The organism is Gordonia sp. CPCC 205515 (genome assembly GCF_048537925.1).
GTDB lineage: Bacteria > Actinomycetota > Actinomycetes > Mycobacteriales > Mycobacteriaceae > Gordonia.
Map to the genome: position 1 here is coordinate 1 of NZ_JBCLVJ010000020.1, position 115,343 is coordinate 115,343.

The window sequence follows — 115,343 nt, forward strand, 5'->3', positions numbered from 1 at the left end:
CGGAGAGCGCATGGAACTGCAGCAGCGCTGCCATATGATCCTGACGGCGTTTCGGGTCGGTGATCCGCAGACGGGCGGTCATGAAGTTCGATAGTGTCCGATGCCCCAACCGGCGGTGCGCGTCACGATCAGACACGTCCCCGACCCGACGTAACCCGATCGGATACAACCGTCGGGCGGCATGCTCATGCATCTCCGCGGCGCGGACCACTTCGGCGTCGGAGGCGGGAGTGGTGTCCAGTGCGGCGATCCGGTCGATCGCCGCGTGCAACGCGGCGTAGGCGGCGGTCACCTCCGCGTCTGGGGAGGCACCTCCCGGCACCTCGTTGTCGAACACGTGTTCGATGATAGTCGCTCCGGTGCTGGTCCGCAAGCATTTTTTGGTGGCGGCCCCTTCGACACGCACGGCTCCTCCGTCGCCGGGCTGCTCAGGGAGCGGGGGACGCACGGCTCCTCCGTCGCCGGGCTGCTCAGGGAGCGGGGGACGCACGGCTCCTCCGTCGCAGGGCTGCTCAGGGAGCGGGGGGACGCTCGGCTCGTCGCCAATGAGGGGGGTCTTGCCAGTACCTGGCTCACCACTCACTCCCACCCCGAGCGCATCCAGGCCTACCGTGGCAGTCATGAGCATCCCGACACTGACCCTGAACAACGGCGTAGAGATCCCGGCCCTCGGCTTCGGCGTGTTCCAGACGCCCCCGGACGAGACCCGCGAAGCGGTGGCGGTCGCGCTGCAGACGGGCTACCGGCACATCGACACCGCAGCCGCGTACCTCAACGAACGCGGCGTCGGCGAGGCGCTCGCGCAGGCCGGACTCGCCCGCGACGAGGTGTTCCTCGAGACCAAGGTCTGGGTCACCGACTACGGCTACGACGAGACGCTGCACGCCTTCGACAAGGCGGCAGGCAAACTCGGCGTCGACCAGATCGACCTGCTGATCCTGCACCAGGCGCTGCCGGGTGAGTTCGACCTGACGATCGACGCGTACCGCGCGCTCGAGAAACTGTACGAAGACGGCAAGCTCCGCGCCATCGGCGTCAGCAACTTCATGCCAGAGCACCTGCGTCGACTCCTCGACGCCACCTCGGTGGTCCCGGCGATCAACCAGATCGAGGTGCACCCCTACTTCAAGCAGCCCGAGGCCCTCGCGGCGAACGCTGAGCACGGCATCATCTCGCAGGCGTGGTCGCCGATCGGCGGCATCACCTTCTACCGGGACAGCGGCCACACGTCGGCGCTGGAAAATCCGGTCATCGGTGACATCGCCGGCCGGGTCGGCAAAAGCCCCGCTCAGGTCATGCTGCGGTGGCATCTGCAGCAGGGACGGCAGGCGATCCCGAAGTCGGTCACGCCGTCGCGCATCGCGGAGAACTTCGACATCTTCGACTTCGAACTCACCGACGACGACCTCGCCGCCATCGACGCTCTCGACACCGGAAAGCGCGGCGGTCCGGAACCGGACGTCATCACGCGCGAGCGGTTCGCGCTGACTATCCCGGAGGCATGACCTGCGCCGAAACCATTACGACGTTCATTGTGACGCCGTCCACAGATTCGGTGTACGGTCGTACACACGATTTGGGGGGAGGAGGTCACCGATGAACCTGTTGAAATGGAGCAAGCGCCCGGCTGCCGGGGTGGAGGCCAAGAAGCCCGAGGTCAACATCCTGCGTGGGCTGATCGCGCGGGCCACCACCCCGCTGCTGCCGGACGATTACCTGCACCTGATCAATCCGCTGTGGTCGGCGCGAGAGCTGCGCGGCAAGGTCGAGGCCGTCGAGAAGGAGACCGAGGACTCGGCGACGGTGCTCATCCGCACCGGCTGGGGCTTCCCCGCAAGCTATAAGCCCGGCCAGTACGTCGGCATCGGGCTCGAGCTCGACGGACGCTGGCATTGGCGCTCGTATTCGCTCACCTCGATCGGCAGCACCGACGAGCACCACATCGCCATCACGGTCAAGGCCAACCCCGACGGCTTCCTGTCCACGCACCTGGTCGACGGCATCGCGCCCGGCACGATCATCCGGCTCGCCGCACCCAAGGGCGACTTCCACCTGCCCGAACCCTTGCCGTCGAGCATCCTGTTCCTTACCGCCGGCAGCGGTATCACCCCCGTCATGTCGATGCTGCGCGCGCTTCGCCGACACGATCAGCAGCCCGACATCGTGCACATCCACTCCGCACCCACCCGCGAGGAGACGATCTTCGTCGACGAGCTCGAGAAGCTGCACGACGAGGTGTCAACGTACGATCTTCGCCTCCAATTGACCCGCAGCGGGGGCGGCAAATTCGACATCGCCGGCCTCGACGCCGAGGTGCCCGACTGGCGCGAACGGTCGTGCTGGGCGTGCGGTCCGGTGGCCATGCTCGACACCGTCGAGGAGTATTACGAGAAGGCCGACCTCCGCGACCAATTGCACACCGAACGCTTCGCCATCGCCCGCACCGACGTCGGCGGCGAAGGCGGCACCGTCACCTTCGCCAAGTCCAACAAGACTGCCGACATCGACGGCGCCACAACACTTCTCGAAGCAGGTGAGGAGCTGGGAATCCAGATGCCGTTCGGTTGCCGAATGGGTATCTGCCAGACCTGCGTCGTTCCACTGTCCGGCGGCTACGTCCGTGATCTCCGGTCCGGTGACGAACGGCGCGAGGGGGAACGCATCCAGACGTGTATCAGTACCGTCTCGGGTGAATGCACCATCGATCTATAGGGGGCTTGTCATCGCCATCACCGACATCGACTGCTACGCACATCTGACCGAAGCCGACGTCGAGAACCTCGGCGCCGAACTCGACGCCATCCGCCGCGACATCGAAGAGGAACGCGGCGAAGCCGATGCGCGCTACATCAAGCGCGCCATCACCATTCAGCGCAGCCTCGCGGCGAGCGGGCGAGTGGTGCTGATCTTCAGCAACCGCAAACCGGCCTGGGCGCTCGGCACCGCGCTGCTGGGGTTGGCCAAGATCATCGAGAACATGGAACTCGGCCACAACGTCATGCACGGCCAATGGGACTGGATGAACGATCCGGAGGTCCACTCGTCGGCGTGGGAATGGGACACCACCTGCCCCAGCGTGCAGTGGAAACACTCGCACAACTTCGTCCATCACAAGTACACGAACATCGTCGGGATGGACGACGACGTGGGCTACGGCATCCTGCGGGTCACCCGGGATCAACCGTGGGAATGGTGGAACGTCGGCAACACCTTCTACAACCTGATGCTCGGAACATTCTTCGAATACGGTGTGGCACTTCACCATCTGGAGACCGAGAAGCTGCGGAACAAGGAGAAGACCTATCGGCAGGCGGCCAAGGATCTCAAGATCATCGGACGCAAGGTCGGCAAGCAGGCCGCCAAGGACTACCTCATCTTCCCCGCGCTCTCCGGGCCGCACTGGAAGACGACGATCACCGCGAACTTCACCGCCAACATCATCCGCAACTACTGGGCGTACATGGTGATCTTCTGCGGTCACTTCCCCGATGGTGCGGAGAAGTTCACCGTCGAGGAGTATGAGAAAGAGGATCAGCCGCGGTGGTATCTCCGGCAGATGTTGGGATCAGCCAACTTCCGCGCAGGTCCGCTGATGCGGTTCATGAGCGGCAACCTCAGCCACCAGATCGAGCATCACCTGTTCCCTGACCTGCCGAGCAGTCGGTACGAGGAGATCGGAGTCCGGGTCCGCGAGCTCTGCGACAAGTACGACCTGCCCTACACCACGGGATCGCTGCTGCATCAGTACTCCCAGACCTTCCGCACCATCGCGAAACTCGCCCTGCCCAACGCGCTACTCAAGGCGACCTCCGACGACGCCCCGGAGACCGCGTCGGAGCTCCGGTTCGCGGTGCTCGACGGGATGAAGGAGCACTTCGGTGTGGACCCCGAGACCGGCAAGCGACGTGGACTGCGAACGGCGTTGCGGGAGTTGAAGAACGCGCCGGTGCGGGTGGGGAGGTAGAGCTCCCCACCCGCACCGGACGGGGTCAGCTCGTAAACTCTTCGGCTGCCACTGTCCAAGCGTGAGCCTGCTCGCTCAGGGTGAATCCGAGGCCCGGGCGGTCCGACAGATGCATACGGCCGTCGCGGATTTCGAGGTGCTCGTTGAACAGTGGGTCGAGCCAGTCGAAGTGCTCGACCCACGCGCCGTGCGGGTAGCAGGCCGCGAGGTGCAGGTGGATCTCCATCGCGAAGTGCGGGGCGAGTTGCAGGTGGTTGTGCTCGGCCAACGTTGCCAGTTTGAGGAACTGAGTGATGCCGCCGATTCGCGGTGCGTCGGGTTGGATGATGTCCACTGAACCGGCCTCGATCAAGCGCACATGTTCGCCGACGCTGGCCAACATCTCGCCGGTTGCGATGGAGGTATCCAGGTTCCTGGCGAGTTGAGCATGGCCCTCGGCGTCGTAGGCGTCCAACGGCTCTTCGATCCACACCAGGTTGAAGCTCTCGAAGATACGGCCCATCCTCATGGCAGTCGGCCGGTCCCACTGCTGGTTGGCATCGACCATGAGTGGCACGTCATCGCCAAGATGTTCGCGCACCTTCTCCAGTCGAGCGACATCGGTCTTCCAATCCGGTTGACCGACCTTGATCTTGATACCGCCGATGCCACTTGCGAGGGCGGCGGTGGCATTTTCCAAGACCTGTTCGATCGGTGTATGCAGGAAACCGCCGGAGGTGTTGTAGCACTGCACGGAGTCGCGATGGGAGCCGATCAGTTTGGCGATCGGCAGATTGGCACGCTTGGCCTTGAGGTCCCAGAGTGCGATATCGAACGCCGCGATCGCCTGGGTCGCAACGCCGCTGCGGCCGACCGAGGCGCCCGCCCACACCAGCTTGGTCCAGATCTTCGCGATGTCGTTGGGGTCCTCACCGATCAGCACCGGCGCGATCTCTGTGGCGTGGGCGTACTGAGCCGGTCCACCTGCCCGCTTGGAATAGCTGAAGCCGATTCCCTCTTGGCCTTGTTCGGTGCGGATCTCCGCGAAGAGGAACGCGACCTCGGTCATCGGCTTCTGCCGGCCGGTCAGAACCTTGGCGTCGCTGATCGGCGTCGCGAGCGGCAATGTGATCGACGACAGTTTGACCGAACTGATGCGATCCTGCGTCGCGTCGCCGATGGCCAGCGCTTTGATGGCGGCGTCGGGGGCGGTGAGTGCGCTGGTGGGGCGCGAAGCGGTATTGGCGGTCATGCTCAACTCCTGCGTGGTTCTGTGGGGCGCTCCGGCATACGACACCGGACTTGTTGCTCAGGTCACACGCTACGAGCGTCGTCGATATCCGTCCAACACTTCTTTCGCATGGATCAATACCGGTGGTGAATCGATCAGGTGCGACGTGGGAGCCCCACAACCAGCCTCACAACCAGTGCAAGTAGAGAGTCAATCCGGGATTTGCTGAGCGATACCGATCGCGCATTGATTCATCCCAAAGTTGGCTTGGACTTGAATGCTGAGGCGATTGTAGATTCAGCGATCGTAGATGTGATTCGGACCATATCTGGTCAACAGGCCGAATCCACCCCACACTCATCAGGAGTTCCGCAATGACTATCACCCCGTCTTCAGCGAAGGAGTCGGCTGCCGTGAAAGTGTTGAGAACCGGCAAGGTTCGATACACCATCCTGGCGATGCTGTTCGCCGTCACGGTGATCAACTATGCCGACCGGGCGACGATGTCGATTGCCGGCGACGCGGTCCAGGACCACTTCGGCATCAGCTCGGTGACCCTCGGCTACATTTTCTCCGCATTCGGCTGGTCGTACCTCGTCGCCCAGATCCCGGGCGGTTGGCTGCTGGATCGGTACGGCTCCAAGCGGGTCTACGGCGCCGGTATCCTGCTGTGGTCGGCCTTCACCATGTGCCAGGGCTTCGTCGGCGGATTCAGCATGGGTACTGCCGTGGGATTGCTGTTCCTGCTCCGGCTGCTCGTCGGAATCTCCGAGGCGCCGTCCTTCCCCGGCAACTCGCGCATCGTCGCGGCGTGGTTCCCCACCAAGGAACGCGGCACCGCATCGGCAATCTTCAACTCCGCCCAGTACTTCGCCACCGTGGTCTTCTCGCCCATCATGGGCTGGCTCGTGGTGACCTTCGGCTGGGAACACGTCTTCATCTATATCGGCGCGGTCGGCATCGTGCTCGGCCTGCTGTGGACCAAGGTCATCTACAGCCCGCGCAACCATCCTCGGGTCACCCAGGGGGAACTCGACTACATCGAGGCCGGCGGTGCGCTGGTCGACATGGACCAGAAGTCCGCGGAAGCAAAGGATTCCGGTGTCGACCAGCTGCGCGCCGTCAAGTTGTTGCTCCGCAACCGAATGATGCTCGGCGTGTACTTCGGGCAGTACTTCATCAACTCGATCACCTGGTTCTTCCTGACGTGGTTCCCGGTCTATCTGGTCCAGGAGCGAGGCCTGTCGATTCTGAAGGCCGGCATCGTCGCTTCGCTGCCCGCGATCTGCGGCTTCATCGGAGGCGTGCTGGGCGGCTTCCTGTCCGACTCGCTTCTCCGACGGGGATGGTCGCTGACGAAGGCTCGCAAGGTTCCGATCGTGACCGGCCTGCTGCTGGCGACGGTCATCGTGGGATGCAACTACACCGATGCCTCGTGGTTGGTGATCGCACTCATGTCGGTGTCGTTCTTCGGTAAGGGACTCGGGGCGTTGGGGTGGGCCGTCGTCGCCGACACCGCACCCAAGCAGATCGCCGGACTGTCCGGCGGTGTGTTCAACACCTTCGGCTCGCTCGCCGCGATCACCACCCCGATCGTCATCGGGTACCTGGTCAACACCACCGGTTCGTTCGAACTGGCTCTTGCCTACGTCGGTGCGAGCGCCGTCGCGGCGATCATCTGCTACCTGGTCATCGTCGGACCGATTCGACGTCTCGACCTGGACGAGATGGACGGGCAGGACTCCGCCGAGGCGACGCGCGCAACCACCGAGTAGCGGCGATCGATCCAGCAACCATCACCACATCGACGATTCGGAGAAATCGATGACCGACTCAACCATCCCGATGATCACCGCGATGGCCGTCTATCCGGTTGCCGGACACGACAGCATGCTGCTCAACCTGAGCGGCGCACACGCCCCGTACTTCACCCGCAACATCGTCGTCCTGACCGATTCCGAGGGACGCACCGGAGTGGGCGAGGTACCCGGTGGTGAGGCCATCCGGACCACTCTCGAAGACGCCCGGCCGCTGATCGTCGGCCAGCCGATCGGCCGCTACCACGCGATCCTTGCCGACATGCGAACAACATTCGCCGGTCGGGACAGCGGCGGCCGGGGTGCGCAGACCTTCGACCTCCGGATCACCGTGCACGCTGTCACCGCCGTCGAATCGGCTCTGCTGGATCTGCTCGGTCAGCATCTGGGTGTGCCGGTTGCCGCGCTGCTGGGCGACGGCCAGCAGCGAGATCGGGTGCAGGCGTTGGGCTATCTGTTCTTCGTGGGTGATCGAACCAAGACCGACCTCGCCTACCGCTCGCCCGCCGACGAAGACGCCTCCGCCGACGACTGGATGCGGATCCGTCACCAGGAGGCGCTCACTCCGGATTCCGTGGTGGCGCTCGCCGAAGCGGCCCAGAAACGCTACGGTTTCCAGGATTTCAAGCTCAAGGGCGGCGTGCTCGCGCCGGCTGAGGAAGCAGCTGCCGTGCGCGCACTGGCCGAGCGGTTCCCGTCCGCACGGGTCACCCTCGACCCCAACGGTGGATGGCTGCTCAGTGAGGCCATCGAGATCGCTCGCGGCCTGACCGACGTCCTCGCCTACGCCGAAGACCCGGTCGGACCCGAGGGTGCCTTCTCCGGCCGCGAGGTGATGGCAGAGTTCAAGCGCGCCACCGGATTACCAACGGCCACCAACATGATCGCCACCGACTGGCGGGAAATGGGGCATGCCATCCGCAGCAACGCCGTCGACATCCCGCTCGCCGACCCGCACTTCTGGACGATGAGCGGTTCGGTCCGCGTCGCACAGCTGTGCGACGCCTGGGGTCTCACCTGGGGATCGCACTCCAACAACCACTTCGACGTGTCGCTGGCCATGTTCACCCATGTCGCCGCTGCGGCGCCGGGGCAGATCACCGCGATCGACACGCACTGGATCTGGCAGGACGGCCAACGCCTCACCACCGAGCCGTACACCATCACCGACGGCTACCTCACCGTCCCGGACAAGCCGGGCCTCGGCGTCGAACTCGACATGGAGCAGGTGCAGGCCGCGCACGAGCTCTACCTATCGAAGGGGCTGGGCGCGCGCGACGATGCGGTCGGCATGCAGTTCCTGATCCCCGGCTGGTCCTTCGACAGCAAGAAGCCTGCGTTGTGCCGTAGTTGACGATCTGCTGCGTGACCTGCGCTACCGTGATCCACAGGACGCGGTAGCGCATCGCGTCGTGATACCGAAAGCGAATCGATGTTCTCTCTGTCGCGACTGTCCTGCTTCATCGCCGTGGCCGAGGAACTGCACTTCGGTCGCGCCGCCGAGCGGCTGCACATGACACAACCCCCGCTCAGCCGACAGATCCAGCAGCTCGAACACGAACTGGGTGTGCAGCTCATCGAACGCAGCAGCCGCGCAGTCTCTCTCACCGCGGCCGGAACCGCGTTCCTGCCCGACGCCCGGCGCATCGTCGCACTCGCGGAAAGCGCGGAGCTCACGGTGCGGCGGGTGCCGGCCGGAGATCTGGGGATGGTGAACATCGGCTTCACCGGCGCCTCGGCGCGTGCCGTGCTGCCGAGGCTGATGCAGACGGCACGGGAGAAGCTGCCTGACGTGCAGCTGGTGTTGCGGGAGATGGTGACCTCGGCGCAGGTCGAGGCCCTCGCGGCCGGCGATCTCGACCTCGGTATCGTCCGTCCGCCGGTGTCCCGGCCCGGAATCCACACGCGCCCACTACATCACGAGCGCCTCGTGGCGGCGATGCCGGCCGATCACCCGTTGGCCGAGGTCGAACATCTCGCCATCGAGGACTTCGACGGGCAGCCGGTGATCATGTACTCCCCGGTGGACGCCCGCTACTTCAACGAGTTGCTCATCAGCACGTTCACCGCGGTAGGCGCCTCACCGCGGTACGTGCAGTACGTGACCCAGGTACACACCATGCTGGTGCTGGTGCACTCCGGACTCGGCCTGGCGCTGGTGCCCGAGTCCGCCATGACCATGCATCCCGACGGAGTCGTGTTCAAAGAGGTGACCGCGGTGCGTGACCGGCCGGTCCAGATGAATGTTGCGTGGCGAGCCGACAACACCAATCCCGCGCTGGTCAGATTGATGAAAGACGTTTTGCCGGCGCGGGAGTGGATCTAGCTTCAGGCTCCCTGAGGTGCGAGGCGCTGGCCGAGCCACGAGTGGCTAACGACCACTCCGGTCAGACAGCCGCCCGCACAGGCGGTTTCACCGCTGTTACCGGACACTGCGCGTCGAGCAGGACGCGCTGCACCACACTGCCGGTGAGCAGCTTACCGACGGGGGAGCGGCGCTTCTGGCCGATCACCAGCAGCTCGACGGACTCGTCGTAGGACGCATCGACCAGCTGATCCGCGTGTGACAGGCTGGGATCATTCTGTGCCACAGAGTAGTTGACGTCGTCTGCCGCAGCCGTCGTGCGCGCGTGCTCCAGGTCGACGATGAACTCCGGCGACGTGGCACTGTCGCCGTCGGCGACGACGAGCACGTCGGTGCCCCGCAGTCGCGCCTCGGCGAAGCCGAACGGCAGCGCACCGCGACCTTCGAGGGTGGGCAGGTAACTCAAGACGACGGTCATCGTGCATCCTTTGCGGTCAGAGATCGGTTCGGCGTCACGACCGGGGTGACCAGCTCTCCGGTCTCCAGGTAGGTGTCCAGGTTGCGCAGGGTCAGCTCTTCCATCGCCGCCCGGGTCTCCACGGTGCCGCTCGCCAGATGGGGGAGCAGTACCACGTTGTCCATCTCGATGAGGGCCGCGGGGACGTTCGGCTCGTCGGCGAACACGTCGAGACCCGCTCCCGCCAACCGTCCCGACTGCAGTGCGTCGATGAGCGCATCCTCGTCGATGACGCTTCCTCTCGCGACGTTGATGAGAAAGCCGTTGGGGCCCAACGCGTCCAGTACCTCGCGATCGATGAGCTGTCGGGTGCCGGCACCGCCGGCTGCAGCCACGACCAGGACGTCGACGTCGGCGGCGAGTTCGGCGGGCGAAGCGGCGTAGCGGTACGGGGAGCCGTCGACTACGCGGCGATTGTGGTACGCGATCGAACAACCGAAGGCGGACAGGCGTGCGGCGATCGCCGACCCGATCCGGCCGAGCCCGACGATGCCGACTCGAGCTCCGGATACCCTGCGTGCCAGCGGAACATTGCCCTCGATTGGCCAGCGACCCGCCCGCACGTAGCGATCGGCGGCACTGAAGCCGCGCATCGTGTCCAGGATCAGGCCGAGCGCCGTGTCGGCGACGCAGTCGGTGAGCACATCGGGCGTGTTGCTCACGCCGATACCGAGTTCGGTCGCGAGGTCCACGTCGGTGGTGTCGTAGCCGACGCCGAAGTGCACGATGGCGCCCAGGTTCGGTAACGCGTTCATCAGGTCGGCGTCCACACCCGTTCGGCCGGAGGTGACGACCGCGGTGACTCGCTCGCCGTTCTCCGCCAAGAACGTGGCGCGGTCCGTGCCGGTGGGCAGTGGGGCGGCGCCGTATCCGTCGCTCAACCGCTGCTCGAGCGACGGCTTCAGTGGCCCGACGCGCAGGACCGTGCCAGTGGCGGGTGAAAAGTGTTGTTCAGCAACGGAATTGTCCGCCGATGCGATGGTGGTCAGGCTGGTGCTCATTGGTCCTCCTCGACCGCTCGGACTGCGCACCGAAGTGCTGTGATGGTCACCACGCTAGGCCCGTGCTGAATACCTGTCCAACACGCAAATAACATGGATCGATTCGCTAACGGTATCGATGGCTGATCGGTGATGCCGATCAAGCGCTGCTTCTTCGGAAAACGGACAGGTCAGACATGGTTTTCACCTGTGCGCCGAGGTGGCGACGAGTTCCTCGACGGGACGGAAAATGCACCAAAACCGCTGTTCTCGGCGCTTTTGCGCTGTTGACGTTTGCGCGCCGACGCTCTTAGCGTGTGTCTACCGTCACATGTCATGGTTCCAGCCCCGTAAGTCACTCACCGCGTGAGTCCATCCCGGACTCTTCCTCAATCGGAGGTCCCCATGCCGATCGCGTTCGAGCGATCCCCACGTCGTCGCACAGCCGGCGCGCTCAGCCTTGCTGCAACCGCGATCCTGGCGGTCAGCGGTTGCAGCGTCGCGAATACGACCCAGAGTGAGGCCGCGAATCCCAATACCTTGCGTATCGTCGTACCGACCGAGCCTCCCACGCTCGAGCCGTGCGACGCGTCTCTGACCGCGACCGGCGTGGTCGTCAGATCGAACATCACCGAGCCCCTGATCGAACGCGACCCGAATAGCGGCGATCTACAACCCAAACTCGCGACCGGTTGGACGCAGGTGGAACCGAATCTGTGGCGTCTCACCATGGCGTCCGGTATCAAGTTCAGCAACGGCGCGCCCTTCGACGCCCGCGATGCCGCATTCTCGATCAAGCGGACCTTCAACGGCGCGATCGGTTGTGACGTCAACGGCTATGTGTTCGACGACAGCAAGATCACCGTGAGTGCACCGGACGCCACCACCGTCGAACTTCGCACAGAAACACCAGATCCCATTCTGCCGCTGCGCCTTTCCTTCATCGAAGTTGTCCCGCGCACCACCACCGACAGTGACAAGGTGCGCGAACCAGTCGGTACCGGCCCGTACATGGTCGACTTCTGGGACTCCGGACAACGGATCGCACTCAAACTGAACCCGAACTATCACGGAGCATCACCGGATTACAGTCGAGTGATCTATCAATGGCGTGCCGAGGGCAGCGTTCGCGCAGCGATGATCACCAACGACGAGGCGGACCTCGCGACCTCGCTGGGTCCCGAGGACGGTGCCGGCGACCTGGGCGTGGCCTACACCAACAACGAGACCACTGCGCTGCGCATGCAGGGCACCGACGCGCCGCTCACCGATCGACGCGTGCGAGAGGCCATCGACTACTCCATCGACCGGGACGGCATCGTGAAAGCCCTCTTTCAGGGATTGGGCCGTCCCGCAGCACAATTGGTCGCCCCCGGAGTCGTCGGATACAACGAGCAGTTGACGCCGACCCCCTACGACCTGGCCAAGGCGAAGGAGCTGATCGACGAGGCGCGTGCAGACGGAGTACCGGTCGACCGGACCATCCGATTGATCGGCCGCACCGGACAGTTCCCGAAGATCAACGAGACAGTGGAAGCAATCCAGTACTCGCTCAGCAAGATCGGACTGAACGTCAAGATCGAGATGATGGACACGTCGGGCCAGATGCAGTACCAGATGCGTCCCTTCGTCGCCGGCTCCGGACCGGTTCTCCTGCTGGTTCAACATGGCAACCAAGCCGGTGATACCCAGTTCACCGTCGACCAGTACATGATCAGCGACGGTTACCAGAGCACCTTCGGTGTCGCGGACTACGACAGCGAGATTCGTGCGGCCGAAGCCCTCACCGGCGCTCCTCGTCAAGATGCACTCGCCAAGGTTCTCGCTGATGAACCGGAGAAGGTCCATCAGTACGCCTACATCGCGCACATGCAGGCCGTGCTCGCGAAATCGGCGAAGGTTGCCTACCAGCCCAATTCGGCCACCGGCGACGAGATGCGCCTGGCCGAGATGTCCCATGCCACAGCCCGCAACGACTGAATCCGAGGCGAATCACCATGATCACCTTCCTCCGACGCCGGATGGTCACCAGCCTGATACCGCTGATCATCGTCTTGTTCGGCGTGTTCTTCATGGCCCGACTGACCGGCGACCCCACCAATCTGTATCTACCGGTGTCGGCCACTCCGGAACAGCGCGCCGAGTTCGCCGCCGCGCACGGTCTGGACAAACCGATCTTCCAGCAGATGTTCGACTACCTGTCCGGGGTCCTTCATCTCGACTTCGGTGAATCGCTGAAAACTGGTCAGGAAGCTGCGGGCATGGCGCTCAAGGCATTCCCCGCGACGCTGCAGTTGGCGTTCTTCACTCTGCTCTTCTCGGTCCTGGCGTCGGTCATCATCGGCTGCTGGGCTGCCTACCGGCCGAACTCGCTCGCCGACCGATTCTCCAGCCTGCTCTCGATGACCGCGGCGAGCGTCCCCGACTTCTGGTTCGCCATCACCGGCATCTGGATCTTCGCCGTCGTCCTCGGCTGGTTGCCGACCTCCGGCACCGGCGGCATGCTTGCCTGGGTGTTGCCGATCGCCACATTGATGATCCGACCACTCGGCGTCCTCACCCAGATCGTCCGCGGTGCCATGGTGTCCGCACTGTCGGCGCCCTACGTGAAAGTGGCACGCAGCAAAGGCGCCGGCGACCTGAGGGTCGTCACCCACCACGCACTGCGCAATGCGGCCGCACCCGCCCTGACCGTCGCCGGCGACCTCGCCGTCGGCCTGATCAACGGTGCCGTCGTCGTCGAGGCCATCTTCGGCTGGCCCGGCATCGGCAAGCTGATGATCGACTCGATCATGCAGCGTGACTTCGCCGTCCTGCAGGCGGCGGTGCTACTCACCGCCGTCAGCATCTTCATCCTGAACATCGTGATCGACGCGGGACTCGCGCTGCTCGATCCGCGAGTTCGTGACAAGGCAACGGTCTAAGGAGATCTGATCCCATGTCCATCGTCACCGAACCACTCGACACCACCAGCCCGGTCGCCTCGACCGACCCGATGGGCGACTCCGTCGCCACCAAGAAGGTGCCCTCCGGTCAGCCCTCGATGTGGCGACTCCTGTTGCGCGACAAGTTCGCCACCGTCGCCGCCGCGATCCTGACCATCGTGCTCCTCGTGGCCGTCTTCGGACCCTGGCTCGTCGGCGACGCCGCCACCGACCAGAACCTCGACGAATCCAACCTGCCGCCCTTCAACCTCGACACCGGGTGGATGAACATCCTCGGCACCGACCCTCTCGGCCGGAGCATGCTCGCCCGGCTGATCGTCGCTTGCCAGACAACGCTGCTGGTGTCGATACCGGCGGTGGTCATCTCCTGCATCATCGGCAGTGCGATCGGCATGTGGGCCGGCTACCATCGCGGCTGGCGCGAAACCACGGCCATGCGCATCGCCGACGTCATCATGAGCTTCCCGTCGCTGCTGCTGGCCGTGGTCATCCTCTACGTGTTCTCGCCCAGTGCCGCGAACATCGTTGCGGTGCTGGCCATCACCCGCATCCCGATCTACCTGCGGACCGCCCGTGCCGAATCCGCCGAACTGCAGAGCCGCGTGTTCGTCGACGCGGCACGAACCTTCGGCGCCAGTAGCGGTGCCATCCTGCGGGGCCACGTGCTGCCCATCCTGCTGCCGACGCTGTTGACCGTCGCGACCCTGGACTTCTGCTACGTGATGCTCGCCGAATCGTCACTCTCCTTCCTGGGCATCGGAATCCAGCCGCCGGAGATCAGCTGGGGCCTGATGGTGTCGCAGGGCCGCACGTACCTGCAGACCGCCTGGTGGCTGTCGTTCTTCCCGGGCCTGGCGATCGTCGTCACCACCGTCTCGGCCACCCTGCTCGCCGCCTGGGCGCGCATCGCCACCGATCCCGGCCAACGATGGCGCCTGACCACGCCGAACGCCCGGAAGCGGTTCTTCTCCTCGCGAAAGGCTGTCCAATGAGCGCACCCACCCTGACCGACCCCGCCACCGACACCGACGACCGCGTCGCGATCGACGTCGAGGACCTGACCGTCGACCTACGCACTCCGACCGGCACCGTCCGGGCCGTCGACCACGTGTCCTTCCGCGCCCGCCGCGGCGAAACCCTGGCACTGCTGGGCGAATCGGGCTGCGGCAAGTCGATGACCGCGCAGGCGCTGGTCGGACTCCTCGCCCCGATCGCCTCGGTCACCGACGGCACGATCACCATCGACGACATCGACCTCGTCTCCGCGAGTGACGCCGTCCGGCGCCGCATGGCCGGCACCGAACTCGCGATCGTGTTCCAGGACGCGCTCACCGCACTCAATCCGGTCTACACGGTCGGTACGCAGCTCGCCGAACCCTTCCGCATCCACCGCAAGATGTCGAAGAAGCAGGCGCGCCACGAGGCCATCGAACTGATGCGGCACGTCGGCATCCCGGAGCCGGAAACGCGTATCGACTCTTACCCGCATCAGTTCTCCGGCGGCATGCGCCAGCGTCTGCTCATCGCGATGGCGGTGGCGCTGAGTCCCAAGGTATTACTCGCTGACGAACCGACCACCGCCCTCGACGTCACCGTGCAGGCGCAGATCATGGCGCTGCTGCAACGGCTCCGCGAAGAGCACGACATGGCCGTAATCCTCATCACCCACGACTTGGCGCTGGTCGCCGAACAAGCCGACCGCGTGGCCATCATGTACGCCGGCAACGTCGTCGAAACCGGTCCCGTGAACGAGGTTTTCGGCAACCCCCGGCATCCCTACACCAAGGGACTGCTCGACTCCGTCCCGGTGAGCGCCGAACGCGGTGCCGACCTGAAGTCCATCGGCGGCACACCGCCAGATCTGCACTCGATCCCGGTCGGTTGCGTCTATCAGGCTCGCTGCCCGCTCGCCCGTGGTCGCTGCATCGACGAGCGTCCCACCCTGACCCGCATCGATGACAAGCGCGCCGCCGCATGCCACTTCTCCGAGGAGACACCCAATGCCTGAGCTCACAGAACCGCAGGTTCTCGAGGTCCGCGATGTCGGCAAGACCTTCACCGTGTCCGGTAAATCGGGGCGCAAACAGCTCCGCGCCCTCGACGGCATCAACCTCGACCTCCGACGCGGCGAGACACTCGGTCTGGTCGGCGAATCCGGTTGCGGCAAGTCCACTCTCGCCCGCACCCTGATGATGCTCGAACGCCCCGACGACGGTACCGTCCGCTGGGACGGCACTGACCCGTACCGACTCAAGGGCAAGGACCTCCTGGCGCTGCGCCGCAAGGTGCAGATGGTATTTCAGGATCCCTATGCCTCCTTGAACAATCGGATGAGTGCCGCCGAGATCATCGCCGAGCCGTGGCGCACCCACAAGGATCTGTACCCACGCAAGCGTGACCGCGCCGCCCGCGTACGAGAACTGCTGCACCTGGTCGGATTGCGGCCCAGCGACGAACACCGCAGTCCCCAGGAGTTTTCCGGTGGACAACGGCAGCGTCTCGGCATCGCCCGCGCCTTGGCGCTCAATCCCGAGGTCATCATTTGCGACGAGCCGGTGTCCGCTCTGGACCTCTCCGTCCAGGCCCAGGTTCTCAACCTGCTCAACGAACTGCAGACCGAACTCGACATCTCCTACATCTTCATCTCCCACGATCTGTCGGTGGTCCGGCACGTCGCCGATCGCGTCGCGGTCATGTACTTGGGTCGAATCATCGAAACTGGCAGCACCGAAGCCGTTTTCGACAATCCGGCGCATCCGTACACCGAAGCCTTGATGTCGGCGGCTCCGACACTCGACGTCGACAAACGTCGGGAACGCATCCTGTTGCAGGGGGAGGTGCCGTCCCCACTGAATCCGCCGTCGGGGTGCCGCTTCCGCACGCGTTGTGCGCACGCCACGGATCTGTGCGCCACCGCGACACCACCCACCGTCGTCGATGCGGCCGAAGCCGAGCACATCGTCGAGTGCTACCACCCGCGCGGCCGTGTCGCACTGGGTATGCCTGCGGTGGCGTGAGTGCAATGGCGTTCGCGGTCATCGCCATTGCGGTGTGTCTTGCCTCCTGCATGCAGGCCTCCATCGGGTTCGGCATGGGCATGTTGGCCGCACCGGTCGTTGCCCTCGTCGAGCCCTCGCTGCTGCCGGGTACCCTCATCGCCTCGGCCACCGTGGTCAGTCTCATGGTGGTGGTGCGTGAGCGCACCAGCCTCGACCTGCGGGGCACCGGATGGGCGCTGGCCGGACGGATACCGGGCACCATTGCCGGTGCGTTGCTGCTGATGTGGCTACCCGAACGGGGACTGGCCCTGATGCTGGCCGCCGTGGTGCTCAGCGGTGTGGTGCTCGCAGGACTCGGCTGGCAGCCAATGCCTCTGCGGCGCAACCTCGCCACCGCGGGCGCCGCCTCCGGGCTCCTGGGCACCGCGACCTCGATCGGCGGACCGCCGATGGCGCTGGTGATGTCGGGGGAGGAGGGCGCCAAGGTACGCAGCAACATGAGTGCGTTCTTCCTCGTCGGCAGCCTCATGTCGCTCGGTGCGCTACTCGCGACCGGACACCTGCACACCGACATCGCACTCACCGTGGTGGCACTCATCCCGGCCGTCGTCGCCGGATATGTGGCCTCGCGGTTCGTCAACCGCCATCTCGACAAGGGTCGGCTGCGGGCCGCATCGATCGCGGTGTCGTCGCTCGGCGCGGTGCTGCTCATCGGGCAGCAATTGTTCTTCTGACGCCTGGGATTCGTGGAGGTACGAGATGAAAGTCGTGATCGGGGATCGAAATCTATTGCCCCACCGGGACCTGTTCCTGTCCCTGGTGGAGCCGGTCAACCCGGAGGTGTCGTGGCACGAACGATTCGACGAGGACACCCTTGTCGACGATCTCGCCGACGCCGACGTCCTCGTGGGCGGCCGATGCACCCCGGCGATGGCGCAGGCGGGTCGACGACTCCGGCTGGTCCATTCCGGCGGCGCCGGCACCGACAAGGTCAGCTTCGCCGATCTTCCGTCGGAGACCATCGTGGCCAACACCTTCCACCACGAAGACGCCATCGCCGAATACATCGCAGCGGCCACCGTCATGCTCCGTCGCGGACTCATCGAGCAGGATGCGGCGCTGCGCAACGGGGTGTGGGCCACGTCGGTCTATCAGGACGGTCTGGCGCAACCACGGACCCTGCGCGGTGCCATGATCGGCTATGTCGGATTCGGGCATATCGGCCGGCGGACCGCGAATCTGTTCGGCGCCATGGGAGCTCGGGGGTGTGTGATCACCGGATCGGGCCGGGTGGCCGACGCCGCCGGGCTCGAATGGCATTCCGACACCGCAGATCTCGGCCGACTGATGAAGGAATCGGAGGTGGTGGTGGTGTCAGCCCCGCTGACCGATCGCACCACCGGACTGATCGGCGCCGCTGAACTCGAGGCGCTGGGACCGGACGGGATTCTGGTCAACGTCGGTCGGGGTCCGCTCGTCGTCGAGCAGGCACTGTTCGATGCGCTGCGGGACAACGTGATCGGTGGCGCGGCCGTCGATGTCTGGTATCGGTATCCGACCTCCGGGGATCGGGCCGAGCCGTCGGCTCTACCGTTTGCCGAACTGCCGAATCTGTTGATGACCCCGCACACGTCGGGCGTCGCCCATGACACGTTTGTCGGTCGCGTCCACGACATCGCCGACAACATCTGTCGCCTCGCCGACGGACGTCCGCTGGACCGTGTTGTGCGACCCGCTCCCACCACCAGTGTCGATACCTCGAGTGCATCGATTGGACGGAGATTTGACTTGGACATGAATGGATAGGCGGCTCTACCGTCTAAGTATGGCTCGGGTCACGTCAGGTGATCCCCGACGTGACCGGAGCCCTTCCAACCACCATCGACCATTTAGGGATTGATTCACATGACGACCGCAGAGCGGACCGCCACCCTGACCGGACAGATGATCATCGCCGGCGAGTACGTCACCGGTTCCGGCACCGCGATCCACGCCATCAACCCGGCCACCGATGAACGGCTTCAGCCGGCCTACGCATACGGCACCGCCGACCATGTCGCTCGGGCCACCGCCGCGGCCGCCGCGGCTTTCCCGATCTACCGCAACACCACCTCGGCGGACCGCGCCGACTTCCTGGACGCGATCGCCGACAACCTCGACGCGGCAACCGAGGACCTGGTGGAGCGCGCCACCGCCGAGACCGGACTCCCGGTCGGCCGCATCACCGGCGAGGTCGGCCGCACCAGCGGTCAGCTCCGGTTGTTTGCGGCGGTCCTGCGCGAGGGTAGCTGGAACGGTGCCCGTATCGATCCGGCGATGCCCGACCGCACTCCGCTGCCGCGGGCCGACATCCGTCAACGCAAGGTTCCCCTCGGACCCGTCGCGGTGTTCGGCGCCAGCAACTTCCCCCTCGCCTTCTCCGTCGCCGGCGGCGACACCGCCTCCGCGCTCGCCGCGGGCTGCCCGGTGGTCGTCAAGGCGCACGAGGCGCACCCGGGGACCTCCGAACTCGTCGGACGGGCCGTCACCGAGGCGATCGCCGCCACCGGCATGCCCGCCGGCACCTTCTCCCTGCTCTACGGCAGCGGCCGGGAACTCGGCATCGCGCTGGTCACCGATCCGGCCATCAAAGCCGTCGGCTTCACCGGATCACGTTCCGGCGGTACCGCTCTCGTCGCCGCGGCGGCATCACGGCCCGAACCGATCCCGGTCTATGCGGAGATGAGTTCGATCAACCCGGTCTATCCGCTGCCCGGCGCACTGCGCGCCGGCGCCGCCGATCTCGGTCGTGCATTCATCGGTTCTCTCACCCTCGGTTCCGGACAGTTCTGCACCAACCCCGGACTCGTCATCGCCGTGGACTCGCCCGACCTCGACACCTTCATCGAGGCGGCCGCCGAGGCCGTCGCCGCGAGTACCCCGACCGCGATGCTGACACCCAACATCGCCCGGTCCTACGCCAACGGCGTCGACGACTTCACCGGCGCGGCAACAGTTGTGGCGCGTGGCACCGACACCACCGAGCCCAACACCTGCCGAGCCGCCCTGTTCGTCACCGACGCCGACACCTTCCTCGGCTCGGAGACACTGCAGCAGGAGATCTTCGGATCGTCCAGCCTGATCGTGAAAAGCCGCGATGCACAACAGGTCCGGGAGGTGACCGCGAAACTCGAAGGCCAGCTGACCGCGACCATCCACACCGACGACACCGACCACGCCGAGGCCGGAGATCTGCTGCAGATCCTCGAACTCAAGGCCGGACGCATCCTGTTCAACGGATGGCCCACCGGCGTCGAGGTCGGCCATGCGATGGTGCACGGCGGACCCTTCCCGGCGACGTCGGACAGCCGCACCACCTCCGTCGGGTCGCTGGCCATCGAACGATTCCTGCGCCCCGTCGCCTACCAGGACGTCCCGACAGCGCTGCTGCCCTCGGCCATCGCCGACGGCAACCCCGATCAGATCTGGCGTCGCATCGACGGCGAACTCACCCGCAACTGAAACCCTGAATCACCCTCATTCACAAGGAGTCCCATCATGCTCGACGGCGTTCTGTTCTTCCCTGTCACTCCCTTCGACGCGCAGGGTGAGGTCGACTACGACCGCCTCGCCGAACACATCGACCGCGGTGTCGCCGCAGGCCCCGGCGGCGTGTTCGTCGCCTGCGGCACCGGCGAGTTCCACGCACTGGGCCTGACCGAGTTCGGCGAGATCGTCCGCCGCGCCGTCGAGGTCGTCGCCGGTCGAGTCCCGGTCTTCGCCGGTGCCGGTGGTTCCCTCGTGCAGGCCAAGGAGTTCGCGGTGAGCGCCAAGGCCAATGGTGCCGACGGCATCCTGCTGCTGCCGCCGTACCTCGTGACGATGCCGCCGGCCGGCCTCGCCGAGTACACCCGGCAGGTGGCGGCGGTCACCGATCTTCCGGTCATCGTCTACAACCGCAGCAACGCAGTTTTCGACGAAGCGTCTGCGGTGCAGGTGGCACAACTGCCGACGGTGATCGGATTCAAGGACGGCACGGGCGATCTCGACAACGTCTCCCGCATCGTCATCGCGGTGAAGGCGGCACTCGCCGACACCGGCAAGGAGTTCTTGTTCTTCAACGGGTTGCCGACCGCCGAGATCACCCAGCAGGCCTACCGCGCCATCGGCGTCACCTTGTACTCGTCGGCCACCTTCGCGTTCGCCCCGGAGATTGCACTCGCGTTCTACAACTCCCTCGAGACCGGCAACACCGAACTCACCGAAGCCCTCCTGCGGGAGTTCTTCCACCCCCTCGTCCGGCTGCGGAACAAGGTGCCCGGCTACGCGGTCTCGCTGGTCAAAGCCGGTGTGACGCTTGAAGGTATTGACGCCGGACCGGTCCGCGCACCGCTCGTCGCACCCACCGCCGAGCATCTCGCCGAACTCGAGCGCATCACCGCAGCCGGCCGGGCTGTCATCGCCGGTGCCCTCGCCTCGACCGTCACCGCCTGACATGCACCCGTCGACGATCACCGGCGTCACCGTCACCCCGGTGGCCTTCGCCGACCCGCCGCTGCTCAACACCGTTGGCGTACACCAGCCGTACGCACTGCGGGCGATCATCCAGATCGAGACGGCGGGCGGGCTGCGCGGACTCGGCGAAACCTACGCCGATACCGCCCACATCACCCGCATGGAGGCGGCCGCCGAGGTGATCGTCGGCCTGGATGCATTCGCGCTCAACCGTATTCGCGAAGTCATCGACGAGCGTATCGGTCAACTGTCGGTGACCGGCGGCGACGGTGTCGCCGGCATGATCACCACTGCCAGCACCACCGACCGGGTGTTCTCCCCGTTCGAGGTCGCCTGCCTCGATATCCAAGGCAAGACCCTCGGACGGCCGGTCAGTGACCTCCTCGGCGGAGCCGTCCGCGACCGGGTGCCGTTCAGCGCCTACCTCTTCTACAAGTGGGCCGGCCATCCCGGCTTCGACGCAGACGACTGGGGCGAGGCACTCGACCCGGCAGGGCTTGTGCGGCAAGCACGCCGCATGATCGACGAGTACGGCTTCACCGCCATCAAACTCAAGGGCGGCGTCTTTCCGCCCGACGAGGAAGTAGCCGCGATCAAGGCGCTGCACGCCGAATTCCCCGGCGTTCCACTGCGTCTCGACCCGAATGCCGCATGGACCGTGGACACCTCGGTGCGGGTGGCCGCCGAACTCGACGGCATCGTCGAATACCTCGAGGACCCGACACCGGGACTCGACGGCATGGCGGAAGTTGCGGCCGAGGCGAAGATGCCGTTGGCAACCAACATGTGCGTGGTCGCGTTTGATCATCTCAAGCCGGCCGTGCTGAAGAACTCGGTATCGGTGGTGCTGTCCGATCACCACTACTGGGGTGGACTGCAGCGCTCACGGCTGCTCGCCGGCATCTGCGACACCTTCGGCATGGGGCTCTCGATGCACTCGAACTCGCACCTCGGCATCAGCCTCGCCGCCATGACCCATCTCGCCGCCGCCACACCCAACCTCACCTACGCCTGTGACACGCACTGGCCGTGGAAGACCGAGGACGTCGTGCAGTCCGGCGTACTGCGCATCGTCGACGGGGCGGTGCCGGTGCCCACCGGGCCGGGCCTCGGCGTTGAACTCGACGAGGCGGCGCTCGAACGTCTGCACCAGCAGTACCTCGACTGCGGTCTGCGAGAGCGTGATGACACGGGGTACATGAAGTCCGTTGATCCGGGGTTCGAAAACACCTGTCCGCGTTGGTGAATCGGACACACCGGACCAACCGCCCGTCGATCGGATCGGCCTGAACCGAAAGGTCGGCAGGCCGGTCCGCAGGGCGTACGATCACCCCTCGTGACGAAGAAATGGTTTGCCCGAATTGTTCCATTGATCACCGCGGCGACGATGATGGTCGCGGGCGTCGCACAGGCCCAGGCGGCGCCTGACTCCATCTATCAAGTGCTGACCGACGCGCGGCCCAACAGCGGTGGCGTGATCCTGCTGTCGCCGTCGAACCTGCTCGATAACCCGGCGGTGCCCCGACTGGGCAACGTCGCGCCGAGCACGCCGGGTGAGTTGCAGGTCCGCGCACGCAACGGCCGGATCCTCGCCAAGCATCCGATCCCCAAGGGGCAGGACGCCGGCAACTTCCAGATCCAGACCTACCAGGGCAAGCGTGTCTATACCTGGTGGCAGGGCAGCTCCAAGCCCGGTCACGGCTCCGGAACCTACTTCATCGCCGACAAGAACTTCCACGTGCTGCGCAACTTCCAGACACCACGTGGCACGTCCGGTGACCTGCACGAGTTCCGCATCCTGCCCGACGGCCGCGCCGCGGTCTCGAGCTATGTGACCACCTCCGCCGAGATCGGCGGTGTCCGCATCCCGGTGATCGACTCCCGCTTCTACATCATGAACATCGCCACCGGCCACGCCGACTTCTCGTGGAGCGCACTGGCACACGTCCCGGTCAGCGCGAACACCACCCCATTGCCGATCCCGGGCGAGGGACTCGACTACTTCCACATCAACAGTGTCTTCCCCGACGGCCACGGCAACTACCTCATCTCGTCGCGCAACACCTCGGCGCTCTATCTGATCGACGGCCGCACCGGCAAGGTGCGGTGGGTCATCGGCGGTAATCGGTCGACGGTCAAGGTCGATCCGGCAGCGAGCTTCGCCAACCAGCACGACGCCCAGTTCACCGGGGACGGCGCGATCCGCCTGTTCGACAACCACGCCGCGGTACCCGGCGTCGGCGGCCCGTCGGCGATCCTCACCATCCGGCCGGATTGGCGCAGTGGAACGGTCAAGCTCGTCTCCCGGTGGGAGCACCCGCAGCATCTGACCGCGTGGGCGATGGGCAACGCGCAGCGCCTGTCCGACGGCTCGATCTTCGGCGGCTGGGGCACCACCGGACACATCACCCAGTTCGATGCCCGCGGCCGACTCGTCTGCGACGCCAAACTGTCCGGGACGCTGACCACCTACCGCTCGTTCTGGTATCCGCAGGGGGTTTGAGACGAGCCCGCTCACCACAATCGATAAACAGTCGCGATCAATCCGCCGATCCTCACTCTTTCTCTGAGCACAATCGCGGCCTTACCATCGAATTTCGGCCACCTCGCCAGCCCACCTGTAGCCGAACTGAGGAGCGCTCGACGATGTCCGAGTCCGCGACAACGACACACCCGCCGAGCCCGATGGTCGGCATGATCGAGCGTCCGCCCGGCCCGGTGCTGCGGCCGCGGCGCGTGCTGCAGGATTTCGGTGGCACCTATCTGGTCAATGGCGTTGTCGGACTGATCTTTTCCGCCTCCGGTCCGGTGGCGATCATCCTGGCTGCCGGTGCCGCCGGGCATCTGAGTGCCGCGCAGTTGTCGTCGTGGATCTTCGGGGTGTTCGTGCTCAACGGCATCCTCACCATGATCACCAGCTGGGTGTACCGCATGCCGCTGGCCTTCGCGTGGACCATCCCGGGGACCGTGCTCGTCGGGTCGTCGTTGGGTCACCTCTCGTGGCCGGAAGTGCTCGGGGCGTTCCTGGTGACCGGCGCACTGATCACGCTGATCGGTGTGACCGGGCAGGTCGGGCACGTCATGGCCGCACTGCCGCAGCCGATCGTGATGGCGATGGTCGCCGGGGTGTTCCTGCACTTCGGTGTGGACATCGTGAAGTCGGTGGGCGGCGATCCCGCCATTGCCATTCCGATTGTCGTCGTCTTCTTCGTGCTGCAGAGTCACGCGGTGCTGCGGCGGTGGATGCCGCCGATCATCGGCGCCTTCCTCGTCGGCGCGATCGCAGTCGCGGTGACCGGCAGCTTCCAGCCGCAATCGGGGTCGACGACCTGGTTCGCCGCACCCGTGCTGCAGGCACCGGAGTTCAGCTTGCGGGCGATGCTCGAGTTGGTCGTCCCGCTCGCGATCACGGTGATCGTCGTGCAGAACGGTCAGGGCGTCGCGATCCTGCAGGTCGCCGGTCACCGTCCGCCGGTGAACGCGGTGACCATCGCGGCCGGTGTCTGGTCGATGCTGGCCTCGGCGTTCGGTGCGGTGTCGTCGTGCCTCGCCGGTCCGACCAACGCGTTGCTCGTCGCGAGCGGGGAACGGCAGCGTCAGTACACCGCGGCGCTGACGTTCGGCATCCTCGCGGTCGGCGTCGGGCTGTTCGCGCCGGCGTTCGTCGACCTCATGCTGGCGATGCCGGCGGCGTTCATCGCGACCGTCGGCGGACTCGCCCTCCTCGGCGCCCTGCAGAACGCGTTCCGGGCGGCATTCGAGGCGCGGTTCACCATGGGCGCGCTGGTGACCTTCCTGGTGTCGATCTCGGAACTGGACTTCCTCAACATCGGTGCCGCGTTCTGGGGACTGATCGCCGGGGTGGCGGTGTCGTTCCTGGTCGAGCGCGATGATTTCCGGGCACGCCGAGCCGGGTAACCCGCCCGCGTCGAATTGCCGGAATCGCACGGCTCGCGTACCGAGCCACTAGGGTGAGTGCAGCACCACACTTGGGCCCGAGGACAGCCGGATGGACGCTCACGATCCGCTGACGACGCAGCGGGATGTCGCTCCCGACATCGCCGGGGAACTCCGTGCGTCCGGGTTCGACGAACCGATCGTCGTCGGCCGCGGCGGCTTCGGTGTGGTGTACCGCTGCGAGCAGCCCGCTCTCGACCGGACGGTCGCGGTCAAGGTCCTCACCGATCACTTCGACCCGGCCAGCGTCGAACGTTTCATGCGTGAGCAGCGCGCGATGGGCCGGCTGTCGGGGCATCCAAATATCGTCAACATCCTCGAGGTCGGTGCGACGCCGGGCGCGTTTCCGTTCATCGTCATGCCGTTCCACGCGCACGGCTCCCTGGATGCCCGCATTCGAGCGCACGGCCCCCTCGAATGGCGCGACGTCCTGCACCTGGGCGTCAAGATGTGCGGTGCGCTGGAGACCGCACATCGCAGCGGCACCCTGCACCGCGACATGAAGCCCGGCAACATCCTGCTCACCGAATACGGCGAACCACAGCTCACCGACTTCGGCATCGCCCGCATCTCCGGCGGCTTCGAAACCGAGACCGACATGGTCACCGGATCGCCGGCATTCACCGCCCCCGAACTCCTCGCGGGCGGGGAGCCCACGGTGGCCTCCGACATCTACGGACTGGGCGCCACACTGTTCTGCGCGCTGACCGGACACGCGGCCTTCGAACGACGCAGCGGCGAACAGGTCGTCGCGCAATTCCTGCGGATCGCCAGCCAACCCGTCCCCGATCTGCGCAAGGCGGGTGTGCCCGATGAGGTGTGCCGCACCGTCGAACACGCCATGTCCCGGGAACCCGAGGACCGGGCACGCAGCGCCGTCGACTACGGCAACGAACTCCGCGACATCCAACAGCGCCTCGGTGTCGCCGTCGACGACATGGCGATCCCCGTGGAAGCAGCGTCCTCGCCACTGCTCACGGTGCCCTCGCGGTCGACGCCCGAGCACACCACCGCGCCACCGACGCCGGCCACCAAGTTCCGGCCCCCATTGCGGCCGCGTGCCCAGGTGCCACGTAAGCATCTGATGGACATCCTGCGAGCGGGAGAGCAACGGCGGCTCATCCTGATTCATGCGCCCGTCGGCTACGGCAAGACAACGGTCGCCGTCCAGTGGGGCGAAGAGTTGACCCGCGACGGGGTCACCGTCGCGTGGCTGACCGTCGACGACGACGACAACACCTCCACCTGGTTCCTCACGCATCTGCTGGAGGCGATCCGCCGCGTCGACCCCGACATCGTCGGCGACCTCGCTGAGATGATCGAAGAACACGGCGACAAAGCGCAACAGTACGTCCTGACCACCCTGATCGATGCCATCCACGACCGTGGGCAGCGGGTGGCGCTGATCGTTGACGACTGGCATCAGGTCACCGATCCTGCCGCACTCGGCGCCATGGAGTTCCTCCTCGATCATGGAAGTCATCACCTGCAGTTGATCATCACCAGCCGTACCCGCTCGGGTTTGCCGCTGAGCCGGATGCGGGTCAGTGACGAGCTCGTCGAAATCGATGTCGCCGGACTATGTTTCGACGCCGACGAAGCGCGGTCGTTCCTGGTCGACGTCGCGGGTCTCGAACTCGAGTGCAGCGACATCACGCAGCTCTGGAACTCCACCGACGGCTGGGCGGCCGCGCTGCAGCTCGCGTGCCTGTCGCTGCGTGGGGCGGACAAACCCGCCGAGCTCATCGGCCACATCTCCGGACGACATCACGCCATCGGCGACTTTCTCGCCGAAAACGTCTTGGGTGCACTGGAACCCGAGATGCTCAGCTTTCTGCTGACCATCTCCATCCCGGATCGGGTGTGCGCGAGCCTGGCCACTGCCCTGTCCGGAGAGGCCCGCGGACAGGCGCTGCTGGAGGATGTCGAGACGCGAGACCTGTTCCTGCGACGCAACGACGACGACGGCGACTGGTTCTCCTTCCATCCGCTGTTCGGTGAGTTCCTCCGCCGTCGCCTCGAACGCGACCACCCCGAACGTGTGACGCCGTTGCACCGCACGGCATCACAATGGTTCGCCGATCACAACCTGCTCGCCGAGTCGGTACATCACGCGCTCGACGCGGACGATGCCCCGCGTGCGGTGGAACTCGTCGAGCAGCATGGCCGCGATCTGATCGAACACTCGCACGTGGCAACACTTCTCGGGCTCATCGACAAATTGCCGCCGCTCGCGGTGGCGTCGAGTCCGTGGCTGCAGCTGTGGCTCGGCTGGTCCAACATGCTGATGCACCGCACCGACACGGCGCACGCCGCGCTCGAACGGGTGGACGCGGCGCTGGTGGCACAGCGGGATGCCGATCTCGACGTCGCCGTCATCAAGGCCGAGGTCGATGTTGCCGAAGCCTGTGCGCGAGCGATCTCCGACCGATTCGACGGCGTCGACGACCTCATCAACGAAAGTCTGGAACATCCGGACACGGTGCCGCCGTTCGTCGTCTCGGCCGCAGCCAACGCCGCAACCGCCAGCGCAACCGGACGATTCGATTTCGCGGCGGCACACCGCTGGCAGGCGTGGGCGGCGCCCTATCACCACCAGAACACCGGACCCTACGGCGGCATGTACGGCTACGCCCTGGACGGTATCGCGTGGTTCGAGCAACTCGATCTCGACCGCGCCGAGCACTGCTTCCGCACCGCGGTCCAGGTGTCCGGGCGCACCCATTCCGGCCAAACCCAGATCGCCCGACTGGCCAGCGTCCTGCTGGCCGAACTGCTCTACGAACGGGGTCGGATCGACGAATCCGCCAAGCTGCTCGACGAGGCGTTCCGGCTCGGCGTCGCCGAAGGATTGACCGATATGATCAAGGCGCGCTTCCTGGTTGGGGCGCGACTGGCCGTCTTCCACGGCGACCGCAAGGCAGCCGCCGACATCCTCGACGACGGCGCGGACACCGCCGAACAGCTCGGCTCACGACGCCTGCGCGCCCACATCGAAGCCGAACAGGCCGCCCTCGGGCTGCCTGCGCGCCGCGGACTCCGTTCCCGCGTGCCCTACGACAACCGGGCCATCGAGCCCAAGGCCAACGCCATTCGGATCGCCCAACTCACCGAAGAAGTGGCGATCCGATTGCTCATCGAGGACGGCAGCACCGACCTCGCCTGCCGGTGGGCCCGCGAATGGGTCGACCGACTCGCCGACAGCGGCCGCCCCCGCGCACTGCTCCGTTCGCAGCGACTCCTCGCCACCTGTCTGTCCGCCGCGGGCCGCGAGTTCGAGGCGAAGCGGTGCGCCGCAGTGGTTCTCGCGCGATGTGCGACGACCGGCATGGCGCGGCATCCCATGGACGGCGGCGACATCTTCCGTCACCTCGTCGAAGATATCCGTGTCGATCTGGGTGACGGACACATCACCGCCGACTTCGACGCCGTCCCAGTGGAGTTCGTGGAGCGGCTGTTGCGGTCTTCCTCCGCTGGGTGAGCTGCGGCCACTCTCCGCCGGCGAGCGGGGTCCACTTTCCGCTGGTTGAGCCGCGACCACGTTCCGCTGGTTGAGCCGCGACCACGTTCCGCTGGTTGAGCCGCGGCCGCTCTCCGCCGGCGAGCGGCGTGCACTTTCCGCTGGTTGAGCAGCCCGCGAGGCGCCAGCCGAGCGAGCGTGTCGAAACCACCCATTCGATGACAGGCGTGGGGGTTTCGACACGCGTCGGGCTCGCAGGCTCGCTCGTCGCTGCTCAACCGGCGGTGGAAGCCAGACTCAGAAAATCCCCAACGACTGGAGCAGTTGGTAGACCTGGTACAGCCCGATGATCGTTTCGATAGATCCCATGATGTCCCCCGACATGTTGTGTGATTATTGACCGCCGCTGCATCCGATCGCAGCGACACGACGACCATAAACCACCCAATCGCCCTCGGCGACAGGAAGTGACGGCACTCACGAACGGCCGCAGATTGTGTGCGGTTGCGCCCGCAGCCCGCGCCGACGACGATGGCTGCATGGAGCAGCGTCGCGTCCCGACCGACCGCGTGACCACCGCCGGCAGCGAGACGCCGCTGGGGGCCACCCCGACATCGTCGGGGGTGAACTTCGCCATCCGCTCGCAGCACGCCACCGCTGTGTCCCTGCTGCTGTATTCGGCCGCTGATGCCGAACCGTCCGACGTCATCGCCCTGAAGGATCCCACCGACGGAGTCTGGAGTGTCCAGGTCGACGGCGTAGGCGCCGGCCAGCTCTACGGCTACCGTGTCGACGGCCCGTACGACCCGGCGAACGGCTTACGCTTCAACTCCGCCAAGGTGCTCCTCGACCCGTACGCCAAGGCGATCACCGGGAAGTTCCGCAACACCGACAACCTCCTACTCGCCTACGACCCGGATGGCGGGGACGCCGAACTCGCCATGGACACCAGGGATTCCGGACCGATCGTGCCCAAGGCGATCGTCGTCGACGACAACGCCTTCGACTGGCAGGACGACACCGCACCGAATCTTGATCTGGCGGAACTGATCATCTACGAGGTGCACACCAAAGGGTTCACCGCGCACGAATCTTCCGGCGTCGATGCGCCGGGAACATATCTGGGCTTCGTCGACAAGATCCCATACCTCACCGAGTTGGGCATCAACGCCGTCGAACTCCTTCCGGTACACGAGTATTACGTCGACGACTTCCTCCACGACCGCGAACTCACCAACTATTGGGGCTACAACACGATCGGATTCTTTGCGCCGGAATCATCGTACTCCACCGGTCGCGAACCCGGGTGCCAGGTCGACGAGTTCAAAACCCTTGTCCGCGAACTCCACAAAGCAGGCATCAAGGTCATCCTCGACGTCGTGTTCAACCACTCCGGGGAAGGCAACGAGATGGGGCCCACGATGTCGTTCCGCGGCATCGACAACCCCAACTACTACATCCTGACCGGACCCGACGACCAACCCGGCCGCTACTACATGAACTACAGCGGCTGCGGCAACACCCTCGACTTCGACAGTCCCACAGTCATTTCGATGGTGCTCGACGCGCTGCGCTACTGGGTGCAGCACATGCACGTCGACGGCTTCCGCTTCGACCTCGCCTCCGTTCTCGGGCGCACCGGAAAGTCGGAGGATTTCGCCACGCACGCCCCGTTCTTCCAAGCGGTGCAGGCTGACCCGGTCCTCGCCGACGTGGTGCTGATCGCCGAACCCTGGGACACCGGCACCTATCAGGTCGGCAACTTCGGCCAGGACTGGTCGGAATGGAACGGCCGCTTCCGGGACACCATGCGCCGCTTCGTCAAAGGCGACGACGGACAACTCGCCGACCTCGGTCGCCGCGTCACCGGCTCGGCCGACCTGTACGCCGACGACGGCCGCACCGCCTACAACAGCATCAACTTCATCACCTGTCACGACGGCTTCACGATGTATGACCTGGTGTCCTACAACGACAAACACAACGACGCCAATGGCGAGAGCAACCGTGACGGAACCGACGACAACAACTCGTGGAACTGTGGGGCAGAAGGCGACACCGACGACGAGCAGGTACTCGCGCTCCGTCGGCAGCTCGTGAAGAACCACCTGTGCCGCCTGTTGTTCTCCGCCGGCACACCGATGCTGCTCGGCGGCGACGAGTTCCTGCGCACCCAGGGCGGCAACAACAACGCCTACTGCCAGGACAACGAGATCTCCTGGTTCGACTGGACTCTCGTCGAACGTAACCGCGACATCCTCGAGTTCGCGACCCGCGCCATCGCACTGACCCGACGGTTCAAAGCCCTGCAGCACCGGAAGTACGTGCTCGGGACCGACAACGACGCCGGCCTCGTCGACGAACTGACCTGGTTCGGTCCGGACGGAGGTGCACCGGACTGGTCGAATCCGCTCGCGCACACCCTGTGCTACCGCATCGACACCGAGGACGCGCTACCCGGCCAACGCGTGTCGTGCCTCTACTTCATCCTCAACGCCGACTCGCAGAACGCGTGGATCATGTTGCCGCCGTTACCCGATGGCTACTCCTGGTACCGGGCAATCGACACCTGCCTGCCACCGGGACAGGACTTCGCGGCGCCCGACGACGAGGTGCTGATCGATCCCGGGGACCACTACCTCGCGAGCGCACGAACCGCGGTCATTCTGGTGGGGCGTCGGCGGGAGTGACGCAAACGCTCAGGTTCCCACCAGAAGCTCACCATGCAGGGTGAGTTTGTGATGGGAACCTGAGCTCTTGTGGTGCGACGATTACGCCGGGGCGTCCGCCAGCTCTTCGGTCACGGTGGACTCGGGCTCCCCGGCATCCTTGCTGCGCGGGATCGCCGCGGCGATGGCCAGTGCCACCAGCGACACACCGGCACCGATGATCAGTGCGGTCCGGAAGCCGGCCTCCGAAGCCATTGTGTGGCCACCCATGGTGATGGTCATCTGGGCGAGTACCGCACCGATGACGGCGGCGCCGATGGAGGTGCCGAGCGAGCGCATCAGCGTGTTGAAGCCGTTGGCGGCAGCGGTTTCCGAGAGCGGCACCGAACCCATGATGAGTGCGGGCATTGCCCCGTAGGCCAGGCCGACACCGCTGTTCATGATCATCAGCGACACCATGATGCCCCACGTGCTGCCCGAGAGCGGCAGCGACAGAAGGTAACCGGCGGCCAGCACGGCGGTGCCGCACATCAGCGTGACCTTGGGGCCGCGGGCGTCGGTGAGCTTGCCGCCCATCGGCGAGACGATCATCATCATCAGTCCGCCGGGCAGCATCCACAGACCGGTCGCCAGCATTGACTGGCCGAGACCGTAGCCCGTGGCCTCGGGCAGCTGCAGCAGCTGCGGGAAGACGAGCATCGATGAATACATGCCGATACCCACGAAGATCGACGCGATGTTGGTGGTCAGCACTCGCGGACGGGCGGTGGTGCGCAGATCGATCAGCGGCTCACGAGTGCGCAGTTCCCAAGCGCCCCAGGCGAGCAACGCGATCACCGCGCCGACGAACAGACCGATGACGGTGCCCGAGGTCCAGCCCCAGTCGGCGCCCTTCGACACCCCGAGCAGCAGGCAGACGAGTCCGACGCCGAGCAACACGGCGCCCAGCGCGTCGAAGCGCTGGCCGGTCGCGGCCGGCGGGACATCGGGGATGAACGTCCAGACCAGGACGGCGATGATCACCGCGAGTACGGCCGAACCCCAGAACAGCACATGCCAACTGGAGTATTCGGCCACGGCGGCTGCCAGCGGCAGACCGAGCCCGCCGCCGATACCCATCGACGCGCTGACCAATGCGATCGAGGAACTGAGCTTCTCGCGCGGCACGGCGTCGCGCAGCAGGGCGATGCCGAGCGGCACCATGCCCATGCCGAGACCTTGCAGGCCGCGGCCGATGATCATCGGCCACACCGATGTCGACAGCGCGCACACCACCGAGCCGGCGAACAGCGGCACGGTCAGCGCGAGCAGGACACGCTTCTTACCGATGAGGTCGCCGAGTCGTCCGGTGACCGGAACGAAGACCGCGGCGACGAGCAGGGTCACGGTGATGACCCAGTTCGAGTTCGACGGCGACGTGTTCAGAATGGTGGGCAGTTGGGGCAGTAGTGGGGTGACCAGCGTCTGCATGATCGCGGCGACGGTTCCGGCGAACGCGAGCGTCGCGACGACGCCGGTTGACCGGACGCCCACTTGGGGTGAATCCATGGCGAGAGACTCCTTAGACAGCACGTGGTGGATGGTCGTTCTCGATCTCGTGGCGGCGCACAGCAACGTCGACGAGCGCGCGGCAGATGTAAACGACTGACGACTTATGACGCTACGCTCGGTTGCCGAGGCAAGTCAACAGATGATTACATTGGGTGGTGCAGGTCACTGCCCTAGAGTCGACTGCGTCAGGGGAGGTGAGAAGTGTCCGATGTGGAGGAGCCGCGTCGCCGTAATGCGGCGGCCACCCGGGAGTCGTTGTTGGTAGCGACCCGGACCTTGCTCGCCGAACACGGGGCCCACGTCACCACCCGCGACATCGCCGCCGAGGCCGGTGTCAACCAGGCGCTGATCAACCGCTACTTCGGCTCCAAGGAGAACTTGTTCGTCGAGGCCGTCCAGACCAGCAACAACCCGGTCGCCGAGTTCCTGGCCAGTGCTCCACTCGACGAGGTGTCCGACGGGATTCTGCATTCCGTGCTCGAGGCCGGCCGAGCGGGCGGTGGACTGACGAGCCAACTCATCGGGGTCCTAGACAGTGACACGGTGAACGAGGTCATCCGGTCCACGGTCGAGAAGACGTTCACCGAAACATTGGGCAACCGACTGGCCGGCCCCGACCGTCGGTTGCGTGCGGAGCTGATCAACGCGTTGGTTGTCGGCATCACGGTGATGCGCGATCGCATCGGGAGTCCAGAACTCGCGGCCGCCGATGTCGACGACATCGCGCGATATGTGCGGCGCATGGTGGCACCGTTGCTCGAGGAACCGGACTGAGGGGGACAGCGTGGGTGTGTATGTGGTGACGGGTGCGGCATCGGGCATCGGGGCTGCTGTGGCCGATCGGCTGCGGCTCGATGGCCACACGGTGATCGGGGTGGATCTGCACGACGCCGACGTGATCGCCGATCTCTCGACCGGAGTCGGTCGTCGCACGGCGATCGGCGAGGTACTCAAGGCGTGCGGCGGCCGCCTCGATGGTGCGGTCTTCGCTGCGGGTCTCGGGCCGGGCAAGGGTCGTGAGCGGATGATCGTCGAGGTCAACGTCCTCGGCGCCACCGAACTCCTCGACGCGTTCCGGCCCGCGTTGGCGGCGGCGGACGGAGCCAAAGTCGTTGTCTTCGGCTCGAATTCGACGACGTCCACGCCGTTGGTCCCGCGGCGGGCGATTCGTCGGCTGATGGCCGGCGACGTCGACCCGGCGGTGCGGCAGATCCGACGACGCGTCGGGGTGTCGGGACCGGTGGCCTACGCGGCGTCCAAGGTCGCGGTCAGTCTGTGGTGCCGTGAGCGCGCAGTACGTAAGGACTGGGCGGGAGCGGGTATCCGGCTCAACGTGATCGCGCCCGGGCCGGTGATGACGCCATTGCTCCAGTCGCAGTTGGACTCCAGCACCGGCTCGCAAGTGCGGTCGTTCCCGGTGCCGGCCCGCCAATACGGCACGCCGGAACAGTTGGCGGACTGGGTGCTGATGATGCTCTCGCCGTCGGCGGACTTCCTGGTGGGCAGCGTCATCGTCATCGACGGCGGTACCGAGGCGTTGCTCCGCACCCGCGACTGGCCGCGGCCGCTGCCGTTGCGGGCCATCCCCCGCATGCTCTGGGCCATGTACCGCGCGCCGCGTGACGGGCAAGTCGCGCAATACTGAACGAAAGATCCCGACCGAAAGGACCCTCTACGATGTCGACTTTCCGTGAAGCCGTCGAGAAGCACGATATGGCGGCAGTGGACGCACTGCTCGCCGACGACGTGATCTTCCGCAGCCCCGTCGCGTTCAAACCCTATGAGGGCAAGGCCATCACGTCGGCCATCCTGCGCAACGTCGTGGAGGTGTTCGAGGACTTTCATTACGTGCGGGAGATCGGCGCCGACGGCGACGCGAATCAGGTGCTCGTCTTCGAAGCGAAGGTCGGCGGACTCGCGGTCACCGGCGCCGACTTCCTGCTCTTCGACGACGAGGGCAAGGTCGCCGAGTTGATGGTGATGGTGCGACCCCTGCGTGCGGCCGAGGCGTTGGCCAAGGAGATGGGTGCGCGGTTCGACAACATCGTCAAAATGGCTGCGGGTACCACAACCGCTGGTTGAGCAGGCCGGCGACGGAGGAGCCGACCGTGTCGAAACCCGGTGCCGCCCATTTGCGATGCTCGTTTCGACCAGCGTCGGGCTCGCTTCGCTCGCTCGTCGCGCTCAACGAGCGAGGGGCGGCTCGGCGAGCGAGGGGTGGCTCGGCGGGCGAGGGGTGGCTCAACGGGCGAGGGGCGGATCGACGAGCGAGGGCAAGGCGCACTCACACCCGACAGGACAACTCCATGGTGTCGGTGTGCTTGGCCGGGAGATTCACACTGGTGTAACCGTTTTCGGGATTACGCACGCGGTCGAGGAACGATGCGGCCTCGGGGCTCTCGGTGTTGTCGGCGAGGATCAGTGCGCCGGTGGGCAATTGCGGCTCGAGCAGTTCCAGGATCGGCAGATACATCTCCTTCCATCCGTCGAGGAGAACGAAACCGATCTCGCCGTCAACGGATTTCAGGGTCTCGAGTGCGTCGCCGCCGAGAACGGTGACGAGGTCGGCGACGCCGGCCTCGGCGAGGGTGGTGGGCGCGACGGCGAGCTTCTTCTCGCTCAGCTCGGTGGTGTAGACGTGGCCGACGCCGTTGTCGCGCACCGCTGCTGCCGCGTGCAGCGTCGAAATGGCATACGACATACCGAATTCGACAATGACGCTGGGACGCGTGGCGCGGATCAGCGAGTACATCAGGGTGCCCGTCAGCTCGCTCACCGGCATGTAGCGATCCTCGGCAGCCTTCGCGCGTTCGGCGGCGGTGCCGCTGGGCTCGCGGCGCGGCGGCGCGCCTTCGGGGCGAGGCGGGCGATTGGCGAACTGCGCGTGCGCGTTCTCGTAAAGGCGGGCGATGGTGTCCGCTACCGGACCGGAGTCAAGAGAAGTGGTCATCTGGCCACGGTAGACCCGCTGGCTGCGTGAGCGCTGTGGGTTGGCTGTGCGCTGGAGTCAGAGCGCGTCGAGGTCGATGGTGGCCGTGAACGGCACCGTCGTCGTCCAGACGCCGGAGACGTCTCGGCCGTCGTAGCCGTGCGGCGTCAACTCGAGGGCGGTCAGGATCCGGTCCGTGGGATCGATGATCCAGTAGTGCTTGACGCCTGCTTCGGCGTACTCGCTGCGTTTGGTTACCAGGTCGGTGCGCCGGGTTCCCGGCGAAAGAACCTCAACGACGACCATTACATCGTCAGTTGCGAGCCAGGTGTCGTTTGTCTTCCTGCAGATGACGATGTCAGGTACTCGGACGGTAGCCGGGGTCGCCGGGTTGACGACCAGATCGACATCGGTCAGTGCTTCGATGTGACTTGGTAGCTGGACTCCGAGTTGCAGCATGAGGCGAGCCACGATCTGCGCGTGAATCTTGGTGGCCCGAGGCAGCGCGATGCGCACACCCTCCTGGAGTTCGATGCGGACGGTGTCGTCTTCGGGGAGTGCGCGCCACTCCGCCAGGGACAGCAACTGGGGTGCGGGAGCAGCTGTCATGGTGTCATTCTATCCGCCGGCGGCAGATCAGCGCGATTGTTATCCACAGCACTGTGGAAGGAACGCGTTCATTGCGGCAGATCCCGCCACCCCGCCAACACCCGATGCACATTCTCCGCGCCGTGCAACGGATCTGGTGGCTCGGGGAGGGTGACCGGATAGAGCAGGAACGGTGTGCTCTGCGGTCCGCCCATGCCGCCGTGCGAGCCGACCTGTTCCTCGAAGGCCGCCACCTCGTCGGTTTCCGGCCAATAGGCGCTGCTCACCATGATGTCGGCGACATTGTCGAACGAGTCTGTGCGGCGGACCTTTTCGAGTGCATCGTCGCCGAATCCGTCGAGCGGATTGCGCCCGTACACGGTGCCGGTGGCGAGATCCACGGACCCTTCGGCGCCGAGCACCACCGAACCGCCGCCGGACTGCGCCACCAGCAGGAAGCCGACGCCCGGATGATTACGGAGGCCGAGAAGTAGTCCGGGATAGGCAGATTCGATGGCTTCGGCGGTAGCGCGGCCCGGCAGCGTGGGAAAGCTGATGAGACCGAGGTTGCCGGAGCCGAGGACGACGGGGCGGTCGTCGTCGGGAACCGATTCGGCAGAGGCGGCCGTCGCGCCGCCGACGCTGGCAGAGGCATAGAGGTAGCCCTCGGTCGCGGTGGTGGTGTCCTTGTCGTTCGATGGAATCGGCATGCCGCACAAGCGGTGTACCACCTGCTCCAGGCTTTCGTCATACCGTTGGGAGAAGGTGGCGCCTTGACTCTGGCCATGATCGGACAGGAATACGACGTGGTAGTCGCGGTCGGCCTGGTCGACGACGGCGAGCAATAGGCGGATCATTTCATCGATTTTCGTCAGCACGGCAAGGGTTTCCGGCCGGGCCAGACCCGAGTGATGCGAGACCTCGTCGTAGCCGATGAGGTCGGCGTAGATGATACTCCGTCCGGCGATGAGGTCGCGGACGACGGCCGCGGCGGTGATGTCGGTGGCCACGACGGTGGCGAACGCCCGAACGAACGGATAGACCCCACCTCGTCGTACCCGCGGTTGCACGTCGCGTCGACTCTGCCGCAACGCTTGTCGGATCTCGCGTTGGATCTCGGCGACCATCCGCGCCACGGTCCGCACGGCATTCGACGGGTCGAGAAAGTACGACGAATAGCCGGCACCGCCGCCGAGTCGGGCCCCGCGCATCCGGCTGACGACGAGGACATTGTCGTCGGCACCGCCGGTGAACAGGTTGCCGCGGCTCGCGCCGTCGACGGCGAGAAGGCCAGGGATGTCGGCACGTTCGAGTTCGCGTTGCTCGTTGCTACCGGGATCGCTGAAGACCGCGATCTGGCGGGTGGTCTTGTCGTACCAGCGGAACGCCGGCACATTGTGGTTGGAGCCGTGCAGGATTCCGAGCTGTGAGGCGCCGGTCTGGCTGCTCCAATCGGTGTGCCACGGCATCAGGCGGTGACTTTCGCGGACGAGTTTGGCCAACGTGGGGGTGACGCCGTCGGCGATCGCGCGGCGCAGCACGCCGTGACCGAGGCCGTCGATCTGAAGGCACAGCAATCCCGGTTGGGTCGTCGGGGTGCTGTGGCGCAGGCGAAATCGTTGCCGGCGCACCTGCATCGAGCGATAGGCGGTATCGGAGCGGGAGGCGATCACGCTGCCCGCGAATGAATAGAACAGTGACAGCAGCATCGCCATGATGAACACGTCGAGAGTGTTGGAGACCGACGCAGCGGGCACAATCTCCAGTGATAACAACAGCAACGCCCCGCTCGACACGAACACCGCGAGGAACAGGACGACCGGACCAACCCAGGTCATCGCCCGCACGATCAGCGGCCACAGCACGATGTTGAGGAGACCGAAGACCAGTGCGAGTGCCAGGGCGGCGGGCAGCGTCGTCTGATGGTCATCGATGGTCACCGGGTGCAGCTTGACGCCGTCGAGCATCGCGTCGAGCACCAGGAGGGCGATGGCGGTCAGCACCCACACGATGACGACTTCGATCCCGACACCGATCGCTTTGGACGTGATCCGCATGGCACCCTTTCGTTCGTCTGGGATGGTAGACGGTATGTCCGATGCACCGGGGGACGAGGATCGGCGGCCACAGATCCGGTGGCTCGGTCATGCCACCACGCTGATCACCGATCGCGGAACCACCGTGTTGACCGATCCCGTCCTCACCGCGCGGGTGGCGCACCTGCGTCGCCGACGAGGTGCGGTGCCGACCGATCCGGAGGTGTTCACACCAGACGTGGTACTGCTCTCACACCTCCATGCCGATCACACGCACCTGCCGTCGCTGCGGAAGCTGGACGCGCACATCCCGGTGGTCGTGCCGCGGCGTGCGCCCGACGAGTTCCCGGCGCTGCGGCGGGTGGGGGCGCGGCTAATCGAGGTGGAACCCGGCGACGAAGTGCCGATCGGTGACGTCGTGATCCGGGTGGTGCCCGCCGATCACGACGGGCGCCGGTGGCGGCGCGGACCGGAACGGACACCGGCGCTCGGGTTCGTCGTCGTCGGCGATGCGACGACGTACTTCGCAGGGGACACCGACCTCTATCCGGATCTCGACGACTGGGTGCGCGACCCCGACGTCGCGCTGCTGCCTGTGGGCGGGTGGGGTCCGACGTTGGGTGTCGGGCACATGGATCCGGGGCGCGCGGCGATTGCGGCCGAACGACTCGGTGCCGGTACGTCCGTGCCGATTCACTTCGGGACGTTGTGGCCGATCGGACTCGACCGGGTACGGCCGGAGATGTTCGACGGGCCGGGCGCGGAGTTTGTGCGGTTGGCCGATGCGCGTGGGGTGCGGGGGGTTGAGCTGGTGCCGGGGGACTGCTTACCCGCTGGTTGAGCAGCCTCCGAGGCGTTAGCCGAGGCGGCGTCCGTCGAAACCACGGTGGTCATCGCATGGGGTTTTGACCAGCGTCGGGCTCAACCAGCGGTGAAGATGGGCGGGAGCGCGAAGAGCACGATCGCACCCCACACGACGTGCGTGCAGATGGGGGCGAGAACGCCGTCGGTGCAGCGGCGCAGCACCGCGCACGCGGCGCCGAGGATGATCGCGGCGAACCCGAGCATCGGGTTGCCGCTCGCGAGGGTGGCCGCGGTGTAGAGCACCGTCGACACCAGGATCGGCCAATGCCGTTGTGCCGCTGAATAGACCGCGCCGCGGAAGAAGATCTCCTCGGCGACACCGTTGCCGAGGGTGATCAGCGTGACCGCGAGGAGGCTGCCCTGATCGCGGAGCGCGAGTACGTCGGTGACGAGATCGCTCAGGACCGGGATCTCGCGCGTGATCAAGGCCCCGACGACGAACGCGACGCCGACCCCTAACCCGACCGCAAGTCCGAGAACGGTCGCCCCGAGTCGGCTGGGCGTCGACTCGACACCGAAGCGACCGAGTCGGATCGGCCCAGACAACAACCCGCCGATGACCCAGGTGGCGCCGAGGGCAACGGTGAGGGGATAGAACGATGCGTCGCCGGGTTCCGAGGTCAGCGAGAAGCCGAGGATCACCGCACCCACGACCAAGAAGATTGCCACCACCGCGCGGCGTCGTCGCGTCGCCGCCGGGGCGTCGACAGTGGTGTCGGGAGCCTCGGCGGTGACCTCGCTCAGCAATTGAGTGGTGGTGATCATCCTGTCAGCATCGATACCACGTTTCGTACCGGTCGGGTGGCCACGTCGACAACACTGCCCACCCGTCGGCGCAGTCGCATGAGGTCGCCGCCGGCCCACTCCGGGTCGGTGTCGGCGAGGTGATGCACGTCGACCAGCGCGTCGACCGCGCGCGGAGCTGGGGTGCGGACCGACTTCTCCACGGCGTCGTGCATCGACGTGAGGCCGCCCGGCGGGTCGGGCACCAGGTCGCGAATCGCGTGCTCAGAGGCATGCATCGGATGATTCAGCGATGTCACGAGGTCGGCGGTCAACGCCGTCGGCACCGGCACCAACAGCCCGGCGACACGGCCCGCGATCTTGGTGCTGACGTGCGGGACCGGTATCCGCAACCGAGGCTGCCGGATGGCGTGCAGATACTCCGACAGCACCGTTCGGTAGCGCGCGTCCTCGTCGGGACCGGCGATGTCGTAGGCGCCCGCCGGTATGTCCGGATCGGCCACCGCAACTAGGTAGTGCACGACGTCGCGCACCGAGATCGGGTCCATCGGATTGTTGGCCCAGCCCGGTTCGGGGATCACCGCCAGCCGATCCGCGACGTAGCGAATGATCTCGAACGACGTCGACCCGGCACCCAGAATCACCGCAGCGCGCAGCCACACCAGGTCGGCTCCGCCGTCGATCTCTAGCGCTTCGCCGACTGCCGCCCGCGACCGTAGATGGGTGGAGAGCTTCTCCTTGTCGCCGTCGGGCACGAAGCCGCCCAGGTAGACGATCCGACGGACGTTCGCGTCCGCGGCCGCCTTGGCAACCGCGCCTGCAGCCAGGGCATCCGACTCGCCGAAGTCGGCGCTCCCGATGCCGTGCACCAGGTAGTAGACGACGTCGATGGGCGAGGTGGACTGCAGGGCCTCGGTCACCGAACTCGGGTCGTCGACGTCCATAGGAACCGCGCTGACCTCGTCGGACCAGCCGAAACGGTCGACGGACTCGGGACGGTGGGAGGTGACGACCACGTCGTGGCCGGCGGCGAGGAGCGCGCAGACCAGCCGGGATCCCACGTAGCCGGTAGCGCCGGTGACCAAAGCTCTCATGTGCTCGACGCTAGGGGCGAATCCTGGAGTGCGGCACGTGTGGACGGCACCCAGCAACGCAACCGCAACGGATGTCACGAAACGATAACGACACAATCAGCTGTCGTTGCGGCGCCAGAGTCGGGGGAGATGGCGGTCGCGTTCATCGTTGACCCACGCATAGTAGAAGCCGATGAGTATCCCACCGCCGATGGCATTGCCCAGCAACACGATTCCGAGGTTTCCGAGTGCGGCGGGGACATTGATGCCGTCCTGCAGGCCGACGATCATGAAGAGCACGGTGTTGGCGACCGAGTGCTCGAAATCCAGGAACGCGAACACGAACACCGCGGTGATCATGGACAGGCACTTGGCGATGTCCTCTTGCAGATAACCGTTGTACACCAACAACATTGCCAGGTTGATCATGAAGTTACAGAGGATCGCACGGACGAGGAGGTCGAGCCAGCCGGAGAAGCCGTGGTCGAGGTAGCCGAGTTTGACGTCCACCGAATGCTGCATCGCGTGCAGCACGCTCGCGTTGATGATGGTGCTGCCCTTGAGAAGCAATGCGATGAGCAGTCCACCGAGAATGTTGCCGAGATAGCAGAACCCCAACACCCGGATCACCAGAATCGGGGTGATCCGACGGTAGTAGGCGCCGATCGACACGATCATCATCGTCGAGGTCAGCAGCTCGGATTTCGAGTAATAGATGAAGACCAGTGCCCACCCGAAGGCCACTGCGCCGATCAGTTTGCCGATGGCGTGCAACTGTTCCGGGGTCTCGCCCATGCCGTCGAACGCAGCGACGATCGTGTAGTTGATGACGTAGAAGATCGCGATGATGATGCCGGCCATCGCCGCCCGCTGAATGTAGCGGCGGCGCAAATGGCCGGTCATCTTCTTCTTGGACTCGAGGACGTCGAGGGTGGTGCTGATGAAGAACTTGCCGGGGAACAGCTTGTTCACATCGAACTCGGTACTCGCCATGAGAACAACGGTCCCACAGCATGGCGCGCTGAGCAGCGGTTCCGAGGGGAATCCCGTCTCGGTAGGGTGGCTGCCATGACGCAGGTGCTGATCACCGTCGACGAGTTGGCCGAGGCGATGCTGTCGGATCGTCCGCCCGTGGTGCTCGACGTGCGGTGGCAACTCGGTGACGACAGAGGACACGAGCACTACCGCGACGGACACCTGCCCGGCGCGGTGTTCGTCGACCTCGACGCTGAACTCGCCGACCCGCCGTCGCCGGAGCGGGGACGCCATCCGCTGCCCGATCTGAACGCGATGCAGGCGGCGGCCAGTCGCTGGGGCATCGACAACACCTCGCGCGTGGTGGTTTACGACGACATCGGCAACCTTGCCGCCGCCCGCGCGTGGTGGCTGCTGCGGTGGGCGGGGCTGGCCGAGGTGCTGATGCTCGACGGCGGCCTCGGAGCGTGGCGTGACGCCGGGTTCCGGTTGTCGCGGGGCGATGCCACACCGCGCGCCGGGTCGGTCGCGTTGCGCGGCGGTCAGATGCCGGTCGCCGACATCGACGAGGTCGCCGCCACCGACGCGCTGGTCCTCGACGCCCGCGCCGTCGAACGATTCCGTGGTGAGGTCGAGCCCGTCGACCCACGCGCCGGGCACATCCCGGGTGCGGTCAGCGCGCCGACCGCAGCCAACCTCGACGGCAACCAGCGGTTCCGCTCGAAGGAAGAACTCCGGGATCGCTTTACCGCGCTCGGGGTGCGAGACGGGGACCCGGTGATCACCTACTGCGGGTCCGGGGTCAACGCGGCGCATCAGGTCGCCGCCCTGGAGATCGCTGGATTCGATGGTGCCACACTATTTCCCGGGTCGTGGTCGCAGTGGTCGTCGGACCCGGAACGGCCGGCAGCGACCGGGGAATGATGTCTGACATCGGCATCCGGCCCCTCGACGACCCGCGCGAGATCCGAGCCGCATTCGACGTATTCCTGCGGACCATGGTCGGGTTGCCCTTCCGTGACCTCGACGCCGTCGACATCATCGAACCCGGCCGCTACCTCGGCGCCGTCGACGGCCAGACCGTCGTGGGCGGGGCCGACTCCTACCGTGGATGGCTGACCGTGCCTGGCGGAGAGCGTGTCTCGCACGCTGCGGTCACGCATGTCGGAGTGTTGCCGACCCATCGTCGGCGGGGTATCGTGCGCGGGCTGATGACCGAGCAACTGCGTGACATCGCCGCGCGCGGTGAGGTTCTCGCATCGCTGCGGGCGTCAGAAGCGGTGATCTACGAACGGTTCGGTTACGGCATCGCATCGTCGACCCAATCCGCTCGGGTGCGCACTGCTCGCGCGGCGCTGCGACCAGGGATCGAGTCTCGTGGCGAGGTTCGACTGGTCGACCGAGCGGTGACCACCGAACTGCTGCAAGGCATTTACGAGGGCGCCCGGTGGACCGGCGCTATCCATCGGCCGCCCGGCTGGTGGCGGCTGCGGGAACTGATGCGCACCGGCGACAGCACCACCCACTACGTCGTCGTGCACTCCACCGACGGCGTCGACAACGGTTACGCCATCTATCACCCCACGAACACCGGCAGCTGGTTCAGCAGCCCGGAAAAGGTCATCGCCGTCACCGATTTCATCGCACTCGACGACAACGCCCGCAGCGGGCTGTGGCAGCATCTGCTGTCGCTGGATCTGATCGACATCGTCGAGTTCGACGCGCTGCCCATCGACGACACCCTCCCGCTTGCGGTCACCGACCAGCGGTCCGTCGAGTTGGGGTCCCCGCACGATGAGACCTGGCTACGCCTCGTCGACGTCGAGGCTGCGCTGCGTGCCCGCACCTACCGTGCAGGTGCTCCGGTGCGCATCGAGGTGCGCGACTCGCTGCTGCCCGAGAACAACGGGGTGTACGCAGTTGGCGCCGAGTCCGTGACGCGGATGTCCGCGGAGCCCGACGTAGTGGTCGACGTGGCAACGCTCGCCGCGGCCTACCTGGGCGGTACTCGCTGGCTCAAGTTGGCTGCGGCGGGACGCGTCGGCGTCCGAACCCCAGACGCGATCGGCTGCCTGGACGCACTGTTCGGCGTCGATACGATGCCGTTCGCCGGCACCATTTTCTGATCCGACGCTCGGCGCAGTGGATTGAAACCGCGGTGGCGCAAAGCCTCGGCGTTGTCGGTGCCCGTGGGGATACTCGACGCGTCAGGGGATTCGTGCGGTCGCGCGCCGGCGTTTGTGGCTGGCCGCCTGAGTTCGGAAGTTAGACCCAGGTTGCACGAAAAACGAATGGTCAGGTCGCGGGTGTAGCGGCCACGAACACGGCTCGGTGGGCGGCTCGCCGTACTTATAGTTCTTGTGGTGCCTGCGCGGCGGGTGCGGCGACGGATCAAGGAGCGAATCGGATGACTGCGGTGGCTGAGCGGGTGGCGATCCTCGGTAGCGCGGAGGCCATCGAGGCGGCTGCCCGACTCAGTGCCGACTTCGCTGCCGGTGCCGCCGACCGTGATCGGGACAAAGTGCTGCCGCACACCCAGATCGCTCAACTCGCCGCCAGCGGTCTGCTGGCGATCACGGTGCCCGCCGAACTCGGCGGCGCCGATCTGCCGGCATCCGTGGTCGCCGAGGTGATTCGGTTGATCTCCTGGGGCGATCCGAACATCGGGCAGATTCCGCACAGCCACTTCGTGTTCGTCAACCAGCTACGGCTGCAGGGCACGTCCGCGCAGCAAGCACGCATTCTGCCGGACTTGTTGAGTGGCAAGACCATTGGTAACGCACAATCCGAACGCGGAACCAAACACGTCCGGGATTTCACCACGACGTTGCGTCGCGACGGATCCGGGTGGCGCCTGAACGGTACCAAGTTCTATTGCACCGGAGCACTTTTCGCCGACTGGATACCGACCCTTGCGCACCTCGGTGAGGATGGGCCGCTGCGCGTGGCGTGGGTACCGCGCACCGCCGACGGCGTCGAGATCACCGACGACTGGGATGCGCTGGGCCAGCGGACCACCGCCAGCGGCACCGTCACCCTCACCGACGTCGCGGTGACCGACGACCTCATCACCGACTTCGCCGCCACCTTCGACCGACCGACCACCTATGGCGCCTATGCGCAGTTGCTGCATTCGGCGATCGACGCCGGCATCGCTCGCGCCGCGCTCGACGACGCCGCACGGTTCGTCACCACCAAGAGCCGCCCACATCCCGACGCCGAGGTCGACCGCGCCGCCGACGACCCGCTCGTGGTGCATGCCTTCGGGGAGATGGAACTGGCCGTGCGCGGCGCCGAAGCACTGCTCGCCGACGCCGGGCGCGCCGTCGACCACGCCAACACCCAACTGGACGAGCAGACCGCCGCGAACGCAAACCTGGCCGTGGCCGCCGCACGTGCCGCGACCACCAAGACCTCGGTGGAGGTCGCGAGCCGACTCTTCGAGGTGGCGGGCACCCGATCGGCCGTGGCCAAGGACAACCTGGACCGGCACTGGCGCAACGCCCGCACCCACACCCTGCATGACCCGGCCGCCTGGAAGATCCAGCACCTCGGCCGCTGGGCGGTCGACCGAACCCTGCCACCCCGCACCGGACAACTCTGAGAAGAATAGGACCGACCCGTAATGAGCGCCTTGAAGTTTCACTGGTTTCTTCCGACCAACGGTGGGGACAGCCGCAACGTGGTCGGCGGAGGACACGGCGTCGACGCCGGTGCGGCCGCCCGCCCCGCCAACGTGCCCTACCTCGGGCAGATCGCCCGCAGTGCAGAGCAACTCGGCTTCGACGCGGCGCTGACCCCGACCGGCGCGTGGTGTGAAGATGCGTGGATCACCACCGCGATGATCAACAGCCTCTCCGAACGGCTGAAGTTCCTCGTCGCCTTCCGTCCAGGCGCCGTCGCGCCGTTCCTCGCTGCCCAGATGGCCGGTACGTTCCAGAACCTCTCGGGCGGAAGGCTTCTCCTCAATGTGGTCACCGGCGGCGAGGATCACGAGCAGCAGATGTTCGGTGACTTCACCACCAAGGACGAGCGTTACGCCCGCGCCGACGACTTCCTGGAGATCGTGCGTCGCCTCTGGACGGGCGAGACCGTCAACTACGAGGGCCACTATCTCACTGCAAAAGATGCGACACTGCAACAAATCCCGGACCCGCTGCCGCAGATCTACTTCGGCGGATCGTCCCCGGCCGGCATCGCGGTGGCCGCCAAGCACGCCGACGTCTACCTCACCTGGGGGGAGCCGCCGGAGGCGGTCGCCGACAAACTCGACCGTGTCCGCAAGGCAGCCGCCGACTTCGGGCGCGAACTGACCTTCGGCATCCGCCTGCACACCATCGCCCGACCGACCTCCGACGAGGCGTGGGCCGAGGCGAATCGGATGCTGGCCAACATCTCCGAGGATGAGATCGCCCGCATCCAGGAGGGCCTCAAACGATCCGCCTCTGAGGGACAGCAACGAATGCTCGCCCTCAACAAGGGATCCAAGGACGGACTCGAGATCTACCCCAATCTGTGGGCCGGCGTCGGGCTGGTGCGTGGTGGAGCAGGCACGGCGATGGTCGGGTCCTATACCGAGATCGCCGACCTCATCGAGGCGTACCACATCGTCGGGATCGACGAGTTCGTGCTGTCGGGGTATCCGCACCTGGAAGAGGCCTACTGGTTCGGTGAGGGTGTGCTGCCGGAACTGACGCGCCGCGGATTGTGGGAGCATCCGGCCCCGACGACCGGGCGGGTCGGAGTACCGTTCGGTGCCGGCTCCGGTGGTCGCGCATGACCTCCGTCGCCGTGGTCGTCGGCAACCCGAAACCCGCCAGCCGAACCCTCACCGCTGCAACCTATGTCGCGACACAACTGGTCGACGCCGCACCAGATCTGATCGTCGATCTCGCGACGCTCGGACCGGCGGTGCTCGACTGGGCGGACCCGGAGGTCGGAGACCTGGTCACCAAAGTCGGTGCTGCCGACCTCGTCGTGGTCGCGAGTCCCACCTACAAGGCGGCCTATACCGGACTGCTGAAGATCTTCCTCGACCGCTTCGCCGGCGGCACCGGATTATCCGGCGTGGCAATCCCATTCATGGTCGGCGGCAGCCCGGCACATTCGTTGGCACCCGAACACACGCTACGCCCGGTGCTCACCGAGATCGGCGGCGTCGTACCCGGCCGCGCGCTTTACATCGTCGACTCGGCCTACGACGACCCGGCGGCCTACGCCGACTGGCTGGCCGCCACCAAACCATCGGTCACCGCACTCCTGAAAGCACGCTCATGACACAGTTCACCACCAACCAGGATCTGGATCCGGCCAGGCTGCGCACCGCTTTTGGGGTCTTCCCGACAGGTGTGGTTGCGGTCGCCGCCGAGGTCGACGGAACACTGACCGGACTGGCGGCCAGCTCGTTCACCAGCGTCAGCCTCGACCCGCCGCTGGTGTCGTTCTCGGTCGCCGTCGGCTCGAAGACGTGGCCTGATCTGCGCCGTGCCGGACATCTCGGCGTCACCATCCTGGCCGATCACCACGGCGACGTGTGTAGGCAGCTCGCCGGACCGGTCCAGCAGCGATTCGACGGTGTGGCCGTCAGCGCCTCCGACGACGGAGCGGTCACCCTCGACGAGGGCATCGCACAGTTCGACTGCACCATCTACCGTGAGGTCGAAGCGGGCGATCACATCATCGTGCTGCTTCGGCTGCACGCCGTCGAGCACCCAGAATTCGGCAGCCCGTTGATCTTTCACCGCAGTGGATTTGGGCGGTTGGTGGCCGCTGTCACCTCGAACCCGTAACGTCGGCAATCGCTTCCAGAAACGCATCGACCTCGTCGGGCGTGGTGGCAAAGCTACACATCCACCGCACGAGATTCGGTGAGCCGGGCCAACTGTGGAACGCGGCGTACTTGCGCAGCCTGTCGGCGACACCGTCGGGCAGCTCGGCGAAGACCGCGTTCGCATCGGTCGGCTGGGCGAAGGCGACGTCCCGGATCGCACCGAAAGTCAGCCCGGCCTCGATACCGGTCCGAAGCCGCTGGGCCATGTCGTTGGCGTGCCGAGCATTTCGGAGGTAGAGGTCGTCGTCGAGGAGTGCGAGCAGTTGCGCGGAGATGAACCGCATCTTCGACGCCAACTGCATGTCGAACTTGCGGAGGTACGGCAAGCCCTGTGCCGCACCCGGATTGAGGACAACCACCGCCTCCGCGCACATCGCGCCGTTCTTGGTGCCGCCGAAGCTGAGGACGTCGATCCCGACTTCGCGGGTACACGTCTGCAGGGGGAGGCCAAGCGAAGCAGCAGCATTGGAGATTCGGGAACCGTCCATGTGTACCGTCATGCCCAGGGCGTGGACATGCTCGCACACGGCAGCCAACTCCTCCGGTGTGTAGACGGTGCCGAACTCGGTGGTTTGCGTGAGCGATACGACCGCCGGCTGGGAGCGGTGTTCGTCGCCCCATCCCCATGCCTCACGGTCGATGAGGTCGGGAGTGAGCTTGCCGTCGGGAGTCGGGACGCCCAGCATCTTGATGCCGGCGACCTTCTCCGGTGCGCCACCCTCGTCGGTGTTGATGTGCGCCACCGCCGAGGTGATGACCGCACCCCAACGGGGCAGCATGGATTGCAGAGCAACAACATTGGCGGCCGTGCCGTTGAACACCGGGAAGATCTCGGTGCCCTCGCCGAACTGACGAATCGCGGCGGCCCGGAGACGTTCGGTGGTCGAATCCCCGCCGTACGCCGGTTGATAGCCGTCGTTCGCTGCGCTGATCGCGGTGAGCACGTCGGCGTGCACGCCCGCATGGTTGTCCGAGCTGAAGTCCAGGGTCGTGACGGTCATGCTGCCCCAGCGTAGTCTGCGCCGACGACTTCCCTGGTCAGCCGGTGACGATGCCGGCAACGAGATTGATGGTGGTCGCGAGGATGACCGCGCCGAACACATACGACAGCAGGCAGTGTCGCAGGGCGATGGCCCGGATCTTGGGGTCGGAGACGTCGGTGTCCGACACCTGATACGTCATGCCCAGGTTGTAGCTGAAGTAGAAGAAGTCGCGGAACGTGGGCGTTTCCGTCGAATTGAAGTCGATGCCGCCGGGCGGCTCGTCGTCGAAGTACAGGTAGGCGTAACGCACGGCGTACATCAGATGAAGGCATCCCCAGGCCGCGAAGACACCGGCGAGCGCGAGGGTGGCGGGCAACCAGCCCGCACGGGACCCGCCCTCGACGAGGAGCGCGACGATGCCGCCGAGAGCCGCGAGTGCAGCGATCACAACGATCAGTTCGTCGGTACGCGGTTCATAGCCTTCGCGTCGAGCGCGTTCGCGGGTCTCCTCACCGGTCATCGGCCACAGACCGGTCCAGCCCAACACGAGAAATGTTGCGCCGGTGACGACGATCGCCGCGAGCACACCGAGCCCGGGGTCGGTGGCGACGACGCCGACGATGACTCCGATGACGACGCCGACGATCAGGGAGAGCAGCGCTCGGAGTGGAGCGGTATGGGGGAGCAGGCGCATCTCGTCATTGTGCGCCGCGATGAGCTCGCTGTAAGGGAGCCAGGACATGCGCGTATGCCCCGCCACCGGGTGTGGTGGCGGGGTCGGAGTTCGTCGAAGGGTCAGGTCGTCGGCGGTGTCAGGTCCACTGCGTTGACGGCCCAGCCCGAAGCGATCAGCCGTGGGACTCGACGTCGTTGTTCCGGCCTGGTCGGTGGTCCGGTCGATACTTTGGGTTCGGTTGTGCTCGACCGGTTCTCGTGGGTGGGGGTGTTGGCGCGTCGCGCGGCCAGGCGGCGGGCGAAGTCGTGGGCGACGATGCCGGTGCGGTTGACCCGCGCCGGGCCCGGCCCATCACGGCCGTTGCGTGCCCAGGCGGGCCGCCCGGCGTCGGGTCCGTCTTTGATGATGTGAGTCGACCACTGCCCGGGCTGATCCCCGACCATCCGATTGTGTTTCGGGCACGCTCCGGCGAGGTCGATGATGTCGGTCAACCCACCATCGGCCCAATCCTTTTCCGCATGATGGACCTCAAGGTGAGTGAACGGCTGACTACACCCCGGACACGTGCACACCGCCCCATCGCGGGCCAGCAGCATCATGCGCTGGGCTTGATTCGCCAACCGGTGACCGTCCCCCAGATACAGTGGCTCGGCGCTGTGGCCGGCGAAGACCGCGAGGTGCGGGTGGGCGTCGGCGGCGAGTTCGATGACATCGGAGATCGGTAGTAGATCCCCACCCGCGGTCGTCGCGACCCCAGCCCGCTCCCGCAACGCGGTTTCGCTGATGGTGACGATCAGGTGCGGCGGCAAACCCCGATGACTCTTGCCCAGCAGTCCTCCGTCGGCCACGGCCTTCAACAAGGCATGCAGCGCATCGTGATTGCGTTGGGCCTGGGTACGGAAATCGGTTCTGGCGGCAGCCTTCACCGCCTCAGGGTCGGCGTCGTCTTTGTTGCCGCGCGGGGAGTCCGGATTATCCGGCATATTCATCCCGGGAGCCGCCCACGCGTCGAGCACCAGTCGCAGCAGCGCGGTCGTGGCCGGGTCGAGCCGCCCTTCGAGGGTGGCCATCAACTGGGCGTCCTGCTTGGACAGGTACAGCGAGCGTTGTCGTCGTCGGTCTTTGTCGTCGGTGAGGGTGCCATCGGGATCGAGACGCGCCAACAAGTCGGCGCCGAGCACCTTGAGTTCTTGCGGCATGAACGAGCGGGCATGCTCGGCCATCTCGGCCTCGGCCGCCGCACGTACCTCGGGGTCCACCACGCCGGGAATCTTGGCCAGGATGTCGATGACGGTGATCGCGTGATCGGGGCCGATCACCCCGTCGGCCAACGCGGCGGCCAGGTTCGGGCACTTCGGTGCCAGTAGTTCCCCGGTCAGCGAGTACATCGGCATCAGATGAAACATCAGTTTGCGACGCCGTCCGGGGTCGGTGATGCGTAGGGCAAACGCCATGAAGTCGTTGATCGACCGGTAGCCCTCCAAGCCGGCCACGCCGCGGTCGTTGCATTCCATCACCCGCTGCAGTCCGAGGTAACTCATGCGTCGGGCACTGCGTTCGTGGGCTTCGGCCGCGGCGATGGTGTCCTGATAGGAGTCGGTGGTCGCGTTGTGGGCGGCGATCCGATCCAACACTTCGTCGAGTTCACCGTAGAGCGAGACCGCTGTCTCACCGACGTTGGTGCTGGTCATCGAGCCTCACCCCCCGTGGTCTCGAACTGATGTTCGAAAGTCTACGCCGATGACGCAGTGAGGGCAAGGGAAAATAGGACTTATCTTGTCTGGATCAGCACGCCAGGATTGAGAATCCTTGCCGGGTCGAGGGCTTCCTTCGCTGCCTCCAACGCGGCCGCGAAGGGGTCGGGCCGCTGCCTGTCGTACCAGGGGCGATGATCGCGGCCGACCGCGTGATGGTGGGTGATGGTGCCGCCGTTCGCGGAAAGCGCCTCGGACACCGCCGATTTGATCTCATCCCACTGCGCCAGGGTCGAGCCCCAGCGGCCGGGCGCGTAGATGCTGTAGTACGGGGCGGGTCCGTCGGGATAGACGTGGGTGAAGCGGCAGGTCACCACACCGGTGCCGCAGACCCGCTGCACCGCGTCGGTGGCCGCCGCGGTCACCGCGCGGTGCAGAGCATCGAAACCGTCCCAGGTGCAAGCGGTTTCAAAGGTCTCGACGATCATGCTGCGTCGTGCCAGAGCATCCCGCTGGTAGGGCATGCGGATGAACGACGAGCGCCACGCGGTCGATGAATCGCCCTCGTTGCCCTGCCCCTCCCGGTCCCGCCGGGACAGCACTCGACCGCCCTGCTCGACGGCGATCTCCACCGCGCGATCGATCCATGCACGCACCGGATGGTCGGCCGACTCGAACGCGAGAATCAGTACACCACCGGGGGATTCGGCGCCCGCGTTGAGGAATGCTTCGGCCGGGTCGAGGAGACGGCAATTGGACGGATACAGACCGGCTTGCGCGACCATTCTGGTCGCCTGGACCGCCGATGGGTAGTCGTTGAAGCCGAGCGTCACGGTGATCCCGTGTCGGGGCCGCTCCTGCAGTCGCATCCACGCCTCGGTGATCACACCCAGCGTGCCTTCGGAGCCGAGGAACAACCGATCCGGCGACGGGCCGGCGCCGCTACCCGGCAGCCGACGGGACTCGCTGATTCCCGCCGGGGTGACCGCGCGGATCGACTCGGTGAGGTCGTCGATGTGGGTGTACAGCGTGGCGAAATGGCCACCGGCGCGGGTCGCGAGCCAGCCGCCGAGCGTCGAGAACTCGAACGACTGCGGGAAGTGACGCAGCGTTAATCCGGACGGTCGCAGCTGGTCCTCGAGGTGCGGTCCCAACGTGCCGGCCTGAATGCGGGCGGCGCGGCTGACGTCGTCGATCTCGAGGACCCGGTTGAGGTGCTCGAGATCGAGAGTGATGGCCGGGCCGTCGAATCGCGGCTCGACGCCGCCGACCACCGAACTGCCGCCGCCGTACGGGATGCAGGCGATGTCTGCGGTGGCGCACCAGTCGAGGATGTCGACGATGTCCTGCTCGGTCGTCGGCCGCGCGACGAGATCGGGTACGTGGGTGACGTCGCCCTCGAGATTGCGCACCACATCGCGAAATGCCTTGCCTCGCGCATGGGAGAGGCGATCAGCAACCTCGTCGGAGATGAGCTCGGCGAGGACGTCCGGTGGCTGCACCCGGGGACGGGGCACGTCGAGGTCGTCCGGGCTGGGTGGCGGGTGATCGGTGAAGTCGTGGTCGGGCATCAAGGCGGCCACTCGGCCCACCACGGTGTCGACTTCGGCGGCGGTCAGGGCGGCTTCGTCGGAACCCCATCCCCACCAACTGCGTGACGTCATTGTCGCGACCCCTCCCGTTGTCGTTTCCCGAGATGCTACGGAAAGTGCTCGGCCGGGAGTAGAAACGAAGGATGACCGACACCGCCGTCATCGAGATCAGTCGTGCACACAATCCGTTCGGCCAGGAAGGTGTCGTCCGCGACGACACCGGCGCGCCGCGGTACGCGAATCTCCCCGCGACCCTCATCGACATCCTGCGCGAGCACGCCACGACAGCCCCGAACGACGAGGCCGTCGTCGAACTCGGTGGTCGTCGACTCACCTACGGCGAACTGTGGGATGCCGCGGCACGGGTGGCCGGTGGGCTCCGGGCCGACGGTGTCCAGTACGGCGACCGTGTCGCCATCCGCTATCCGGCCGGCATGGACTGGGCGTTGGCGTTCTGGGGCACCGTGCTCGCCGGCGGTGTGGTGGTCGCCGTCAACACGCGGATGGCCGATCCCGAGGTGTCCTTCGTGCTCACCGATGCCGTGGTCACCGTCGACCTCGCGCTGGGGACCCCGCTGCCGGACGGTGAACCCTTTGTGGTGGAAGGGATCACCGCCGACGACGTCGCGGCGTTCTTCTACACCTCGGGGACCACCGGCCGACCCAAGGGTGTGCCGACGACGCACGAGGCGTTTGTCACCAACGCGGAGAACATGGTTCGCTGCTCCGGCATCCCGCGGGACGCCGGACCGGAGATGCGGACGCTGATCTCGGTGCCGCTGTTCCACGTCACTGGCTGCAACTCGCAGTTCCTGGTCGCCGCGTATGTCGGTGGCACATCGGTGATCATGCCGACCCTCGACGTCGCCGGACTGGTCGACGTGCTCGTCACCGAGAAGATCGGGTACATGGTGACCGTGCCGGCCGTCTACAGCCTGTTGCTGCGCAATCCCGCGTTCGCCCACGCGGACGTCTCCGGGGTGCGGTCGGTCGGTTACGGCGGCGCGCCGATCGCGCCGTCCCTGGTACAGCAACTCCAGGCGGCCTTCCCGCAGGCAACGGTCATGAACGGCTACGGGATGACCGAATCCGCTTCCCTCATCACCGTTTTGCCGCACGCGGATGCCGTCGACCACGCCGACTCGGTCGGCTACGCCGTGCCGTCAGTGGACATCGGCGTCGTGCCGATCTCCGACGACCCGGGCATCGGTGAACTCGTCGTCCGCGGCGGCAACATCACCGCCGGTTATTGGGACCGTCCAGAAGCCAACGCCACCACCATCATCGACGGATGGCTGCACACCGGCGACGTCGTCCGCGTCGACGACGCCGGCCGCGTCCACATCGTCGACCGCATCAAGGACATCATCAACCGCGGCGGCGAGAACGTGTCGAGCATCGAGGTGGAAGCCGTGCTGCTGGCGGCGCCCGGTGTGGTCGACGCCGCGGTGATCCCCGTGCCCGACGATGTGATGGGGGAGAAGGTCGGGGCGATTCTGGTGTCCGAGTCGGGTGAACTCGATCTGGACGCCGTGCTCGAGCACTGCCGAATCAACCTGGCCGACTACAAGGTGCCCCAGTTTGCCGTCATCTCTGGAGAAGCGTTGCCGCGCAATGCCGGTGGGAAGCTGTTGAAGAACCGGATTCGGGACGAGGTCAGTTGGGGAGACCCGCTGCGGTAGATCCGGTTGCTGCCGCAGTTCTTCCCCCGGCCGCATAAAGACTCTCCGGTTGCAGTAGGGGGACGGTCACGGAGGCGGGGGAGGAACTCGTCAATGTTTGGTGCGGCGACTGCCGCCATGCCAATCCTCCTGTACCCCGACATCATCGACGTCCACCCCGAAGGATTTCAGCTGCGGCTTCTCCCGCAGGCTGCGTTTGAGTTCGGCGAACCCGGGGAAGCTTGCGAGCCCGATCACGTGATCCCACAATGCAACTGCGTCGTCGTCGCTGGGTAGCCTGCTGATCACCGGACCGAAGAACGCAACACCCTCGGGTGGTTGGAAGTGGATGATCGGCGTGCCGACGTCGCGGCCGGTGAGGGCCAGCGCCTCATCGGTTTCGTGTTGGATCTCGTCGTCGAAGCCTGTGTCGTCGAGCGCGGCCACGTGGTGCGACGGCAAGCCGAGCTCGTCGAGGATTTCGCCGACGAACGTCGCGGTGCCGCGGTAGTCGTGGTCGTCCCGCATGTAGGTGCCGGAATGGGTCTCGAAGATGCGCGTGCCGCAGGCTGCGTAGAAGGCGTTCATCGGCTCTCGCCCGTGCTCGCGTCGCACACTCGCCGCCACGCGCAACAGTCGCAGGCCAGCGGTGTGCCCGGCCTCGTACTCCGGCGGAAAATGCGAGTCATAGTCGATGTGCGCGTTGAGGAGTCGTAGCGAGATGAACCGCCAGTCGACGTCGTAGTCGCGCTGCGCCTGTACCTTCCGCACCCACTTGCTGGTCATCCAGGCGAACGGGCACACCGGATCGAAGTAGAAGTTGATGTCGGCCATAGCAGATGACGATATCGCGCTGGGGTTTCGTGCGGAGCCCGTCCACGTGGCTGCTCGCCGTGATCCGTGGGCATACATTTCCGAGGACCCGCTGGCGGATGCGTGGGGCCTCGACGTGATCGTGTCGCCTCGGCCAAAACCTGCGCATGCTCGGATCCAGACAAGTCTCTTGATGCAGTTGGTCGATCAGGTACCCGACGGTTTCGAAGTGTTGCCGGAAGTGGACGTCGTCATAGACGCGCGCACCCCCGCGACGGTCCGCGCCCCTGACGTGATCATCCGACGCACCGCAGCAGATGACGCCACGATCACGCCCGACCAGGTGGTGCTCGCCGTCGAGATCATTTCACCCGGGTCGCGACGGACCGACCGGGTCACCAAACGCAGCGAGTACGCCGAGGTCGGCATCGCACACTACTGGATCGTCGACGAACAGCGCACGCTCACCGAACTGACCCTCACCCCGCACGGCTACGAGGCGACGACCCACGTCGGGAGCCGATCACGGCGACGCCCTGGCCGTTGCGCGTCGGTCTCACCCGCTGACTTTTCTGACATCAGCCACACGTCTCCGCACTACTCGTGCGCACAGTGCACACGAGCAGTGCGGAGACCTGTGGCTCATGCTGCGCTCACAGCGCCGGACAGCTCGTCGGCCACGCCACCGATTGATCGGGACAACACTGTGACGATTGGTGCAGCTGAAGGCGATAAGGTCACCAAAATCGGACATTAACGACGGATTTCGTCGTAGCTGTTGCGATTCATTGCGGAATCCCGCATCATCAATCCAGAAGTTGTGATGCAAGCCACGCGCCCGCGTGACGTAGTCACGCCGCCCGCGTCACCCGAGGTGATACCCCAACCGAGAACCCGACTCCATCGCAGACGCATCAGATACAAAACCAATGAGGACACAATGACGACTCTTGACGTACGACAACCCGCGACGGGTGACCTGGCCGCGAAAGCGGACCGCCACCTCTGGGGACACTTCGCCCGGCACGGTGCCGGGATCACCCCGCCCATCATCACCCGCGGTGAGGGCGTCCGAATCTTCGACGACCAGGGCAAAAGCTATATCGACGGGCTGTCGGGCCTGTTCGTTGTGCAGGTCGGGCACGGCCGCGCCGAACTCGCCGAGGCGGCCGCCAAGCAGGCCGAAACCCTCTCCTTCTTCCCACTGTGGTCCTACGCCACGCCGCCGGCGATCGAACTCGCCGAACGCATCGCCTCCTACGCCCCGGGCGACCTCAACCGCGTCTTCTTCACCACCGGCGGCGGCGAGGCCGTCGAGAGCGCGTGGAAGCTGGCCAAGCAGTACTTCAAGCTGAAGGGCAAGCCCGGCAAATTCAAGGTCATCTCCCGGGCCATCGCCTACCACGGCACCCCGCAGGGCGCCCTGGCGATCACCGGCCTGCCCGACTTCAAGAAGCCGTTCGAGCCGCTCACCCCGGGCGGGTTCCGCGTGCCGAACACCAACTTCTACCGCGCGCCCGAAGCCTACGGCTCAGACCCCGAGGCGTTCGGCCGCTACTGCGCCGACCGCATCGCCGAGGCCATCGAGTTCGAGGGCCCCGACACTGTCGCCGCCGTCTTCCTCGAGCCGGTCCAGAACGCCGGCGGCTGCTTCCCGCCGCCGCCCGGCTACTTCCAGCGCGTCCGCGAGATCTGCGACGAATACGACGTGCTGCTGGTGTCCGACGAGGTCATCTGCGCCTACGGCCGCATCGGTTCGATGTTCGCCTGCGACGATTTCGGTTACGTCCCGGACATGATCACCTGCGCCAAGGGCCTGACGTCGGGCTATTCGCCGCTCGGTGCCATGATCGCCAGCGACAAGCTGTTCGAACCCTTCAACGACGGCAGCACCACCTTCGCTCACGGCTACACCTTCGGGGGGCATCCGGTGTCGTCGGCGGTCGCGTTGGCCAACCTCGACATCTTCGAACGCGAGGGCATCAACGATCACGTCAAGGAGACCGCCCCGGCCTTCCGCGCGACCCTCGAGAAGCTCTATGAGCTGCCGATTGTCGGCGACGTCCGCGGCGAGGGCTTCTTCTACGGCATCGAGCTCGTCAAGGACCGCGACACCAAGGAGACGTTCAACGACGAGGAATCCGAGCGTCTGCTCCGTGGTTTCCTGACTCCCGCGCTGTGGGAGGCCGGACTGTACTGCCGCGCCGACGACCGGGGAGACCCGGTTGTGCAGTTGGCCCCGCCGCTGGTCTGCGGTCACGCCGAATTCGACGAGATCTACCAGATCCTGCACAACGTCCTCGGCGAGGCCAGCCGACGACTCTGATCCCGCACGCTGCGGCGGCAACCGACGTCACCATTGCGATATCGGTTGCCGCCGAGGCGGTTCCACCAGCATCCCGTTAGGAACGATAGGAACCATGACCCAGACGTCAGGAACCTCGGCTCATCTGAGCAGATCACTCGGCCTCTGGGCCATCGTCGGCCTCGGCCTCGGGTACATGACCCCGATGACCGTGTTCGACACCTTCGGCATCGTCTCCGGCGAAACCAACGGTGTTGTGCCACTTGCCTACATCTTCGCTCTGGTGGCGATGGTGTTCACCGCCATCAGCTATGGCCGGATGACCCGCGTCTATCCCTCCGCCGGCTCGGCCTACACCTACTCGTCGGAGACCATCCACCCGAACTTCGGTTTCCTCGTCGGCTGGTCGTCACTGCTCGACTACCTGCTGCTCCCGATGGTCAACGCAGTCATCGCCCGCATCTACTTCGAGTCGTTCTTCCCCAGCGCCCCGTCGTGGGTGTTCGTGGTGATCTACGTCGTCGGTATCACCGCACTGAATTACGTGAGTATGAAAGGCACATCGCGGCTCAACGGCATCCTCGTGGTGTTCCAGGTCGTGCTCATCGGGGCGTTCGTGGTGCTCGGCATCCTGGCGCTCAAGGACGGCACCGGCCAGGGCACCCTCTTCACGATGGAACCGCTGCATCATGCCGGAGTCAACCTGCAACCGGTGATCGCCGGCGCCACCGTGGTGTGCTTCTCCTTCATCGGATTCGACGCCATCACCATGTACGCCGAGGAAGCCAAGTCTCCCGACGTGGTGCCGAAAGCCATTGTGCTGGCCCTGATCATCGGTGGCGCCATCTTCTTCATCGGAGCCTGGGTCAGCCAGGCCCTGTGGCCCACCCTCGACGGCTTCGAGGTCACCGACGACACGCTCCCGGAGATCGCGTACAAGGTCGGCGGCATGGTGTTCAAGGTGTTCTTCGTGTCGGCGGCGCTCGCGGCCGTCGTCGCCTCCAGCCTCGCGTCGCATGCCAGCGTGTCCCGGATGATCTACGTCATGGGCCGAAATGGCAAGGGGCGCTTCTCCCGATTCCTCTCGCATGTGCATCCGCGCTTCTTCACCCCGGCGCATGCGGTGGTCATCGTCGGTGTCGTGTCGCTGCTCGCAGTGAAGTTCACCCTCGAGTTCGTGTCGTCGATGATCAACTTCGGTGCGCTGATTGCATTCACCGTGGTCAACCTGACCGTCATCATCTATTTCGCCCTGCGGCTCAAGCAACGTCGGACGCCGAAAGAGATCGCCACCAACATCGTGCTGCCGGCCATCGGCATGCTCCTGACCGGTGTGCTGTGGATCAATCTGCACTTCGACGCACTGCTCTACGGCGCGATCTGGCTGGCTGTCGGCATCGTCGTGCTGCTGGTGATCACCCGCGGGTTCCGGGAACCGCTGACCATGCGGATCGAGGAAGAGACCTTGGCCGAGGAGGGAACTCCAGTGCGGCACATCCAGCATGGTGCGGAATGACCGATCCCGGCGAAGGCGAACCTGAACGGAGACAACCGATGAAGCTGATGGTGGCCTACGTGGCGACGCCGGGCGGCGCCGACGCGGTGGCGCTCGGCGTGCGACTCGCCCGCACCCTCGACGCCGAGCTCGAAATCTGCGTCGTAATGAAGCGGGAACCGGCCGATACGGTCGCCCCGATGGAGTTCTTCTCCGAGGAACTCACCGCCCATGCGAACGAATGGGTCGCCGAGGCGTTGGCCGAGGTGCCCGAAGACGTGACGGCCACCGCGCATGTGGCCGTTCATGATTCAATCGCCGGTGGGCTGATCGAGGAATGCGGTCGGACCGACGCGGTTGCGTTGATCGTCGGCGGCAGTGGTGGCGGACTCATGGGTGGCCTGAGCCTGGGGTCGGTGGTCAACGAACTCCTGCACTCATCCCCGGTACCGGTCTTGTTGGCGCCGGGCGGGATTCGGCATTCGTCGGTAGCGACAGTCACCGGAATAACCTGTGCCGTCGGCGAACTGCCGGGTGCTCGGGCGCTTCTCGACACCGCCGCTCGGGCATGTGCCCGGGGACGGTTGCCGTTGCGGGTGGTGTCGTTGGTCGCCGTGGACGCTGATCGCCGGCGGGGTGATCAGACGGAGGTTCGCGAACGCGCCCGCGCACATGCCGAGAAGGCGATGAAGCTGGTGGAGGCCGAAGTCCCCGATACGGTGTCAGTCACCACCGCGGTGGCGGAAGGACGGACCATCGAGGATGCGGTGAACGCCCTCGAGTGGCGCGACGGCGAGATCATCCTGGTGGGATCGAGCCGTCTCGCGGCCCCGCAACGTTTGTTCCTCGGCTCCACCGCCGCGAAGATGATGCGCGTGCTGGCGGTGCCGATGGCGGTTGTGCCGAAGGATATGGGGCGCTGACCCATTGCCGATGGTGCTCCTGACGATGAGGAGTCTGGCAGACGCAACACCTTTCGCCATCCACAAGTGCCGCGTCAACGTCTTCTGACCACAGGCGTTGTGTTGTCTACGGGGTGTGCCTACCCGACCACAGCACCGGATCTTCCTGTGCCGAAGGCAGTTCCAATCCAAGTTCGGCCAGATGAGGCAGGACGCGATCGAGGGCGGAGTTCAGATCGGCCAGCCGCCGGTCGTCGAGGGCGTCGAAGACCAGCCGACGCGCCTCGTCGGCGTGCCGCGGGGCGGCAGTCCGCACGATATCCATACCGGCCTCGGTCAGACGGACCGACACCGCGCGGCGATCTGCCTCATCGACACTCTTGACTCGCGCCACCCATCCGCGACGCTCCATCGTGGTCACCGCGTGCGAGAGACGACTCTGCTCGGCGTGGGAAAGCACCGCGAGGCGCCGCATCCCCAGGGTCCGTTGGGGTGCCTCCGACAGTCGGAACAGGACCATGTACTGCGAATGAGTGAGCCCGCTGTCGGCCCGTAGCTGGGTGTCGAGTGCGTCGTCGAGCAACATCGACACGGTGAGCAAGCCACGGAAGGCCCGCTGTTGATCCGGTGTCAGCGCCACCTGGCCAGAGTATCAAGTTATTGAACTTTCATGAAAATGGTCGTATTCTGGTTCGCGGAGCATGAAAGTTCATGCACATGCAGCGACGACGAAGGACTCTCGATGTATTCTCAGACCCCGGCCACCGTCATGCCGATGGCGTTCATCGGTCACGGCAGTCCGATGAACGCCATCGAACGCAACGACTACACCCATGCATGGGAACGGTTCGGCAAGTCGGTACCCCGGCCCCGCGCCATCCTGATGATCAGCGCGCACTGGTACATCAATGCGACCGCGGTCACCGCGATGGCCGCGCCCCGCACCATCCACGACTTCTACGGATTTCCCCGTGAACTCTTCGAATTCGACTATCCGGCACCGGGTTTGCCAGACCTCGCGGCGGAGGTCGCGGAGACCGTCAAACCCACCTGGCTGGGCAGCGATCTCGACAGCTGGGGAATCGACCACGGTGCCTGGTCGGTGCTCGCGCACGCTTTCCCGGATGCCGACGTCCCGGTCGTGCAGCTGAGCATCAACGGTGAGCGTGACCTCGAGTACCACTTCGACCTCGGGGCTCGTCTGGCGCCGCTGCGCGAATCCGGTGTGTTGATCGTGGGCAGCGGCAACATCGTCCACAATCTACGAGCCATCGACCCGGCGCAACCGAGCAGTGGGTTCACCTGGGCGCAGCGCTTCGACGACGACGCCCGCGCGTTGATGATCGACAATCCGGCCGATTACGTGTCGCTGGCCGGCCACCCTGACTACGCGAAAGCCGTTCCGACGCCGGATCATTTCCTGCCGTCGGTCTATCTGGCGGGAATGCTGGCAGCGACGCGGACCGCGGCACCCGACGTGCTCGTGGACGGCTGCTCGTTCGGGTCGTTGTCGATGACGTCCTACGCGGTGGGCGCTGACACCGCGATGCCCGCCACTACCTGAAGATCGGGTGTACGCGGGGTTCGATCGTGCGTGGTCGACTGCGCAGGTGGATTCGCGGTTCTACCCAACTGATGCGGTGCGGCCGTCGGTGTTCCGGTGCACCGGGCATCCGGGAGCGAAGGTGCCCAGCTTGTCGACGTCGAAGCCGTTGGGGTAACTGCGGATTCGTGGCATGTCGCGGACCAGGCGAGGTTTGCGTCGGGACGGGAGAACGGCGACCACTCGGGCGCGCGCCTTGAGACCGGCGATCGACGCCCATCGCGCGAACCGTCCGGGTTTGCGGTAGTGAAATGCGTTGAGTAGCGGCGGGTCCATCAACGATCGGCTGAAGATGTCGATCACCGGTGCCACCGGCCCGGGGTAGAAGGTCGTCATCAGGTGCAGCGTGGAGTCGGCGACTCGGCGGGCGCCCTCGTCGTAGGCAAAGTTGGCCTGTTCGTAGTCGTCCATGAACCGGGCGAAGGCTTCATAGGTCTCCGGGATGTCCGTGATGCCCATGTGCTTGCCGAGCATCTGGTAGTAGCGCACCGACGCGCGAACCTCCTCGTATGACATTCGGCGCCAGCCGAAGTCGTCGATCCACCGTTTGGGGACCACCACAAAGGTACTCAGCACGTAGCGCATGTCGTCGTTGCTGATGTCGTACATGCGGTGCATTTGATTGATCCGGCGCACGGCTGACCGTCCCTGCGGGCTGGAAATGCCCTCGAGGAGCGGGATTTCCAAGAGCAGGCCGGTGTCGTCGTAGCGCTTCTGCACGCGGCCGGTGAACTCGCCGGTCGCGTCGAGCAGTCGACCGATGCTCGGCACCGCATAGGTGCGGAACAGGGCGAAGCTCAGTGATTGGTTCATATCCCACGGGAAGTCGTAGGTGACCAGGTTGCGGTAGATCACCTCGAAATCGGTGTCAGGGTCGAGTCCACTGTTGCGATCGATGCTGTACATGCGCCCTCCTCGGTGCGATCTAGATCGACTGTAAGTGGACTTACACTTTTGTGCAAGGGGTCACACCCGGCAGTGGTGTGGTGCCTGGTCAGGCGTCGGGGGAGGCGGGTGCGCCGAGCTCGTCGAGCGGCCCGACGACGCTCTCGACGAAGGTGCGAAAGCCCAGGTCAAGAGCTTCGTAGGAGCGCAGGGTGCCGCTCTCGTAGCCGACCAGCAGGTACATCGAGATCGTCGCGTAGAGCTCGGCGCGTGGGTCGTCGCCGAGGATGTCGCGGTAGGTCTCGGCGATGAAATCCCGGCGTTCCAGGTCGACGGCCTGCTGATGTGCCCGCACCTCGGCATCCTGGGCGGCCCAGATGCGGATCGCGGATTCGGAATCGTGGGGCAGGGTCAGGCCGATGTCCATCAACACCTTGATCCGGTCACCGGGGTCCGTCACCTTGCGGGCCTCGGCGATCGGGCGCTGACTCTTCTCCGCACGCCAATAGGCGATGAGTGCCGAGGTGAACTCGGCCCAGTTCTCGAAGGCGTGATAAAAGCTGCCGGTGGTCGCGTCGGCCCGGGCGCAGACCGCGGCCAGCTTGAGCGCGCCGTACCCGTCCTGGGCCAGAACGGTCAGACCGGCCTCGAGGAACCGCACACGCGCATGCCGTGTCGGTGTGGATCTGCGTTCCCGCGCCATGGTTGGTCATCGTAGTGGCCCGGCGTGGCAGCCGGAGCAGGGATGGGTGGGTCGGTCACACCAACGGTCGACCCAACCGGAAGCGGATGCGGGTGTCGAGGAGTAGGGCGCGAAAGCCCAACTGGGAGAGGAACAGTGGCAGCCGTCGTTCCCGGTCGACCAATCGCCCGACGTAGCCGTCGAACCAGTGCTGATCGTCGTCGGACCACTCGACGCCGAGTGCATCCCGAAACGGTTGGGGCAGATAGCCTATGGTGCGGCGATACTTGACCGCGCCGTACTTCTCCTGCATGCGCGGCGACGCGTAGCCGAAGTGGGCGATGTTGAGCAGGAACTCCCGAATCTCATCGCTGATCTCGATGCGCGCCACCTGGTCGTCCCAATAGGCGGTGAAGTCGTCGCGGGTCGCCGGCCACATCTCGGCGGGCATCTGAAGTATTGTGCCACAAACCATTCCCTGCCGATAGAACTCCTCACGAGCCGCTCCGCGCAGGGGGCCGTGGACGCGTTCGTAGATGTCCTCCCACCCCATGTACAGGCATGCGGCGACCCAGAGTTGGAGGTCGGTGCGCATGGCGTTGTAGGCGACCGGACTGTCGTCGTCGGAACGAACCTGCACGTGCTGACGGTTGACCGCTTGGCGGAACCGGCGACGATCATCAGCGTTGCCCATCGCGGCAACCGCCAGATACGACGCGGTCGTCCGAGCCCGCTTGACCGGATGCAGATCCAGCCGGCCGCTGTCGACGGTACTGCGCGCAACGCCGTACCCCACAGCGGGATTGGCGAGCTGCATGATCACATTCGTGGTGCTCATCGTGGTGCCCATGGAGAGCAGCGACTTCGCGAAGAAGCTGCTGTCGATGTGGTCGAGGTCGGTGCGGGACATACGTCGAGCGGTGGTCATGGTCGTCTCCGTCGTGGAGCGGGCGGGCTTGCCGTCAATCTGAATACGGGCGTATTCAGATTGCGGTTCAGTTAAGCATGACCTTTGGTGTCGCGCTTGTCAACGGTCCATCAATCCGCCGGGTGTGGCATCTCCGCGTCAGTAACAGGTCGTGCGAGCGGTCAGCGTGCCGCTGCCAGTTCGAGAATGCTGATCTCCGGCGGCGCGGCAACCCGCACCGGCGGTCCCCACGCCCCGGCGCCGCGGGTGGTGTAGATCGTCGTGTTGCCGATGTGATCGAGTCCTTCGACGGTTGGCTGTTGCAGCGGCACGAGATAGCGCAGCGGCCAGATTTGTCCGGCGTGGGTGTGCCCCGACATCTGGAAGTCGACGCCGGCATCCGACGCACCTTCGGCCTGGAGGGGTTCGTGCGCGGCCAGCATCACGAACCGGGTCGGGTCCCGCCCGGCGAGCGCCTTGGCGAGATCGGGTGCATAGGGTTCCGGCGCGGTGCGGTCCTGAATGCCGGTCAGGTCGATGGTCGAGCCGTTGCGCTGGAGTGCGACACGCTCGTTGAGCAACGGCCGGATCCCGAGTTCCCGCCAGCGATCGAACCAGTGCCCGCCGTCGTCGGCGTAGAACTCGTGGTTGCCGCTGACGGCGAACACCCCGAGGGGTGCGGATAACCCGCGCAGTGGCTCGAGATCGTCTCCAACGAGCGCGACTGTTCCGTCGATCAGGTCGCCGGGCAGCACGATCAGGTCGGGGGACTGGGCCATCACCGTATTGACGACGTCTTGGGTGAACCCGCGGTCGCGTACGGGGCCGACGTGGAGGTCGGAGATCACCGCGACGCGCATACCGTCGAAACCCTCTGGGAGGCGGTCGAACTGAACCTGACTGGTGGTCACCTTCGGGTCGGCTGCTTCGGTCAGTCCGTAGCCGACTGTACCGAGCGAACCGACCACCAGGATGGCGGTCGATACCCGTAGTGCGGCCAGTCGCCGCCGCGCGAACACCGCGTCATCGGAGGGCCGGAGTCGATGCACCAGCCGCGCGATCAACGACGCGCCGCCGATCAGGATGATGCCGAGCGAGAGATAGAGGCCGACCGCCATCCACGTCATGCCAATCGCGGCGGGGAACCGCGCCCACGCCGGATTCAGGAGGCTCCCCGACGCGAAGGCGATGAGTACCAGCGCCCAGAGCGCGATGAGGATGGCCGCACCGATCCATGACCACGGGCGCGGAATCGCCGTCGCCCGGATCAGCCGTCGGTAGAACCAGAAGGTGATCAGGCCGAGGACGAGGGCGGGGACGACGGCAAACACATGCTCCACGATAGGCGGCGTCGGGCGGGGATCAGTGATCGGACGGCGACCGGATTGGTCGGCGCCGGCGCCGCGTGATCAGTGCACCTACCGCGACCGCCACCCAGACCGCGGCGATCGCCAGGGCCAGCCCCAGACCGAACGGGCGGTCGAGGATGGTGGCGTTGTCGGGTCGTTCGCCTGCCGGCCGCGGCAGTAGGACGGGCAACGACAACAACACCAGGACCACGGTGTACGCGATGCCGATGAGGATCGGGCGGGCCCAGCGTGGTGGCAGGATGCGTCGGATCGCTTGGGAAGCGACGAGTCCCGCGGGCGCGAACAGTGCGTCGTGGACGGCGAGACCGAGCACGAGCCAGATCGCGACGGACACGAGGTCGGCGATCGAGAAATGCAGGATCATCCAGGCGCCGTAGCCGCACGCGATGACCCCGGCGGCGATGAGCAGGACGCGAACGGTGCGCATCATCAGAGCACCTCTATCCGGCTGACCCACTTGGTCTGCATCACCCCGGGCAGATTCGGTGCGATCAACCGACACGGATACCCGTGGTCCAGATCGAGCTCGGAACCGTTGAGCTCCAACGCGAGCAGCGTGAGTGGATCGGTCGACTGCGCGGCGGGGAGCTGACTGATCGCGTACAGGCCGCGTTCCAGCGAGATCACCCTGATGCCGTCCTCTCCCGAATCTCCCACCAGAGCAGCGAGATCCCGAATGCGGACACCGGACCAGGCGGCGCCGACACTCCATCCCTCGACGCACGCGATGGGTAGGTCGACGCCGTGCCGAGGCAACGCGCGCAGGTCGTCGAGCGTCAGCCGACGCGTGACGCGACGTCCGACCACCGTGAGTTGATAGCCCGGGTCGGCCGCCGTCCGGGTCACCCCGGCCGCTTGCGCGGTCCGATTGATCGGAAGTCCCTGCGGCCCAGTGCCACTGCGTGGCGCGAGGAAGGCGATCGGCCGCAGGAACGCCACGGTTTGCCCGGCGAACGCGAGCGCGGCCACTCCGGCGGCACCCCAGGTGAGGCGTAGCAGGGTGCGTCGCTCGATCCCCACCCGCGGTGGAGGTAGACGACGCAGTAACCTCTGTGCCGCATCCGGATTCGCGGCTGGGGGAGGGGTCGTCGGGCGTTGCAGAGCATCGCGGATGATCGGGAGCTTCACCGCCACGTGCACGGCCAGCGCGCCGATCACCACGTAGGCCATCGCGTAGTGAGTGGTGGTGAAGAAGAACTTCCACGGATACCACTGCGCGATGTTCAGCAGGCCGGTCAACAGTTGAAAGATGCTCGCCGACACCAGGACCGCTATCGACAGACGTTCCAATCCGCGCACCGGCGACCCGATCAGCGGCCGGTCGAAGAGCTTCGGGTACACCACCGCGAGTTTGGCGAGCAGCAGCGGTATCGACACCACGCCGGAGATGACATGTACGCCCTGGGTGACCCGATAGAGCCAGACGGGGTGAGCCACCCACGCAAACCACGTGGGCGGGTGTTGAATCCAGTGACTGAGCAGCCCAGTGGCGAAACAGATCCCGAACGTCACCGCCAGCGTCAGCCCGATCCGGGCGGTCACCCGGGAGTCCCGGATGCCGGCATCGGTGTCGGACGCGCTCGCGGTGTCGGTCATGGACGGACCAGCTCCGCGACGTGACGATCGGCCACCTGCCAGGTCGTGCCGACGATCAATCCGGACTCGTGGGCGATGTCCTCGATACCCAGGAGACCTACTCGTGCCCAGCCGAACCAGTCGCCGAGTCCGGCAACCGATTCCACTCGCACGGTGTCGTGTTCAACATGCTCGACGTCGGGATCGATCTCGACCAGAATCGAACCGCCACGACGAATGAGTCGACGCGCACGCTGGATCACGCGGAGCGGGTCGTCGCCGATCCCGATGTTGCCGTCGATGAGGAGTGCGGTGGACCAGTGTCCCTCCCGTGGTAACGGGTCGAAGATGTCGCGATGCAGTATTGCGGTGCCGTGGTGTTCGGCGATGGTCACGGCCACCTGGGACCGGTCGACACCGAGCGCGACCACGTTCCGGGCGGCGAGAGCACGCACGAGGCGTCCCGGGCCGCAACCGAGATCGATGGTGGCGCTGCGGCATCGGGCGACGACCTCGAGGTCGAAGGCACGCTCGGCGCCGGTATGGTCCTCGCCGCGCCAGCGCGCGAGGGGCAGCATGCGCACCGATCCGTCGGCGTGATGCAGCATGCAGCGGTCGGCGGCGAACACCGCATCGAACACATCGGTCATCCGGTGCGCCGTACTCATCGCAGCACCGTGGTTGCCGGGGCCAGCGCCGTTACCGCGCGCACGAATTCGCTGTCCGGGGCGCACAGCCGGGCGACGTCGTCGACGTCGCCGGGCAGATCGACGTCGGTCATGGTGGCCAGGTCATCCACCCGGAGCCCGGATCGGCGCAGCGCCGCGCGTGTCCGCCGACCCGTATCGGGTTGGGACATGGGCACGGTCGCCAGCGCGGCGGCGCCGCGGGCGCCCGTTGTGCCGAATGCCCACCAGCCGCCGTCGGCCGCATCGCCGAGGACACATCGTGGCGCGTCGGGGTCCAAGCGGTTCAGGGCCTCGTCGAGGTTGGTGGCGGTGATCTGGGGCGTATCCATCCCGATCTGCAATACCCGGTCGAATCCCATTGCCGCAGCGTCGGAATGGGCGTTGGCAAGGCGGGCGCCGAAACCGCCGCCACGCTGTCCGATGGTCACACATCGCGACAGTAGCGAACCAAGCTCGTCAGCGCGTTCGGCCCCGGTGAGATCACCGGTGTAGCTGACGATCACCTCGGTGTGCGGTACACGCAGTGCGGCGGTGACGGTGTCGATGAGTGCCGCGGCCGCCAGGCGCGCCGCGCCGCGCGGACCGAACCGGGGTGCGAGGCGGGTCTTGGCCAGGCCGGCGACCGGCGCCTTGGCGATGATCAGGATGGCTCTCGTCACGATAGCGCCGCCACGAAATCGCGTGCGGCGCGGTAGGACCCGGCCAGGGACCCGGACACCTTGGACTGGCCCGCGGTGCGCGGGGAGTACCGCACGTCGCATTCGACCACCGACAGCCGCCGTTCGGCGGCACGCACCAGCAGTTCCACCGGGTACCCGGACTCCGGGTCGAGACGCCCCAGCTCGAGCAGGGTCGATCGGGCGGCGACACGCACCGGGCCGATGTCGTGCACCGGTAGGCCGTGCCGGTGGCGCAGATACCATGCCGTACCCAGGGATCCGAGGCGCGCATGCACCGGCCAGCTCCGCACCGATACCGGGCGTCGTCGGCCCACGACGAGATCGGCGCCCTTGTCGAGGTGAGCGAGGAGGGTCGGCAACTCGGCGGGGTCGAGGGAGCCATCACCATCGACGGTGCAGATGACGTCGGCGGTACTGGCGGCGATGCCCGCGATCACCGCGGCGCCGTACCCGGGGCGCGGCTCGTCGATGACGCGTGCACCCGACGCGGCCGCGACCTCACCGGTGCCGTCGATGGAGCCGTTGTCGACCACGATGCACTCCATGCCTGCCGGCACGCGGGAGACCACCGCGGCGATGGACCCGGCTTCGTCGCGGCACGGGATCACCACCGAAACATGTTTGGCTGTCATGATTTCCGACGCTAGGCGCCGATCCGCTGTTCGGGAAGGCATGCGGCGGTGACGGAAGTGTGACGTCCCGGTCATATCCATCGATGTGGGCACCGATCCGCAATACCGTTGGGGCGTGGACAAAACTGTGCCGATTGCCGATCCGGTGGATGTGCCGGACACCGTCGACGACCCCGGGGAGACCGGGCCCACGGTCCGGCGCGACGTCGTGTGCGTCCTGATCGCCGCAGGCCTCGTCGCGACGGCCGCGTTGGTCCCGCTCGTGCTCGTCCCGTCGCTGAAGGGCACCATCTTCGCGCAGGCTCCTCCGCTGTTCGCGCACTGGCTGCCGCATCTCGGCATCGGCACTGCGCCGGCGATCCTCATCGTGATCGCGGTGGTGGCGTGGCTGCCCTCAAATGCGCACACGTTGGGCTGGAACCGGTTGTTGCTTGTCGGGTGGGCGACGGCGGCGGCGTGGACGGTCAGCCTCGCGTTGGTCGACGGCTGGCAGCGCGGTGTCGCCGGCCGACTCGAGCGTCCGGACGAATACCTCTCGGCGGTGCCCGGCGTCCGGGCGATCGGGCCGATGCTGCACGACTTCGCCCGACGAATCCCCGATTACCAACCGGATTCGTGGACGACGCATGTGTCCGGCCACCCGCCGGGTGCGCTGCTGACGTTCGTCTGGCTCGACCGGATCGGATTGGGCGGTGGCGGCTGGGCCGCCGCATGGGTGGTGCTTGTGGGGACCAGTGCGGTCGCCGCGGTGCTGATCACGGTGCGGCGCATCGGGTCGGAAGAGTGGGCGCGGCGGTGTCTACCGTTCCTGGTGCTGTTCCCCGGCTGGGTGTGGGTGGGGGTGTCCGGTGACGGCTACTTCATGGGAGTCGCCGCCTGGGGTGTGGCGCTCCTGGCGATCGCCGCGACCACCCGCCACACGGTGTCGATCCTGACCGCCCTCGCCGCGGGAGTACTGTTCGGCTTCGCCATCTTCCTCAACTACGGACTCGTCCTCATCGGCGCCGTCGCGCTCGCCGTGCTCATCGCGGCCCGCACCGCACGACCGTTGCCGGTCGCCGTGATCGGTGCGCTGGCGGTGGTCGCCGCGTTCCGGCTCGCCGGGTTCTGGTGGTTCGACGGCTATCACGCGGTGGTGGTGCGCTACTACCAGGGCATCGCCAGCGAGCGGCCCTTCGCGTACTGGGGGTGGGCGAACCTCGCCGCCGTCGCGATCGCCGTGGGTCCCGCCACGATCGCCGGGCTCGGCCGGCTCGGGCAGCGCGACATCTGGCGACACGGCCCCGCGCTCCTGGTCATCGGCGGGCTGGCCGCGATGCTCGCCGCCGACCTCAGTGCCCTGAGCAAGGCCGAGACCGAACGCATCTGGCTGCCGTTCTCGCTCTGGCTGATCGTGGCCACCGGCCTACTGCCCCGCCGCCACGTCCGGGTCTGGCTGGTCGCGCAGGCCGCGGTCGCGCTCGCCGTCAACCATTTGTTGTTAACCTACTGGTGACGCGAAAGTTGATGATCGATGCGGATTCTCGTGGCCGACGACGACCCCGTCGTTGCTGATGTGGTCAGACGGTACCTGGAGCGCGACGGCATGACGGTGCTGCTGGCCGGCACCGGCGCCGCCGCGTTGTCCATCGTCGCAGAGGGCGCCGTGGACCTGGCCATCCTTGACGTGATGATGCCCGAGGGAGACGGCATCTCGGTGTGCCAGACAATTCGTCACGGCCCGCGACCCGACCTGCCGATCATCATGCTGACCGCACTCGGCGAAGCCGAGGACCGGGTCGCCGGACTGGAATCGGGCGCCGACGACTATGTCGCGAAACCGTTCAGCCCGAAGGAACTCAGCCTGCGGGTGCGCTCGGTGTTGCGGCGCGCCCAGGCCACTCCGGCCGAGGGCGCGGTCACCGAACTGGCCGACGGTGGCATCCGGGTCAATCTCGCCGGCGACGCGGTGCACGTCGATGGCACCCCGGTGTCGACCACGAAACGGGAGTTCGACCTGCTCGTCTTCCTCATCCGCAACCCCGACACCGTCTTCACCCGGGAGGAATTGCTCGAGCGGGTGTGGGGGTGGAACTTCGGTGACGTATCGACGGTGACGGTGCACGTGAAACGGTTACGCGCGAAGCTCGGCGATGCCACTCGGATCGAAACGGTGTGGGGTCGCGGCTACCGGTGGACGCCGGCCGATGCGACCCGGGAGGAGACCCGGTGACCGCGAGCACCGCGCACATCCTGCTGGTCGCCGTCGCCATGACGGCACCGATCATGCTCCTCGGCACCGCGCTGTTGTTCCTGATGCGTGGGATGTCGTTGCGCGCCAACATGGTCGTCATCGTGCTGCTCCCGTTGGTGGCCACCTTCGTCGGGGTCCTCGGCGTCAGCGGATTCATGTTCACCGGGGACATCACCAAGATCGCGACGGTGCTCGCGGCGGTCGCACTGGTCACTGCGCCGGCCGCCCTCTATCTCAGCCGCGCGCAAGCGAAACGCACTGTGTGGGAACGTCAGATGCGCGATCAGGAGCGGGCCGCCGAACGGTCCCGCCGCGAACTCATCGCCTGGGTGAGTCACGATCTGCGCACCCCCCTCGCCGACATCAAGGCGTTGGCCGAAGCACTCGGCGACAGTGTGGTGACCTCACCCGACGAGGTGGTGGATTTCGCGCGCGAGATCGACGTCAACACCGTCCGGCTATCGCAGATGGTCGACGACCTGTTCGAGATGTCGCGTATCCATTCCGGTGCTCTCCGTCTCGATTTCGAGCCGTTGGACGTCCGCGAGGTCGTCGACGAGGTGGCCGGCGCGCTGACTGCCGCGGCCCGCCGCGCCGAGGTATGCCTCGACGTCGACCTGCCGCCGACTGCCGTGCCGGTCGTTGCCAGTTCGACGGCCCTGTCGCGGGTACTGACGAATCTCGTGGTGAACGCCATCGCGCACACCCCGCACGGCGGATCGGTCCGCATTCAGGTCGCATCCGGCGGCACCGACGTCACGATCGGCGTGACCGACACCGGCGGCGGCATCGCCGAGGAGGACCTGCCGCGCATCTTCGAGATGGCCTACCGCGGCACCGCCGCCCGGACACCGGTCAACAGCGCCGGACTTCCCGTCGGTTCCGGGATGGGACTGGCGATCGCCCAGGGTCTCGTCGCCGCCCACGACGGGCTCATCGTCGCATCGAACACCGACGCGGGCAGTCGATTCGAGGTGACCCTGCCCGGCGGCACGGCGCGTCCGAAAGCCGCGTCGGTGACCCGGTCAGCCGACACCCACCGACGGCCGTAGACGAGCGTCGGCGAACTCGCGCAGACCCTCTTCGGGTGAGATGCATGCGGCAAATCCGAGGGTGGCCCGTGCGCGTGCCGGGTCGGCGACGATGTGCCGGACATCGGCGGGGCGCACCTCGCCGGTGATGACCGGTACCGGGCCGCCGCGGTGCCCGGAGAGGATCGTCGCCACCTCGCCGACCGAAACAGGCTGTCCGGAACAGATATTGAGTGGTGTGAACTCCTGGCTCGGACGGGCGAGCAGCAGCTCGATCGCGGCCGCGTTGGCGGCCGCGACATCCGATACGTGCACGAAATCCCGCATCTGTCCGCCGTCCTCGAACACCATCGGGGCCAGTCCGCGCTCGAGTCTCGAGCGGAAGATCGACGCCACCCCGGCATAGGGTGTGTCGCGCGGCATGCCGGGGCCGTACACGTTGTGATACCGCAGGGCGATCGCCGATCCGCCGGTGGTGATGGACCAGGCGCGAACGTAATTCTCCTGCGCCACTTTGCTTGCCGCATAGATGCTGGTCGGGGTCAGGGGTGCGTCCTCGGTGGTCAACGCCCACGACGTCGGACGGCCGTCGGGGAGGTGCGGCTCATAGTCGCCGGCATCAAGATCGGCACGCCGACGGGCCGGCGGGTAGGTCACGAGTTCGCCACCCGGACCACGCAATGCGCCGTGGCCGTAGACCACCATGGATGATGCCAGCACCAGCCGCCGACATCCGGTGCGGTCCATGGCGGCAAGCAGGGTGGCGGTGCCCAGGTCGTTGTGTCCGGCATAAAGCGGTGCGTCGGACATGTCGGTGCCCATGCCGACCATCGCGGCCTGGTGGCACACGACGTCGATGCCGGCCAACATGTCGGTCAGCGCATCGAGATCGCGAACGTCGATCCGTCGGATACCGCGTGGCGCCGCGCCGGACGAGTGTGCCTGCGGAATAAGCGCGTCCACCGCAACGACATCGACCCCTCGGCGGGCGAGCAGCTCTCGGATCTGGGAGCCGATGAACCCGGCGGCACCGGTCAACAGCACGCGGGTCACGCGGGCACCCCGAGGAGGGCATCGACATCGTAGTCGGCCTGGGCGCAGTCACATGTGGTACCGGGGTCGATGTGGCCGACCGACTCCTCCAGTACCGCAATGAGTTCCGGTAGGTGACGGGCGAAGCGAGCGAACACCTCGTCGGCGGTGACGCCGTCGCCGCTCGCCACACCCGCGTCGAGATCGGTGACGAGACAGGCTGTCGCGTAACACATCTGCAGCTCGCGAGCGAGGACCGCCTCGGGATGTCCGGTCATGTTGATCAGCGACCACCCCTGCCGCGCATACCACTGACTTTCCGCCCGGGTGGAGAATCGCGGGCCGTCGATCACCACCATGGTGCCGCCGTCCTGGACGTCGGTGCCGCTTGCGGTCAACGCGGAACGCAAGCGGGCGCAATACGGATCCGCGAACGCGGTATGTACCGGGCCGGGCATGCCCGCGGCGAAACCGGTGCGATCGAAGTAGGTCTGGGCCCTCCCTGAGGTCCGGTCGACGAGTTGATCGGGGACCACGATGCTGCCGGGCGCGACGTCGGACCGCAGGCTGCCCACCGCCGACGCTGCGACGATCGCGCGGACACCGAGCGATCGTAGCGCCCACAGGTTCGCGCGGTAGGGGATTTCGTGCGGGAGGTACTCGTGGGCCGTTCCGTGCCGGGGCAGGAACACGATTCGCCGTCCGCTCACTGTCCCGACGGTCACCTCCGCCGACGGATCGCCGAATGGGGTGGTGACCGCGCGGGTGTCGAGGTCGGTGTCGGCCGCCGAATCGGCGAGCCAGCGGTAGAAGCCGGAGCCGCCGATGATGCCGATCGCGGCGTCCGAGGTGTGATTGTCGGTGAGCATGATTCGATCGTGGCCCGCTGTCGGCGCGCTGACCATGGTCTCGGCGACTTGGTCATACTTTCGTCACGGCTGCGGGTGATCCAAAAACGGACATTTCGGACCAGGTTGTCACTAGGCTGACCTCACCAGCACTGGAGGTACCGATGTCGCGACCGGAGAAGCCTGACCAGGAGGAGCGCCCGAGCCGGAGGGGTGACTTCGACGAGGTCGAGGAGCGTTCCGCGGGTGAGCGGGCCGAAGAAGTGGCGCCCCGTCAGCGAATGCGGCAACGGATCGGCCTGGTGGCGGGCGTGGTGCTGGCCGTCGTCGTGTATCTGGCGATGCCCGACGATGTCGACCACAGCGCACGGTTGACCGCGGCCACCGCGGTCCTGATGGGTCTGTGGTGGATGACCGAAGCCATCCCGATCCCGGCGACCGCGCTGCTGCCGTTGATCATCTTCCCGATCTTCGACTCCGACGTCGCGGTGAACGACGTCGGTGCCGCCTACGGCAACAGCATCATCTTTCTGTTCATGGGCGGCTTCCTCATCGCCCTCGCGATGCAACGATGGAATCTGCACCGCCGCATAGCGCTCGTCACCGTACGCGCCGTGGGAACCAAGCCGACGATGGTGGTCGCCGGTTTCATGATCGCCACCGGATTCCTGTCGATGTGGGTCTCCAACACGGCTACGGCCGTGATGATGATCCCGATCGGTGTGTCGGTCCTTGTCCTGGTTCTCGACATACACAACTCCGCCGGGCCCGAGGGCGAGGAGGCAGATGCGGAGACCATCACCGAAATCGTCGTCAAGAGCAATTTCGGCACCGCACTCATGTTGGGCATCGCCTACGCGGCGTCGATCGGCTCCCTGGGCACCATCATTGGCACCCCGCCGAACACCTTGCTCGTCGGCTACCTGGAGGAGCAGGGGATCACCATCGGTTTCCTCGAGTGGATGATCGCCGGCGTACCCCTCGCAGTGATCTTCTTGGTGATCACCTGGTACATCCTCACCCATGTGATGTTCAAGCCGGAGATCGACGACATTCCCGGCGGTCGGCAACTGATCTCCGACGAACTGACGTCACTGGGATCGATGTCGAAAGGTGAACGGAGAGTAGGCATCATCTTCGGTCTCGCCGCGCTGTCCTGGATCTGCGTGCCACTGATCTGGGACGACAATCCGCCGATCTCGGATACGGGGATCGCGATCACGGCTGCGGTGCTGCTGTTCCTGCTGCCGAGCGGGGTGACACCGGGTGTGCGGTTGCTCGACTGGGAGACGGCCGTCAAACTCCCGTGGGGTGTGCTGCTGCTGTTCGGCGGCGGACTCGCACTCTCGGCACAATTCGATTCCAGCGGACTGACCGACTGGATCGGTGAGGTGGCTGCCGGACTGGACTCGATTCCGGTGTGGCTGTTGGTGGTTGCCGCGGCCGCAGCCATCATCTTCCTGACCGAGATCACCAGCAACACCGCCACCGCGGCCACCTTCCTCCCGGTCGCGGGCGGCGTCGCGATGGGTATGAATCTGGATCCTCTGCTGTTGACCGTCCCGGTGGCGCTCGCCGCGACGTGTGCCTTCATGCTCCCGGTTGCGACGCCACCCAACGCAGTCGCGTTCGGCAGCGGGTACGTGACAATCGGTCAGATGGTCCGCGGTGGCGTGTGGCTCAATCTCATCGGCATCGTGCTCATCACCATCGCCACCTACACCGTGTTCGCATGGGCGCTCGGAATTACGCTGTGACACAACACTAGGAGAGCTCCGAGCGGAGAAGTTCAGCTCCAGCGGCGAGCGCGATCATCTTGTCTCGTGCGACGCGTCGAGGCAGCGGCGCCATCCCACAGTTGGTGCTGGGATAGAGCTTGCCTGGGTCGACAAAGGGGAGTGCGTTGCGCAGCGTGGTGGCGACCTCTTCGGGCGTCTCGATCGTTTCGCTCGCCACATCGATCGCTCCCAGCATGACCTTCTTGCCCCGAAGCAGTTCGGTGAGATCGACAGGCACCCGCGAATTGTGGCTCTCGAGCGACACGATGTCGATCGAGGACTGTTGCAGCAGTGGAAACGACTCCTCGTACTGGCGCCACTGGGCCCCGAGCGTTGCCTTCCAATCGGTGTTGGCCTTGATGCCGTAGCCGTAACAAATGTGCACGGCGGTTTCGCAGCCAAGCCCCTCGGTGGCGCGCTCGAGCGCCGCGACGCCCCAGTCCTTGAGTTCGTCGAAGAACACGTTGAACGCCGGCTCGTCGAACTGGATGATGTCGACGCCGGCTGCTTCGAGGTCTTTTGCTTCTTGGTTCAGGATCGTCGCGAACTCCCACGCAAGCTGCTCTCGACTCCTGTAGTGGTCGTCGTAGAGCGTGTCGATCATCGTCATCGGCCCGGGAAGAGCCCATTTGATCGGCTGGTCGGTCTCGGCGCGAAGGTGCTTCGCGTCCGCGGCAAAGACCGGATTCTCGCGGCTCACCGCGCCGACAACTGTGGGGACGCTCGCGTCATAGCGGTCGCGAATGCGCACGGTCTCACGTCGATCGAAGTCGACGCCGCTGAGGTGCTCGATGAACGTGGTCACGAAATGCTGACGCGTCTGTTCACCATCGCTGATGATGTCGAGCCCGGCGCGACGCTGCTCATGTGCTGCGAGCGTCTGGGCGTCGAGTTTCCCGTCGCGCAGCTCGTCGTCTCGCAACTTCCACGGTGACCACAGCTTCTCGGGCTCGCACAGCCATGACGGTTTGGGCAGGCTACCGACGATCGTGGTGGGCAGGAGTGTGTTCATCTCGGGTACCTTTCTCATCTCGCGCGGTCAGGCGGGTTGCTTGGTAGCCCACTGTTCAATAACGGCGCCATACGGTTTCATGAGATTGAGCTCGGTGAACTTTCCCTGCGTGGTCGCGAGCTGCGTGCGCTCGACACGGTCGTAGCTGACCTGCGGCAGTGAATAGTTGCCGTTGTCGAGACTCGGCTGGTAGACCTCCGACGCCGCAGTGTTCGCGTTGTAGATCTCTGGACGGTAGATCTTCTGAAACGTCTCCATCGTCGCGATCGTGCCCGCGAGTGCGAGGAACGAATAGTCGTTGAGCAAGTCGCCGCGGTGGTAGAAGGCCAGTGGGGCCACGGACCCCGCAGGCATGAAATAGCGAACGCGCAGACCCATCTTCCCGAAGTACTGATCGGTGAGTGACTCCTCATCTGCCACGTACTCGACCCCGAGAATCGGGTGCGTATTCGTGAGCCGACGGTACGTTCGCGACGTCGACACGCTGATGCAGATGACCGGCGGCTGCGAGAACCGTTCGCGATATTCGTCCGATTCCACAAAACGCTGAAAGACCTGCCCGTGCAGATCGCCGAAGTCGCTGGGGATTCCCGTCGCCTGGTGGCCCGGGAGGCGAACGCTGAAATCGTAGTCGCGGATGTAGGAGGAGAAGTTGTTTCCGACGATGCCATCCGTTCGGGCGCCCGTAGTGGTGTCGAGGATGTCGACGTCGAGCACTTCGATCACCGGAAACGCAGGGTCATCCGCGACCGACGCGAGATGCAGATCTACCGAGACGATGTCGAGTTCGAGTCGATAGCGGTCACCACGCGGATTGTCCCAGTGCACCAACTCGTTGACGCGGGTGTTCATCATCGTGACCGCGTTGCGCAGATTCTGTCGACGATCCTCGCCGCGTGCGAGATTCGCGAAGTTCGTCGTGCTACGCGAGTTGGTCGACGGGGTGTAGTCCTCGTCGAAGCGGGTCGTGCCAATGCGGAAAGCACATTCGTTCGTCATAGTGATCAGTTGCCCCAATCGCTTGCGCTGAGTGACGCGACGGGCACGCCGGCGCACGGTCCACTCTCTGGTGGTGGCCACTCTATGGAGAAACATCGCCATAGCCTAATTAGCATTTTTGATCGCTGAACATAGGCATTGGCTATGTCAGGAGGTCGACTCCGAACCCCTCGACGACGTCGCGCATCTCAGCGACGAATCGCTGAGCCTGGGCGGTCAACGAGACCGAGGCATGACCGATCCAGCCGATCTCGATGCGCTCGTCCACGTCGAGCGGAACGGCGACGATCGACGGATCCAGGTCGTCGGAGATGATGCCGGTCGAGATGGTGTACCCGCCAAGGCCGATCATGAGGTTGAAGATGGTTGCCCGATCGCTCACGCGGATGTCTTGCTTCGAGGACCGGGTAGAGAGGATTTCTTCGGCGAGGTAGAAGGAGTTGTTCGCACCTTGGTCGAACGTGAGCCGGGGCAGGTCTTCGAGATCGTTCAGTGTCACACTCTCTCGCCGTGCGAGGGGGTTGGTGCGGGCGATGAAGATATGCGGCGACGCCAGAAACAGTGGCGTGAAGGCCAGCCCGGCTTCACGGATCAGCTTGTTGATCACGTTGGCGTTGAACTCATTGCGATAGAGCACACCGATCTCGCTCCGCAAGGTGCGAACATCCTCGATGATGTCCCACGTCCGGGTCTCGCGAAGACTGAACGAATACTCCGCGGCCTCAGACGCTTTCACCATGCGGGCGAAGGCATCGACGACGAACGAGTAGTGCTGGGTCGATACGGCCAGGAGTCGACGCGAGGGCCCGCGGCCGAGGTACCGCTGTTCCAGGAGTTCGGATTGCTCGACCACCTGGCGCGCGTAGCCGAGGAACTCCGCTCCGTCTTCGGTGAGGGTCACTCCCCGGGTCGAACGCACGAAGAGTGTTCTTCCCAAACGGCTTTCGAGGTCCTTCAGTGCGGCGGACATGGTCGGTTGCGCGACGTAGAGCAGGTCTGCCGCGGCACTGATCGATCCCTCCGCCGCGACTTCCACGAAGTATCGCAACTGCTGCAGGGTGATTCCCCGCACCGCTCCCGCGACCTGCCGTGCCATGGCACGAGCCTATCGTGCGGTGGTCGTGGAGTTGGTCCTCGATCCGCGGCCAGGTTGCGAGCCGGTGGGATGCCTTCGTTCAACGCCGGCGTGGTGACCGGGCCGCGCGAGGAGATATATCGGCGGTGAGGTGGGCGGCTCAGCGTGCCGCCGCGCGGGTTGCCGCATCGAAGAGTGTCCAGAGTTCCCGTTTCTCGTCGTCGACGACGGCCCCCTCCCGGATCCGGACGAGTGCGGCGTCGAGAGCTGCGCGGAGGGTACCCGCCAGGATCGCCGGATCGAAGGTGCGGAACTGACCGGATCGCTGTCCGGCGGTGAGGATCTCGGTCACGTCATCCATCTCGGTCTGGTGCTCACCTTGTTTAGGCCGCGATTTCTCGGTGGTGCGGTAGATCGCTGACAGCGCTGTCATTTCGCCCGGATACCGGGCGTAGAAGTCGAGGCTGCCGGTGATGAACTCGCGCAGCGCATCTCGCGGCGACGGTGCCGTCTGGACACGGTCGGCGAGTGCACCGCGGGCGAGTTCGTACACGTGGCCCACGACGGCGTCGAGCAGTGAACTCCGGTCACGGAAATGATAGGTCACCACCCCGCGGGTGACGCCCGCCCGCTCGGCGATCTGCGAGATGCTCGCGCGCTCGGCACCGACCTCGGTGATCACCTCGATAGCGGTGTCGATGAGCTGGGTGCGCCGGGCGCGATGGATGTAGGTGTCGTTCTCGACGCGGGCGGATGGCACGAATCTCCTGTTCTGGGCGTAGTGATTTCGGGTCGGGCGATGTCATAGCCAGAAGTCGCACTGGTGGTCGGTGGAGTAGTCGACGTCGCGGGTGGCGGAGGTCCCGAACTGCAGTACGCGGGTGGTGTTCTCCGCGGTACGGGTCACCTGAGGTCCGTTCGGGATATCTGGTGTCCCGGTGCGCGCGAACGTGGTCCAGTAGTCGATCAGCTGATCGGCGATCTGTTGTTGTCGCGGCGAACTGAGGAGATCGTGTCCGCCGAGGTCGAAGTAGTACGGAGTGTCGGTGGCGTGGGCGGCGCCCTGCGGAATAGTGGTGATCTGGTTGACGTTCGGTGCGTTCGCGTCGGCGAATTCGTACACATAGGTGGGGGCTCGACGCGACATCACTCGCGCGCCGTCGAGCGTCGGGCACGACCACACGGCATCTGTGGTGACGGTCGACCACGCGATCCCCGGACTCGGGAAGTCACGCAGCGGGTAACGGGACAGCACCTCGGGTGCTCGTGGACCGAAGGCCGTCGTGACGAGTTGCGGATAGGTGAGGGCGGTGACCGCATCAGGTTGTACGGCGAGCAGACCCCCGACGAACGATCGTTGTTCGTCATGGTTTCCGCCGGTGATGACCGGAATCGATTGCTGTGCCCCCTGTCTCAACGCATCGGCGGGATCGGTCGGGAGGAGGTCGGTACCGTAGGTGAGTTGGTCGGAGAACTGGTCGTCGACCGTCAGGAGGCGGTCGACCGGCGCTTTCCGCAGGCAGTCGATCATCTCGGTGCCGCCGCAGCCGAGGCCTTCGGCCGCCGCGGTGCTGGTGGCGTGGTTGTCGGCGACCGAGGTGTACGGCGTGTGTGCGGGCACACCCGGATACAGTGCGCCGTCCGGCCAGTGCAGCATGCAGGACCCCGAGGCGAGGATGGCTTTGTCCAGCAACCCTTTCGACGCCGGCGAGGTGAGTGCCGCGCAAGCCGACATCGCGCCCGCCGACTCGCCGAACACGGTGACGTTGCCGGGATCTCCACCGAAGGCCGAGGCGTTGGCTTTGACCCAGTGGAGGCTCTGGATCTCGTCTGCCAGACCGAAATCACCGCCCCCGGTCATCCCGGGCAGGCCGAGATAACCGAACACGCCCAGACGGTAATTGATCGTCACGACGACGACGTGCCCGCGATCGGCGAGCCGCTGTGCGTCGTAAGCGCTTCCGGCGCCGCTCGTATACCCGCCGCCGTGCCACCACACCATCACCGGCAGTCGGGTGTCGGAGTTGTTCTGGCGGGGTGTGGTCACGTTGAGGGTCAGGCAGTCCTCCGACGGTGCGGGATGGTCGCCGGGCACCGGAAGACTCTGCGGGCACGGACTGCCTGCGTGGGTGCCGTCGACGACGGCGTCCGGTGTGGCGACGGCACGCGGCAGCGTCCACCGCTGCTCGCCGGTCGGCGGGTGTGCATAGGGGATGCCGAGGAACTGGCGCCCGCGCTCGGAGGTGATGCCGTGGACGTGGCCACTGGTGGTTGCCACGTCGATTGCGGTGGGATTCGTGTGCTGTTCGGGCGCCGTCGAGCAGCCGGCGATCGTAGCCACCGCCAGGATCACGCCCGCGAGCAGGCGTCGGGGTGCGTTGAGGTTTCTGAGTGTTGGCCTCATTATTCCCACTATAGGCGAAAATTTCTCACCTACGGGAAAAGAGCGGACGGGGCTGGTTATGCACCCGTCACTTCGGCACCTGCGCGTCGACGACGTCGCGGTAGCGCTGCAGGTAGAGGGGCCAACCGGCGTCGCCGCCGATGCCGTCACGCACCGACTCCCAGCCGGGACCATGCCGGTCGAGTTGGCGGTGCTCGAGTTCCACCCGGGTGGCCGAATCACCCTCGGGGACGAAGCGGATCTCGACCTCGCTCGTGCGGGCCGGATCGGATTCGATCTGCCAAGTGGGGCCGATATCCCAGCTGAAGACGATGCGATCAGGGCGGTCGAACACCAGGATGCGGGCCCATCGGCACTCGCTGCCGTCGATGCCGCGGTCGATGATCGCGCCGCCCTCGCGGGGTTCGAGGACGGTTTCGGCGATCGGCACATTCAGCAGGTTGTGTTCGGGTGGCTTGAAGTCTCCGAGACGCTCGGTGAATACGGCGAAAGCTTGTGCCGGCGGTACCGGCACCGTCGTCGATTGGCGAATTGTGGTGTCATCAGCGCTCATTGAGGGCTCTCCTTGTCCTCTGGGTTGGCCGGGTTCTCGCTGGCGGCAGCGGTGAATCCCGTCAGGGTGCGTCGCCAGAAGGTGTCGAGTTGATCCTTCAGTGCGGACAAGGCCGCGGCGTCGACCGAATAGATTCGACGGGTGCCACGCTCCTCGTCGACGACCACTCCGGCCTCTTTGAGCACCTTCAGATGCTGAGAGACCGCCGGACGGCTGATCGGGAGCCGGTCGGCGAGTTCGCCGACCGGTAGCGGGCTCTCGGCGAGGAGCGCAAGGATCTGCCGGCGTGATCCGTCGGTGAGCACATCCCAGGCGCCGTCCGCCCTTCCGTCAGTCGTCACGAACGGTAAGTCTTCACTTACCATGATGTGATGTCAAGTGCCTTTACCGATGGTCCGCGTCGGCCAAATCTGTGATCTATGTCACGTCTGTCCAGTAGACTTGAGCGAAATACACTCAACTCTGCTGGCGTTGCACCTCTCGAATGGCTCATACTTGAGCCTATTGGACTAAAGAGAGAAAGGTACACGCCAAGTGGACAGCTTCAACCCGACCACCAAGACACAGCAGGCATTGAGCACTGCCGTGCAGGCGGCGGCCGCTGCCGGCAACTCCGACGTGCGTCCGGCTCACATCCTGGTGGCCCTGCTCGATCAGTCCGATGGCATCGCCGCGCCGCTGCTCAAGGCGGTCGGGGTGAATCCGTCGACGGTTCGCGCACAGGCCCAGGCACTCGTGGATCGCGCGCCGACGGTCGCCAGCGCGAGCGCCCAACCACAGCTTTCCCGCGAGTCGATCGCGGCCATCACCGCAGCTCAGCAGCTGGCCGGTGAACTCAGCGACGAGTACGTCTCCACCGAGCACATCCTCGTCGGTCTCGCGACCGGAGATTCTGATACCGCCAAGCTGCTCGCCAACGTGGGGGCCACCCCGCAGGCGCTGCAGGAGGCGTTCGTCGCCGTGCGCGGCACCTCACGGGTGACCTCCGAAGACCCGGAGTCGACGTATCAGGCGCTGGAGAAGTACTCCACCGACCTCACCGCGGCGGCCCGTGAGGGCAAGCTTGATCCGGTGATCGGTCGTGACGCCGAGATTCGTCGTGTCGTGCAGGTGCTTTCGCGCCGGACCAAGAACAACCCGGTGCTCATCGGTGAGCCCGGTGTCGGCAAGACCGCGATCGTCGAAGGCCTCGCTCAGCGGATCATCGCCGGTGACGTGCCGGAGTCGTTGCGCAACAAGACGGTTGTGTCCCTGGACATGGGATCGATGGTCGCCGGTGCCAAGTACCGAGGCGAGTTCGAGGAGCGACTCAAGGCGGTTCTCGAGGAGATCAAGGGCTCGTCCGGTCAGATCATCACCTTTATCGATGAGCTGCACACCATCGTGGGGGCCGGCGCCACCGGCGATTCCGCGATGGACGCCGGCAACATGATCAAGCCGATGCTCGCCCGTGGTGAGCTGCGCCTGGTCGGTGCCACCACACTCGAGGAGTACCGCCAGTACATCGAGAAGGACGCCGCACTCGAGCGTCGCTTTCAGCAGGTGTACGTCGGAGAGCCGTCGGTGGAGGACACCATCGGCATCCTGCGTGGCCTCAAGGAGCGCTACGAGGTGCACCACGGCGTGCGCATCACCGACTCCGCATTGGTCTCGGCCGCAACACTTTCCGACCGCTACATCACCTCCCGCTTCCTGCCGGACAAGGCCATCGATCTTGTCGACGAGGCCGCGTCGCGGCTGCGGATGGAGATCGACTCGCGTCCCGAGGAGATCGATGAGGTCGAGCGGATCGTGCGTCGCCTCGAGGTCGAAGAGGTTGCGCTGCAGAAGGAGACCGACGCGGCGTCGAAGGAACGTCTCGAGAAGCTGCGCGGCGAACTGGCCGACCAGAAGGAAAAGCTCAACGAGCTCTCCGCCCGCTGGCAGTCGGAGAAGACCGCCATCGACGCGGTCCGCGACCTCAAGGAGGAGCTGGAAAAGCTTCGCGGAGAAGCTGATCGCGTGGAACGTGCCGGCGATCTGGGACGTGCCGCCGAACTGCGGTACGGCAAGATCCCGGGCCTGGAGAAGCAACTCGAGGCCGCGATCGAGAAGACCGGCACCGATCCTGGGCAGGACGTGATGCTGCAGGAGGAAGTCGGACCCGACGACGTCGCCCAGGTGGTGTCGGCGTGGACCGGAATCCCCGCGGGCCGCATGCTCGAAGGCGAGACCGCCAAGCTGCTGCGCATGGAAGATGAACTCGGACACCGAGTCATCGGACAGAGGGATGCGGTGCAGGCGGTGTCGGATGCGGTGCGTCGTGCACGCGCCGGTGTCGCCGACCCGAACCGGCCGCTCGGCTCGTTCATGTTCCTCGGCCCGACCGGCGTCGGCAAGACCGAGCTCGCCAAGGCGCTCGCCGAGTTCCTGTTCGACGACGAACGCGCCATGGTGCGGATCGACATGAGTGAGTACGGCGAAAAGCACAGCGTCGCACGACTCGTCGGTGCTCCTCCCGGTTACGTCGGATACGAGGCGGGTGGCCAGCTGACCGAGGCGGTGCGCCGTCGTCCGTACACGGTGGTGCTCTTCGATGAGATCGAGAAGGCCCACCCGGACGTGTTCGACGTGCTGCTGCAGGTGCTCGACGAAGGTCGACTCACCGACGGTCAGGGTCGCACGGTGGACTTCCGCAACACCATCCTCATCCTCACGTCCAACCTGGGCGCGGGCGGTGACAAGGATCAGGTGATGATGGCGGTTCGCAGTCGGTTCAAGCCGGAGTTCATCAACCGACTCGACGACGTCATCATCTTCGACGCGCTGAGCCCGGAGGAACTGGTGTCCATCGTCGATATCCAGTTGCGGCAGTTGGGCAAGCGCCTTGCGCAGCGTCGACTGGACCTGCGGGTGACGGCGAAGGCCAAGGAATGGCTGGCCGAGCGTGGCTTCGATCCGCTCTACGGCGCCCGCCCGCTACGGCGGCTGGTGCAGCAGGCGATCGGCGACCAACTCGCGAAGGCGTTGCTGGCCGGCGACATTCACGATGGCGACATCGTGCCGGTGAATGTGGGTGCCGACGGAGAATCGTTGGTGCTCGGCTGAGCTGACTGAGATCGGCCCCGTGAACGGGTGCCGAGGGGATATGCCCCTCGGATGCCCGTCACGGGGCTGATTTTCGTTGGTCGGCCACGTGCTCAGTAGTTCGGCCGGAAGGCGCCGATGAAGGTGATCGTGTTGCCGTCCGGATCGGTGATCGTGGACAACCGGACGCCCTTGTTTGCCTCCACGACGTCCCCGCTGGTCAATCCGCGTTGGGTGAGTTCGGCGAGGTGGGCGTCGAGATCGTCGACCGCGAAATTGAGGAGGGTCTGGCCCGCCCGGTCGGGATCATGGTGCACTTGGACCCAGCCGCGTTCGGCGACCTTCCATTCCACCAGCGTCGGCATGGGGTTGTTGGTGGCAGGCGTACCGAAAAGTCTCTGATACCACTTGTTTGCGGTATCGATATCGGTGACCGGTACGACGGCAAGCACGTGTGCGATGGCCATGGTGCGACTTCCTTTCCTTTCGCGTGTCCCATATTCAGACCGAATGTCGCGCGACAATTCATCGGTGCCGCAGCCCGCGTCGAGTCCGGGTCACAATCCTGCTGAGTAGTCTCGGGATCATGGTGAACGAATCGATGCAGGAAACGTGGGCCGACGCCGGCGTCGGATGGGTGGCCAATGAAGCGACCTTCGATCGGGTGTTTACTCCGTTTACCCAAGCCCTCATGGACCGCGCGGACATCGCCGCAGGGTCCAATGTACTGGATATCGGTTGCGGCTCAGGGACTTTGCTGAAGCAGGCAGAGGGCCGCGGTGCGACGGTCACCGGTGTGGACATCTCCGAGGCCATGGTGGAGGCGGCGCGCAAACGCGTGCCGGAGGCGACCGTGACGCTGGCCGACGCGCAGACCGCGACGCTTCAGGACGGATCAGCACCGCCGTTCGATCACATCATCTCGCGGTTCGGGGTCATGTTCTTCGACGACCCGGTCGCGGCCTTCACCAACATCAGGCGCTTCGTCGCACCGGGCGGGCGCTTGACCTTCGTGTGCTGGCGCGCCGGCGGCACCACGATGTTCACTCTCGGCACCAGTGTGCTGACCGACCGGCTGAGCGCGGTAGGCGCCACCAGCGATGCCAGTGCCCCCGGACCGCTCGCCTTCGGCGACGACGGCCGTATCACCCAAATCCTGTCCGACTCCGGCTGGACCGATATCAGCATCGAACCACTCGACGGTGAATGCGACTACAGCACCGAGACCAGCGATGGCGTCGAGGAACGCCTGTCGACGGTGTTCGCCACGAGCACCGGCCGCAACGCTCGCGTGGCGTTGTACCCGGAACTCGGCGAGGACGGTTGGGCAGCACTCGTCGACGAGGTGCGTGCCGACGTGCGTCGTCACCGGGTCGACGGGAAGGTGACCTTCGTCGGGGAAACCTGGCTGGTCACTGCGAGTTCTCCGAGCGTATGAACTAACGCGAGAGCCTCTGCACCGAAGTGGTGCAGAGGCTCTCATGCTGTAACGAGATGTCAGGCCGCGACGACCGCCGCATTCTGCGTCTCGTCACCCAACTCGTGCCGGCCCATGCGGATCATCGCAGTGATCACCAGGAACGCCAGGAACATGAACCCGGCACCGCAATAGAACGCGACATCGTAGCTGTGGATACTGGCTGCCATGAACGCCTCCGGATTCACCGGGACCGGTTGTCCGGTGGCCTGATCCAGCGTCATGGCACTGCGGTGGTCGTTGGAAAAGACCTGCGCCACAATCGTGCTCAGCAATGCGACGCCGACCGAGCCGCCGACCTGTTGCGAGGTGTTGACCAGGGCACTGGCTACGCCCGCGTCCTTCACGTCGATGCGGTGCAGTGCCACCGACTGCATCGAGACGAACACCAGACCCATGCCGAGCGCGATCAACAGCTCACTGGGCAGGATGTGTGTCAACCAGGTGGAGTCCGAATCCAGTTGTGCCAGATAGAGATAGCCGAGGATTCCGGCGGCGGTGCCGGTCATCATCAGCGGACGCGGTCCGAAGCGGGGCAGCAGCGAACTGGCGGCTCCGGCCGACACGATCAGCGCAGCCGGGAAGGGCAGGAACAGCACGCCTGCCCGCAACGGACTGTTGCCCAAGGTGTTCTGGAAGTAGTAGCTCAAGAACAGGAACATCGCGAACATGGCGGTCGGGATGATGAATGCCACCAGGTAGGCGCCGCCGCGGTTCAGGTCGCCGGGAATACGCAGAGGCAGCAGCGGATGGGTGCTGCGGTGTTCGATCACGACGAAGGTGGTCAGCAGCACGGCGGCGGCGACGAACAGCATGATCGTCGATGTTGCGCCCCAACCTGCTTCGGCCGCCCGAGTGAAGCCGTAGACGACGCTGACGAGACCGAGGGTAACGGTGATCGCGCCCGGCAGGTCGTAGCCGCCGGTCCGTGGGGTGGGCACGTCGCGGATCACCAGCGTCAGCGCTCCGATCGCGGCGATGATGGCGATCGGTGTGTTCACCAAAAGTGTCCAACGCCAAGAGAAGAACTCGGTGAGTGCGCCGCCGGCGATGAGGCCGATCGCGGCGCCGCCTCCGGACACCGCGCCGTAGACGGCGAAGGCGCGAGCGCGTTCGCGATGTTCGATGAAAGTGACCGTGATCAGCGAGAGGGCCGCGGGTGCGAGCATGGCCGCGAACACACCCTGCAGGGCACGGCCGGCAAAGAACGACATGTCGTTCCAGGCGAATCCGGCCATCGCCGAGGACGCGGCGAAGCCGATGAGCCCGATGAGGAACATGCGGCGGCGTCCGAGGTAGTCGGCCATGCGACCGCCGAGCAGCAGCAGCCCGCCGAACATCAAGGTGTAGGCCGTCAGCGCCCACTGCCGGTTGGCATCGGAGATGTGCAGGTCGGTCTGGGCGAACGGGAGAGCGATCGTGATGATGCTCGCGTCGAGCACCACCATCAGCTGGGCCAGGGCGATGACGCCCAGCGCCCACCAACGGCGAGAGCTCGGAGTAGATGAAGTGAGTTCGGGTTCGGGGAGATCTTGGGTGAGTTCGGTGTCCGATGTGGTCACGAGAGCCTCAATCCTCAGAGGTGGATTATCGGTGCTCGCCAATAATGGCAGACTCAGACAGAAGTCGTCAACAGACAAAATACTGAATCAGACAATTGGCGCTCACAGCAGAATTTTTGCGCCGAGCGAGTTACAATCACGGCGTGGGACTCGAGAAAGAAGAGACATGCCAGGTCAAAGGCGGTCTTCGGGAGCGGAAGAAGCTCCAGACACGTGATCGACTGATTTCGGCTGCTCTCGAACTGTGTGATTCGCAGGGATTCGACGCGACCACCGTCGAGCAGATCTCCGACGCGGCGGACATCTCGCCACGCACGTTCAACCGTTACTTCGCCACCAAAGAAGACGTCATCCTCGCCCCCGCCGAGGACATGATTGCCGCGATGGCTGCCGCGCTCGATGCGCAACCACGGACGGACAACGAGTTCCAGGCACTGGTCAACGCGCAGATGCAGATCTTGGGCGGGGAGTGCCCGACCGGGTCGGTGGATCTGTCCCGGTTCGAGACCATGAATCGGATCATCCAGTCCGCGCCCTCGGTGAGCGGTCGCAACACCGAACTCGCCGAGAGGAAGTACCGCAGCATCACCGACAAGGTCGCCGAGCGGATGGGGCTGCCCGCCGACGACCCGCAGGTCCGGGTGACGGTCGGGCTGTACATGTCGCTCGTGCACATCTCGATGGACGCCTGGCGATGCGGCCAATCATCCGGGGATGCGGCTGATTCCGCCGTCGCGGCGCAGACGCTGGCGGCGACCTACGAGACATTTCGTGAGGTCGTCAAGAACGTGTGACCGCGGCCTCGAACAACCACGACGTGACCAGGGCCCCAGGATCGACGACGCCACGAGCGTTCTCGCCGACATAGCTGGCGCGGCCCTTGGATGCGGTGGTGTCGCGGGTGGATTCGGCGCCCTGCGAGGCCTTGTCGGCCACCGCGTCGAGCGACTCGCCGGCCGCGAGGGCGTCGTTGGCCGGACTGAGCGCGTCGACCATCGTGTTGTCACCCACCTCGGCGCCGCCGAGATCGGTGATCTCGGCGAGCGCGGACGCCGTGCCGTCGCGTAGTGCCTCGGTGAAGGCGTCGTTCTCACCCAAAGCCGTTGCGAGATGCTGGAACAGGACACCCAAGATGGCGCCCGAGGTGCCGCCCGCCCGCACGAAGTAGGAGGTGCTCAGCGCGTGGAGGACGTCGGCCGTCGATCCGCGGAGCGGAGTGTCGAAGTGACCGAGCGCGGCCTGCATGTTGGTGCCGAAGTCGCCGTCGCCGGCCTGCTGATCGAGTTCGGTGAGGTCATCGATCGACCCCTGGACACGGTCGACAAACGCGGAGAGCCAGGGACTTTCATCGCCGTCATCGGCGGCGTCGTCAGGGGTGGCCAGGGTGGTATCGACCAGGGCTGCTGTGCGGGTCGGTGGTGGTGACCAGCCCGGGGCCGCGGTGGGCTCGTCGAGCAGCGAGAGGATCTCGTCGTCGGCGCGGACCAGCGTGATCGATATGCCGCTCATGTTCAGGGCGGTCACGAAGGTGCCGACCATCGGGCGGGCGATGGTGATGCCGCGCTCCTCGAGTACGGCGGCGACCTCCCCGAAAACCAGTGCTAGTTCCAGGGAGTGGGCCGCGCCGAGCCCGTTGACCAGGCAGATCACCTGTTCGTCGCGGGTCAGCGACAGCGATTCGATGATCGGGTCGAGCATGCGCGGAACCAGTTGGCGCGCAGCGACTTTCTCGGTGCGGTCGATGCCGGCCTCGCCGTGGATACCGACGCCGAACTCCATCTGACCCGGTTCGAGTTCGAAGGTCGGTCCATCGGCGCCGGGCACCGTGCACGCGTGGTAGGCGACCGCGAGGCTGCGGGCGTTGTCGGCGACGCGGCGTCCGATCTCCGCGACGGTGGCCAGGTCGTCGCCGCGGGCGGCCGCGGCACCACACACCTTCTCCACGATGATCGTCGTGCCGGTGCCGCGCCGACCCGGACCAGAATCCGACTCGGTGGCAACATCATCGGCGACCAGCACATGGTCGGTGTCAACGTCGTCGCGCAGCATGTGACGGGCGATCCGGAAGTTCATCACGTCGCCGGTGTAGTTCTTGACGATGTGCAGCACCCCGGATCCGCGATCGGCCCACCGGGTGGCGCCGGCGATCTGCAGGGCATTCGGCGAAGTGAACACGAGTCCGGGGCATGCGGCGTCGAGCATCCCCTCGCCGATCATCGCGGCATGCATGGGTTCATGTCCGGAACCGCCGCCGGACACCAGGGCGACCCGTTGGTCGTCACCGCGGTCGGCGCGGTAGAGGAAACCGGGATCGCGTTGCCAGGCGATGTCGGGGTGGGCGGCGACGAACCCGGCGAGGGCGTCGCTGAGGAAGGTGTCGGGCGAGTTCAGGACGTAGTCGTGGGCGCTCACCGGATCCACGGTAGCCGGGAAAGAACGGTTCGACGATCAGCCGCCCGTGCCCACCACGATATGCGCGGACATCGGCACGTCGAGCGAGCCGTCGGAGTTCCGGTACTGCTCGGTGAGTCCGGTGACGGTGTGCCGCAACGCCGATGCCTGCTCGGCGGTCATTGCGCGTTGCGCGGCGGCCAGGGGCGGGGCGAGGCTCAGTGCCATCGTGACGTGTTCTTCGGTGTCTCGGTAATGTCGTGTTGCGCTGAGTGTTTCGACGTCCACATCGAGGAATCCGGCCTCGGTGAAGCGGCGGCGCAGATCGTCGGGGTCGGGTAGGGAGAAGGGATCGCCGGGGTGAATCGGTGGGCCGCCGCTGACCAGTCCCAGCGACATCGCGCTCATGCCGACGGTGGTCAGCCACGGATTCTCGGTGAACGGACCCCACGTGGTGGTGACGAAGCGTCCACCTGGCCGCAACACGCGGTGGATCGACCGTAGGGCACGATCGGGATCGGATGTCATCATCAAACCCATGCGGAAGACCACGGTGTCGAAGGTGTTCTCGGGAAACGGGAGGTCGTGCGCGTTGACGTCGCCGACCACGCGTGCGTTGGGTATGAGGGCAAGTCGGGTGCGCTGCACCTCGGTCATCGCGGGTGCGACGTCGGAGGCGGTGACGGTACCGTCGTGGCCGACCCACTCGGCGATCTGTACTGCGAGTTCGCCTGCGCCGGAACCCAGTTCGAGGACCGCGTGGCCATCCAGTGGCCCGGTTGCGGCGCGGATGCGGGCGGTCAGGTCGGAATCGCCGGCTTCGATCTCGGTAGCGAAACGTGACCAGCCGGATGCGACGTCATCCCAGAGTGCTGCCGCGGATTGGTGTGTGGTGGAAGTGTCCATGACGGAAACTCCGATACGGTAGAAGTGTATTGAATACATCGAAAGTGTACCGAAAGTGACTGACGCAGGTCAAGGGGTGCGTGGCTATCAATCGCCGCGCCGCGCCGATCAAGCGCGGGAGACGCGCCGCCGCATTCTCCATGCCGCGCGCGACCTCTTTATCGAACACGGGTACGCCCGCACCACCATCGTCGAGATCGCGAAGACGGCCGGGGTCTCGAAGGAGAGCGTGTATGCGATCTTCAAGAACAAACCGACCATCCTCGCACGCGCCTGGGACATCACCATCGGCGGCGACGACGATGAGGTGGTGTTTCACGAGCGACCCGCCGTCGCGCAGATCCGTGCCGAACCGGACCTGGCCCGTCGACTCGAGATGCAGTCGGTGTTCTACACGGAGACCTCGCGCCGTGTCTCCCCGTTCATGATGGCATTGCGCGCGGCGGCCGGCGCCGATCACGCGGCCGCCGAGATGCTCGCGGAGATCGATCGGCAGCGGTATGAGGGCATCGGCTTCATGTCTCGCGACGCCGCCGCGACTGGGCAACTCGCCATCAGCGAACAGGAATGCCACGACCTGATGTGGGCGACCACCGATGGTGTGCTCTGGCATCGGCTCGTCGTCGAAAAGGGCTGGAGCGATGAACGGTTCGCGGCCTACCTGGCGACGTTGTGGAAGGCGGCGCTGCTTGTCGGACCCGACCAGTAGGGTGAGCCCATGGCGCATGTGACGACCGATGCCAGCGGCATCACCCGATGCGGCTGGGCCGCCGTCGAGCCGGAAACCAGCTACCACGACGAGGAATGGGGATTCCCGCTCGACGGCGACAACGCGTTCTTCGAACGGGTCTGTCTCGAGGGCTTCCAGTCTGGGCTGAGCTGGCGCACGATCCTGAACAAGCGGGAGAGCTTCCGGTCGGCGTTCGCCGGCTTCGACATCGAGCAGGTTGCCCGCTTCGGCGACGCCGACGTCGCCCGACTGCTCGGCGATGCCGGCATCGTGCGGCACCGCGGAAAGATCGAGGCGGCGATCAACAACGCGCAGCGTGCCGAGGAACTGATCGAAGTGGAGGGGTCGCTGCCGGGGTTCTTCTGGCGCTACGAGCCCACGGCCGAACCGGAACCGCAATCGATGACCACGTCGCCGGAATCGGTTGCGCTGTCGAAGGAGCTCAAGAAGCGGGGGTGGAAGTTCGTTGGGCCGACGACGATGTTCGCGCTCATGCAGGCCTCAGGCATCGTCAACGATCACGCCGAGGACTGCGTGATCCGTGACCGCGTCGCTGCGGCGCGCGAGGTAGTTGTGCGCCCTTGACTCCAGCCGGGCAGGACGTCCGGTCGTGAGGACGCTCGTTCTGGTTGGTCGCCGATCAGTTGTCCGAGCCCAGGCTCGCCCGCAGCCTGCGCATGCCGTCCCGAATTCGGGACTTGACCGTGGGCAGCGACACCGAAAGGTGTTCGGCGACTTCCGGATACGAAAGTCCGTGATAGTAGGCGAGGACGACCGATTCGCGTTGGAGTTCGGTCAGGTCGGAGAGGCAGTCGAGGACGGCCTGGCGTGATTGGCGGATCTCGACTGCTTCACCGACGGCATCGAAGTCGATGGACACCGTCGCGATGCCGTAGCCGATGGTTCGGCGGGTCGCCGCGGACTCGCTGCGGACGCGGTCGACGGCTCGACGGTGCGCCATGGTGAGTAGCCAGCTGAGCGCCGAGCCGCGGTCCGGCCGATAGGTGCCGGCCTGCCGCCACACCTCGAGAAAGACCTCCTGCGTGGTTTCTTCGCTGTAGCCGGGGTCGCGCAGTATTCGGAGAATCATGCCGTAGACGCGGTCGGCGGTGTGATCGTAGAAGTCGGCAAACGCTATCGAGTCACCAACGGCAATGCGGGCCAACAAGTCTGGCAAGTGCGAGTGGTCAACGTGCGTCGAACGTGGCTCGTCGAGGACTGTCATCCGCGCATCCTCCCTGCGTGGGACCGCCCCGCGCGACACCGTCGACGCTAGTGATCGGCACGCCCGATGGGCGGATGCCAGAGGTAACCGCGACCGGATCGCAATGAGAGGTCACGAAACGGTCACAGCGAGGGTGTCCCGTAGTCTCGACGGCATGACCGACGACGCCCGCACCAGCTTCGACGCCATCCTCCGCGCGAAGTATGTGTCGCTGACCACCTTCAAGAAGGATGGCACTCCGGTCGCCACGCCACTCTGGGCGGCCGCCGACGGCTCGACACTGGTGATGTGGACGGTTGGCGACTCATGGAAGGTCAAGCGGCTGCGGCGAAATCCGAAGGTGTTGGTGCAGGCCTGCGATATGCGTGGCGGGAAGCTCTCCGGCGAACCGGTGGAGGCCACGGCCGAAGTGCTCGATGCGGCTGGGACGGACAAGGTTCGACGGCTGATCATTCGGAAATACGGTGTGTTCGGGTGGATCACCGTCAAGGCGAGCAGTCTGCGGCGCGGGAACGATGCGACGGTGGGGTTGGCGATCCGGCAGGCTGCTCCGCTGTAGGGTGCAGGCTCAGACGAGCGCCGCAAAGCACTGCGACCAGATCGATTCGTGCGCAACAGGATCGATACGCCGACACCACTGTGGCCGACAGGGATTCGACGGGATCTGTACAGCCACGAGGCGGATCTTGACGAACTCTTGACGCAGGCCGGAGCTCACGCGTGCAGCTTGACTACCGAGGCAGCAAGCTGGACGCCGTTGACCGCGTGACCCGACGAGTCGTACCACTTGGCATCGCCATAAGCGGCTGTGTGCTGGCCGTCGAACAGGTAGCCGCGCAGCCAGGCGGGTGCCTCCGCCCACGCCTGCCAGAACGCCTGATCGGTCCACTGGGTCGGAATCAGGGCGCGTTCGAAATCGTCGAGTTGGCGGATCAGATCCGCGAACCAGGCGTCGAGGCTCTGGACACTCACACTGAGCTTGCGGATCGCGCCCGCGAACGCTCGCCATGGGGAGTTCGCCGGTGCGGAGGTGATCCCGTCCACCGGATTGGCGATCTCGAACGTTGGGAGCCCGGTCGGCCACGGGGCGTGGGGGCCGTCGAGACCGAAGCCGAATGACGGTCGCCCGTAGGACTGGCCGGGCCGCCGGGCGGGATTGGCGATGTTGACCACCGCGTCGACGAAGCAGTCGCTGAAGTCGCCGCGCGCCTTGGCCGCAAGTAAGTCCGAAACCACCAGCGCACCAAGGGAATAGCCGGAGAGAATGACGTCGTTCGGAGTTCGGCGGATCTCGGCGGCGAGATTGGCGACACCGATCGCTCGAGACTGTGCCTCCGACACGCCGGTCGGTGTTCCTTGCGGATTGAACACCGCGATCGAGGCCGGATAGTCGACGTCGACCCAGTCGACGAGGCCGTTGACCTGCGTCGCCACCTGGCCGAGCATCGTCGTCTTCTTGTTATGGGGTTCGGCGGTGCCACGCACCGTCAGATAAGTCTTCATCGCCCGATTCCCGTGTCGGTCTGGTGAAACTCGGATCGTCGCCGCAATGGCCCAGCGCGTGTGAGACGTGCTGATCGTAGGTCCGGCGGGGTCTCGGTGGGAAGGATTGTCGGGCGTACATCCGACGCATGGTCGGATGACAAACTCCCGTCAAGATCCCGACCGGGGCCGTATGGATCGCGTTAAGGCCGAGCTCTTCGGCGAAATCTGGGCACATGCTGTCTCACGACCTTGCGTGGCGAGTGCTGCGCAGGAACAACGTGAGAAGTGGAGTGGATGTGGCCGATTTCTGGTACCTGCTCGCGGCCGCGGCAGGCTTTGCGGTGTGCCTGCTGGTGGTGCGTGGCATCGACGTGCGGACCGGTCGATGACCGCCGACGGCGTGACGAACGTCGTGTTGCTGGTGGTTGCGGTGGCGGTCGTCGTCTATCTGCTGGCCGCGCTGATCGTTCCGGAGAGGTTCTGAGGTGTCTGTGACAGCTGCCGGCTTCCTACAGCTGGCGATGGTCGTCGTCGTGCTGGCCGTGGCGTACGTGCCGCTCGGCGACTACATGGCTCGCGTGTACGACACGGCGCGCGACCTACGGGTGGAGAAGCTCCTGTACCGCATCGGGCGGGTCGACTCCCGTCGAGAGCAGACCTGGGTGGGCTACGTGCTTGCAGTGCTGGGTTTCTCGGTGATCTCGTTCGTGGCGCTCTATGCGCTGCAGCGATTGCAAGGCGTACTGCCGTGGGCAGACGGCAAACCGAGCGTACCGACGTCGATGGCCTTCAACACGGCCATCTCGTTCGTCGCCAACACCAATTGGCAGTCGTATTCGCCCGAAGCGGTGATGAGTAACTTCACCCAGATGGTGGGGCTTGCGGTACAGAACTTCGTGTCCGCCGCAGTCGGCATGGCGGTGGCGGTGGCGTTGATCCGCGGCATCCGTAACCGCCGGGGCAGTGGAGAGATCGGCAACTTCTGGGTCGATCTCGTACGCGGCACGATGCGAATCCTGTTGCCGCTCAGCTTTCTCATCGCACTGGTCTTGTTGACCCAGGGCGCCATCCAATCGTTCCGGACGGGTTTCGACTTCACCACGCTGACCGGCGGGCAGGCGCACAGTGTGATCGGGCCGTTCGCCTCGCAGGAGGCGATCAAGGAGCTCGGCACCAATGGCGGTGGGACGCTGTCGGTGAACTCGGCGCATCCGTTCTCCAATCCGACACCATTGTCGAATGTGGTGGAGATCCTTGCGCTGCTGATCATTCCGGTGTGTCTCACCCGCACCTACGGGACGCTGGTTGGAGATCGTCGGCAGGGGCTGACCTTGATCGGGGTGATGGCCACCCTGTGGGGCATCATGCTGGCCATCGTGTGGACTTTCGAGTCGCGCACTGATGGCGTCGCCGCGCAGGCGGCGGGCGCCATGATGGAGGGCAAGGAACAGCGGTTCGGGATTCCGGCGTCCGCGCTGTGGGCGGTATCGACCACCGGGACCTCCACCGGCGCAGTCAACTCCGCGCACGACAGCTTCTCCGCTGGCGGTGGTGGCGCGCTGATCTGGAACATGCTGCTCGGTGAGGTCGCGCCGGGCGGCGTCGGAGCGGGACTCTATGGAATCCTCGTCATGGCGATCATCACCGTCTTCGTCGGTGGGCTGCTGGTTGGTCGCTCACCGGAGTTCCTGGGCAAGAAGATCGGCCAGCATGAGATCACCATGGCGGCACTGTATGTCCTGGTGATGCCGGCCGTGGTGCTCATCGGGGTGGCGGTGTCGGTGATCCTGAGCTCCACCATCGGATTTCAAGGCAATAGTGGCGACCCGGGCAGCCCGGGGTCTATCCACGGGTTCAGTGAGGTGCTGTACGCGTACGCGTCGGCGGCCAACAACAATGGCAGTGCCTTCGGTGGGTTGACGGTGACCAGTGACTGGTTCCAGATGTCGTTGGGGTTGGCGATGATGTTCGGGCGGTTTCTGCCGATTGTGTTCGTGCTTGCGATCGCGGGACTTCTTGCGCGGCAACGGCCGCGGGTGCGGGAGGTGTCGGTGGGGACGTTGGTTGGTGTCGGTGCGGGAGGTGGTCTCGACTTCGACAGGCTCAGCCCGGCGGATACGCCGCCTCGCCCTAGCGGGCTCGGTGGCAGTGGCTACTCGACCGGCGGGGAGGGGGTCGAGGAGGACTCGGCGAATCTGCCGACGCATGGATTGCTGTTCGGCGCACTACTTCTCGGCACCATCCTGCTCGTCGCGGGACTGACCTTCTTCCCGGCCATGGCGCTGGGACCGATTGCAGAGGCACTACTTTGAGCACTTCAGTACTTCCCAAGCACGACAACACGGCAGCGATCGCCGATACGTCGACTTCGACCCCGGATCTGGTGACCAGCGGCGCCTTCGACGTCAAGCAACTTGTGACGTCGCTGCCACAGGCGGCGCGCAAGCTGAATCCGCGTGCGCAGGCGCGAAATCCGGTGATGTTCGTCGTATATCTGGGTGCCATCGTCACCACAGTGCTCGCCGTGTGGCAGCCGTCATGGTTCGCATGGGCGGTCACAGCCTGGCTGTGGTTCACGGTGGTGTTCGCCAACCTGGCCGAAGCGGTGGCCGAGGGGCGTGGGCGTGCCCAGGCCGACAGCCTGCGGAAGGTCAAGCAGGACACCATGGCCCGCCGGCTCTCTGCTGATGGGTCGGTCCGTGAGGTGTCGGGCAGCGTGCTGACGGTCGGTGACCTGATCGTCGTCGAGGCCGGCGAGGTGATCGCCGGTGACGGTGACGTCGTCGAAGGTATTGCGACCGTGGATGAATCGGCGATCACCGGGGAATCCGCACCGGTGGTGCGCGAATCCGGCGGTGACCGTTCGGCGGTCACCGGCGGAACGGTGGTGCTCTCCGACCGGATCATCGTCAAGATCACCACCGAACCGGGGCAGACCTTCGTCGACCGGATGATTGCGCTCGTGGAGGGGGCCGCACGCAAGAAGACACCCAACGAGATCGCGCTCGACATCCTGCTGACCAGCCTGACGATCATCTTCCTGCTCGCGGTGGTCGCGGTAGGGCCGATGCAGCAGTACGCGGGTCAATCACCCGATCCGATCAAACTGATCGCCTTGCTCGTCTGTCTGATCCCGACAACGATCGGCGCACTGCTCTCGTCCATCGGTATCGCCGGGATGGACCGATTGGTGCAGCGTAACGTGCTGGCGATGTCGGGGCGGGCCGTGGAGGCCGCCGGCGATATCGACACCCTGCTGATGGACAAGACGGGCACCATCACCTTCGGCAACCGACGGGCCACCGAACTCAGCCCCGCTGATGGGATCGACGTCGGCGACCTCGCCGAGGTCAGTTATCGGTGCAGCCTGGCCGACGACACCCCGGAGGGCCGCAGCATCGTCGAACTGTGTGTGCAGTCCTACGCGGTGACCGAGATCGACGCCGCCGCGGTGGCGGCGGCCCGGGGCCACGAGCACCCCGACTACCACATCGTGCCGTTCACCGCCGAGACCCGAATGAGCGGCGTGGACGTGACGGAGACCGACGGTCTGCACGAATACCGCAAGGGCGCAGCAGATTCGCTCGCCCGATGGGTGGCCGAGAGTGGGGCAACGGTGGACCCGTCGGTGGCCGCCGAGGTCGAGCGAATCTCCGGCGAGGGCGGCACACCATTGGTCGTGGGAGAGCGGATGGCCGGCGGGCCGGCGCGCGCACTCGGCGCGATCGCGCTGTCGGATGTGGTGAAACCCGGTATGGCCGAACGCTTCGCGCAGTTGCGGGCCATGGGTATCCGCACGGTCATGGTGACCGGGGACAACCCGGTCACCGCACGGGTGATCGCCGCCCAGGCCGGTGTCGACGACTTCGTCGCCGAGGCCACTCCCGAGGACAAGCTCGGGTTGATCCGACAAGAGCAGTCCGGCGGGCGTCTGGTGGCGATGACCGGTGACGGCACCAATGACGCACCCGCACTGGCGCAGGCCGATGTCGGGCTGGCGATGAACACCGGGACGTCGGCGGCCAAGGAGGCCGGCAACATGGTCGACCTCGACTCTGATCCCACCAAGCTGATCGACGTGGTGGCGATCGGCAAGCAGTTGCTGATCACCCGGGGCGCGTTGACAACCTTCTCGCTGGCCAACGACCTCGCGAAGTACTTCGCGATCCTGCCGGCCCTGTTCAGCGGCATCTATCCACAGCTCGACACCCTCAACATCATGCATCTGCACTCGGCGCAGTCGGCGATCACCTCGGCGGTGATCTTCAACGCGCTCATCATCGTCGCGCTGATCCCGTTGTCGCTGAGAGGTGTTCGGTATCGACCGTCGTCGGCGTCGAAGTTGTTGGGCCGCAATCTGCTGATCTATGGCGTCGGTGGTGTGGTCACGCCGTTCCTCGACATCTGGCTGATTGACCTCGTCGTACGTTTCCTCCCGGGAATGGGGTAATCGTTGTGAGCACACTTGTATCGGGTTTGGTGCGGCAATGCGTCGCCGCGATCGGAATCCTCTTGGCACTGACGGTGATCGTCGGAGTGGCCTATCCGGCGACGGTCTGGGCGGTGTCCCGGATCGGCACCGACTCGGCCGAGGGCTCGCAGACGACCGACGCGGCGGGCTGCAATGTGGGGTCGAGTCTCATCGGGATCGACCCGCAGGTGCCTGCCGGACAACCGGATCCGTACCTGCACGCGCGTGTCCTCGGATCGCCCGATGACCCGATGGCCCCCGGTGACCCGGCGGCGTCGGCGGCCGGCAACAAGGGACCGAACAACGACGACCTCCTGGCGTGGATAGAGCAGCGTCGAGCGGTGATCGCGCAGCGCGAAGGAGTGACGCCCTCAGCGGTGCCGGCCGACGCGGTGACCGGATCCGGATCGGGACTCGACCCGGACATCAGCCCCGCGTACGCCGCATTGCAGATACCGCGGTTGGCTGCCGAGAACCGACTCTCGACCGGGCAGGTGCAGACCATTGTCGACGAGAACACCGAGGGCCGGCAGTGGGGTTTCCTCGGTCAGCCACGGGTGAACGTGCTCAAGGTCAACCTCGCGCTCGGACACACGGTTCCCGCATGTCAGCGGTGAACGAGCGCGGGTGCCACGGCCGATACACTGGTCGCCATGGCCAACGCCGGTGACACCAGAGGGCGACTGGAGGTTTTCCTGGGATGCGCCCCAGGTGTCGGCAAGACATACGAGATGCTGGCCACCGCCCGGGTGCTCGTCGATGAGGGTGTGGATGTTGTTGTGGCGGTGGTGGAATCACACGGCCGAGTGGCCACCGCCGCCCTCGCCGACGGCTTCGAGGTCATCGACCGCACGCGGGTCACCCACCGGGGAACGGTGCTCGAGGAAATGGACCTCGACGCCGTCCTTGCCCGCAAACCCCAGGTAGCGCTGGTCGACGAGTTCGCCCACACCAATGCCCCGGGACTGCGGAATGCCAAGCGGTGGCAGGACATCGAAGTGCTCCGCGACGCGGGTATCGATGTCCTGTCGACCATCAACATCCAGCATCTGGAGAGTCTGAACGACGTCGTCGCTCAGATCACCGGAGTCACCCAGCGTGAGACGGTGCCCGACGAAGTGGTCCGGGCCGCCGACCAGATCGAGCTCGTCGACATCGCCCCGCGAGCGTTGCGGCAGCGACTCGCGGCCGGCAAGGTCTACCCCGACGGCCGCATCGAGGGCGCGTTGGCCAACTACTTCCGGCAGGGCAACCTGACCGCACTGCGGGAACTGGCGTTGCTGTGGCTCGCCGATCAGGTCGAGGACAACCTGACCGATTACCGTGCCGCCCATGCCATCACCGACACCTGGGAAACCCGTGAGCGGGTGGTGGTGGCGATCACCGGTGGACCGGAATCGGCGGCGCTGATCCGCCGGGCCAGTCGCATCGCGTCGCGGTCGAGTGCGGATCTGGTGGTGGTGCACATCGTGCGCGGTGACGGCCTCGCCGATCAGGCTCAGGTGGACATCACCGCGTTGCGTGAACTCGCCGGCGGATTCAAGGCCAAGATCCACACCGTCGTCGGCGACGACGTCCCGTCGACGTTGCTGGATTTCGCCCGCGGGGTCAACGCCACCCAGTTGGTCCTCGGCACCTCGCGCCGCCCCCGATGGCGGCGCATTCTCGACGAGGGCGTCGGTGCGACGGTGGTCCGCGAGAGCGGCCGCATCGACGTGCATATGGTCACCCACAACGAGACCCGCACGCGCAATCGTCTCGACATCCGGGACACGCGGTTCCACCGACCGCTGAGTTGGGTTGCCGCGGTAGTGGTGCCAGTGATCATGACGGCATTCCTCGCGGTGCTCGACCGCTGGCTCGGGTTTGCCAGTGAGTCGGCATTGTTCTTCGTGACGGTGCTCGCCGTGTCGATGCTGGGCGGGATCGGGCCGGCCGCGTTGTCGGCGGTGGTCTCTGGGCTGTTGCTCAACTACTTCTTCACCGACCCGAGATTCACCTTCACCATCGACGAGCCGGACAATCTCATCACCATCCTGGTGATGTTGGTGATCGCGATTGCGGTTGCTGCATTGGTGGATTCGGCGACGGTGCGGCGAACTCAGGCGCAGCGCGCCACCCGGGATGCCGAACTGCTGGCGGTGTTCTCCAGCGCGGTGCTCGGCGGTGCCGATGTTCCGGCCCTGCTGGAGCGGGTGCGCGAAACCTACGACCAGGACGGCGTCGCCTTGATCCGGCGGTCCGAACGCGGCTCGATCGCCGTGGAATCCGGTGTCGGGGCGAACGTCCCCGCCACCGAGAAGGACGCCGTGACCGTCTGCCCGGTGCCGCGCGGCGACTACGAATTGTGGTTGAGTGGACCGAAACTCGGCGGACGCGACCGTCGGGTGCTGACCAGTGTGGCCACCCAGGCGGCCGGCGCGGTCCAACGTCATCAGCTGGAATCCGAGGCTGCGGCCGCAGAAGCGCTGGCACAGACAGACGAACTGCGCCGAGCTCTGTTGGCCGCGGTCAGCCACGATCTGCGTACCCCGTTGGCCGCGGCAAAGGCGTCGGTGTCGAGCCTGCGCAGCACCGACGTCACGTTCACACCTGAGGACACCGCCGAACTGTTGGCAACGATCGAGGAATCCGTCGACCAGTTGGCCGCGCTTGTCGGCAACCTACTCGATTCGTCGCGGCTGGCAGCCGGGGCGGTGCGACCGAAACTGTCGCGGACCTACCTTGCCGAGGTGGTCCATCGCGCGATGGTGGCGGTGTATCGACAGGACCCCGAGGCGCGGGTGGCCGTCGAACTCGAACAGGCTTGGGCCTATACCGATGCCGGGTTGCTGGAGCGCGCACTGGCCAATCTCATCGACAATGCCGTGCGCCACGGCGGTGGTGACGTGCGGATCGAGGCGGAGGTCGGGTCTGTCCCGGTGCCGGATGGTCCGGATGTCGTCCACGACGGTCCGTGCTGCGTGATCAGCGTGGTCGACCATGGTCCGGGTATTCCGCCCGAGGAGCGGGATCGGGTATTCACTGCGTTCCATCAGTACGGTGACCAGGATGCGAGTTCTGGTGTCGGACTGGGTCTGTCGGTGGCCCGCGGGTTTGTCACGGCAATCGGTGGCACCCTCGACGCCGTGGAGACGCCCGGTGGGGGCACCACGATGATCGTCACCCTGCCCATGACCGGGGAGTCTCCGGAGGCGCAGCAATGAACCCGAACGTTTGGGTGCTCGTCGTCGACGACGAGCCGCAGCTACTGCGTGCGCTTCGCATCAACCTGAACGCCCGCGGATTTATCGTGACGACCGCCGCCACCGGCGCCGAGGCGCTCTCGGCTGCGGCGCGTACGAATCCGCATGTGGTGGTCCTCGATCTCGGGTTACCCGACATCGACGGTCTCACCGTGCTCGAGGGCCTGCGTGGGTGGACCAACGTGCCGGTGATCGTGCTGTCGGCGCGTACCGACGCCGCCGACAAGGTTGCCGCACTCGACGCCGGAGCCGACGACTACGTGACGAAACCCTTTGGTATGGAGGAGTTTCTGGCCCGGTTGCGAGCTGCGGTACGACGCGGTGCCGCGAGTGCCGACGTATCGGAAGTGCCGGTGGTCGACGCCGGGACGTTCGTCGTGGACCTCTCGGCGAAGTCGGTGACCCGCGATGGGGCGGCGGTGCACCTCACGCCCACCGAGTGGGGGATCCTCGAGATCCTCGTGCGTAACGAGGGAAAACTGGTCGGGCAAAAGGAGATCCTGCACGCGGTGTGGGGCCCGACCTATGTCACCCAGACCAATTATCTGCGGGTCTACCTGGCGAGTCTGCGGCGCAAACTCGAGGACGATCCCACCCATCCGCAGCATCTGCTCACCGAAGCTGGAATGGGTTACCGCTTCGTGCGGTGACCGAGCCGCGACAGCATCGGGTGCCCATACAGATTCATCGACGCGATCCGCGATCCGGTGGCCATGCTCTTGACCAGCGGTGATTCGTAACGCAAACGTCATCGCCGGATGATCGTCAACAATCCGACAATGTGTCATCATCCGGGGGTGAGCGCGATCAAACAGGTGCCTGCGGGACCCGACCCGCAGGTGGGCATCGGGATGGTGTGTCCGTTCGACATGGCCACAGATCGTGAGCTGTGGCGCTGGATGCCCGAGGGCGTGTCGCTGTACTTCACCCGAACCGGCTTCCTCGATGCGCCGGTCGACGTGCCGCTGTGCCGTGAGCTCAACGATCATCGCCAGATCGCCGCAGCCGTGCGCAGCGTGCTCGCGGTGGACCCGCGGGTCGTCGGATATGCCTGTGCGTCAGGGAGTTTTGTCGATGGCGTGGCGGGGGCACACGCGTTGTCGGACTGTATGCGGGCCGCCGGCGCGCGAGCCGCGGTCACCACCTCCGAGGCGTTGCTGCAGGCGCTGGATGTGATGGCGATCGGGCGGGTGGCGATCGCCACCCCGTACACGTCGGCATTGACCGCGCTGCTCGGCGACTTCCTCGCCGAGTCGGGTCGACAGGTCGTCGCCGATGCCGAACTGGGCCGCGACCACGAGATCTGGACAATCCCGTACTCGCGGACGTGTGAACTCATCAGGGCTGCCGACCATCCCGACGCCGAGGCCGTGTTCGTGTCCTGCACCAACCTGTGGACCTATGACATCCTGGCTGCGATGGAGGCCGAACTCGGAAAACCGGTGCTGTCGGCGAACCAGGTCACGGCCTGGGCTGCGCTGCGTGCCGCGGGCGTCGTATCCCGCGCGCTGCCGCACAGCGACCGTCAGCTCCTGTTCGCGCGGGCTGCGTGATCCGAGCCGCGCCGACCGTCGAATCCTGATCGAAAGAGACAGCCCAGGGTTGCGCTGCGCGGCTCGACACCCGCGATCCGCAGCCCCTGCCACACCGTCACCTGATTCGCTGTCAGCAACGGTCGATCGAGGCCTCGTTCGAGTCGGTCGATGTGGCCGATCGTGTGCAGAGCGGTGTCCGGAAGCAGAATCGCCTGTGCTGCAGAGCCATGCACAGCTTGGATCATCTGCTGCAGCGATATCTCGTCGACGTCGCCGGCGAGGGTCGCGGACTCGATGTCGAAGGTGTGCAGCGTTGTCACCGAAATGCCGGCCTCGCGGAGGAAGGCGGTGAACCCGTCTGCCACGCCGACCGGATAGGACGCGGCCACGGCCACCGACGTGACGCCCAGCGCGGCGCACGCGTCGACGAAGGCCAGCGACGTCGACGACACCGGAACCCCGACGTCGGCCGCGAGGCGGTCGGCCTGGGCGCGGGCACCGTCCCAGCCGTAGAGAAAACTGCCCGACGTACATGCCCACATGAGTGCGTCCGGCGCATGTCGGGATGCTCGTCGGGCCGCATCGAGCAACCGGTCGGCGGAACCGACGGCCAGCATGGCCTCGACGGTGTGGGCGTCGGACTCGATCGCGGTGATCTCGACGGGGAGGCGAACGCGACCGTCCAGCGCACGCTCAGCGGCGGGAAAGTCGTCCTCGGCTGCGTGGCCCGGATAGAGCATGACAATCGCCGGCTGTTCGGTTGTCACCACGGCACCTCCCGAGTAGATTGTCAACAATCTACCAAGCCCGGAGACGTCGAGGAGCCCATGGACGTACCAACCCGCTGGATGAGTGCCACCGACCTGGTCGACGGCTACTCCTCCGGCATGCTGTCGCCGGTGACCGCGACCACGGACACGTTGCAGGCCATCGAAACCGAAGACGCTGCGATCAATGCGTTCTGCCTTGTGGATGCGGACTCGGCGCTGCGGGATGCGGCCGACTCCGCCGGGCGATACGCGCAGGGTCGTCCCCTCGGTCCGCTGGACGGGGTGCCGGTCAGCATCAAGGACCTCCTGCTGACCGCGGGATGGCCGACGCTGCGCGGATCCGAACTCCTCGATCCCGATGACCAGGAATGGACGGTCGACGCGCCGGCTGTGGCGCGACTGCGGGAGGCGGGCGCGGTGCTGGTCGGCAAGGTCACGACGCCGGAGTTCGGCTGGAAGGGCGTCACCGACAGCCTGCGGTACGGGGTGACCCGCAATCCGTGGAATACCGAGCGGACGGCCGGTGGTTCGAGCGGTGGGGGTGCGGCGGCGGTCGCCGCAGGTCTGAGTACCTTGACCGTCGGCACCGATGGCGGTGGTTCCATCAGAATTCCCGCATCCTTCTGCGGCATAGTGGGTTTCAAGCCGACGTACGGACGTGTACCGCTCTACCCGGCGAGCCCGTTCGGGACCCTCGCGCACGCCGGACCGATGTGCCGGACCGTCGCCGACTGCGCAGCGATGCTCGACGTCCTCAGCGGATTCGACCACCGCGACTGGTCGGCGATGCCGACCCCGACACACAGCGTGGCCGATGACTTGGCCACGGCACCCGCGGACCTGCGAGATGTTCGGATCGCCTACAGTCGCGACCTGGGATACGGCGCCAATGACCCTGTGGTTCAGCAGAATACGGATGCGGCTGTGGAGGTGCTCCGTGGTCTGGGTGCTGAGGTCGACGAGGTGAACCCGGGCTGGGAAGACCCGGCGTGGGCCTACCACATACTGTGGTTCAGCGGAGCGCAGATGGTCCTCAGCGCTTTTGGTGAGGAGGCGATCGGCAAGGTCGATCCCGGACTCGCACAAGCACTCTCGCGGCATCGGGAGTTCTCTGCCGCCGACTACCTGGACGCGACCGCGCTACGGATGGCCTTGGGTGTCGAGATGGGTGAGTTGCACCGGCGCTACGACGTGCTGGTCACACCGACGCTGCCGGGGGTCGCTTTCGAGGCCGGCTCGGATGTGCCCGCCCACTCGGAAAGCCAGGACTGGACATCGTGGACTCCGTACTCCTATCCCTTCAATCTGACCGGGCAACCCGCGTTGACGATCCCGAGTGGCCTCTCCGCCGGCGACGACGAGGATGCCGGGTTACCCACCGGCCTCCAGATCGTCGCCGCGCGGCACCGTGACGATGTCGTGCTGCGGGTGGCCGCCGCCTACGAGTCAGCGGTGTCATTACCGTCGCTGAGGGGAAGCAGATGACCGATCGGCACATCTCGGTGACCCTGACCCAGCGCGGCGTCACAGCGGTCGCCCGCCTTCTCGACGACGAAGCCCCCCGCACGGCGAACGCGGTCTGGGACGCACTGCCTCTCGCGGGTCAGGTGTATCACGGCAAATTTGCTCGAAATGAGATCTATACGTTACTTCCCGCGTTTGCGCCGAATGAGCCGGGGCCCGAAAACTCAACCGTCACTCCGATTCCGGGTGACCTGTGCTACTTCACCTTCGATGGAGTCCTGACAAATCCGGCCTACGGCTATGAGACCGGATCGGCTCCTGGACAGCATCAGATGCTGATCGACCTCGCGGTCTTCTACGGACGCAACAACCTGCTGGTCAACGGTGATGTCGGCTGGGTTCCCGGCAACGTTTTCGGCACGGTAGTCGAAGGATTGGCCGAGTTCGCGGCGGCGTGCAATGACGTCTGGATGGGTGGCGCGCGTGGCGAAACATTGTCTTATTCGCGCGAATGAGGGTAATAACTAAGGGGTAATGTCGATGACCACGAAGCCAAAGGACCGGGGACGCGAGAGGATTCTTGCGCCGTTGGTGCAGGAATCCACACCTGCGATCATCGCTCGTAAGTTGCACGATGCGATCGCCAACGGTAACTTTCCGCCTGGCTCTCAGCTGACCGAAGCCGGGCTCGCTGCCGATCTCGGTGTCAGTCGTGGTCCGCTGCGGGAGGCGATGCAACGGCTGACCGCTGAAGGGCTTCTGGTCAGTCATCGCAATCGCGGGCTGTTCGTGGTGTCGATGGACGACGACGACATCAGGGACATGTACGTCGCGCGAACCGCGGTGGAACGTGCGGCGCTCGAGCAGGTGATCGGCCTCGGTGATCCGCTGGCGGTCGCCGAACTGAGCGCCGCCGTCGCGCGGATGCGGGTATTCATCGAGGAGCCGAACGGCGCAGACATGGCCGAGGCGGACATGGCGTTCCACCAGTGTCTGGTGGAACATGCGCGCAGCAAGCGCCTTTCGCGCCTGCACGACACGATCGTCGTGGAGACGCGAATGTGCTTGCGCGCCATGCGAGGAACATATTCCTCAGGGAAGGAGAGGATCGACGAGCACCAGGCATTGGTGGATGCCATTGCGGCGCGAGACACGGCGATGGCTGACAGATTGATGATTGCGCACATGTCCGACGGCCTGCACCGACTGATCGGTGACGGCACGACGTCGGAGACCGCGTCGACTGCGTGACGAAGTTCGGAAACGGTTCGCACACAGCCCAATCCACTGATGTGAGAGCGAAGGGACAACTGGCCCAATGATTCGAAAGAGGCACAGATGACTGCAGCATCCTCACCCGGGAAATATGAAGACATTGCCCCCGATCCGGAGTCGCCGGAGGGGAAGACCTTGCTCCGTAAGGCGATCGGCGCGTCGGCCATCGGCAACGCAACCGAATGGTACGACTACGGCGTCTACGCGGCCACCACAACCTATCTGACCCAGGCATTCTTTCCGGGCGATCTCGGAACCATCGGCACCATGTTGGGTTTCGCGATCTCCTTCCTGCTGCGGCCGCTCGGCGGCATGATCTGGGGTCCGATCGGCGACCGCATCGGACGCAAATCCGTGCTGGCCATGACGATTCTGCTGATCTCCGGCGCGACCGCCCTGATCGGTGTGCTGCCGACCCACGCGGTGGCCGGCGTCTGGGCACCCATCCTGTTGATCGCTCTCCGCGTGATCCAGGGCTTCTCCACCGGCGGTGAATACGGTGGTGCGGCAACCTTCATGGCCGAGTACGCGCCGGACAAGAAGCGCGGCAAGTACGGGTCGTTCCTGGAATTCGGCACTCTCGCCGGCTTCTGTACGGGTACTGCCATGGTCTTGCTGCTGGAATTGTTGCTCTCCGATGACGCCATGCAGACATGGGGCTGGCGCATCCCGTTCTTCATCGCCTTGCCGTTAGGCCTGATCGGGCTCTATCTGCGGTCGCAGATGGAGGACACCCCGGTGTTCCAGGAGTTGGAACATGAGGCCGAGGTCGAGCGCTCGGCGTGGCAGGGTTTCAAGGATCTGCTGAGCAACTACTGGCGGCCGATCCTGATCATGTTCGGCATGGTCATCGCGTTGAACGTCGCGAACTACACGCTGTTGGCCTATCAGCCAACGTATTTGAAGAGCACCATCGGACTATCCGATTCATCGGGGTCGACGGTCGTGCTGATCGGTCAGCTGGTCATGATGGTGATGATCCCGTTCTTCGGCCGCTGGTCGGACTCGACCGGCCGTAAGCCGATGTGGTGGGGTTCGCTGATCGGGCTGTTCGTCCTGTCGCTTCCGCTGTATTGGTTGATGGGTCAGGGCTTCGCCTGGGCCATCGTGGGATTCGTCGTCCTGGGGTTGCTCTACATCCCTCAGCTGGCCACCATCTCGGCGACCTTCCCGGCGATGTTCCCGACGCAGGTGCGCTACGCGGGATTCGCCATCTCCTACAACGTGGCGACCGCGGCGTTTGGTGGTACCGCTCCGCTGGTCAACGACGCGGTGGTCGAGTCGACGGGCTGGAATCTGTTCCCCGCCGTCTACATGATGGGCGCGTGTGCCATCGGCATGCTCGCGCTGGCGTTCCTCAAGGAAACCGCGGGATGCTCGTTGCGCGGTACCGAGATTCCCAGTAAGGAGAACGATCTGCGGTTGCTGCAGGAGGCGTCGGCGAAGTGACGTTCACGCCCCGCTGAAACCGATAGTCCCTCGTGCCCGTTGCGACGCTACAGCGCCGCGATGGGCACGAGGTGTTTGCGAGCGAAGGCCTCGACCTCGTCGTAGGTGCTCAGCGGCAGGGTGATGTGCGGGGTCAGCAGGATCGAATGTGTGATCCGCACAAGGATTTCCGCGCGGGCGAGGAGTTCGGCCTCGTCGAAGGGGACGTCGGGGCCGCGCAGGACGTCGGCGGTGGCGGCCACGGCGCCCGCGAGGACCGTCGATGCGTTGATGGTCAGTTGGTCGAGCACGGTGGCCGGTTCGAGTTCGAGGAGGCGATTCCACACCGGGTTGGACCGCACCACGGTCACGGTGGTGGCAAAGGAATACACCACCCGATCCTCGTAAGTGCTTGCCGCGTCGGCGGCCTCGCGGACCTGGGTGAAGAGTCGCTGGGATTCCCGGATCAGCACGGCAGCCAGGATCTCGTTCTTACCGCCGATACGTCGATAGACGGTGACGCGGCCGACCCCCGCACGTTGCGCCACTTCGTCGACGGTCGCGCGGCGGACACCGATATCGGCGAAGACCGCAAGAGCCGCGTCGAGGATCGGGTCGGAATCATCCGCGGACGTGGCCGGCTGGGAGAACAAGCCGGGAACTGACATGTACCGAGGTTAACCGACCCTGGACAGTGAAACAAAGATATGTAATATGTATCTCCGTATCATCCGCGCGATGAAGGGGAGAACATCGCTGTGACCGCACAAATCAGCCGCGAGTACACCGATGAGGCGTACGCCATCAATGCCCGGCCGGTGGCGTTCGACTGGACCGGGGTGCCGCTGGAGTACATTCCCGGCGAGCCGTATGCCACGCATTTCTGGAACGTCATGCACCTGGTGTTGCCCGAGGGGGAACGGGCCATGGCCGACGTGTTCGCACAGGCACTCGAGTACATCGACGACGAACGACTGCGTGAGGAAGTCGTCGGGTTCGTCGGCCAGGAGGCGACGCATGCGTCGTCGCACGAAGGGTTCCGCAACTACTTGCGCGCCAACGGCGTCGAGATCACGCCGATCATGCGGCGCATCGAGTACGCCGTGGCAAAGATCTTCGGTGACCACGACATCATCGGCGCACGGGCCCGCAAGGCGTGGCTCGCCGAGCGACTCGGCGTCTACGCGGCGGCTGAACATTTCACCGCGGTCGTCGGTGAATGGTTGCTCGACAATCGGGAATTCGACCGGATCGGCGTCGACCCCACGATGCTCGACCTGTTGCGCTGGCATGGCGCCGAAGAACTCGAGCATCGCAACGTGGCGTTCGACGCATTCCAGCATGTGGACGGTAGCTACCTGCGACGCGCCCGCACCGCGGTGGTCGCCTGCAGTGGACTTGCGTTGCTGTGGTTTTCCACGGCAGCCCACCTGTACCGCGAGGACGCCACCGTGCGCCGGCGTCGACCCTGGCCGTGGGAGTACGCACGGGCGGCGCGACGCCACCTGGTGCCCGGACTGTCGTTCCTGTTCGAGCAGATCTACTACTACCTGCGGCCGGGATTCCACCCGTCGACGATGGGCGACATCGACAAGGCCGTCCGCTACCTGGCACAGTCCCCGGCGGCGCGGGCGGCGCAGGTATGAACTATCTGACAGCGCCGCTGACGGACGTCGACAACCCCACGCGCACTTTGCAGGCGATGGGTCGCGTGGCACGCGGATACTCGCGGATCTTTGCCGAGGGGCGCCACGCAGACCGACTGTCGCCGTCGGGGCATATCCGGCGGACCGGATTCGACCTGAGGCTGATGGTGACCGGTAGTGAAGGGGTCGCCGACGGCGTACGCGCGATCACCCTGTGCCGGCCCGACCGCACACCACTGCCACGGTGGACGCCGGGCGCGCACATCGATGTCTTCACTCCGCAAGGGCGGCAACGCCACTACTCGCTGACCGGGGATCCCGCAGATGTCGGCAGCTACCGCATCGCGATACGACGACTGCCCGACGGGACCGGGTCGGTCGAGATGCATCGGCTCCGGGTCGGTGACCTGCTGACCGTGCGCGGTCCGCGCAACGCCTTCAACTTCGCTGCGGCGCCGAGTTATCTGTTTCTCGCCGGCGGGATCGGGATCACGCCCATCGCCCCGATGGTGCGGGCCGCCGCGGCCGCCGGCGCCGAGTGGCGGCTGATCTACACCGGAGCGTCGCGAGCATCGATGCCGTTCGTCGACGAACTCGTGGCACTGGACTCGAGCCGCGTCGAGGTGCGGCCCGACGATGAGTGCGGCACACCGGATGTCGCCGAGATGGTTTCGCACGCTTCGGCGCGCGCCGCAGTGTATTTGTGCGGACCTACCGGGATGCTGGATGCGGTTCGCTCGGTGCGTGACGTCGCGGCGGCCGGTATCGAGTTGCACAGTGAACGGTTCAGCCCACCGCCGGTTGTCGGGGGACAGCGGTTCACGGTTGCGTTGGCACGCACCGGAACCGAAGTGGAGGTCGCGGCGGACGAAACCGTTCTCGAGGCCGTCCGGCGGGTGAAACCTGATGTGCGGTATTCGTGCCGGCAGGGATTCTGCGGGGCGTGCCGGGTGCGTGTCCTCGACGGCGAGGTCGATCATCGCGACCGCGTCCTGATCGGCGAGCAGCGCGACGACTCGATGATGATCTGTGTATCCCGCGCTGCCGACCGTGCTGTCCTCGACCTCTGACCACTGAAGAAGGAAACATCCATGAACACAACAGATTCAGATGTCCCGACGCATGTCGGGGTGGCCATCGCGGGTGGTGGATTCGGTGGCGTGGGTGCGGCGATCCAGCTGACCCGCAACGGGATCGACGACTACCTGCTCTTCGAACGGGCCACGGAACTCGGTGGCACCTGGCAGGCGAACACGTATCCGGGCGCGCAATGCGACATCCCGTCCGCGCTGTACTCGTTCTCGTTCGCGCCGAACCCGGAGTGGACGCGCCTCTACCCCCTGCAGGAGGAGATCAAGTCCTACATCGAACGCTGCGCCGACGACTACGACGTTCCCGCCCACACCCGACTCGGCACCGATGTGCGCAGCGCCGACTGGGATGAGCTCGCGCAAGTGTGGCGGATCGTCACGGTCGATCGCACGGGCACCGAGCGCTCCTGGACCGCAACGTTTCTGCTGCTCGCCACCGGCCCCTTCAGCGAGCCGTCGGTCCCAGATCTGCCCGGACTCAGCGAGTTCGGGGGTCGCATCTTCCACTCGGCCGAGTGGGATCACGACTACGATCTGGCCGGGAAATCGGTGGCCGTTATCGGGACGGGGGCCTCGGCGGTCCAGTTCGTGCCGCAGATCCAGCCGAAGGTGCAGGCGCTGAGGCTGTTCCAGCGGACGCCGACATGGATTCTGCCGCACCCGGATCAGCCGATCGCTCCTGCCCTGCAGGACGCGTTCCGGCGGATCCCCTGGGCGCAACGCGCGATGCGAGGTTCCTTTGCCCTCGTGCAGGAGATGATGGTGCCCGGGCTGGTGCGCGAACCCGCGCTGCTCAAGCCGATGGCCGCCGCCGGGCGGCATCATCTGCGTCGGCAGGTGACCGATCCGGAACTACGTGCGAAGCTCACGCCGACCTACGAATTCGGTTGTAAGCGACCGACATTCTCCAATACCTACTATCCGGCGTTGACCGCTTCCAACGCCGAGGTGATCACCGACAGCATCGAACGGGTGACGGCAACCGGCATCGTCACCGCCGACGGCGCCGAGCACGCGGTCGACGCCATCATCTTCGGAACCGGGTTCAAGCTGACGGCCAATGAGGGGTTTGGCCGTATCCGCGGAACCGACGGCCGGAGCCTTGCGGAGGTGTGGGCCGGCGAGATGCGTGCCTATCTCGGCACCATGGTGACCGGATTCCCCAATATGTTCATGATGTTGGGCCCGAACTCGGTGGTCTACACCTCCCAGGTGGTCACGATCGAAGCGCAACTCGATTTCGTCATCGACGCCCTGAAAACCATGGGCCGGCGGTGGATTCGGAGTATCGATGTGACCCCCACGGCGCAGCAGGCTTTTGTCGACGAAGTGGATAAGGGCCTGACGTCGTCGGTGTGGAATACCGGTGGATGCAGCAGCTATTACCTGAGCGGCTCGGGACGGAACTTCACCTTCTGGCCAGGATTCGTGTTCACCATGCGCCACCGGATGCGGCGTATCCGACTGAGCGACTTCAGCATCCGCATGGCCGGTCGGGGCCGCACCGCGACGTCGTCGGAGAAGGTGTTGGTGGCACGATGACGGTTCGCATGGTGCAGTCCGGCGCACGCGCGTCCTTCGACGACAAAGTTGCGCTCATCACGGGTGCGGCCCAGGGCATCGGTCTGGAAACCGCGCGGTTGCTGGCCGCGCGCGGTGCACGGGTGGTGTTGGCGGACGTTGCCGCCGACCGACTGGCAGCCATCGCCCGCGAGTTCCCCACCGACCGGTGGCTGACGGTGGAAGCCGATGTGCGCGTGCTAGATTCGATGGAGTCCGCAGTGCGGGCCATACTCGATCGATTCGGCCGGCTCGACGTTGTGGTCGCCAATGCGGGCGTCACCCCTCCGCCGGCCACCCTGCGGACCGTCGCCCCGGAGGCCTTCGAGCGGGTCGTCGACATCAACCTGCTGGGTGTGTTCAACACCGTGCGGGCCGGGATCGAGCCGGTGATCGCTGCCGGCGGGCACATCGAGGTGGTCGGATCGTGTGCGGCCTTCGCGCCCGGAATGGGCGGCGCCGCATACATGATCAGCAAAGCAGGTGTCGAGCAACTCGGTCGCGCACTGCGCATCGAACTCGCGGCGCACGGGGCGTCGGCGGGCATCGCCTACTTCGGCATCGTGGAGACCGCGCTGACCCGAGCGACGCTCGACGACGATGAACTCGGCCGGGAGATCGGGTCCGAACTGCCGTGGCCGCTGAGCCGTCGCATCACCGCTCAGGATGCGGCGGCGGTGATCGTCGACGCGGTGGCCGGCCGACGAGCGCGGGTGATCGCGCCGCGGCAGTGGACCGTGTACGCGGCGCTGCGGGGGTTGATCAATCCGCTGCTCGATCTACGGTTGGAGCGGGACAAGGGGATTCGGGATCTGATTCGACGGTTGGAGGAGCGGCAACGCGGCCTTTCCCGGCTCGGCTAGCAGCTCGCTCAGGGAGAAAGGCAACCGCTGGTTGAGCAGTCGCCGAGGCGCTAGCCGAGGTGACGTCCGTCGAAACCAGCTCCCGCGCTGGATGTCTCGTTTCGACCAGCGTCGGGCCCGCTTCGCTCGCTCGTCGCGCTCAACGAGCGGTGAGGCGTGCGGGATGGGGGCTCAACGAGCAGTCTGGGTCAGCAGGCGCAGGGCGGCGAGAGTGTAGGTGCGGGCCGCGGTTTCGAGGTCGTCGATGGCGACTGATTCGTCAGGTTGGTGGGCCTCGGCGTTGATGTTGCCGGGCCCCAACACGATGGTGGGGATGCCGAGGTCGCGGCTGACGAAGCCGCCGTCGCAGGCGGCGGTCCAGCCGCCGACGGAAGTGGCGCGGCCGGTGGCGGTGACAGCGGAGACCGCGGTGGTGACCAGGGCGTGGTCGGCGGGGGTGGCGAAGCCGGGCATCTCCATGGTGACCTTGACGTCGACGGTGATGCCGTCGGTGTCGATCGCGGAATCGCGGATAGCCGAGCGCAACTGGTCGGCGATGACGTTGGCATCCTCGTCGGGCATGAGGCGGCGGTCGATGCCGAGTTCACACATCGGGGCGACCACGGAGATTCCTTGCCCACCTTGGATGGTGCCGACGTTCCAGGTGCCGGAGCCGAGGAGGTCGTCGGCGGTCATGCCGAGTTGCTGATGATCGAAGCGGATGAGGTCGATGATCGAGGCGGCGGCCTCGATGGCGCTGCGTCCATCGGCAGGACGACCGGAATGTGCTGCGCGGCCGGTGATGTTGATCTCGAGGTACGACGCGCCGCGGCAGCCACGCACGATGGTGAGGTCGGTGGGCTCGGCGACGATGCATCCGGCGAAGGAGTATTCGCTGTGGCGGGTCACGAAGTCGCGCACCCCCAGCCCGTGTTCTTCCTCGTCGACGGTACAGACCAACTGCACCGGCCCCCCGAGGTTGATGCCGTAAGCCGAGGCGTGCGACAACGCCTGCATCGCGCAGACCGCCGCCGCCAGACCGCCTTTCATGTCGGTGGTGCCGCGCCCGTAGATGCGGCCGTCGGCGAACTGCGGTCGATACGGATCGTGTGTCCAGTTGGGGCCCGCCGGTACGACGTCGGAGTGGCCGAGCAGCAT

At 65.7% G+C, this 115,343-nt stretch carries 104 protein-coding genes and 1 pseudogene (1 of these 105 running past the window's edge); 61 read left to right on the top strand and 44 right to left on the bottom strand.

Going from position 1 to position 115,343, the window contains the following annotated elements:
• Positions 1-337 (bottom strand): annotated as a pseudogene (locus AAFP30_RS25490) (HNH endonuclease); the annotation flags it as partial.
• A gap of 283 nt (positions 338-620) precedes the next feature.
• Between AAFP30_RS25490 and AAFP30_RS25495 the strand changes: the two are divergent.
• The 3 genes from AAFP30_RS25495 (at position 621) to AAFP30_RS25505 (ending at position 3,964) form a co-directional block, all read left to right on the top strand.
• A complete protein-coding gene (locus tag AAFP30_RS25495) occupies positions 621-1,505 on the top strand; it encodes an aldo/keto reductase (RefSeq protein WP_419232844.1) in 885 nt (294 codons plus the stop codon).
• Between the two features lie 91 nt (positions 1,506-1,596).
• Positions 1,597-2,712 (top strand): ferredoxin reductase, encoded by a 1,116-nt coding sequence (locus tag AAFP30_RS25500; protein WP_419232845.1) that lies wholly within the window; start codon positions 1,597-1,599, stop codon positions 2,710-2,712.
• 10 nt (positions 2,713-2,722) lie between these two features.
• Positions 2,723-3,964, top strand: a complete 1,242-nt coding sequence (locus AAFP30_RS25505; RefSeq protein WP_419232956.1) for a fatty acid desaturase family protein — start codon at positions 2,723-2,725, stop codon at positions 3,962-3,964.
• Positions 3,965-3,989: 25 nt separating this feature from the next.
• Here the strand turns inward: AAFP30_RS25505 and AAFP30_RS25510 are convergent, their stop codons facing one another.
• Positions 3,990-5,195, bottom strand: a complete 1,206-nt coding sequence (locus tag AAFP30_RS25510; RefSeq protein WP_419232846.1) for an L-talarate/galactarate dehydratase — start codon at positions 5,193-5,195, stop codon at positions 3,990-3,992.
• Between the two features lie 392 nt (positions 5,196-5,587).
• Between AAFP30_RS25510 and AAFP30_RS25515 the strand changes: the two genes are divergently transcribed.
• From AAFP30_RS25515 to AAFP30_RS25525, 3 genes are all read left to right on the top strand, one after another.
• Complete coding sequence (locus AAFP30_RS25515) at positions 5,588-6,949, top strand: MFS transporter (RefSeq protein ID WP_419232847.1); 1,362 nt, start codon at positions 5,588-5,590, stop codon at positions 6,947-6,949.
• Positions 6,950-6,998: 49 nt separating this feature from the next.
• The gene (gene gudD / locus AAFP30_RS25520) at positions 6,999-8,345 is read left to right on the top strand and encodes a glucarate dehydratase (RefSeq protein ID WP_419232848.1); all 1,347 of its coding nucleotides are present in this window, start codon (positions 6,999-7,001) and stop codon (positions 8,343-8,345) included.
• A gap of 78 nt (positions 8,346-8,423) precedes the next feature.
• On the top strand, positions 8,424-9,317 hold the full coding sequence (locus AAFP30_RS25525) for a LysR substrate-binding domain-containing protein (RefSeq protein WP_419232849.1): 894 nt from the start codon (positions 8,424-8,426) through the stop codon (positions 9,315-9,317).
• Positions 9,318-9,378: 61 nt separating this feature from the next.
• Here the strand turns inward: AAFP30_RS25525 and AAFP30_RS25530 are convergent, their stop codons facing one another.
• Together AAFP30_RS25530 and AAFP30_RS25535 are read right to left on the bottom strand one after the other, a co-directional pair.
• Entirely contained in the window at positions 9,379-9,774 is a 396-nt protein-coding gene (locus tag AAFP30_RS25530) for a universal stress protein (RefSeq protein ID WP_419232850.1), read from the bottom strand.
• Positions 9,771-10,814, bottom strand: coding sequence for a 2-hydroxyacid dehydrogenase (locus AAFP30_RS25535; RefSeq protein ID WP_419232851.1), 1,044 nt, complete (start codon positions 10,812-10,814; stop codon positions 9,771-9,773). The genes AAFP30_RS25530 and AAFP30_RS25535 overlap by 4 nt, the downstream gene beginning before the upstream one ends.
• Positions 10,815-11,198: 384 nt before the next feature.
• On the opposite strand from AAFP30_RS25535, the gene AAFP30_RS25540 reads away from it, so the two are divergent.
• The 14 genes from AAFP30_RS25540 to glgX all read left to right on the top strand — a co-directional run bounded on the left by AAFP30_RS25540 (position 11,199) and on the right by glgX (position 31,338).
• Positions 11,199-12,773 (top strand): ABC transporter substrate-binding protein, encoded by a 1,575-nt coding sequence (locus AAFP30_RS25540; RefSeq protein WP_419232852.1) that lies wholly within the window; start codon positions 11,199-11,201, stop codon positions 12,771-12,773.
• 17 nt (positions 12,774-12,790) lie between these two features.
• Positions 12,791-13,717 carry an ABC transporter permease gene (locus tag AAFP30_RS25545; RefSeq protein ID WP_419232853.1) on the top strand — a complete coding sequence of 309 codons (927 nt, stop codon included), beginning with the start codon at positions 12,791-12,793 and terminating at the stop codon, positions 13,715-13,717.
• 14 nt (positions 13,718-13,731) lie between these two features.
• Positions 13,732-14,730: an ABC transporter permease gene (locus AAFP30_RS25550; RefSeq protein ID WP_419232854.1), complete on the top strand. Its 999-nt coding sequence runs from the start codon at positions 13,732-13,734 to the stop codon at positions 14,728-14,730.
• Complete coding sequence (locus AAFP30_RS25555; RefSeq protein ID WP_419232855.1) at positions 14,727-15,746, top strand: ABC transporter ATP-binding protein; 1,020 nt, start codon at positions 14,727-14,729, stop codon at positions 15,744-15,746. Before AAFP30_RS25550 ends, AAFP30_RS25555 begins: the two co-directional genes overlap by 4 nt.
• A complete protein-coding gene (locus tag AAFP30_RS25560; protein ID WP_419232856.1) occupies positions 15,739-16,755 on the top strand; it encodes an ABC transporter ATP-binding protein in 1,017 nt (338 codons plus the stop codon). The genes AAFP30_RS25555 and AAFP30_RS25560 overlap by 8 nt, the downstream gene beginning before the upstream one ends.
• Positions 16,752-17,471, top strand: coding sequence for a sulfite exporter TauE/SafE family protein (locus AAFP30_RS25565; RefSeq protein ID WP_419232857.1), 720 nt, complete (start codon positions 16,752-16,754; stop codon positions 17,469-17,471). Before AAFP30_RS25560 ends, AAFP30_RS25565 begins: the two co-directional genes overlap by 4 nt.
• 25 nt (positions 17,472-17,496) lie before the next feature.
• Positions 17,497-18,543: a 2-hydroxyacid dehydrogenase gene (locus AAFP30_RS25570; RefSeq protein WP_419232858.1), complete on the top strand. Its 1,047-nt coding sequence runs from the start codon at positions 17,497-17,499 to the stop codon at positions 18,541-18,543.
• A 99-nt stretch (positions 18,544-18,642) separates the two neighbouring features.
• Positions 18,643-20,238, top strand: a complete 1,596-nt coding sequence (locus AAFP30_RS25575; RefSeq protein ID WP_419232859.1) for an aldehyde dehydrogenase (NADP(+)) — start codon at positions 18,643-18,645, stop codon at positions 20,236-20,238.
• A 36-nt stretch (positions 20,239-20,274) separates the two neighbouring features.
• Entirely contained in the window at positions 20,275-21,210 is a 936-nt protein-coding gene (locus AAFP30_RS25580; protein WP_419232860.1) for a 5-dehydro-4-deoxyglucarate dehydratase, read from the top strand.
• Position 21,211: 1 nt separating this feature from the next.
• Entirely contained in the window at positions 21,212-22,477 is a 1,266-nt protein-coding gene (locus AAFP30_RS25585; RefSeq protein WP_419232861.1) for a glucarate dehydratase family protein, read from the top strand.
• A gap of 90 nt (positions 22,478-22,567) precedes the next feature.
• Positions 22,568-23,734, top strand: a complete 1,167-nt coding sequence (locus AAFP30_RS25590; protein WP_419232862.1) for an arylsulfotransferase family protein — start codon at positions 22,568-22,570, stop codon at positions 23,732-23,734.
• A 143-nt stretch (positions 23,735-23,877) separates the two neighbouring features.
• The gene (locus tag AAFP30_RS25595; protein WP_419232863.1) at positions 23,878-25,149 is read left to right on the top strand and encodes a benzoate/H(+) symporter BenE family transporter; all 1,272 of its coding nucleotides are present in this window, start codon (positions 23,878-23,880) and stop codon (positions 25,147-25,149) included.
• A 91-nt stretch (positions 25,150-25,240) separates the two neighbouring features.
• Positions 25,241-28,669: a protein kinase domain-containing protein gene (locus tag AAFP30_RS25600; RefSeq protein WP_419232864.1), complete on the top strand. Its 3,429-nt coding sequence runs from the start codon at positions 25,241-25,243 to the stop codon at positions 28,667-28,669.
• Positions 28,670-29,115: 446 nt separating this feature from the next.
• Positions 29,116-31,338 carry a glycogen debranching protein GlgX gene (gene glgX, locus AAFP30_RS25605; RefSeq protein WP_419232865.1) on the top strand — a complete coding sequence of 741 codons (2,223 nt, stop codon included), beginning with the start codon at positions 29,116-29,118 and terminating at the stop codon, positions 31,336-31,338.
• A gap of 81 nt (positions 31,339-31,419) precedes the next feature.
• On the opposite strand, the gene AAFP30_RS25610 is transcribed toward glgX, so the two are convergent.
• On the bottom strand, positions 31,420-32,865 hold the full coding sequence (locus AAFP30_RS25610; RefSeq protein WP_419232866.1) for an MFS transporter: 1,446 nt from the start codon (positions 32,863-32,865) through the stop codon (positions 31,420-31,422).
• Between the two features lie 204 nt (positions 32,866-33,069).
• On the opposite strand from AAFP30_RS25610, the gene AAFP30_RS25615 reads away from it, so the two are divergent.
• Genes AAFP30_RS25615 through AAFP30_RS25625 form a run of 3 tightly spaced genes read left to right on the top strand, consistent with a single transcriptional unit; the run spans position 33,070 to position 34,950 of the window.
• Complete coding sequence (locus AAFP30_RS25615) at positions 33,070-33,642, top strand: TetR/AcrR family transcriptional regulator (protein ID WP_419232867.1); 573 nt, start codon at positions 33,070-33,072, stop codon at positions 33,640-33,642.
• A gap of 10 nt (positions 33,643-33,652) precedes the next feature.
• Positions 33,653-34,513, top strand: a complete 861-nt coding sequence (locus AAFP30_RS25620; protein ID WP_419232868.1) for an SDR family oxidoreductase — start codon at positions 33,653-33,655, stop codon at positions 34,511-34,513.
• Between the two features lie 32 nt (positions 34,514-34,545).
• Positions 34,546-34,950 (top strand): nuclear transport factor 2 family protein, encoded by a 405-nt coding sequence (locus AAFP30_RS25625; RefSeq protein WP_419232869.1) that lies wholly within the window; start codon positions 34,546-34,548, stop codon positions 34,948-34,950.
• 202 nt (positions 34,951-35,152) lie between these two features.
• Here the strand turns inward: AAFP30_RS25625 and AAFP30_RS25630 are convergent, their stop codons facing one another.
• The 3 genes from AAFP30_RS25630 to AAFP30_RS25640 form a co-directional block, all read right to left on the bottom strand.
• Positions 35,153-35,818: an O-methyltransferase gene (locus tag AAFP30_RS25630; RefSeq protein ID WP_419232870.1), complete on the bottom strand. Its 666-nt coding sequence runs from the start codon at positions 35,816-35,818 to the stop codon at positions 35,153-35,155.
• A gap of 57 nt (positions 35,819-35,875) precedes the next feature.
• Positions 35,876-36,406, bottom strand: coding sequence for a Uma2 family endonuclease (locus AAFP30_RS25635; RefSeq protein ID WP_419232871.1), 531 nt, complete (start codon positions 36,404-36,406; stop codon positions 35,876-35,878).
• A gap of 68 nt (positions 36,407-36,474) precedes the next feature.
• A complete protein-coding gene (locus tag AAFP30_RS25640; protein ID WP_419232872.1) occupies positions 36,475-38,442 on the bottom strand; it encodes an alkaline phosphatase family protein in 1,968 nt (655 codons plus the stop codon).
• Between the two features lie 34 nt (positions 38,443-38,476).
• Between AAFP30_RS25640 and AAFP30_RS25645 the strand changes: the two genes are divergently transcribed.
• A complete protein-coding gene (locus AAFP30_RS25645; RefSeq protein ID WP_419232873.1) occupies positions 38,477-39,262 on the top strand; it encodes an MBL fold metallo-hydrolase in 786 nt (261 codons plus the stop codon).
• 80 nt (positions 39,263-39,342) lie between these two features.
• Here AAFP30_RS25645 and AAFP30_RS25650 read toward each other — a convergent pair whose 3' ends face one another.
• The 3 genes from AAFP30_RS25650 to AAFP30_RS25660 form a co-directional block, all read right to left on the bottom strand.
• The gene (locus AAFP30_RS25650) at positions 39,343-40,050 is read right to left on the bottom strand and encodes a CPBP family intramembrane glutamic endopeptidase (RefSeq protein ID WP_419232874.1); all 708 of its coding nucleotides are present in this window, start codon (positions 40,048-40,050) and stop codon (positions 39,343-39,345) included.
• Complete coding sequence (locus tag AAFP30_RS25655; protein WP_419232875.1) at positions 40,047-41,123, bottom strand: NAD-dependent epimerase/dehydratase family protein; 1,077 nt, start codon at positions 41,121-41,123, stop codon at positions 40,047-40,049. The genes AAFP30_RS25650 and AAFP30_RS25655 overlap by 4 nt, the downstream gene beginning before the upstream one ends.
• Before the next feature lie 96 nt (positions 41,124-41,219).
• Entirely contained in the window at positions 41,220-42,095 is an 876-nt protein-coding gene (locus AAFP30_RS25660) for a formate/nitrite transporter family protein (RefSeq protein WP_419232876.1), read from the bottom strand.
• Positions 42,096-42,170: 75 nt separating this feature from the next.
• Between AAFP30_RS25660 and AAFP30_RS25665 the strand changes: the two genes are divergently transcribed.
• The 6 genes from AAFP30_RS25665 to AAFP30_RS25690 all read left to right on the top strand — a co-directional run bounded on the left by AAFP30_RS25665 (position 42,171) and on the right by AAFP30_RS25690 (position 47,866).
• Positions 42,171-43,001 carry a sulfurtransferase gene (locus tag AAFP30_RS25665; protein WP_419232877.1) on the top strand — a complete coding sequence of 277 codons (831 nt, stop codon included), beginning with the start codon at positions 42,171-42,173 and terminating at the stop codon, positions 42,999-43,001.
• The gene (locus AAFP30_RS25670) at positions 43,001-44,203 is read left to right on the top strand and encodes a GNAT family N-acetyltransferase (protein ID WP_419232957.1); all 1,203 of its coding nucleotides are present in this window, start codon (positions 43,001-43,003) and stop codon (positions 44,201-44,203) included. The genes AAFP30_RS25665 and AAFP30_RS25670 overlap by 1 nt, the downstream gene beginning before the upstream one ends.
• 281 nt (positions 44,204-44,484) lie before the next feature.
• Entirely contained in the window at positions 44,485-45,681 is a 1,197-nt protein-coding gene (locus AAFP30_RS25675) for an SfnB family sulfur acquisition oxidoreductase (protein WP_419232878.1), read from the top strand.
• A 21-nt stretch (positions 45,682-45,702) separates the two neighbouring features.
• Positions 45,703-46,857 carry an LLM class flavin-dependent oxidoreductase gene (locus AAFP30_RS25680; protein ID WP_419232879.1) on the top strand — a complete coding sequence of 385 codons (1,155 nt, stop codon included), beginning with the start codon at positions 45,703-45,705 and terminating at the stop codon, positions 46,855-46,857.
• Complete coding sequence (locus tag AAFP30_RS25685) at positions 46,854-47,354, top strand: NADPH-dependent FMN reductase (RefSeq protein ID WP_419232880.1); 501 nt, start codon at positions 46,854-46,856, stop codon at positions 47,352-47,354. Before AAFP30_RS25680 ends, AAFP30_RS25685 begins: the two co-directional genes overlap by 4 nt.
• Positions 47,351-47,866: a flavin reductase family protein gene (locus tag AAFP30_RS25690; protein WP_419232881.1), complete on the top strand. Its 516-nt coding sequence runs from the start codon at positions 47,351-47,353 to the stop codon at positions 47,864-47,866. Before AAFP30_RS25685 ends, AAFP30_RS25690 begins: the two co-directional genes overlap by 4 nt.
• Here the strand turns inward: AAFP30_RS25690 and AAFP30_RS25695 are convergent.
• The 4 genes from AAFP30_RS25695 to AAFP30_RS25710 form a co-directional block, all read right to left on the bottom strand.
• On the bottom strand, positions 47,850-48,908 hold the full coding sequence (locus AAFP30_RS25695) for a threonine aldolase family protein (RefSeq protein ID WP_419232882.1): 1,059 nt from the start codon (positions 48,906-48,908) through the stop codon (positions 47,850-47,852). The two genes, AAFP30_RS25690 and AAFP30_RS25695, sit on opposite strands and share 17 nt — an antisense overlap.
• 37 nt (positions 48,909-48,945) lie before the next feature.
• Complete coding sequence (locus AAFP30_RS25700; protein WP_419232958.1) at positions 48,946-49,584, bottom strand: DUF1345 domain-containing protein; 639 nt, start codon at positions 49,582-49,584, stop codon at positions 48,946-48,948.
• Positions 49,585-49,685: 101 nt separating this feature from the next.
• The gene (locus tag AAFP30_RS25705) at positions 49,686-51,257 is read right to left on the bottom strand and encodes a DUF222 domain-containing protein (protein ID WP_419232883.1); all 1,572 of its coding nucleotides are present in this window, start codon (positions 51,255-51,257) and stop codon (positions 49,686-49,688) included.
• A gap of 80 nt (positions 51,258-51,337) precedes the next feature.
• On the bottom strand, positions 51,338-52,924 hold the full coding sequence (locus AAFP30_RS25710) for an FAD-binding oxidoreductase (RefSeq protein WP_419232884.1): 1,587 nt from the start codon (positions 52,922-52,924) through the stop codon (positions 51,338-51,340).
• 71 nt (positions 52,925-52,995) lie between these two features.
• On the opposite strand from AAFP30_RS25710, the gene AAFP30_RS25715 reads away from it, so the two are divergent.
• Positions 52,996-54,534, top strand: coding sequence for a class I adenylate-forming enzyme family protein (locus tag AAFP30_RS25715; protein ID WP_419232885.1), 1,539 nt, complete (start codon positions 52,996-52,998; stop codon positions 54,532-54,534).
• Between the two features lie 90 nt (positions 54,535-54,624).
• On the opposite strand, the gene AAFP30_RS25720 is transcribed toward AAFP30_RS25715, so the two are convergent.
• Positions 54,625-55,347, bottom strand: coding sequence for a hypothetical protein (locus tag AAFP30_RS25720; protein ID WP_419232886.1), 723 nt, complete (start codon positions 55,345-55,347; stop codon positions 54,625-54,627).
• A gap of 172 nt (positions 55,348-55,519) precedes the next feature.
• Between AAFP30_RS25720 and AAFP30_RS25725 the strand changes: the two genes are divergently transcribed.
• From AAFP30_RS25725 to AAFP30_RS25740, 4 genes are all read left to right on the top strand, one after another.
• Positions 55,520-56,083, top strand: a complete 564-nt coding sequence (locus AAFP30_RS25725; protein ID WP_419232887.1) for a Uma2 family endonuclease — start codon at positions 55,520-55,522, stop codon at positions 56,081-56,083.
• A gap of 183 nt (positions 56,084-56,266) precedes the next feature.
• On the top strand, positions 56,267-57,652 hold the full coding sequence (locus tag AAFP30_RS25730) for an aspartate aminotransferase family protein (RefSeq protein ID WP_419232888.1): 1,386 nt from the start codon (positions 56,267-56,269) through the stop codon (positions 57,650-57,652).
• Positions 57,653-57,746: 94 nt separating this feature from the next.
• Entirely contained in the window at positions 57,747-59,147 is a 1,401-nt protein-coding gene (locus AAFP30_RS25735; RefSeq protein WP_419232889.1) for an APC family permease, read from the top strand.
• 38 nt (positions 59,148-59,185) lie between these two features.
• Positions 59,186-60,049, top strand: coding sequence for a universal stress protein (locus tag AAFP30_RS25740; protein WP_419232890.1), 864 nt, complete (start codon positions 59,186-59,188; stop codon positions 60,047-60,049).
• 106 nt (positions 60,050-60,155) lie between these two features.
• Here the strand turns inward: AAFP30_RS25740 and AAFP30_RS25745 are convergent, their stop codons facing one another.
• Positions 60,156-60,668 (bottom strand): MarR family winged helix-turn-helix transcriptional regulator, encoded by a 513-nt coding sequence (locus tag AAFP30_RS25745; RefSeq protein WP_419232891.1) that lies wholly within the window; start codon positions 60,666-60,668, stop codon positions 60,156-60,158.
• 129 nt (positions 60,669-60,797) lie between these two features.
• On the opposite strand from AAFP30_RS25745, the gene ygiD reads away from it, so the two are divergent.
• Positions 60,798-61,592 (top strand): 4,5-DOPA dioxygenase extradiol, encoded by a 795-nt coding sequence (gene ygiD / locus AAFP30_RS25750; RefSeq protein ID WP_419232959.1) that lies wholly within the window; start codon positions 60,798-60,800, stop codon positions 61,590-61,592.
• Positions 61,593-61,652: 60 nt separating this feature from the next.
• Here the strand turns inward: ygiD and AAFP30_RS25755 are convergent, their stop codons facing one another.
• From AAFP30_RS25755 to AAFP30_RS25795, 9 genes are all read right to left on the bottom strand, one after another.
• Entirely contained in the window at positions 61,653-62,537 is an 885-nt protein-coding gene (locus tag AAFP30_RS25755; protein ID WP_419232892.1) for an oxygenase MpaB family protein, read from the bottom strand.
• A gap of 88 nt (positions 62,538-62,625) precedes the next feature.
• Entirely contained in the window at positions 62,626-63,219 is a 594-nt protein-coding gene (locus AAFP30_RS25760) for a TetR/AcrR family transcriptional regulator (RefSeq protein ID WP_419232893.1), read from the bottom strand.
• Positions 63,220-63,274: 55 nt separating this feature from the next.
• The gene (locus AAFP30_RS25765) at positions 63,275-64,126 is read right to left on the bottom strand and encodes an oxygenase MpaB family protein (RefSeq protein ID WP_419232894.1); all 852 of its coding nucleotides are present in this window, start codon (positions 64,124-64,126) and stop codon (positions 63,275-63,277) included.
• Between the two features lie 161 nt (positions 64,127-64,287).
• Positions 64,288-65,436 (bottom strand): metallophosphoesterase, encoded by a 1,149-nt coding sequence (locus AAFP30_RS25770; RefSeq protein WP_419232895.1) that lies wholly within the window; start codon positions 65,434-65,436, stop codon positions 64,288-64,290.
• A gap of 31 nt (positions 65,437-65,467) precedes the next feature.
• On the bottom strand, positions 65,468-65,905 hold the full coding sequence (locus AAFP30_RS25775) for a hypothetical protein (RefSeq protein ID WP_419232896.1): 438 nt from the start codon (positions 65,903-65,905) through the stop codon (positions 65,468-65,470).
• The gene (locus tag AAFP30_RS25780; protein WP_419232897.1) at positions 65,905-67,071 is read right to left on the bottom strand and encodes a molybdopterin-dependent oxidoreductase; all 1,167 of its coding nucleotides are present in this window, start codon (positions 67,069-67,071) and stop codon (positions 65,905-65,907) included. Before AAFP30_RS25780 ends, AAFP30_RS25775 begins: the two co-directional genes overlap by 1 nt.
• Positions 67,068-67,718: a class I SAM-dependent methyltransferase gene (locus tag AAFP30_RS25785; protein ID WP_419232898.1), complete on the bottom strand. Its 651-nt coding sequence runs from the start codon at positions 67,716-67,718 to the stop codon at positions 67,068-67,070. The genes AAFP30_RS25780 and AAFP30_RS25785 overlap by 4 nt, the downstream gene beginning before the upstream one ends.
• A complete protein-coding gene (locus AAFP30_RS25790; RefSeq protein ID WP_419232899.1) occupies positions 67,715-68,398 on the bottom strand; it encodes a TIGR04282 family arsenosugar biosynthesis glycosyltransferase in 684 nt (227 codons plus the stop codon). Before AAFP30_RS25790 ends, AAFP30_RS25785 begins: the two co-directional genes overlap by 4 nt.
• On the bottom strand, positions 68,395-69,051 hold the full coding sequence (locus AAFP30_RS25795) for a glycosyltransferase family 2 protein (protein WP_419232900.1): 657 nt from the start codon (positions 69,049-69,051) through the stop codon (positions 68,395-68,397). The genes AAFP30_RS25790 and AAFP30_RS25795 overlap by 4 nt, the downstream gene beginning before the upstream one ends.
• A gap of 145 nt (positions 69,052-69,196) precedes the next feature.
• On the opposite strand from AAFP30_RS25795, the gene AAFP30_RS25800 reads away from it, so the two are divergent.
• The 3 genes from AAFP30_RS25800 to AAFP30_RS25810 are packed head-to-tail and all read left to right on the top strand — an operon-like array spanning position 69,197 to position 72,336.
• Positions 69,197-70,546 carry a hypothetical protein gene (locus AAFP30_RS25800; RefSeq protein WP_419232960.1) on the top strand — a complete coding sequence of 450 codons (1,350 nt, stop codon included), beginning with the start codon at positions 69,197-69,199 and terminating at the stop codon, positions 70,544-70,546.
• Between the two features lie 18 nt (positions 70,547-70,564).
• On the top strand, positions 70,565-71,263 hold the full coding sequence (locus tag AAFP30_RS25805) for a response regulator transcription factor (protein WP_419232901.1): 699 nt from the start codon (positions 70,565-70,567) through the stop codon (positions 71,261-71,263).
• A 38-nt stretch (positions 71,264-71,301) separates the two neighbouring features.
• Complete coding sequence (locus AAFP30_RS25810; RefSeq protein WP_419232961.1) at positions 71,302-72,336, top strand: sensor histidine kinase; 1,035 nt, start codon at positions 71,302-71,304, stop codon at positions 72,334-72,336.
• Here AAFP30_RS25810 and AAFP30_RS25815 read toward each other — a convergent pair.
• Together AAFP30_RS25815 and AAFP30_RS25820 are read right to left on the bottom strand one after the other, a co-directional pair.
• Complete coding sequence (locus tag AAFP30_RS25815; protein WP_419232902.1) at positions 72,310-73,368, bottom strand: NAD-dependent epimerase/dehydratase family protein; 1,059 nt, start codon at positions 73,366-73,368, stop codon at positions 72,310-72,312. The genes AAFP30_RS25810 and AAFP30_RS25815 overlap by 27 nt on opposite strands.
• Positions 73,365-74,216 carry an S-methyl-5'-thioadenosine phosphorylase gene (locus AAFP30_RS25820; protein WP_419232903.1) on the bottom strand — a complete coding sequence of 284 codons (852 nt, stop codon included), beginning with the start codon at positions 74,214-74,216 and terminating at the stop codon, positions 73,365-73,367. The genes AAFP30_RS25815 and AAFP30_RS25820 overlap by 4 nt, the downstream gene beginning before the upstream one ends.
• Positions 74,217-74,359: 143 nt before the next feature.
• On the opposite strand from AAFP30_RS25820, the gene AAFP30_RS25825 reads away from it, so the two are divergent.
• The gene (locus AAFP30_RS25825) at positions 74,360-75,952 is read left to right on the top strand and encodes an SLC13 family permease (RefSeq protein WP_419232904.1); all 1,593 of its coding nucleotides are present in this window, start codon (positions 74,360-74,362) and stop codon (positions 75,950-75,952) included.
• 7 nt (positions 75,953-75,959) lie between these two features.
• Here AAFP30_RS25825 and AAFP30_RS25830 read toward each other — a convergent pair whose 3' ends face one another.
• The 7 genes from AAFP30_RS25830 to AAFP30_RS25860 all read right to left on the bottom strand — a co-directional run bounded on the left by AAFP30_RS25830 (position 75,960) and on the right by AAFP30_RS25860 (position 82,357).
• Positions 75,960-76,985, bottom strand: coding sequence for a methionine synthase (locus AAFP30_RS25830; protein ID WP_419232905.1), 1,026 nt, complete (start codon positions 76,983-76,985; stop codon positions 75,960-75,962).
• 27 nt (positions 76,986-77,012) lie between these two features.
• On the bottom strand, positions 77,013-77,984 hold the full coding sequence (locus AAFP30_RS25835) for a putative oxygenase MesX (RefSeq protein WP_419232906.1): 972 nt from the start codon (positions 77,982-77,984) through the stop codon (positions 77,013-77,015).
• Positions 77,985-78,126: 142 nt separating this feature from the next.
• On the bottom strand, positions 78,127-79,080 hold the full coding sequence (locus tag AAFP30_RS25840; RefSeq protein ID WP_419232907.1) for a LysR family transcriptional regulator: 954 nt from the start codon (positions 79,078-79,080) through the stop codon (positions 78,127-78,129).
• 139 nt (positions 79,081-79,219) lie between these two features.
• On the bottom strand, positions 79,220-79,819 hold the full coding sequence (locus tag AAFP30_RS25845) for a TetR/AcrR family transcriptional regulator (RefSeq protein ID WP_419232908.1): 600 nt from the start codon (positions 79,817-79,819) through the stop codon (positions 79,220-79,222).
• Positions 79,820-79,861: 42 nt separating this feature from the next.
• Positions 79,862-81,463 (bottom strand): carboxylesterase/lipase family protein, encoded by a 1,602-nt coding sequence (locus AAFP30_RS25850; protein ID WP_419232909.1) that lies wholly within the window; start codon positions 81,461-81,463, stop codon positions 79,862-79,864.
• A gap of 67 nt (positions 81,464-81,530) precedes the next feature.
• Entirely contained in the window at positions 81,531-82,016 is a 486-nt protein-coding gene (locus tag AAFP30_RS25855; RefSeq protein ID WP_419232910.1) for an SRPBCC family protein, read from the bottom strand.
• Positions 82,013-82,357, bottom strand: coding sequence for an ArsR/SmtB family transcription factor (locus tag AAFP30_RS25860; RefSeq protein WP_419232911.1), 345 nt, complete (start codon positions 82,355-82,357; stop codon positions 82,013-82,015). The genes AAFP30_RS25855 and AAFP30_RS25860 overlap by 4 nt, the downstream gene beginning before the upstream one ends.
• Before the next feature lie 193 nt (positions 82,358-82,550).
• Between AAFP30_RS25860 and clpB the strand changes: the two genes are divergently transcribed.
• The gene (gene clpB, locus AAFP30_RS25865) at positions 82,551-85,103 is read left to right on the top strand and encodes an ATP-dependent chaperone ClpB (protein WP_419232912.1); all 2,553 of its coding nucleotides are present in this window, start codon (positions 82,551-82,553) and stop codon (positions 85,101-85,103) included.
• A 92-nt stretch (positions 85,104-85,195) separates the two neighbouring features.
• Here clpB and AAFP30_RS25870 read toward each other — a convergent pair whose 3' ends face one another.
• Positions 85,196-85,549 carry a VOC family protein gene (locus tag AAFP30_RS25870; protein WP_419232913.1) on the bottom strand — a complete coding sequence of 118 codons (354 nt, stop codon included), beginning with the start codon at positions 85,547-85,549 and terminating at the stop codon, positions 85,196-85,198.
• A gap of 119 nt (positions 85,550-85,668) precedes the next feature.
• Here AAFP30_RS25870 and AAFP30_RS25875 point away from each other — a divergent pair, with 119 nt between their 5' ends.
• Entirely contained in the window at positions 85,669-86,520 is an 852-nt protein-coding gene (locus AAFP30_RS25875; protein WP_419232914.1) for a class I SAM-dependent methyltransferase, read from the top strand.
• 59 nt (positions 86,521-86,579) lie between these two features.
• Here the strand turns inward: AAFP30_RS25875 and AAFP30_RS25880 are convergent, their stop codons facing one another.
• Positions 86,580-88,121 (bottom strand): MFS transporter, encoded by a 1,542-nt coding sequence (locus AAFP30_RS25880; RefSeq protein WP_419232915.1) that lies wholly within the window; start codon positions 88,119-88,121, stop codon positions 86,580-86,582.
• A 143-nt stretch (positions 88,122-88,264) separates the two neighbouring features.
• Between AAFP30_RS25880 and AAFP30_RS25885 the strand changes: the two genes are divergently transcribed.
• Entirely contained in the window at positions 88,265-88,915 is a 651-nt protein-coding gene (locus AAFP30_RS25885; protein ID WP_419232916.1) for a TetR/AcrR family transcriptional regulator, read from the top strand.
• Here AAFP30_RS25885 and AAFP30_RS25890 read toward each other — a convergent pair.
• Both AAFP30_RS25890 and AAFP30_RS25895 read right to left on the bottom strand, forming a co-directional pair.
• Positions 88,902-90,533 carry a dihydroxyacetone kinase family protein gene (locus AAFP30_RS25890; RefSeq protein WP_419232917.1) on the bottom strand — a complete coding sequence of 544 codons (1,632 nt, stop codon included), beginning with the start codon at positions 90,531-90,533 and terminating at the stop codon, positions 88,902-88,904. The two genes, AAFP30_RS25885 and AAFP30_RS25890, sit on opposite strands and share 14 nt — an antisense overlap.
• A gap of 36 nt (positions 90,534-90,569) precedes the next feature.
• Positions 90,570-91,418 carry a class I SAM-dependent methyltransferase gene (locus AAFP30_RS25895; RefSeq protein WP_419232918.1) on the bottom strand — a complete coding sequence of 283 codons (849 nt, stop codon included), beginning with the start codon at positions 91,416-91,418 and terminating at the stop codon, positions 90,570-90,572.
• Positions 91,419-91,473: 55 nt separating this feature from the next.
• Between AAFP30_RS25895 and AAFP30_RS25900 the strand changes: the two genes are divergently transcribed.
• Positions 91,474-92,127, top strand: a complete 654-nt coding sequence (locus tag AAFP30_RS25900; protein WP_419232919.1) for a TetR family transcriptional regulator — start codon at positions 91,474-91,476, stop codon at positions 92,125-92,127.
• Positions 92,128-92,136: 9 nt separating this feature from the next.
• Positions 92,137-92,733, top strand: a complete 597-nt coding sequence (locus AAFP30_RS25905; protein ID WP_419232920.1) for a DNA-3-methyladenine glycosylase I — start codon at positions 92,137-92,139, stop codon at positions 92,731-92,733.
• A 55-nt stretch (positions 92,734-92,788) separates the two neighbouring features.
• Here AAFP30_RS25905 and sigK read toward each other — a convergent pair whose 3' ends face one another.
• Entirely contained in the window at positions 92,789-93,373 is a 585-nt protein-coding gene (gene sigK, locus AAFP30_RS25910) for an ECF RNA polymerase sigma factor SigK (RefSeq protein WP_419232921.1), read from the bottom strand.
• A gap of 154 nt (positions 93,374-93,527) precedes the next feature.
• Between sigK and AAFP30_RS25915 the strand changes: the two genes are divergently transcribed.
• Positions 93,528-93,932 carry a PPOX class F420-dependent oxidoreductase gene (locus AAFP30_RS25915; RefSeq protein ID WP_419232922.1) on the top strand — a complete coding sequence of 135 codons (405 nt, stop codon included), beginning with the start codon at positions 93,528-93,530 and terminating at the stop codon, positions 93,930-93,932.
• A 155-nt stretch (positions 93,933-94,087) separates the two neighbouring features.
• Here AAFP30_RS25915 and AAFP30_RS25920 read toward each other — a convergent pair whose 3' ends face one another.
• A complete protein-coding gene (locus AAFP30_RS25920) occupies positions 94,088-94,876 on the bottom strand; it encodes a PE-PPE domain-containing protein (protein ID WP_419232923.1) in 789 nt (262 codons plus the stop codon).
• Positions 94,877-95,243: 367 nt separating this feature from the next.
• Here AAFP30_RS25920 and AAFP30_RS25925 point away from each other — a divergent pair, with 367 nt between their 5' ends.
• From AAFP30_RS25925 to AAFP30_RS25955, 7 genes are all read left to right on the top strand, one after another.
• Positions 95,244-95,342 carry a potassium-transporting ATPase subunit F gene (locus tag AAFP30_RS25925; protein WP_419232924.1) on the top strand — a complete coding sequence of 33 codons (99 nt, stop codon included), beginning with the start codon at positions 95,244-95,246 and terminating at the stop codon, positions 95,340-95,342.
• A gap of 1 nt (position 95,343) precedes the next feature.
• Positions 95,344-97,170, top strand: a complete 1,827-nt coding sequence (kdpA, locus tag AAFP30_RS25930; RefSeq protein WP_419232925.1) for a potassium-transporting ATPase subunit KdpA — start codon at positions 95,344-95,346, stop codon at positions 97,168-97,170.
• Between the two features lie 38 nt (positions 97,171-97,208).
• Positions 97,209-99,308: a potassium-transporting ATPase subunit KdpB gene (kdpB, locus tag AAFP30_RS25935; protein WP_419232962.1), complete on the top strand. Its 2,100-nt coding sequence runs from the start codon at positions 97,209-97,211 to the stop codon at positions 99,306-99,308.
• A gap of 5 nt (positions 99,309-99,313) precedes the next feature.
• On the top strand, positions 99,314-99,946 hold the full coding sequence (locus AAFP30_RS25940) for a potassium-transporting ATPase subunit C (RefSeq protein WP_419232926.1): 633 nt from the start codon (positions 99,314-99,316) through the stop codon (positions 99,944-99,946).
• 36 nt (positions 99,947-99,982) lie between these two features.
• Positions 99,983-102,535 carry a DUF4118 domain-containing protein gene (locus AAFP30_RS25945; protein WP_419232927.1) on the top strand — a complete coding sequence of 851 codons (2,553 nt, stop codon included), beginning with the start codon at positions 99,983-99,985 and terminating at the stop codon, positions 102,533-102,535.
• On the top strand, positions 102,532-103,224 hold the full coding sequence (locus AAFP30_RS25950) for a response regulator (RefSeq protein WP_419232928.1): 693 nt from the start codon (positions 102,532-102,534) through the stop codon (positions 103,222-103,224). Before AAFP30_RS25945 ends, AAFP30_RS25950 begins: the two co-directional genes overlap by 4 nt.
• A 129-nt stretch (positions 103,225-103,353) precedes the next feature.
• Positions 103,354-104,127, top strand: a complete 774-nt coding sequence (locus tag AAFP30_RS25955) for an Asp/Glu/hydantoin racemase (protein WP_419232929.1) — start codon at positions 103,354-103,356, stop codon at positions 104,125-104,127.
• On the opposite strand, the gene AAFP30_RS25960 is transcribed toward AAFP30_RS25955, so the two are convergent.
• Entirely contained in the window at positions 104,100-104,876 is a 777-nt protein-coding gene (locus AAFP30_RS25960) for a maleate cis-trans isomerase (RefSeq protein WP_419232930.1), read from the bottom strand. The two genes, AAFP30_RS25955 and AAFP30_RS25960, sit on opposite strands and share 28 nt — an antisense overlap.
• A gap of 60 nt (positions 104,877-104,936) precedes the next feature.
• On the opposite strand from AAFP30_RS25960, the gene AAFP30_RS25965 reads away from it, so the two are divergent.
• The 4 genes from AAFP30_RS25965 (at position 104,937) to AAFP30_RS25980 (ending at position 109,067) form a co-directional block, all read left to right on the top strand.
• On the top strand, positions 104,937-106,364 hold the full coding sequence (locus AAFP30_RS25965) for an amidase (protein WP_419232931.1): 1,428 nt from the start codon (positions 104,937-104,939) through the stop codon (positions 106,362-106,364).
• Positions 106,361-106,858 (top strand): DUF3830 family protein, encoded by a 498-nt coding sequence (locus tag AAFP30_RS25970; protein WP_419232932.1) that lies wholly within the window; start codon positions 106,361-106,363, stop codon positions 106,856-106,858. Before AAFP30_RS25965 ends, AAFP30_RS25970 begins: the two co-directional genes overlap by 4 nt.
• A 19-nt stretch (positions 106,859-106,877) precedes the next feature.
• Positions 106,878-107,594 (top strand): GntR family transcriptional regulator, encoded by a 717-nt coding sequence (locus tag AAFP30_RS25975; protein WP_419232933.1) that lies wholly within the window; start codon positions 106,878-106,880, stop codon positions 107,592-107,594.
• 87 nt (positions 107,595-107,681) lie between these two features.
• A complete protein-coding gene (locus AAFP30_RS25980) occupies positions 107,682-109,067 on the top strand; it encodes an MFS transporter (protein WP_419232934.1) in 1,386 nt (461 codons plus the stop codon).
• 47 nt (positions 109,068-109,114) lie between these two features.
• Here the strand turns inward: AAFP30_RS25980 and AAFP30_RS25985 are convergent, their stop codons facing one another.
• Positions 109,115-109,714: a TetR/AcrR family transcriptional regulator gene (locus AAFP30_RS25985; protein WP_419232935.1), complete on the bottom strand. Its 600-nt coding sequence runs from the start codon at positions 109,712-109,714 to the stop codon at positions 109,115-109,117.
• 90 nt (positions 109,715-109,804) lie between these two features.
• Between AAFP30_RS25985 and AAFP30_RS25990 the strand changes: the two genes are divergently transcribed.
• Genes AAFP30_RS25990 through AAFP30_RS26005 form a run of 4 tightly spaced genes read left to right on the top strand, consistent with a single transcriptional unit; the run spans position 109,805 to position 114,206 of the window.
• Positions 109,805-110,692, top strand: coding sequence for a metal-dependent hydrolase (locus AAFP30_RS25990; RefSeq protein WP_419232936.1), 888 nt, complete (start codon positions 109,805-109,807; stop codon positions 110,690-110,692).
• Positions 110,689-111,762 carry a PDR/VanB family oxidoreductase gene (locus tag AAFP30_RS25995; RefSeq protein WP_419232937.1) on the top strand — a complete coding sequence of 358 codons (1,074 nt, stop codon included), beginning with the start codon at positions 110,689-110,691 and terminating at the stop codon, positions 111,760-111,762. The genes AAFP30_RS25990 and AAFP30_RS25995 overlap by 4 nt, the downstream gene beginning before the upstream one ends.
• Positions 111,763-111,783: 21 nt before the next feature.
• Positions 111,784-113,325: a flavin-containing monooxygenase gene (locus tag AAFP30_RS26000; RefSeq protein ID WP_419232938.1), complete on the top strand. Its 1,542-nt coding sequence runs from the start codon at positions 111,784-111,786 to the stop codon at positions 113,323-113,325.
• Positions 113,322-114,206 (top strand): short-chain dehydrogenase/reductase, encoded by an 885-nt coding sequence (locus AAFP30_RS26005; protein ID WP_419232939.1) that lies wholly within the window; start codon positions 113,322-113,324, stop codon positions 114,204-114,206. Before AAFP30_RS26000 ends, AAFP30_RS26005 begins: the two co-directional genes overlap by 4 nt.
• A 171-nt stretch (positions 114,207-114,377) precedes the next feature.
• Here AAFP30_RS26005 and AAFP30_RS26010 read toward each other — a convergent pair whose 3' ends face one another.
• A protein-coding gene (locus AAFP30_RS26010) for a M20 family metallopeptidase (RefSeq protein WP_419232940.1) crosses the window boundary here: on the bottom strand, positions 114,378-115,343 show its 3' portion. It continues 255 nt past the right edge of the window; 966 of the gene's 1,221 nt are visible here — the last part of the coding sequence; its start codon lies beyond the right edge, outside the window — the gene reads right to left on this strand; it ends in the stop codon at positions 114,378-114,380.

Excerpts from the sequence above, each read along its gene's own strand:
- AAFP30_RS25495 (WP_419232844.1), top strand. The coding sequence starts at position 621 with ATGAGCATCCCGACACTGACCCTGAACAACGGCGTAGAGATCCCGGCC.
- AAFP30_RS25500 (WP_419232845.1), top strand. The coding sequence starts at position 1,597 with ATGAACCTGTTGAAATGGAGCAAGCGCCCGGCTGCCGGGGTGGAGGCC.
- AAFP30_RS25510 (WP_419232846.1), bottom strand. The coding sequence starts at position 5,195 with ATGACCGCCAATACCGCTTCGCGCCCCACCAGCGCACTCACCGCCCCC.
- gudD (WP_419232848.1), top strand. The coding sequence starts at position 6,999 with ATGACCGACTCAACCATCCCGATGATCACCGCGATGGCCGTCTATCCG.
- AAFP30_RS25525 (WP_419232849.1), top strand. The coding sequence starts at position 8,424 with ATGTTCTCTCTGTCGCGACTGTCCTGCTTCATCGCCGTGGCCGAGGAA.
- AAFP30_RS25530 (WP_419232850.1), bottom strand. The coding sequence starts at position 9,774 with ATGACCGTCGTCTTGAGTTACCTGCCCACCCTCGAAGGTCGCGGTGCG.
- AAFP30_RS25535 (WP_419232851.1), bottom strand. The coding sequence starts at position 10,814 with ATGAGCACCAGCCTGACCACCATCGCATCGGCGGACAATTCCGTTGCT.
- AAFP30_RS25540 (WP_419232852.1), top strand. The coding sequence starts at position 11,199 with ATGCCGATCGCGTTCGAGCGATCCCCACGTCGTCGCACAGCCGGCGCG.
- AAFP30_RS25545 (WP_419232853.1), top strand. The coding sequence starts at position 12,791 with ATGATCACCTTCCTCCGACGCCGGATGGTCACCAGCCTGATACCGCTG.
- AAFP30_RS25550 (WP_419232854.1), top strand. The coding sequence starts at position 13,732 with ATGTCCATCGTCACCGAACCACTCGACACCACCAGCCCGGTCGCCTCG.
- AAFP30_RS25555 (WP_419232855.1), top strand. The coding sequence starts at position 14,727 with ATGAGCGCACCCACCCTGACCGACCCCGCCACCGACACCGACGACCGC.
- AAFP30_RS25560 (WP_419232856.1), top strand. The coding sequence starts at position 15,739 with ATGCCTGAGCTCACAGAACCGCAGGTTCTCGAGGTCCGCGATGTCGGC.
- AAFP30_RS25570 (WP_419232858.1), top strand. The coding sequence starts at position 17,497 with ATGAAAGTCGTGATCGGGGATCGAAATCTATTGCCCCACCGGGACCTG.
- AAFP30_RS25575 (WP_419232859.1), top strand. The coding sequence starts at position 18,643 with ATGACGACCGCAGAGCGGACCGCCACCCTGACCGGACAGATGATCATC.
- AAFP30_RS25580 (WP_419232860.1), top strand. The coding sequence starts at position 20,275 with ATGCTCGACGGCGTTCTGTTCTTCCCTGTCACTCCCTTCGACGCGCAG.
- AAFP30_RS25585 (WP_419232861.1), top strand. The coding sequence starts at position 21,212 with ATGCACCCGTCGACGATCACCGGCGTCACCGTCACCCCGGTGGCCTTC.
- AAFP30_RS25595 (WP_419232863.1), top strand. The coding sequence starts at position 23,878 with ATGTCCGAGTCCGCGACAACGACACACCCGCCGAGCCCGATGGTCGGC.
- AAFP30_RS25600 (WP_419232864.1), top strand. The coding sequence starts at position 25,241 with ATGGACGCTCACGATCCGCTGACGACGCAGCGGGATGTCGCTCCCGAC.
- AAFP30_RS25610 (WP_419232866.1), bottom strand. The coding sequence starts at position 32,865 with ATGGATTCACCCCAAGTGGGCGTCCGGTCAACCGGCGTCGTCGCGACG.
- AAFP30_RS25625 (WP_419232869.1), top strand. The coding sequence starts at position 34,546 with ATGTCGACTTTCCGTGAAGCCGTCGAGAAGCACGATATGGCGGCAGTG.
- AAFP30_RS25630 (WP_419232870.1), bottom strand. The coding sequence starts at position 35,818 with ATGACCACTTCTCTTGACTCCGGTCCGGTAGCGGACACCATCGCCCGC.
- AAFP30_RS25635 (WP_419232871.1), bottom strand. The coding sequence starts at position 36,406 with ATGACAGCTGCTCCCGCACCCCAGTTGCTGTCCCTGGCGGAGTGGCGC.
- AAFP30_RS25640 (WP_419232872.1), bottom strand. The coding sequence starts at position 38,442 with ATGCGGATCACGTCCAAAGCGATCGGTGTCGGGATCGAAGTCGTCATC.
- AAFP30_RS25645 (WP_419232873.1), top strand. The coding sequence starts at position 38,477 with ATGTCCGATGCACCGGGGGACGAGGATCGGCGGCCACAGATCCGGTGG.
- AAFP30_RS25650 (WP_419232874.1), bottom strand. The coding sequence starts at position 40,050 with ATGATCACCACCACTCAATTGCTGAGCGAGGTCACCGCCGAGGCTCCC.
- AAFP30_RS25655 (WP_419232875.1), bottom strand. The coding sequence starts at position 41,123 with ATGAGAGCTTTGGTCACCGGCGCTACCGGCTACGTGGGATCCCGGCTG.
- AAFP30_RS25660 (WP_419232876.1), bottom strand. The coding sequence starts at position 42,095 with ATGGCGAGTACCGAGTTCGATGTGAACAAGCTGTTCCCCGGCAAGTTC.
- AAFP30_RS25665 (WP_419232877.1), top strand. The coding sequence starts at position 42,171 with ATGACGCAGGTGCTGATCACCGTCGACGAGTTGGCCGAGGCGATGCTG.
- AAFP30_RS25670 (WP_419232957.1), top strand. The coding sequence starts at position 43,001 with ATGTCTGACATCGGCATCCGGCCCCTCGACGACCCGCGCGAGATCCGA.
- AAFP30_RS25675 (WP_419232878.1), top strand. The coding sequence starts at position 44,485 with ATGACTGCGGTGGCTGAGCGGGTGGCGATCCTCGGTAGCGCGGAGGCC.
- AAFP30_RS25680 (WP_419232879.1), top strand. The coding sequence starts at position 45,703 with ATGAGCGCCTTGAAGTTTCACTGGTTTCTTCCGACCAACGGTGGGGAC.
- AAFP30_RS25685 (WP_419232880.1), top strand. The coding sequence starts at position 46,854 with ATGACCTCCGTCGCCGTGGTCGTCGGCAACCCGAAACCCGCCAGCCGA.
- AAFP30_RS25690 (WP_419232881.1), top strand. The coding sequence starts at position 47,351 with ATGACACAGTTCACCACCAACCAGGATCTGGATCCGGCCAGGCTGCGC.
- AAFP30_RS25695 (WP_419232882.1), bottom strand. The coding sequence starts at position 48,908 with ATGACCGTCACGACCCTGGACTTCAGCTCGGACAACCATGCGGGCGTG.
- AAFP30_RS25700 (WP_419232958.1), bottom strand. The coding sequence starts at position 49,584 with ATGCGCCTGCTCCCCCATACCGCTCCACTCCGAGCGCTGCTCTCCCTG.
- AAFP30_RS25705 (WP_419232883.1), bottom strand. The coding sequence starts at position 51,257 with ATGACCAGCACCAACGTCGGTGAGACAGCGGTCTCGCTCTACGGTGAA.
- AAFP30_RS25710 (WP_419232884.1), bottom strand. The coding sequence starts at position 52,924 with ATGACGTCACGCAGTTGGTGGGGATGGGGTTCCGACGAAGCCGCCCTG.
- AAFP30_RS25715 (WP_419232885.1), top strand. The coding sequence starts at position 52,996 with ATGACCGACACCGCCGTCATCGAGATCAGTCGTGCACACAATCCGTTC.
- AAFP30_RS25720 (WP_419232886.1), bottom strand. The coding sequence starts at position 55,347 with ATGGCCGACATCAACTTCTACTTCGATCCGGTGTGCCCGTTCGCCTGG.
- AAFP30_RS25725 (WP_419232887.1), top strand. The coding sequence starts at position 55,520 with ATGCAGTTGGTCGATCAGGTACCCGACGGTTTCGAAGTGTTGCCGGAA.
- AAFP30_RS25730 (WP_419232888.1), top strand. The coding sequence starts at position 56,267 with ATGACGACTCTTGACGTACGACAACCCGCGACGGGTGACCTGGCCGCG.
- AAFP30_RS25735 (WP_419232889.1), top strand. The coding sequence starts at position 57,747 with ATGACCCAGACGTCAGGAACCTCGGCTCATCTGAGCAGATCACTCGGC.
- AAFP30_RS25740 (WP_419232890.1), top strand. The coding sequence starts at position 59,186 with ATGAAGCTGATGGTGGCCTACGTGGCGACGCCGGGCGGCGCCGACGCG.
- ygiD (WP_419232959.1), top strand. The coding sequence starts at position 60,798 with ATGCCGATGGCGTTCATCGGTCACGGCAGTCCGATGAACGCCATCGAA.
- AAFP30_RS25755 (WP_419232892.1), bottom strand. The coding sequence starts at position 62,537 with ATGTACAGCATCGATCGCAACAGTGGACTCGACCCTGACACCGATTTC.
- AAFP30_RS25760 (WP_419232893.1), bottom strand. The coding sequence starts at position 63,219 with ATGGCGCGGGAACGCAGATCCACACCGACACGGCATGCGCGTGTGCGG.
- AAFP30_RS25765 (WP_419232894.1), bottom strand. The coding sequence starts at position 64,126 with ATGACCACCGCTCGACGTATGTCCCGCACCGACCTCGACCACATCGAC.
- AAFP30_RS25775 (WP_419232896.1), bottom strand. The coding sequence starts at position 65,905 with ATGATGCGCACCGTTCGCGTCCTGCTCATCGCCGCCGGGGTCATCGCG.
- AAFP30_RS25780 (WP_419232897.1), bottom strand. The coding sequence starts at position 67,071 with ATGACCGACACCGCGAGCGCGTCCGACACCGATGCCGGCATCCGGGAC.
- AAFP30_RS25785 (WP_419232898.1), bottom strand. The coding sequence starts at position 67,718 with ATGAGTACGGCGCACCGGATGACCGATGTGTTCGATGCGGTGTTCGCC.
- AAFP30_RS25795 (WP_419232900.1), bottom strand. The coding sequence starts at position 69,051 with ATGACAGCCAAACATGTTTCGGTGGTGATCCCGTGCCGCGACGAAGCC.
- AAFP30_RS25805 (WP_419232901.1), top strand. The coding sequence starts at position 70,565 with ATGCGGATTCTCGTGGCCGACGACGACCCCGTCGTTGCTGATGTGGTC.
- AAFP30_RS25810 (WP_419232961.1), top strand. The coding sequence starts at position 71,302 with ATGACGGCACCGATCATGCTCCTCGGCACCGCGCTGTTGTTCCTGATG.
- AAFP30_RS25820 (WP_419232903.1), bottom strand. The coding sequence starts at position 74,216 with ATGCTCACCGACAATCACACCTCGGACGCCGCGATCGGCATCATCGGC.
- AAFP30_RS25825 (WP_419232904.1), top strand. The coding sequence starts at position 74,360 with ATGTCGCGACCGGAGAAGCCTGACCAGGAGGAGCGCCCGAGCCGGAGG.
- AAFP30_RS25830 (WP_419232905.1), bottom strand. The coding sequence starts at position 76,985 with ATGAACACACTCCTGCCCACCACGATCGTCGGTAGCCTGCCCAAACCG.
- AAFP30_RS25835 (WP_419232906.1), bottom strand. The coding sequence starts at position 77,984 with ATGACGAACGAATGTGCTTTCCGCATTGGCACGACCCGCTTCGACGAG.
- AAFP30_RS25840 (WP_419232907.1), bottom strand. The coding sequence starts at position 79,080 with ATGGCACGGCAGGTCGCGGGAGCGGTGCGGGGAATCACCCTGCAGCAG.
- AAFP30_RS25850 (WP_419232909.1), bottom strand. The coding sequence starts at position 81,463 with ATGAGGCCAACACTCAGAAACCTCAACGCACCCCGACGCCTGCTCGCG.
- AAFP30_RS25855 (WP_419232910.1), bottom strand. The coding sequence starts at position 82,016 with ATGAGCGCTGATGACACCACAATTCGCCAATCGACGACGGTGCCGGTA.
- AAFP30_RS25870 (WP_419232913.1), bottom strand. The coding sequence starts at position 85,549 with ATGGCCATCGCACACGTGCTTGCCGTCGTACCGGTCACCGATATCGAT.
- AAFP30_RS25875 (WP_419232914.1), top strand. The coding sequence starts at position 85,669 with ATGGTGAACGAATCGATGCAGGAAACGTGGGCCGACGCCGGCGTCGGA.
- AAFP30_RS25895 (WP_419232918.1), bottom strand. The coding sequence starts at position 91,418 with ATGGACACTTCCACCACACACCAATCCGCGGCAGCACTCTGGGATGAC.
- AAFP30_RS25905 (WP_419232920.1), top strand. The coding sequence starts at position 92,137 with ATGGCGCATGTGACGACCGATGCCAGCGGCATCACCCGATGCGGCTGG.
- sigK (WP_419232921.1), bottom strand. The coding sequence starts at position 93,373 with ATGACAGTCCTCGACGAGCCACGTTCGACGCACGTTGACCACTCGCAC.
- AAFP30_RS25915 (WP_419232922.1), top strand. The coding sequence starts at position 93,528 with ATGACCGACGACGCCCGCACCAGCTTCGACGCCATCCTCCGCGCGAAG.
- AAFP30_RS25920 (WP_419232923.1), bottom strand. The coding sequence starts at position 94,876 with ATGAAGACTTATCTGACGGTGCGTGGCACCGCCGAACCCCATAACAAG.
- AAFP30_RS25925 (WP_419232924.1), top strand. The coding sequence starts at position 95,244 with ATGACCGCCGACGGCGTGACGAACGTCGTGTTGCTGGTGGTTGCGGTG.
- AAFP30_RS25945 (WP_419232927.1), top strand. The coding sequence starts at position 99,983 with ATGGCCAACGCCGGTGACACCAGAGGGCGACTGGAGGTTTTCCTGGGA.
- AAFP30_RS25950 (WP_419232928.1), top strand. The coding sequence starts at position 102,532 with ATGAACCCGAACGTTTGGGTGCTCGTCGTCGACGACGAGCCGCAGCTA.
- AAFP30_RS25955 (WP_419232929.1), top strand. The coding sequence starts at position 103,354 with ATGTGTCATCATCCGGGGGTGAGCGCGATCAAACAGGTGCCTGCGGGA.
- AAFP30_RS25965 (WP_419232931.1), top strand. The coding sequence starts at position 104,937 with ATGGACGTACCAACCCGCTGGATGAGTGCCACCGACCTGGTCGACGGC.
- AAFP30_RS25970 (WP_419232932.1), top strand. The coding sequence starts at position 106,361 with ATGACCGATCGGCACATCTCGGTGACCCTGACCCAGCGCGGCGTCACA.
- AAFP30_RS25975 (WP_419232933.1), top strand. The coding sequence starts at position 106,878 with ATGTCGATGACCACGAAGCCAAAGGACCGGGGACGCGAGAGGATTCTT.
- AAFP30_RS25980 (WP_419232934.1), top strand. The coding sequence starts at position 107,682 with ATGACTGCAGCATCCTCACCCGGGAAATATGAAGACATTGCCCCCGAT.
- AAFP30_RS25985 (WP_419232935.1), bottom strand. The coding sequence starts at position 109,714 with ATGTCAGTTCCCGGCTTGTTCTCCCAGCCGGCCACGTCCGCGGATGAT.
- AAFP30_RS25995 (WP_419232937.1), top strand. The coding sequence starts at position 110,689 with ATGAACTATCTGACAGCGCCGCTGACGGACGTCGACAACCCCACGCGC.
- AAFP30_RS26000 (WP_419232938.1), top strand. The coding sequence starts at position 111,784 with ATGAACACAACAGATTCAGATGTCCCGACGCATGTCGGGGTGGCCATC.
- AAFP30_RS26005 (WP_419232939.1), top strand. The coding sequence starts at position 113,322 with ATGACGGTTCGCATGGTGCAGTCCGGCGCACGCGCGTCCTTCGACGAC.